The organism is Sphaerisporangium flaviroseum, from assembly GCF_039537005.1.
Classification (GTDB): domain Bacteria; phylum Actinomycetota; class Actinomycetes; order Streptosporangiales; family Streptosporangiaceae; genus Sphaerisporangium; species Sphaerisporangium flaviroseum.
This window is the reverse complement of the sequence record NZ_BAAAZR010000007.1, coordinates 56,785-172,127: the sequence shown is the minus strand read 5'-3', so window position 1 is coordinate 172,127 and position 115,343 is coordinate 56,785. Positions and strand designations below refer to the sequence as shown.

At 70.0% G+C, this 115,343-nt stretch carries 93 protein-coding genes and 1 pseudogene (2 of these 94 only partly in view); 40 read left to right on the top strand and 54 right to left on the bottom strand.

Annotation, left to right across the window (positions count from 1 at the left end; translation table 11 throughout):
- Nucleotides 1–302, top strand: partial view of a tripartite tricarboxylate transporter permease gene (locus ABD810_RS16095; protein ID WP_344939845.1) — the 3' portion only. 1,204 nt of this gene lie to the left of the window's left edge; the window shows 302 of its 1,506 coding nt (coding positions 1,205–1,506); its start codon lies off the left edge, out of view; its stop codon occupies nucleotides 300–302.
- A gap of 57 nt (nucleotides 303–359) precedes the next feature.
- Here the strand turns inward: ABD810_RS16095 and ABD810_RS16090 are convergent, their stop codons facing one another.
- The 5 genes from ABD810_RS16090 to ABD810_RS16070 all read right to left on the bottom strand — a co-directional run bounded on the left by ABD810_RS16090 (nucleotide 360) and on the right by ABD810_RS16070 (nucleotide 7,307).
- Complete coding sequence (locus ABD810_RS16090; protein ID WP_344939842.1) at nucleotides 360–1,361, bottom strand: sugar kinase; 1,002 nt, start codon at nucleotides 1,359–1,361, stop codon at nucleotides 360–362.
- 107 nt (nucleotides 1,362–1,468) lie between these two features.
- Nucleotides 1,469–3,625: an alpha-galactosidase gene (locus ABD810_RS16085; RefSeq protein WP_344939839.1), complete on the bottom strand. Its 2,157-nt coding sequence runs from the start codon at nucleotides 3,623–3,625 to the stop codon at nucleotides 1,469–1,471.
- A 519-nt stretch (nucleotides 3,626–4,144) separates the two neighbouring features.
- Nucleotides 4,145–5,566, bottom strand: coding sequence for a glycoside hydrolase family 10 protein (locus tag ABD810_RS16080; RefSeq protein ID WP_344939837.1), 1,422 nt, complete (start codon nucleotides 5,564–5,566; stop codon nucleotides 4,145–4,147).
- Between the two features lie 772 nt (nucleotides 5,567–6,338).
- Complete coding sequence (locus tag ABD810_RS16075) at nucleotides 6,339–6,887, bottom strand: GNAT family N-acetyltransferase (RefSeq protein WP_344939834.1); 549 nt, start codon at nucleotides 6,885–6,887, stop codon at nucleotides 6,339–6,341.
- Nucleotides 6,888–6,974: 87 nt separating this feature from the next.
- The gene (locus ABD810_RS16070) at nucleotides 6,975–7,307 is read right to left on the bottom strand and encodes a hypothetical protein (RefSeq protein ID WP_344939831.1); all 333 of its coding nucleotides are present in this window, start codon (nucleotides 7,305–7,307) and stop codon (nucleotides 6,975–6,977) included.
- A 185-nt stretch (nucleotides 7,308–7,492) separates the two neighbouring features.
- Here ABD810_RS16070 and ABD810_RS16065 point away from each other — a divergent pair, with 185 nt between their 5' ends.
- Nucleotides 7,493–8,479, top strand: coding sequence for a GlxA family transcriptional regulator (locus ABD810_RS16065; RefSeq protein ID WP_344939829.1), 987 nt, complete (start codon nucleotides 7,493–7,495; stop codon nucleotides 8,477–8,479).
- 182 nt (nucleotides 8,480–8,661) lie between these two features.
- Here the strand turns inward: ABD810_RS16065 and ABD810_RS16060 are convergent, their stop codons facing one another.
- Complete coding sequence (locus ABD810_RS16060; protein WP_344939827.1) at nucleotides 8,662–9,291, bottom strand: DUF899 domain-containing protein; 630 nt, start codon at nucleotides 9,289–9,291, stop codon at nucleotides 8,662–8,664.
- A gap of 312 nt (nucleotides 9,292–9,603) precedes the next feature.
- On the opposite strand from ABD810_RS16060, the gene ABD810_RS16055 reads away from it, so the two are divergent.
- Complete coding sequence (locus ABD810_RS16055; protein ID WP_344939820.1) at nucleotides 9,604–11,097, top strand: bifunctional aminoglycoside phosphotransferase/ATP-binding protein; 1,494 nt, start codon at nucleotides 9,604–9,606, stop codon at nucleotides 11,095–11,097.
- 71 nt (nucleotides 11,098–11,168) lie between these two features.
- A complete protein-coding gene (locus ABD810_RS16050; RefSeq protein WP_344939816.1) occupies nucleotides 11,169–11,348 on the top strand; it encodes a hypothetical protein in 180 nt (59 codons plus the stop codon).
- A gap of 608 nt (nucleotides 11,349–11,956) precedes the next feature.
- Here ABD810_RS16050 and ABD810_RS16045 read toward each other — a convergent pair.
- From ABD810_RS16045 to ABD810_RS16030, 4 genes are all read right to left on the bottom strand, one after another.
- Nucleotides 11,957–12,610 (bottom strand): FMN-dependent NADH-azoreductase, encoded by a 654-nt coding sequence (locus ABD810_RS16045; RefSeq protein ID WP_344939810.1) that lies wholly within the window; start codon nucleotides 12,608–12,610, stop codon nucleotides 11,957–11,959.
- 611 nt (nucleotides 12,611–13,221) lie between these two features.
- Nucleotides 13,222–13,800, bottom strand: coding sequence for a MarR family winged helix-turn-helix transcriptional regulator (locus tag ABD810_RS16040; RefSeq protein ID WP_344939808.1), 579 nt, complete (start codon nucleotides 13,798–13,800; stop codon nucleotides 13,222–13,224).
- Nucleotides 13,801–14,010: 210 nt separating this feature from the next.
- Nucleotides 14,011–15,360, bottom strand: a complete 1,350-nt coding sequence (locus ABD810_RS16035) for an SGNH/GDSL hydrolase family protein (RefSeq protein WP_344939805.1) — start codon at nucleotides 15,358–15,360, stop codon at nucleotides 14,011–14,013.
- A 123-nt stretch (nucleotides 15,361–15,483) separates the two neighbouring features.
- Complete coding sequence (locus ABD810_RS16030; RefSeq protein ID WP_344939802.1) at nucleotides 15,484–16,353, bottom strand: SRPBCC family protein; 870 nt, start codon at nucleotides 16,351–16,353, stop codon at nucleotides 15,484–15,486.
- Nucleotides 16,354–16,703: 350 nt separating this feature from the next.
- Here ABD810_RS16030 and ABD810_RS16025 point away from each other — a divergent pair, with 350 nt between their 5' ends.
- Entirely contained in the window at nucleotides 16,704–16,892 is a 189-nt protein-coding gene (locus ABD810_RS16025; RefSeq protein ID WP_344939800.1) for a hypothetical protein, read from the top strand.
- Nucleotides 16,893–17,755: 863 nt separating this feature from the next.
- Here the strand turns inward: ABD810_RS16025 and ABD810_RS16020 are convergent.
- The 4 genes from ABD810_RS16020 to ABD810_RS16005 form a co-directional block, all read right to left on the bottom strand.
- Nucleotides 17,756–18,238, bottom strand: coding sequence for a metallophosphoesterase family protein (locus tag ABD810_RS16020; protein ID WP_344939797.1), 483 nt, complete (start codon nucleotides 18,236–18,238; stop codon nucleotides 17,756–17,758).
- Nucleotides 18,239–18,300: 62 nt separating this feature from the next.
- Nucleotides 18,301–19,431, bottom strand: coding sequence for a hypothetical protein (locus tag ABD810_RS16015; RefSeq protein ID WP_344939795.1), 1,131 nt, complete (start codon nucleotides 19,429–19,431; stop codon nucleotides 18,301–18,303).
- A gap of 80 nt (nucleotides 19,432–19,511) precedes the next feature.
- On the bottom strand, nucleotides 19,512–20,573 hold the full coding sequence (locus ABD810_RS16010) for a sulfite oxidase (protein ID WP_344939793.1): 1,062 nt from the start codon (nucleotides 20,571–20,573) through the stop codon (nucleotides 19,512–19,514).
- 63 nt (nucleotides 20,574–20,636) lie between these two features.
- Nucleotides 20,637–21,341: a GntR family transcriptional regulator gene (locus ABD810_RS16005; RefSeq protein WP_344939791.1), complete on the bottom strand. Its 705-nt coding sequence runs from the start codon at nucleotides 21,339–21,341 to the stop codon at nucleotides 20,637–20,639.
- Between the two features lie 178 nt (nucleotides 21,342–21,519).
- On the opposite strand from ABD810_RS16005, the gene ABD810_RS16000 reads away from it, so the two are divergent.
- From ABD810_RS16000 to ABD810_RS15980, 5 genes are all read left to right on the top strand, one after another.
- Complete coding sequence (locus ABD810_RS16000) at nucleotides 21,520–22,803, top strand: MFS transporter (protein WP_344939789.1); 1,284 nt, start codon at nucleotides 21,520–21,522, stop codon at nucleotides 22,801–22,803.
- Nucleotides 22,804–22,919: 116 nt separating this feature from the next.
- Complete coding sequence (locus ABD810_RS15995) at nucleotides 22,920–23,819, top strand: LamB/YcsF family protein (RefSeq protein ID WP_344939787.1); 900 nt, start codon at nucleotides 22,920–22,922, stop codon at nucleotides 23,817–23,819.
- Nucleotides 23,816–24,436: a 5-oxoprolinase subunit B family protein gene (locus ABD810_RS15990; RefSeq protein WP_344939785.1), complete on the top strand. Its 621-nt coding sequence runs from the start codon at nucleotides 23,816–23,818 to the stop codon at nucleotides 24,434–24,436. Before ABD810_RS15995 ends, ABD810_RS15990 begins: the two co-directional genes overlap by 4 nt.
- Nucleotides 24,437–24,527: 91 nt before the next feature.
- A complete protein-coding gene (locus ABD810_RS15985; RefSeq protein WP_425566906.1) occupies nucleotides 24,528–25,475 on the top strand; it encodes a 5-oxoprolinase subunit C family protein in 948 nt (315 codons plus the stop codon).
- A 134-nt stretch (nucleotides 25,476–25,609) separates the two neighbouring features.
- Nucleotides 25,610–26,404, top strand: coding sequence for a putative hydro-lyase (locus tag ABD810_RS15980; RefSeq protein ID WP_344939781.1), 795 nt, complete (start codon nucleotides 25,610–25,612; stop codon nucleotides 26,402–26,404).
- 113 nt (nucleotides 26,405–26,517) lie between these two features.
- Here the strand turns inward: ABD810_RS15980 and ABD810_RS15975 are convergent, their stop codons facing one another.
- Nucleotides 26,518–27,348, bottom strand: coding sequence for an SGNH/GDSL hydrolase family protein (locus ABD810_RS15975; RefSeq protein WP_344939779.1), 831 nt, complete (start codon nucleotides 27,346–27,348; stop codon nucleotides 26,518–26,520).
- 216 nt (nucleotides 27,349–27,564) lie between these two features.
- Here ABD810_RS15975 and ABD810_RS15970 point away from each other — a divergent pair, with 216 nt between their 5' ends.
- From ABD810_RS15970 to ABD810_RS15945, 6 genes are all read left to right on the top strand, one after another.
- Nucleotides 27,565–28,356: a (2Fe-2S)-binding protein gene (locus ABD810_RS15970; protein WP_344939777.1), complete on the top strand. Its 792-nt coding sequence runs from the start codon at nucleotides 27,565–27,567 to the stop codon at nucleotides 28,354–28,356.
- 46 nt (nucleotides 28,357–28,402) lie between these two features.
- Entirely contained in the window at nucleotides 28,403–29,182 is a 780-nt protein-coding gene (locus ABD810_RS15965; RefSeq protein ID WP_344939775.1) for a helical backbone metal receptor, read from the top strand.
- Between the two features lie 19 nt (nucleotides 29,183–29,201).
- Entirely contained in the window at nucleotides 29,202–29,933 is a 732-nt protein-coding gene (locus ABD810_RS15960) for an MgtC/SapB family protein (RefSeq protein ID WP_344939772.1), read from the top strand.
- Nucleotides 29,934–30,068: 135 nt separating this feature from the next.
- Nucleotides 30,069–30,515: a DUF6789 family protein gene (locus ABD810_RS15955; protein WP_344939770.1), complete on the top strand. Its 447-nt coding sequence runs from the start codon at nucleotides 30,069–30,071 to the stop codon at nucleotides 30,513–30,515.
- A gap of 114 nt (nucleotides 30,516–30,629) precedes the next feature.
- Nucleotides 30,630–32,702, top strand: coding sequence for a catalase (locus tag ABD810_RS15950; protein ID WP_344939768.1), 2,073 nt, complete (start codon nucleotides 30,630–30,632; stop codon nucleotides 32,700–32,702).
- A gap of 285 nt (nucleotides 32,703–32,987) precedes the next feature.
- Nucleotides 32,988–33,836 carry an aldo/keto reductase gene (locus tag ABD810_RS15945; RefSeq protein WP_344939766.1) on the top strand — a complete coding sequence of 283 codons (849 nt, stop codon included), beginning with the start codon at nucleotides 32,988–32,990 and terminating at the stop codon, nucleotides 33,834–33,836.
- Nucleotides 33,837–33,839: 3 nt separating this feature from the next.
- Here ABD810_RS15945 and ABD810_RS15940 read toward each other — a convergent pair whose 3' ends face one another.
- Nucleotides 33,840–34,079 carry a hypothetical protein gene (locus ABD810_RS15940; protein WP_344939763.1) on the bottom strand — a complete coding sequence of 80 codons (240 nt, stop codon included), beginning with the start codon at nucleotides 34,077–34,079 and terminating at the stop codon, nucleotides 33,840–33,842.
- Between the two features lie 184 nt (nucleotides 34,080–34,263).
- Between ABD810_RS15940 and ABD810_RS15935 the strand changes: the two genes are divergently transcribed.
- Nucleotides 34,264–34,389, top strand: a complete 126-nt coding sequence (locus ABD810_RS15935; protein WP_344939761.1) for a response regulator — start codon at nucleotides 34,264–34,266, stop codon at nucleotides 34,387–34,389.
- A complete protein-coding gene (locus tag ABD810_RS15930) occupies nucleotides 34,371–34,601 on the top strand; it encodes a histidine kinase dimerization/phospho-acceptor domain-containing protein (protein WP_344939759.1) in 231 nt (76 codons plus the stop codon). The genes ABD810_RS15935 and ABD810_RS15930 overlap by 19 nt, the downstream gene beginning before the upstream one ends.
- 584 nt (nucleotides 34,602–35,185) lie before the next feature.
- On the opposite strand, the gene ABD810_RS15925 is transcribed toward ABD810_RS15930, so the two are convergent.
- Nucleotides 35,186–35,383 (bottom strand): DUF397 domain-containing protein, encoded by a 198-nt coding sequence (locus ABD810_RS15925; protein WP_344939757.1) that lies wholly within the window; start codon nucleotides 35,381–35,383, stop codon nucleotides 35,186–35,188.
- Nucleotides 35,374–36,162, bottom strand: coding sequence for a helix-turn-helix domain-containing protein (locus tag ABD810_RS15920; RefSeq protein WP_344939755.1), 789 nt, complete (start codon nucleotides 36,160–36,162; stop codon nucleotides 35,374–35,376). Before ABD810_RS15920 ends, ABD810_RS15925 begins: the two co-directional genes overlap by 10 nt.
- Nucleotides 36,163–36,566: 404 nt before the next feature.
- On the opposite strand from ABD810_RS15920, the gene ABD810_RS15915 reads away from it, so the two are divergent.
- Nucleotides 36,567–37,013 (top strand): ATP-binding protein, encoded by a 447-nt coding sequence (locus ABD810_RS15915; protein ID WP_344939752.1) that lies wholly within the window; start codon nucleotides 36,567–36,569, stop codon nucleotides 37,011–37,013.
- Between the two features lie 127 nt (nucleotides 37,014–37,140).
- On the opposite strand, the gene ABD810_RS15910 is transcribed toward ABD810_RS15915, so the two are convergent.
- Nucleotides 37,141–37,293, bottom strand: a complete 153-nt coding sequence (locus ABD810_RS15910) for a hypothetical protein (RefSeq protein ID WP_344939750.1) — start codon at nucleotides 37,291–37,293, stop codon at nucleotides 37,141–37,143.
- Nucleotides 37,294–37,525: 232 nt separating this feature from the next.
- On the opposite strand from ABD810_RS15910, the gene ABD810_RS15905 reads away from it, so the two are divergent.
- From ABD810_RS15905 to ABD810_RS15895, 3 genes are all read left to right on the top strand, one after another.
- A complete protein-coding gene (locus ABD810_RS15905; RefSeq protein WP_344939748.1) occupies nucleotides 37,526–37,915 on the top strand; it encodes a peptidase inhibitor family I36 protein in 390 nt (129 codons plus the stop codon).
- An 891-nt stretch (nucleotides 37,916–38,806) separates the two neighbouring features.
- Entirely contained in the window at nucleotides 38,807–39,013 is a 207-nt protein-coding gene (locus ABD810_RS15900; RefSeq protein WP_344939746.1) for an EF-hand domain-containing protein, read from the top strand.
- A 97-nt stretch (nucleotides 39,014–39,110) separates the two neighbouring features.
- The gene (locus ABD810_RS15895; RefSeq protein WP_344939744.1) at nucleotides 39,111–40,292 is read left to right on the top strand and encodes a PucR family transcriptional regulator; all 1,182 of its coding nucleotides are present in this window, start codon (nucleotides 39,111–39,113) and stop codon (nucleotides 40,290–40,292) included.
- 44 nt (nucleotides 40,293–40,336) lie between these two features.
- On the opposite strand, the gene ccrA is transcribed toward ABD810_RS15895, so the two are convergent.
- Together ccrA and ABD810_RS15885 are read right to left on the bottom strand one after the other, a co-directional pair.
- Nucleotides 40,337–41,656: a crotonyl-CoA carboxylase/reductase gene (gene ccrA, locus ABD810_RS15890; RefSeq protein WP_344939742.1), complete on the bottom strand. Its 1,320-nt coding sequence runs from the start codon at nucleotides 41,654–41,656 to the stop codon at nucleotides 40,337–40,339.
- A complete protein-coding gene (locus ABD810_RS15885) occupies nucleotides 41,653–48,234 on the bottom strand; it encodes an SDR family NAD(P)-dependent oxidoreductase (protein WP_344939740.1) in 6,582 nt (2,193 codons plus the stop codon). Before ABD810_RS15885 ends, ccrA begins: the two co-directional genes overlap by 4 nt.
- Nucleotides 48,235–48,444: 210 nt before the next feature.
- Between ABD810_RS15885 and ABD810_RS15880 the strand changes: the two genes are divergently transcribed.
- The 3 genes from ABD810_RS15880 to ABD810_RS15870 all read left to right on the top strand — a co-directional run bounded on the left by ABD810_RS15880 (nucleotide 48,445) and on the right by ABD810_RS15870 (nucleotide 51,519).
- Nucleotides 48,445–49,041, top strand: coding sequence for an RNA polymerase sigma factor (locus tag ABD810_RS15880; protein ID WP_344939738.1), 597 nt, complete (start codon nucleotides 48,445–48,447; stop codon nucleotides 49,039–49,041).
- A complete protein-coding gene (locus tag ABD810_RS15875; protein ID WP_344939736.1) occupies nucleotides 49,034–50,164 on the top strand; it encodes a CU044_5270 family protein in 1,131 nt (376 codons plus the stop codon). The genes ABD810_RS15880 and ABD810_RS15875 overlap by 8 nt, the downstream gene beginning before the upstream one ends.
- 164 nt (nucleotides 50,165–50,328) lie before the next feature.
- Nucleotides 50,329–51,519 carry an alpha/beta hydrolase gene (locus tag ABD810_RS15870; RefSeq protein ID WP_344939734.1) on the top strand — a complete coding sequence of 397 codons (1,191 nt, stop codon included), beginning with the start codon at nucleotides 50,329–50,331 and terminating at the stop codon, nucleotides 51,517–51,519.
- Here ABD810_RS15870 and ABD810_RS15865 read toward each other — a convergent pair.
- From ABD810_RS15865 to ABD810_RS15845, 5 genes are all read right to left on the bottom strand, one after another.
- A complete protein-coding gene (locus ABD810_RS15865; protein WP_344939732.1) occupies nucleotides 51,509–52,789 on the bottom strand; it encodes a hypothetical protein in 1,281 nt (426 codons plus the stop codon). The two genes, ABD810_RS15870 and ABD810_RS15865, sit on opposite strands and share 11 nt — an antisense overlap.
- A gap of 92 nt (nucleotides 52,790–52,881) precedes the next feature.
- Nucleotides 52,882–54,120: a glycosyltransferase gene (locus tag ABD810_RS15860; protein ID WP_344939730.1), complete on the bottom strand. Its 1,239-nt coding sequence runs from the start codon at nucleotides 54,118–54,120 to the stop codon at nucleotides 52,882–52,884.
- Nucleotides 54,117–55,541, bottom strand: coding sequence for a DHA2 family efflux MFS transporter permease subunit (locus ABD810_RS15855; RefSeq protein WP_344940042.1), 1,425 nt, complete (start codon nucleotides 55,539–55,541; stop codon nucleotides 54,117–54,119). The genes ABD810_RS15860 and ABD810_RS15855 overlap by 4 nt, the downstream gene beginning before the upstream one ends.
- 2 nt (nucleotides 55,542–55,543) lie before the next feature.
- A complete protein-coding gene (locus ABD810_RS15850; protein ID WP_344939727.1) occupies nucleotides 55,544–58,231 on the bottom strand; it encodes an MMPL family transporter in 2,688 nt (895 codons plus the stop codon).
- Complete coding sequence (locus tag ABD810_RS15845; protein WP_344939725.1) at nucleotides 58,231–60,036, bottom strand: fatty acyl-AMP ligase; 1,806 nt, start codon at nucleotides 60,034–60,036, stop codon at nucleotides 58,231–58,233. Before ABD810_RS15845 ends, ABD810_RS15850 begins: the two co-directional genes overlap by 1 nt.
- Before the next feature lie 177 nt (nucleotides 60,037–60,213).
- Here ABD810_RS15845 and ABD810_RS15840 point away from each other — a divergent pair, with 177 nt between their 5' ends.
- The 6 genes from ABD810_RS15840 (at nucleotide 60,214) to ABD810_RS15815 (ending at nucleotide 66,928) form a co-directional block, all read left to right on the top strand.
- Nucleotides 60,214–60,861: a helix-turn-helix domain-containing protein gene (locus ABD810_RS15840; RefSeq protein ID WP_344939723.1), complete on the top strand. Its 648-nt coding sequence runs from the start codon at nucleotides 60,214–60,216 to the stop codon at nucleotides 60,859–60,861.
- Between the two features lie 142 nt (nucleotides 60,862–61,003).
- Nucleotides 61,004–62,179 carry a homogentisate 1,2-dioxygenase gene (locus ABD810_RS15835; protein ID WP_344939721.1) on the top strand — a complete coding sequence of 392 codons (1,176 nt, stop codon included), beginning with the start codon at nucleotides 61,004–61,006 and terminating at the stop codon, nucleotides 62,177–62,179.
- Between the two features lie 848 nt (nucleotides 62,180–63,027).
- Nucleotides 63,028–64,236, top strand: a complete 1,209-nt coding sequence (gene fahA, locus ABD810_RS15830) for a fumarylacetoacetase (RefSeq protein ID WP_425566905.1) — start codon at nucleotides 63,028–63,030, stop codon at nucleotides 64,234–64,236.
- A 114-nt stretch (nucleotides 64,237–64,350) separates the two neighbouring features.
- A complete protein-coding gene (locus tag ABD810_RS15825) occupies nucleotides 64,351–65,346 on the top strand; it encodes a L,D-transpeptidase (protein WP_344939719.1) in 996 nt (331 codons plus the stop codon).
- A gap of 50 nt (nucleotides 65,347–65,396) precedes the next feature.
- Complete coding sequence (locus ABD810_RS15820; protein ID WP_344939717.1) at nucleotides 65,397–65,828, top strand: NfeD family protein; 432 nt, start codon at nucleotides 65,397–65,399, stop codon at nucleotides 65,826–65,828.
- Between the two features lie 2 nt (nucleotides 65,829–65,830).
- Nucleotides 65,831–66,928, top strand: a complete 1,098-nt coding sequence (locus ABD810_RS15815; RefSeq protein ID WP_344939715.1) for an SPFH domain-containing protein — start codon at nucleotides 65,831–65,833, stop codon at nucleotides 66,926–66,928.
- Nucleotides 66,929–66,937: 9 nt separating this feature from the next.
- On the opposite strand, the gene ABD810_RS15810 is transcribed toward ABD810_RS15815, so the two are convergent.
- The 4 genes from ABD810_RS15810 to ABD810_RS15795 all read right to left on the bottom strand — a co-directional run bounded on the left by ABD810_RS15810 (nucleotide 66,938) and on the right by ABD810_RS15795 (nucleotide 72,622).
- Nucleotides 66,938–68,644 carry a GTPase gene (locus ABD810_RS15810; RefSeq protein WP_344939713.1) on the bottom strand — a complete coding sequence of 569 codons (1,707 nt, stop codon included), beginning with the start codon at nucleotides 68,642–68,644 and terminating at the stop codon, nucleotides 66,938–66,940.
- Nucleotides 68,641–70,431, bottom strand: coding sequence for a GTPase family protein (locus ABD810_RS15805; RefSeq protein WP_344939711.1), 1,791 nt, complete (start codon nucleotides 70,429–70,431; stop codon nucleotides 68,641–68,643). Before ABD810_RS15805 ends, ABD810_RS15810 begins: the two co-directional genes overlap by 4 nt.
- Before the next feature lie 983 nt (nucleotides 70,432–71,414).
- The gene (locus tag ABD810_RS15800; protein ID WP_344939709.1) at nucleotides 71,415–71,708 is read right to left on the bottom strand and encodes a hypothetical protein; all 294 of its coding nucleotides are present in this window, start codon (nucleotides 71,706–71,708) and stop codon (nucleotides 71,415–71,417) included.
- Between the two features lie 356 nt (nucleotides 71,709–72,064).
- Nucleotides 72,065–72,622 carry a GNAT family N-acetyltransferase gene (locus ABD810_RS15795; RefSeq protein ID WP_344939707.1) on the bottom strand — a complete coding sequence of 186 codons (558 nt, stop codon included), beginning with the start codon at nucleotides 72,620–72,622 and terminating at the stop codon, nucleotides 72,065–72,067.
- A gap of 312 nt (nucleotides 72,623–72,934) precedes the next feature.
- On the opposite strand from ABD810_RS15795, the gene ABD810_RS15790 reads away from it, so the two are divergent.
- Nucleotides 72,935–73,423 carry a pyridoxamine 5'-phosphate oxidase family protein gene (locus tag ABD810_RS15790; RefSeq protein ID WP_344939705.1) on the top strand — a complete coding sequence of 163 codons (489 nt, stop codon included), beginning with the start codon at nucleotides 72,935–72,937 and terminating at the stop codon, nucleotides 73,421–73,423.
- A 390-nt stretch (nucleotides 73,424–73,813) separates the two neighbouring features.
- Here ABD810_RS15790 and ABD810_RS15785 read toward each other — a convergent pair whose 3' ends face one another.
- The 6 genes from ABD810_RS15785 to ABD810_RS15760 all read right to left on the bottom strand — a co-directional run bounded on the left by ABD810_RS15785 (nucleotide 73,814) and on the right by ABD810_RS15760 (nucleotide 80,399).
- A complete protein-coding gene (locus ABD810_RS15785; protein ID WP_344939703.1) occupies nucleotides 73,814–75,364 on the bottom strand; it encodes a sensor histidine kinase in 1,551 nt (516 codons plus the stop codon).
- Between the two features lie 105 nt (nucleotides 75,365–75,469).
- Nucleotides 75,470–76,159, bottom strand: a complete 690-nt coding sequence (locus tag ABD810_RS15780; protein ID WP_344939701.1) for a response regulator transcription factor — start codon at nucleotides 76,157–76,159, stop codon at nucleotides 75,470–75,472.
- A gap of 234 nt (nucleotides 76,160–76,393) precedes the next feature.
- The gene (locus tag ABD810_RS15775; RefSeq protein ID WP_344939699.1) at nucleotides 76,394–77,014 is read right to left on the bottom strand and encodes a hypothetical protein; all 621 of its coding nucleotides are present in this window, start codon (nucleotides 77,012–77,014) and stop codon (nucleotides 76,394–76,396) included.
- A gap of 28 nt (nucleotides 77,015–77,042) precedes the next feature.
- On the bottom strand, nucleotides 77,043–78,332 hold the full coding sequence (locus ABD810_RS15770) for an ABC transporter permease (protein ID WP_344939697.1): 1,290 nt from the start codon (nucleotides 78,330–78,332) through the stop codon (nucleotides 77,043–77,045).
- A 61-nt stretch (nucleotides 78,333–78,393) separates the two neighbouring features.
- Nucleotides 78,394–79,065 carry an ABC transporter ATP-binding protein gene (locus ABD810_RS15765; protein ID WP_344940034.1) on the bottom strand — a complete coding sequence of 224 codons (672 nt, stop codon included), beginning with the start codon at nucleotides 79,063–79,065 and terminating at the stop codon, nucleotides 78,394–78,396.
- A 140-nt stretch (nucleotides 79,066–79,205) separates the two neighbouring features.
- Nucleotides 79,206–80,399 carry an efflux RND transporter periplasmic adaptor subunit gene (locus ABD810_RS15760; protein WP_344939694.1) on the bottom strand — a complete coding sequence of 398 codons (1,194 nt, stop codon included), beginning with the start codon at nucleotides 80,397–80,399 and terminating at the stop codon, nucleotides 79,206–79,208.
- Between the two features lie 222 nt (nucleotides 80,400–80,621).
- Between ABD810_RS15760 and ABD810_RS15755 the strand changes: the two genes are divergently transcribed.
- A complete protein-coding gene (locus ABD810_RS15755) occupies nucleotides 80,622–82,505 on the top strand; it encodes an efflux RND transporter periplasmic adaptor subunit (RefSeq protein WP_344939691.1) in 1,884 nt (627 codons plus the stop codon).
- 94 nt (nucleotides 82,506–82,599) lie between these two features.
- Here ABD810_RS15755 and ABD810_RS15750 read toward each other — a convergent pair whose 3' ends face one another.
- The 4 genes from ABD810_RS15750 to ABD810_RS15735 all read right to left on the bottom strand — a co-directional run bounded on the left by ABD810_RS15750 (nucleotide 82,600) and on the right by ABD810_RS15735 (nucleotide 87,346).
- On the bottom strand, nucleotides 82,600–84,168 hold the full coding sequence (locus ABD810_RS15750; protein ID WP_344939688.1) for a sensor histidine kinase: 1,569 nt from the start codon (nucleotides 84,166–84,168) through the stop codon (nucleotides 82,600–82,602).
- 227 nt (nucleotides 84,169–84,395) lie between these two features.
- Nucleotides 84,396–85,097 carry a response regulator transcription factor gene (locus ABD810_RS15745; protein ID WP_344939685.1) on the bottom strand — a complete coding sequence of 234 codons (702 nt, stop codon included), beginning with the start codon at nucleotides 85,095–85,097 and terminating at the stop codon, nucleotides 84,396–84,398.
- A gap of 24 nt (nucleotides 85,098–85,121) precedes the next feature.
- The gene (lhgO, locus tag ABD810_RS15740; RefSeq protein WP_344939683.1) at nucleotides 85,122–86,306 is read right to left on the bottom strand and encodes an L-2-hydroxyglutarate oxidase; all 1,185 of its coding nucleotides are present in this window, start codon (nucleotides 86,304–86,306) and stop codon (nucleotides 85,122–85,124) included.
- Entirely contained in the window at nucleotides 86,303–87,346 is a 1,044-nt protein-coding gene (locus tag ABD810_RS15735; RefSeq protein WP_344939680.1) for an NAD-dependent epimerase/dehydratase family protein, read from the bottom strand. Before ABD810_RS15735 ends, lhgO begins: the two co-directional genes overlap by 4 nt.
- Nucleotides 87,347–87,434: 88 nt before the next feature.
- On the opposite strand from ABD810_RS15735, the gene ABD810_RS15730 reads away from it, so the two are divergent.
- The gene (locus ABD810_RS15730; RefSeq protein WP_344939677.1) at nucleotides 87,435–87,827 is read left to right on the top strand and encodes a hypothetical protein; all 393 of its coding nucleotides are present in this window, start codon (nucleotides 87,435–87,437) and stop codon (nucleotides 87,825–87,827) included.
- A gap of 164 nt (nucleotides 87,828–87,991) precedes the next feature.
- Here ABD810_RS15730 and ABD810_RS15725 read toward each other — a convergent pair whose 3' ends face one another.
- Entirely contained in the window at nucleotides 87,992–89,104 is a 1,113-nt protein-coding gene (locus ABD810_RS15725) for a hypothetical protein (RefSeq protein ID WP_344939675.1), read from the bottom strand.
- Between the two features lie 179 nt (nucleotides 89,105–89,283).
- On the opposite strand from ABD810_RS15725, the gene ABD810_RS15720 reads away from it, so the two are divergent.
- Nucleotides 89,284–90,255, top strand: coding sequence for an aldo/keto reductase (locus ABD810_RS15720; protein WP_344939673.1), 972 nt, complete (start codon nucleotides 89,284–89,286; stop codon nucleotides 90,253–90,255).
- 235 nt (nucleotides 90,256–90,490) lie between these two features.
- Here the strand turns inward: ABD810_RS15720 and thpR are convergent, their stop codons facing one another.
- The 4 genes from thpR to ABD810_RS15700 all read right to left on the bottom strand — a co-directional run bounded on the left by thpR (nucleotide 90,491) and on the right by ABD810_RS15700 (nucleotide 94,421).
- Nucleotides 90,491–91,054, bottom strand: a complete 564-nt coding sequence (gene thpR / locus ABD810_RS15715) for an RNA 2',3'-cyclic phosphodiesterase (protein ID WP_344939671.1) — start codon at nucleotides 91,052–91,054, stop codon at nucleotides 90,491–90,493.
- On the bottom strand, nucleotides 91,008–92,504 hold the full coding sequence (locus tag ABD810_RS15710; protein WP_344939669.1) for an MFS transporter: 1,497 nt from the start codon (nucleotides 92,502–92,504) through the stop codon (nucleotides 91,008–91,010). Before ABD810_RS15710 ends, thpR begins: the two co-directional genes overlap by 47 nt.
- 47 nt (nucleotides 92,505–92,551) lie before the next feature.
- Nucleotides 92,552–93,013, bottom strand: a complete 462-nt coding sequence (locus ABD810_RS15705; RefSeq protein WP_344939667.1) for a MarR family winged helix-turn-helix transcriptional regulator — start codon at nucleotides 93,011–93,013, stop codon at nucleotides 92,552–92,554.
- Nucleotides 93,014–93,092: 79 nt separating this feature from the next.
- Nucleotides 93,093–94,421 carry an MFS transporter gene (locus ABD810_RS15700; protein ID WP_344939665.1) on the bottom strand — a complete coding sequence of 443 codons (1,329 nt, stop codon included), beginning with the start codon at nucleotides 94,419–94,421 and terminating at the stop codon, nucleotides 93,093–93,095.
- 330 nt (nucleotides 94,422–94,751) lie between these two features.
- Between ABD810_RS15700 and ABD810_RS15695 the strand changes: the two genes are divergently transcribed.
- A complete protein-coding gene (locus ABD810_RS15695; RefSeq protein WP_344939663.1) occupies nucleotides 94,752–95,819 on the top strand; it encodes an NAD(P)-dependent oxidoreductase in 1,068 nt (355 codons plus the stop codon).
- Nucleotides 95,820–95,829: 10 nt separating this feature from the next.
- The gene (locus tag ABD810_RS15690) at nucleotides 95,830–96,504 is read left to right on the top strand and encodes an HAD family hydrolase (protein WP_344939660.1); all 675 of its coding nucleotides are present in this window, start codon (nucleotides 95,830–95,832) and stop codon (nucleotides 96,502–96,504) included.
- Nucleotides 96,505–96,578: 74 nt separating this feature from the next.
- On the opposite strand, the gene ABD810_RS15685 is transcribed toward ABD810_RS15690, so the two are convergent.
- The 5 genes and pseudogenes from ABD810_RS15685 to ABD810_RS15665 all read right to left on the bottom strand — a co-directional run bounded on the left by ABD810_RS15685 (nucleotide 96,579) and on the right by ABD810_RS15665 (nucleotide 106,212).
- Nucleotides 96,579–98,372, bottom strand: a complete 1,794-nt coding sequence (locus tag ABD810_RS15685) for a pectate lyase (protein WP_344939658.1) — start codon at nucleotides 98,370–98,372, stop codon at nucleotides 96,579–96,581.
- Between the two features lie 176 nt (nucleotides 98,373–98,548).
- Nucleotides 98,549–100,066 (bottom strand): FAD-dependent monooxygenase family protein, encoded by a 1,518-nt coding sequence (locus tag ABD810_RS15680; RefSeq protein WP_344939656.1) that lies wholly within the window; start codon nucleotides 100,064–100,066, stop codon nucleotides 98,549–98,551.
- A 213-nt stretch (nucleotides 100,067–100,279) separates the two neighbouring features.
- Nucleotides 100,280–100,507, bottom strand: a pseudogene (locus tag ABD810_RS41030) (FHA domain-containing protein); the annotation flags it as partial.
- Nucleotides 100,508–101,200: 693 nt separating this feature from the next.
- Nucleotides 101,201–103,675, bottom strand: a complete 2,475-nt coding sequence (locus ABD810_RS15670) for an SCO7613 C-terminal domain-containing membrane protein (protein ID WP_344939652.1) — start codon at nucleotides 103,673–103,675, stop codon at nucleotides 101,201–101,203.
- An 836-nt stretch (nucleotides 103,676–104,511) separates the two neighbouring features.
- On the bottom strand, nucleotides 104,512–106,212 hold the full coding sequence (locus tag ABD810_RS15665) for an LVIVD repeat-containing protein (RefSeq protein WP_344939650.1): 1,701 nt from the start codon (nucleotides 106,210–106,212) through the stop codon (nucleotides 104,512–104,514).
- A 306-nt stretch (nucleotides 106,213–106,518) separates the two neighbouring features.
- Here ABD810_RS15665 and ABD810_RS15660 point away from each other — a divergent pair, with 306 nt between their 5' ends.
- Entirely contained in the window at nucleotides 106,519–107,187 is a 669-nt protein-coding gene (locus ABD810_RS15660) for a DUF305 domain-containing protein (protein ID WP_344939648.1), read from the top strand.
- Between the two features lie 131 nt (nucleotides 107,188–107,318).
- Here ABD810_RS15660 and ABD810_RS15655 read toward each other — a convergent pair whose 3' ends face one another.
- The gene (locus ABD810_RS15655) at nucleotides 107,319–108,785 is read right to left on the bottom strand and encodes an NCS2 family permease (protein WP_425566904.1); all 1,467 of its coding nucleotides are present in this window, start codon (nucleotides 108,783–108,785) and stop codon (nucleotides 107,319–107,321) included.
- Nucleotides 108,786–108,945: 160 nt separating this feature from the next.
- On the opposite strand from ABD810_RS15655, the gene ABD810_RS15650 reads away from it, so the two are divergent.
- Nucleotides 108,946–109,230, top strand: a complete 285-nt coding sequence (locus tag ABD810_RS15650; protein ID WP_344939642.1) for a DUF2530 domain-containing protein — start codon at nucleotides 108,946–108,948, stop codon at nucleotides 109,228–109,230.
- 130 nt (nucleotides 109,231–109,360) lie between these two features.
- On the opposite strand, the gene ABD810_RS15645 is transcribed toward ABD810_RS15650, so the two are convergent.
- Nucleotides 109,361–112,387, bottom strand: a complete 3,027-nt coding sequence (locus ABD810_RS15645; RefSeq protein WP_425566903.1) for a sacsin N-terminal ATP-binding-like domain-containing protein — start codon at nucleotides 112,385–112,387, stop codon at nucleotides 109,361–109,363.
- 210 nt (nucleotides 112,388–112,597) lie between these two features.
- A complete protein-coding gene (locus ABD810_RS15640; RefSeq protein WP_344939637.1) occupies nucleotides 112,598–113,410 on the bottom strand; it encodes a DUF3027 domain-containing protein in 813 nt (270 codons plus the stop codon).
- Between the two features lie 181 nt (nucleotides 113,411–113,591).
- On the opposite strand from ABD810_RS15640, the gene ABD810_RS15635 reads away from it, so the two are divergent.
- On the top strand, nucleotides 113,592–115,220 hold the full coding sequence (locus ABD810_RS15635; RefSeq protein WP_344939633.1) for an MFS transporter: 1,629 nt from the start codon (nucleotides 113,592–113,594) through the stop codon (nucleotides 115,218–115,220).
- A 15-nt stretch (nucleotides 115,221–115,235) separates the two neighbouring features.
- On the opposite strand, the gene ABD810_RS15630 is transcribed toward ABD810_RS15635, so the two are convergent.
- On the bottom strand, nucleotides 115,236–115,343 hold the 3' portion of the coding sequence (locus ABD810_RS15630; protein ID WP_344939630.1) for a cold-shock protein. The gene runs 291 nt beyond the window's last position; 108 of the gene's 399 nt are visible here — the last part of the coding sequence; the start codon falls outside the window, past its right edge; its stop codon occupies nucleotides 115,236–115,238.

The window sequence follows — 115,343 nt, the reverse complement described above, 5'->3', positions numbered from 1 at the left end:
GCACGTTCTCGCTGGACTTCAACGCCTACGACGTCTACGCGATCGTGCTCTTCGGGATCCTGGGCTACATCCTGATCAAGTGCGGCTGTGAGCCGGCGCCACTGCTGCTCGGCTTCGTCCTCGGCCCCTTGCTCGAGGAGAACCTGCGGCGGGCGTTCATCATCCACCGCGGCGACACGTCGGTCTTCCTGACCCGGCCGATCTCCGCGGTACTCCTGGCCCTGGCCGTGGCGGCGCTCGTCCTCGCCGTCCTTCCGACGATCCGCAGGCGCCGCGAGACCGTGTTCGCCGAGGAGGAGTAGCAACGCTCGATCCGCGACCGTCGCGGACCTCCGTCACCGGCCCGCTCCCGCCGTTGGTCAGCGCAGAATGGATCCGGGCAGGGTGTCGAGCAGGCCGAGTTCGGGCCGGGTGGGCAGCCCTTCCCAGTCGCCGGAGCAGGCGACGGCGAAGGCGCCCGTGGTGACCGCCCTGCCGAGACGGCCGGTCAGGTCCAGGCCGTCGAGCAGTCCGGAGAGGTAGCCGGCGACGAAGGCGTCGCCGGCGCCCACCACGTCCGCGACCTGGACCCGCCGGGCCGGAGTGTGGACGGCCTGATCCGCGGTGTGGCCGTCGGCGCCCTCCCCGCCGCGTTTGACGATCACTTCGGTCACACCGGCGTCGAGCAGCGCGGCCACGCGGTCGCGCTCCGTCGTCGCGGAGGCGGGGGCGACCAGTTCCAGCTCATCGTCGGAGGCGACGATGATCGACAACGATGGCGCCAGCGGGCGGAGCGCTTCGGCCGCCTGGTCGCGGCTCCAGAGCCGGGCGCGGTGGTTGACGTCGAGACAGGCCGGTACGCCCGAGGCGGCGGCCGCCCGTACCGCCGCGCGGACCGCCTCGGCCGGGCCGCGTCCGAGGGCCGGCGTGATGCCGGTGAGGTGCACCAGCCTCGGCGGCGGGTCGAGCGCGGGCAGGACGTCGTCGGGCGAGAGGAAGGAAGCCGCGGAGCCCGCCCGGTGGTAGATCACCCGGATCAGCTCGCCGACCCGGCGCTCCGTCAAGATCATGCCAGTGGGCCCGCGCTCATCAGAGCGGGCATGGGTCACGTCGACGCCCTCGGCGCGCAACGTCCGCAGCACCAGTTCCCCGGTCTCGTCGGCTCCCACCAGACCGATCCAGCGGACTCGGTGGCCCAGCCGGGCGAGGCCGATCGCGACGTTGGACTCCGCGCCCGCGACCGAGAGCCGCATCGTCCCGCCCAGCCTGATCAGGCCATCCGCCCGCAGGGCCGCCATCGTCTCACCGAACGTGACGACGTCGCCGCCACCGTCTCCCACACCGCCCCCACCGTCTCCCACACTGCCCTCACCGTCTCCCACACTGCCCTCACTGTCTCCCACACTGCCCTCACCGTCTCATCAGGCGGATGCACGGGGCGAGTCCCACCGAGTACCGCGACCGCGCGAAGGGCTGAGCAGGCGCCGCTCTATGACCCCGCCGGAGTGCTCACCACCCGCAGCACCACCGATCGGTCGACGTCCAGGGACGGCGCTTCGACGCCGACGAGCCGTAGCGACCGCCCAGGCAGGGTGACGCCGGCGTGCTGCCACCGCGGGAGCACGGTGCCGGCCGCGGGCGGGGAACCGGGGTAGACGGCTTCGACCGTGTAGTGGCGCGTGTCGTCCAGCCCGGGGAACCGGATCCGTCCCGGCGGCCAGGTCGCCGGGCGTTCGACGACGCTGAACGCGAAGAGCGCCTCGGCCCGGTCCTCCGACACGACCCCCTCCAGCCGGTACGCCGCGTCGGCGAGGTCGGCGTGGACGACCCGACCCGAGTGCAACAGGGCGCGGTGCTCCTTGTGGAAGGCGACCCAACGCGCCAGCGCCGCCCTGGTCTCCTCGTCCATGGTGAGCAGATTCGTCTCGACTCCCAGATGCCCCCACAGCGCCTTCTCCGCCCGATAGTCGAGCGGATGGGTCCGGTGGGTGGTGTGCGACTCCTCGGCCCCGATGTGCGTGCCCTGCATCTCCGGCGGCACCAGCAGCCCGGTCCAGCGCTGGATCTCCAGCCGCTCGTGCGGGTCGTTGCAGTCACTGGGCCACACCCGGTCGGTGAACTCCAGGACGCCGAGGTCGACGCGGCCCCCTCCGCTGGCGCACGATTCGATCTCCAGCCCCGGATGGGCGGCTTTGAGCTGCTCCATCAACCGGTACGCCTGTAGAACCTGGGTGCGCACCCCCGGCCGGCCCTCGGGAGCGTGGCCGGCGTCGAGCAGGTACCGGTTGTGGTCCCACTTGATGTAGGCGATGCCGAGCGAGCCCACGAGCTCGTTCATCCGGTCGAACAGGTAGGCGTACGCGCCGGGATGGCCGAGGTCGAGCACATGCTGGTGCCGGGAGGGCAGGCCGGTGCCGTGCCCCGCGTCGAAGATCCACTCTGAGTGCCGGCGGGCCAGCTCGGAGTCCAGGTTGATCATCTCGGGTTCGAACCAGAGCCCGAAGTCCATGCCGAGCGCGCGCACCCGATCGGCGAGCGGGGTGAGACCCTCCGGCCAGAGGGTGGGGTCGACCGTCCAGTCGCCGAGCGAGCCGGTGTCGTCGCGACGGCCAAGGAACCATCCATCGTCGAGCACGAACCGCTCGGCGCCGATCTCCGCGCCCCGTTCGGCGAGTTCGTTCAGGGTGCCGAGGTCGTGCCGGAAGTAGACCGCCTCCCATGTGTTCAGCACCACGGGCCGGGGCGAGCGAGGGTGCCGCGGCCGGGACCTCAGGTGCCGATGGAAGCGACCGGCGAGTTCGTCCAGACCCACCCCCCACGAGCCGTACTGCCAGCGGCTCTGGAATACCTCTCCCTGTCCGAGCACCACCTCGCCCGGCAGCAGCAGTTCTCCCGCGGCGAGGTGCCGCGTGCCCGCCGGAGTCAGCTCGGCGGCGAGCACCTGGTTGCCGCTCCACGCGAGGTGGGTGGCCCACACCGTCCCCTGCCGGAAGCCGAACCCTCGCTCACCGGCGACCAGCAGCAGGGTGTGCTCCAGTCCCGGCTTGCCGCCACGTGAGGCCCGCACCCACTCGCCCACCTGGAACGGGCGGCGCTGGGGCACGCGTTCCAGCGCCCAGCGACCGGTCAGGTCGAGGATCTCCGCGGCTTCCGACGGCACGGGAAGGGCCAGTTCGAGGGAGGTGACCCGGTACGGCGTCCCGGTATCGTTCCTGACCTGGGCCCGCTGGCGGACGAGCCCGCTGCCCGAGAGCACCTGGATCTCGATGTCGATGGCGAGGCCGTACTCGGGGTCGTGCGCCCTGCTGCGGAGTACGGGCCCGTCGGCCGTGTCGACGGCCTCGTGCGTCGCGCCCCGGAAGTACGGCGCCCAGCGGCGGCCGTCGCTGTCCCCGGCGAGCCCGGGGCGGCCGAGCCACCCCTCGGTGAGCTGGGGAAGCACCGGGACGGGCTGGGGGTAGGTGACCGCGCTGTCGCCGATGGCGGGCAGCGCGGCCCGCTGGAGGTCGGCCAGGGCGTTGTCACCGAGCTCGCCGAGATCCGGCCCCCAGTGCAGGATGCGCGGAAGCCGTCCGCCGTCGACTGCGGCGATAAGGCTGGTGCCTCCGGCACGCAGGTGGATCGGGGTGGGCAGGCCGTCGTTCACTGTTCGTCGTTCTCCGCGGTTCCGTTGTTCCATGGGTTCGTCATCCCTTGAGCCCGCTGTTCGCGATGCCCCGGAAGAACTGGGGTTGCAGGGCCAGGAAGACGAGCACGAGAGGTATTGAGCACACGAGCGCGCCCGCCATCAGTGTGGGGTAATCCGTACCGAACTGTCCCCGCAGTCCGTCGAGAAGAACGTCTCGAAGGAGTGCAGGCTGAACTCGGCCGACGCGCCTCGTCACGGTGTCGGCGGGAATCATCGGTCACCTGCATCAAACATGCGTGTCTCGCCGTGCTTGTGCCCCGCACGGCCGGACGTCCCTAGGGGCCCGCCGGATCGCGAGATGCACGCGTTCGGGCCGGGAGGTGGTCTCCACCTCCCGGCCCGAATCTCCATGGCGGGCCTGACGTGGCAGGCCCGCCGACTCGTACTAGCTCCTTGTCATGGTTGCGATCATGGTGACGCTGACGTGGTCGACGATCCGACCGGCGCGGACGCCGGACCGGCTCAGCTGGCGATGGGTCAGGGGCTGGTGCACGTGGCGGTGGGGGTGGCCGCGGTGCCGTTGGCGGTGAAGCCGAAGGTGGTGGACGCGTTCGCCGCGACCGAGCCGTTGTAGGAGGCGTTGCGCACCGTCACGCTGGAACCGGACACGGTGTGCGTGCCGCTCCACAGGCTGCTGATGCTCTGCCCGCCGGGCCAGGTCCACCTCACTGTCCACCCGTTGACGGCAGAGTTGCCCGCGCGGACCGTCACCGTCGACTGGAATCCACCCTGCCAGCTGCCGACCGTCGCGATCGTCGCCGAACACGCCCCTCCCGGGCCCGGAGTCGGAGTCGGAGTCGGCGTGGGCGTGGGCGTGGGCGTCGGGGTGGGCGTCGGGGTCGGGGTGGGGTTGGGGTTGGGACTCGCGTTGTTGAGGGCGTTGAGGACCGCGTCGTAGGCGGGCTTCTTGTTGCTGCCGTTGAACAGCAGCGGGGTGTCGCCCGAGCGCCAGGAGTCCTGGTCGCGGACGCCCCAGACGGTGATGCCGGTGCAGCGGGCCACGGCCAGGCAGTCGTTGGTCACCGCGGCGTAGGTCTGGGCAGAGGCACCCTGGATGTCCAGCTCGGTGATCTGCACGTCGACGCCCAGGGCGGCGAAGCTGGAGATCGTGGTGCGGTAGTTGCTGTTGTAGGGGCTGCCGCTGTTGAAGTGCGACTGCAGGCCCACACAGTCGATCGGCACGCCGCGGGACTTGAAGTCCCTGACCATGTTGTAGACGCCCTGGGTCTTGGCCCAGGTCCAGTTGTCGATGTTGTAGTCGTTGTAGCAGAGCTTGGCGGCCGGGTCGGCGGCCCGCGCGGTGCGGAAGGCGACCTCGATCCAATCGTTGCCCGTGGCCTGGAGGTTCGACTGGCGCCGGCCGCCGTTGCCGTCGTCGAACGCCTCGTTCACCACGTCCCAGGCGTAGATCTTGCCCTTGTAGTGGTTCATCACGCCGTTGATGTGGTTGATCATCGCCTGGCGCAGCGCGCTGCCGCTCATGGACTGCATCCAACCGGGCTGCTGGGAGTGCCAGGCCAGGGTGTGCCCGCGGACCTGCTTGCCGTTCTGGACGGCCCAGTTGTACACCCGGTCGGCGTTGGTGAAGTTGAACTGGTTCTGCTGGGGCTCGGTGGCGTCGATCTTCATCTCGTTCTCGGCCGTCACCATGTTGAACTCGCGGCTCGCGATGGTGGTGTACGCCGAATCACCGAGCTTGCCGGCGCTGATGGCGGTGCCGAAGTACCGGCCGCTCTGCGCGGCCGCCGCGCCGAGCGTGCTCGCCGCAGCACCGGCGGGAACCGACCCCGCCAGCGCCGTGATCGTGCCGAGTACGCCGAGGGCACAGGCGAGCAGTATCCGGCGGGAGCCGCTGAGTGGTCGCCGGGATCGATCCGGGGGGGTGGCGTTTGTGCTCATACCTGAGCCTCCACAACTGAGTCACGGAATAGCGGGAAACGCAGCGACGCCCAGCGGGATCGACGCCCCACCCATAAGCGAGAACGCACATCATGAGGACGTCGCAGAAGGAGCCCTCCTGCTGCCATACCACCGACCTGGCAGCAGAAGAGCGCCTCGGGGACTCAGTGTGGAAATTTCCCCGAAATATGTCAAGACCATCATGAAAGTTTCGGAATCCATGCCTTACCAACGAATCTTTACACGTGTCTTGATAACAGCTCTACCTGCTGAAATATCAGCACATCCCTACCCTGCCGAGGCGAAACATCGTCGATGAAACTTTCACCGCAACGCCCTTACCGAACCGGTCTGGCGGCCCCGATGGGAGCTGATCGGGCGAAGATCACCTTGTTGCCGCGGCGACGGACTTCAGGGGACAGTGCGTATTGTTGAATCTTTCATCGATGCCGGTGCACACCGGTCGATAACAGCCGCGCACCGGCCGTTGGTCCCGCGGGGATCGATCAGCCGGGCGCACGCGAAGGCCCCGCCGTGAATCCGGCGGGGCCTTCGACCGGTTCGGTTAGAGGCCGGTCAGTTTGAGCTTGACCTTGTACGAGTGTGAGAGTGCATATGTCCTTCTTGGCGTCAACGCTCCGCGGCCTTCACGGAACGTGGCCTCAGAATTCGCGGAACGTGGCCTCAGAATGGGACGGGCATCGTGAGCGCATCGTGGTCAGTGGGGTAGAACAGGTGCTCCCGGTGCCTTCGAGGGCAACGGCCCGCACTGTCACAGGACCGGCTGTGGCCGGTCCACTCGGTACACGTAGTGCAGCGGGTCGTCAATGGGGTTGTCGGGCTCGATGTTCCCCTCGCCGACCCGTCGCAGGCCCGCCTTCTCCAGCGCCCGCCATGACGCCCGGTTGGCCGCGACCACCGGCACCAGAACGCACGTGGCATCGGCGTAGTCGGACCAGGTGCGCTCGACCATCGAGGCGATCATGAGAGGGCCGAGGCCACACCCGGTCCGCGCCTGGTCACCGATGAGGTAGTCGATGCTCATCGCACCGGCGGGCAGATCGACGACCGGTGACAGCTCGTCCTGGTATTCGGGGTAGTCGGCGAGCCGGCAGCGCTGCACCAGCCCGAGGGGCAGACCGTCGAGCAGGGCGAGGAAGTCCTCCGACGGCTCCTCGCCTCGGGCCGCGGGGCCGAAGTCACGCAGCACCGCCTCGGCCGAGGTCTCATGGTTCCACCATCGAGCCACGTGCGGCTGCTCCAACCAGCGACGCAGCAGAGGAAAGTCGGGCTCGTCGAGCCGGCGCCAGGTGATGGTCATGGGGTCGCTCCTGGGAGGTGCGGCCGGGTCACCAGCTCTATGCGGCAGGTCACGATACGACCGCGGATGATCACTCGGCTACGCGGATCAGTCCGCGCACGTGGCGTACTCGTCGCGCCGCCAGAGCATGACGATCAGCATGAGCGGGAGCATCGCCACGTGGGCGATCATCATCAGGTCCATACCGTCGATGACGTCGAGCCACAGCAGCGGGAACAGCGGCAGCACGGGTGCGAACATGGCGCCGCACATCTCCAGGGTGCGCGCCCAGCCATGGCCGCGGTAGCGCATCCAGACGGCCATGCCGACGGACATGTCGAACGCCATCAACAGATACGCGAGCTCAGGGTCCCGCTCGTACGACAGGCCGAGCCCGACGGCGCCGCGGAGCAGTCCGAGCACCGCCATACCGACGAGCATCGCGAGGACCATCTCAACGTAGTGGCGGGCGAATCGGGGCCAAGAGTGCCGCATCTTCGAAGCTGCTGTCTCCGTCATGGTTGGACTGTGCCGCCCTTCCACCGGTAAGCCAATGATCTTCGGCTTTTGTGTCCGAATAGTTGGGGTCCGTGTCTTCCGCCAGGGAGTAGCCGTACATTCGCGACATGACCGTGCGCCGTGTCATCGTCGTGGGGTACCCCGCCGCGCAGTTGCTCGACATCGCCTGCGTGACGTCCACCTTGGAGAGTGCGAACTGGTTCGGGGCCGTGCCCCCCTACCATGTGCGCCTTGCCACCCCCGGAGGCCACGCCATCACCTGCGCGAGCGGCCTGACGCTGCACTCCCAGGAGGCGCTCGAACAGGTCAAGGGGCCGCTCGACACGATCGTCGTCTCCGGGGGCATCGGGCATGCGGCGGCGGCCGGTAACGCGCTGATCGTCGCCCATGTCCGCCGCCTGGCGCGGGAGAGCCGCCGGATCGCCTCGGTATGCACGGGGGCCGAGGTCCTGGCGGCGACGGGCCTGCTCGACGGGCGGCGCGCCACCACCCACTGGCAGTGGGCGCGGGACCTTGCCGCCAAGTACCCCCGGGTTCTGGTGGATCCTGATCCGATCTTCATACGTGACGGCGACATCGCCACGTCGGCCGGTGTCACCAGCGCCCTGGATCTCACCCTCGCCTTCATCGAGGAGGACAACGGGGCCCAGGTGGCCCGGCAGGTCGCCCGGAACCTCGTCACCTACCTGCAACGACCCGGCAACCAGGCCCAGATGAGCATGTTCACCGCCCCGCCTCCACCCGACAACAGCCTGGTCAAGCGGGTCATCGGTCACATCACCGCCAACCTGGACGGTGATCTGACCACGGCCACGCTGGCGGCCGGCGCGGGGGTGAGCGAACGGCACCTGACCCGGCTGTTCCTGAAGCACGTGGGTTTGACTCCGGGCAGGTTCGTCCGGCAGGCCCGTACAGAGGCCGCCGCCCATCTGCTTACCTCCACTTCCCTGCCGATGGCCGTCGTGGCGGCCCAGTGCGGGTTCGGCGCTGCGGAGACCCTGCGTCAGGCGTTCGTCGGCCGATACGGGGTCTCTCCCTCGCGCTACCGGATGACGCAGTCGTCGACCATGACGTACACCCCGGCGCCTGGCTGACCACCGCCGCAGCCCATGCCGGTGATCGCAGCGAAACGCCCTGGTCGTCCCGGTCAGGGCGTTCTGCGCATGCCGGTGCCAAGCAGCGGCCTAGTGCTTCCCGAAGGAGGCACTTAATTGCGGTTCGCCTATCCGTGTGACAGCCCTGTGCTCCCCGAAGGACGCACTCAGGTGCGGGTGGCCTATCCGTACGTGGGGTGCTGCGGCCAGCCGGGTGGGGAGTCCTCCCAGTCTTCCTGCCGGCCGTACGGGGTCAGGTCGAGGATGCTGTGGACGAAGACGAGCCGGTCGACACCGCGGGAGGTGGTGTTGTACGTCCGGTAGACGTCCTCGCCGTCGCGCAGGAACACGCTGAGCATGAAGCCGCCACCAGCGCCGCAGTCTTCCGCGAACGGTGTGCCGTGCGACGACACGAAGGGCAGTGTCCAGCCCATCTTCGTCTTGTACGCCTCGATCTGGGCGAGCGGCATGTTCGACACGGTCACCCACGTGATCCCACGGTCGGCCAGCATGGCAAGCGCGGCCGGGGGAACGTTGTTCGTGAAGCCGGTGCAGCCTGGGCAGTAGGCGTCTCGCCCGATGTCCATGAACTGATAGATGACCAACTGGTCTCGACCCTCGAACAGATCGAGAAGGGTCTTCGAACCGGCCGGTGTGTCAAAGGTGTACCCGTTGTCGAACTTGACCATCGGGAGGCGGCGGCGCTGCGCGGCCAGCGCGTCCAAGGTGCGGGTGGCTTCCTTCTCGGCCTTGAGCAGCTCATCACGGGCCTGCTGCCACTCCTCGGCCGCGACCATCTTCGGTTTCTCCATCCGCTGATTGTGTCCCATGCCACCGACAGAACATGGGGCCGATGGCCCGCACATGACGACCGGATCTTCGCCGGTCCGGCGCTTTCTCCGGTCGGGTGATCCGTCCGGAACCTCTGCCCCGGCCATCGGCCATCCCGCGTCAGCGTCCGTAGCCGGGGAAGGTCCTGGATGGGGAAACAGGTCACGCACCCGGGATCGATCCAGAGGGGAAACAGGTCCACACACCTGGAATCGACCTGGAACGGGCTCCGGCCGTTCAGCCGTGCCTCGGTCAGCCGGGCGGGCACATCGGAAGGCGGGAGGGAATCGGCGATGACGTCGTGGGCGGAGATCAAGGAGACGCATGCCGGTGTCGTGCTGCTCCTGGGAGATCACGCGTACAAGCTCAAGAAGCCGGTGGACTTCGGCTTCCTGGACTTCACCGACCGGGAGCGCCGGCGGGCCGCCTGCCAGGAGGAGGTGGAGCTGAACCGGCGACTGGCCCCGGATGTGTACGAGGGGGTCGCCGACGTGCTGGGCCCGGACGGGCGGCCCTGTGAACATCTCGTGGTGATGCGGCGCATGCCTCCCGAACGGCGCCTGTCCGCGTTGATCCGTACGGGCACCCCCGTGGAGCCTCACCTGCGCCAGATCGCCCGAATGATCGCGAGCATGCACAGCCGGGCCCGTCACGGACCCGAGATCGACCGTCAGGGAAGCAGGGAGGGGATACGAGCCCGCTGGACCGCGAGCTTCGACCAGGTCCGAGCGCTCCCAGAGAAGATCATTGATGACCAGATGGCGGGTGAGATCGAACGGCTCACGTTCCGGTTCCTCGACGGCCGGGAGCCCCTGTTCGCCACCCGTCTCGACGAGGGCCGGATCGTGGACGGACACGGTGATCTGCTCACCGAGGACATCTTCTGCCTGGACGACGGGCCCCGGATCCTGGACTGCCTGGAGTTCGACGAACGGCTCCGCTTCCTCGACGGCCTGGATGACGCGGCATTCCTGGCCATGGACCTGGAGCGGCTGGGCGTCCCCCGGCTGGCCGAGCTGTTCCTGCACTGGTACGCCGAGTTCTCCGGCGACCCCGCACCACCATCGCTACTGCATCACTATGTCGCCTATCGCGCCTTCGTCCGGGCCAAGGTGGCCTGCCTGCGGCACCAGCAGGGAGATTCGGGTGCGGCATCGGAGGCCCGGGAGCTCGCGCACCTCACGCTCCGCCATCTTCACGCGGGCGCGGTCACCCTGGTCCTCGTGGGAGGACCACCGGGGGCAGGCAAGTCGACGCTGGCCGCCGCCATCGCCGACCATCTGGGGTACACGATGCTGAGCAGTGACCGCGTCCGCAAGGAACTCGCGGGAATCTCGCCCGAACAGGCTGCGCCGGCCCCCTTCGGCGAGGGCATCTACAGCGAGCAGTGGACCCGGCGCACGTATGACGAGCTGTTGTCCCGAGCCGAGAGGCTGCTCCGCCAAGGCGAGCCGGTCATCCTCGACGCGTCCTGGGCTGACGTCACCCACCGGGCAGACGCCGAGCAGGTCGCCCAGCGCACCTGCGCTGACCTGGTGCCCCTGCGCTGCACCGCTCTTCCACAGGTCATGGCCGAGCGGCTGGCTCGTCGTACGGGCGGGATCTCCGACGCCGACCAAGTGATCGCCGAAGCGATGCGGCAGAGAACAGCTCCCTGGCCCGAGGCAATCCAACTCGACACGAGCGCACCCCCGGAGCAGACGCTCGAACGGGCACTCGGAGCCATCCACCCTTCCGCACCCACCGCCCTCTGGCGCTTCCACCGCCCACAAATGGAACCGGACTGATCGCCTAGCTGCCTTGCTGTTGAGGCTGGTCACCTAGCTAGCCGTTGAGGTTGGTGAACTGCTGCTCGCCGTTGAGGCTGATCACCTGCTGCTCGCCGTTGAGGCTGGTGACCCGCTACTCGCCGTTGAGGCTGATCACCTGCTGCTCGCCGTTGAGGCTGGTGACCCGCTGCTCGCCGTTGAGGCTGGTGACCCGCTGCTCGCCGTTGAGGCTGGTGACCCGCTGCTCGCCGTTGAGGCTGGTCAGCTAGCTGCCTGCCGTTGAGGCTGGCTGTTACTGCGGGTGGGCAGCAAATGGGTGCCCCGATCAAACGGGTGCCGGGTGGGCGAACCCCCGATGACCCACAGCCGAGCCATTGCTTGGGTCCGTTCCCTCTTGCGATTGGGCGAGCCCACCGCTGTCGCCATGAGGGGGTACCTCGTCCCTGCCATCGAGGCAGGTCACCTCGCTGCTTGCCGGTAAACCCGGTCACCTCGCTGGTTGCCGTTGAGGCTGAACTAGCTGCTCGCCGTTGAGACTGGCTGTCACTGCGGGTGGGCAGCAAATGGGTGCCCCGATCAAACGGGTGCCGGGTGGGCGAACCCCCGATGACCCACAGCCGAGCCATTGGTCCGATCCGTCCCCACTTGCGATTAGACGTGGGCCACCACTCTGACGTGCTCGGCGTCGTCACTCCGGTGTGGCCCGCGACTCATCCGGCCGGCCCGGTGAACCGCAGCAGGTCGGCGTGGTGCCCTGTCCGCTGGTGGCCGTCCATCGCGGTGGCCTTGCGCCGTGTCCCCGGGGAGGCGTCCGTGCCAGGTCAGGGGAAGGCGATCGAGTGCGATCCGGGTGATGGCGGCGATGTGCATGACGTCGTCACGCGGACAGCTTGGCGACGACGTCACGAGCCTGCGCATCCGCACCCTTGTGAGCGGCGGCACGGTACTCGCGCGCCGCGGGGATGAGATCGGCCATGGCGGGAACCTGCTCGGCCAAGGTGAGCTGCGCCTTGATGAACGTCACGTCGAGGCCGATCGCCTTGCCGAGGACGGTCTCGAGGTACGGCTGCACGAAGTCCCAGCCGTAGCGGGGCGTCCCGGGATCGTAGCCGCCACCGTAGCTCAGGATCACGGTAGCCGGCCGGCCCGCGAGCGGTAGAGGCCCGCCAAGGGTGAACGTGCGTCCGGCCAGCATGATCTGGTCGATCCACGCCTTGAAGGCCGCGGGGATGCCCCAGTTGTACATCGGGACCGCGAACAGGTAGGCGTCGGCGTCGACGACCTGGTTCACGAGCCGTTCCCGTATGGCGAGGGCCTCCGCCTGCGCACGAGTGTGAGCGTCGGTGGGAACGGCCGGGGCCGTGATACCGGCCTCGGCCAGCGGGGGTACGGGTTCCAGACCCAGGTCGAGATGCACGACGGAGCCGTCAGGATGCGCTTCCTGCCAGGCCTTGCGGAAGGTGACCGCGATCTCCTTGGAGACCGAGCCGGCGGACAGCGCGGACGAGTCGACGTGAAGCAGATGTGCCATGACATTGCCCTTCGATGTTCGGAACACAAGACGTTCTAGACGCAATATAGTCTTGTGAGCAGAACATCTGTCAAATCACGCAAAGTAGATCTATTGTGACCATGACCTGCCCAGAAACGCTTCAGGTCCGCTCCAGGGCCGCCGACAAGCGACAGACTCGAAGGGCGACGCGCGGAGCACAACCCGCAGCGCGGGGCCCAGATGGCGACGCAGAAAAGAGAGGACGACACAGAGACGCAAAGCGCCTGAAGACCCAACGCCAGCACAGAGACGACGGCCCGAGGACACGCACTCAGGTGACGCGGTCAAGAGAACGCGGTCAAGAGAACGCGGTCAAGAGAACGCGGTCAAGAGAACGCGGTCAAGAGAACGCGATCAGGGAACAGGATCAAGGCACGCGGTCAGAGGCGCCATCAGGGGACGCGCGTCCACTGATCCAGTTCCCACGCAGTGACGATCTGCCCGTAGGCCGGGATCAGGGGAACGATCTTGGACTCGACCGTTGGGGACGCCGCAGAATCCTCTACCTGCCACCGCTAAGGCGTACAAAGTGGCAGCAAGGAGGCAAACTGGCCGACAGACCGAGAGGGGTCGGTTGAGGTCGGCCTGAGTTAGCGGCGGGTGGTGGAGCGGGTGCGGCGGGGTCTGGGGGTGGGCGCGGGGGTTTCCCCGAGACCAACGTCCTCGACGATCTGGCAGGGGTCGCCCACGGGATCGACCCTGTCGACCTGGGTGGCCAGACGCCTTACCAGGTCACGGAAAGCGTCGCGCTCCGGCTCCCCGAGAGCGGACAGCACGTGATCTTCGACGCGTCGCAGTTGCCGCTGCAGGTCGGCCACGAGGGCATGGCCCTTGTCCGTGGCGATGATGCGCCGTGCTCGCCGGTCGGCCGGGTCGGGCTGACGTTCGATGAGGCCGGCGTGCTCGAGGTCGTCGAGCAGGTACGTCATGACCGTGCGGTCGACGCCGAGCTGCTGGGCGATCGCCAACTGCGTCGCCGGCAGGGCACGAGCGGCCGTGGTGAGCACCTGATAGCCACGGGGCCCGCCAGGCAGGTCGTCCATCACGTAGTTCGCGGCCTTGACATAGGACCGGAATACCACGCCCAGCGCCCAGCCGAGATCGGCGTTCAACGCTTGCGCGCAGGCGTCGTCCCCGGTCGCGGGGATGGGAACATCTGTGGCGCTCATCACCCAATGATAGCCCGTTATGCAGTCTCCAAGAAAAAATAAGTACAAGATATTCTGCATTGCAGACGGTCTCAAGCCAGTGCCATGATCGCAGCCGGTCCGCAGAGTCGTGCCCGGAGATGCCACACCACCCGACCTAGCTCAAGGCAGGTCAGATGGCGCGGCACCGGCCGGCTCGTCGCGCGCGTACGGCGGCGGGGGCCAGGGTCGTCAGAGGATGCGGAGGTTGATGGCGGAGGCCATGGCTCTCATCCCGGCGTCGTTGGGGTGCAGCTTGTCCTCGGCGGCGTAGGCGGGGCGCATCGCGTCGGAGTCCTCGGGGTCGGCGAGGACGCGGTCGAGGTCGACCACCGCGTCGTATTCGCCACCGCTACGGATCCACTGGTTGACCTCGTCGCGCACCGCTTCGTTCTGCACGCTGTAGTACAGGTCGTTGCCCTTGATCGGGGTCAGCGTGGCTCCGATGATCTTGATCTTACGGGCGTGCGCGGCGCGTATGAGTTCCCGGTGCCCCTCGATGATCTGCTCCGCGGTCAACAGGGGCGGCGCGCCACATCCGATGTCGCCGGAGGGGACGATGTCGTTGATACCCTCCAGCACGATCGCGGCGCGCACGCCGGGCTGGTCGAGCGCGTCACGGGTGAACCTCCCCACGCCCTTGTCACCGGCGAAGCAGGGTGAGTCGGTGAGCACCATGTTGCCGTTGATCCCGGCGTTGAGCACGCCGATGGGCTTACCCGCGGCGACAAGCCGCTCGGCCAGCTCGTCCGGATAGCGGTTGTCCGCGTCGGGCGTGGAGATGGCCCCATCGGTGATGGAGTCGCCGAACGCCACCACGGCGCCCCTTGCCGCTTGTGGCCCCCCGGCGACGTCCACGCCGGTCAGGTAGTACCAGGAGTGGCTGGTCCCGCCGGCGTAGGCCTCGGCGCCGTTGTCGAATCGGTGGTCACCGACGGCGCGGTAGGTGGTGGTCAGCCCGCCCTGGTGGAAGGTGGCCGGGCCGGTGGGTTCGGCGAAGTACAGCGTGACCGTCAGCCTCTCCAGAGGCGCGGCCGACAGCGGCACGGCGTCGGAGTTGAGGGTCTGGCCGGGCGGGATCGTCGCGTGCGGCGCGTGGCCGAACGTCAGCGGGAGCATGGTGCCCGGCCGGATCGCCGCGCCGACGCCGGTCTTGGCGATGGTCGCCCCGGTGACCCGCAGCGGCATGGTGCCGTACAGGTTGGACAGGCGGATACGCAGGTGGGAGCCGCCGGTGCTGAGGCGTACGACCTGGCGCACCGACTGGCCGCCGAAACCGTCCATCGACCAGTTGGGGCCGAGCCATTCGTTGCTCGGCATCGGCCACTGCGGAGCGGTCGCCCAACTGCCGCTCCAGGCCTGACCATGGCCACCGCCACGACTCTCGGCAACCGATGGTGAGCGATCCGGTGCGGAGCCGTCGACGGTGGCGGCGGGGATGGCGGTGGCCGACGCCGACCCGACGGGTGTGCCCAGTGCCACGACCATGGCGGTTATCGCCGCGGCGCGGGGCAGACGTGTGCGAAACCGTGATGGGACCACCAGGATGTCCTTTCAACGCTGCGGGAGGAGCACATCCGCTCTGCGGGTGTACCAGAATCGCTGATTCGGCCACGTCTGCGCGAGGGTCTCGAAGATTCCACCAAGGGCCGGCGGATAGGAGGATCAGGCGGTCGTCGTGACGCCGTCGGAGGCGTCCATGTCGAGCCAGATCGGGCGCCAGCCGGCCAGCTCGTGGAAACGGCGCAGTTCGGCGAGGCCGCTGAGCCAGCCGCTCCAAGGGGCGTAGGGCGGGTGCCCGGAATCGAAGCCGCTCTGCACGAAGGTGAGCCGGGTCTTGCCTTCGGACTCCTCCAGTTCCCAGGTGGTGACGCCGAGAGGGCCCCAGTCGACCGACAGCGAGCGCCCGGGAGCCAGGTCGACGATCTTCGCGGGCTCCGAACCGGCGTCGAGACCGCCCATGGCGTAGCGCCCGCCGACGTACGGCTCGATGCCGACGGGGAAACCGAACCACTGGGTGACCTTCTCGGAGTCGGTCAGCGAGTCGAACACCGCCTCGGCCGACGCCGCGATGACGATCTCCTCTCGCAGGTCCGTGGCGGTGTAGTCGCATTTGGGCGTGAGCTCGCGGCCCTCGAGGTGGTCGACCAGGTTGGCCAGGGCCAGCGACCAGAAGGTCTGCAGTAGTCCCAGGACGCTGCCACCGGTCATACCGTCCCGGAAGCTGAAATGAGTCTGCGACAACGTCACAAAGGTCGACTCGGCGCTCTCCTCGGTCAGCCGGAACTCGGTGATGGTCTCCTCGCCGCCCAGCGGCCAGGCGAACCGCAGCGTGTGGTCATCGACGTGCAGCAGGCGCTGGCGCGGCACGTCCCCCTCGGGGGTGTGACGGCCCCAGAACCTGTAAATATGGGGCAGCTCGACCTCTGCGTGCTCGGCCAGCCAGACACGCAAGGCCTCGGCATCGGTGAGAGCGTGGCGCACTTCCTTGACCGGCGCCTGGACGCGGGCACGCAGCATCATCGGTTCACTCACGAGGATCTCCCTTGGGTAGCGGGTCACGGCCGGCCTGAAGGCATCATCACACTTGGGGTCGCCTTAGCGGGTGCTACGCCGCCCTCATGTCGTCCAGAACCTCATCACAAAATCAATTTTGTACGTAAAGCATAGTTTTTTCAATGGCTATGCGAAAGGACGGTGCGGAGGCCACGGCATGGAGTCGCAGGCGTATGGTCAAGGGAGTGGACGGCGCAGGTCACGCGCCCTGAATGCCGGGACAGACGCCGGCGACTCCGAATGCCTCACCACTTGGACGGCGATTCATGGCGGAAACCGAGCCCACGTGCGAGCTTCATCTCCGTTTGACCGGGCAAGCCCATGATCAGATGTTGCGCCTGCACGGTGTCCAGCCCTCCGAGGACGATGTCGCGGCATGGATGCAGGAGGGCGCGGTGATCAGGCTGATGGTCTCCGAGACGGCCGGCAAGCTCCCGCACACCATGCTCGTGAACTTCAGCGCCGTCGTCTTCGCATGGCTGTGCCCGCACAAGTCGTCCAAGGACCTGTCCATCTGAGGCCACGACCGACCTCACTCAAGACCACGACCCACCTCACCGAGACGACGACCGACCCTCTCTCGGATCACGACCGACCTCTCTCAGACGATGACCGATCTCTCTGAGACCATGATCGACAAACCAGATCGCGTTCGCGGACGGAAGGGCACGACCCCGTCAGGGTGAGACGAACCCCTGGTGCAGCCCCCCTATCCGCCCCCTGGGCCGGACGGGAGAACCGTCCCAGAGTTCCCCCTATGACGCGCTATCGCGGCCCCCCGGCATCCCGCCCCGAAAGAGCTTTCCGCCGAGGTCGGCGGGGATTAGCGGACGAGAAGCGTACCGATAACGAGCGGATAGCGACCCCGAATAGCTTCGTCATTGCGAGCAGGAAAACAGCGCAAAACGTGACCACAGGCGAGGGGTCAGCTGAAATGAAGGCGAACATCAAGAACATCACAGCCGCCATGGCAGGCACAGCATCCGCCGATACCACGCACGCCCTCGTCGCCGGGCAGGTCACTTGCCTCACTCATACCCCGGCCGTCCAGCGCGGCAACACTCCTTGGGGCTGATCCCATCGCGCGGCTCGGCGCGCATACGGCCGGAGGGTCCACCTCCGGCCGTGGCGGCGTTTCCGGACCGTTGTTTTCCGCACAGAGAGCGCGCACAGGAAATGCGCCCATCTCTTTCTCGCAAGTACGCCCGGCCCTTCCCCGGCCCGATTTCATGACGATCCGAATTCACATACACAATTCGGCGCGATGACAACTCGCCGGATGGTTCAGGTTCACGTGACAGCCGGATCGACGATCTCACCAGAATGCTTGATGACAAGACGCGAACACGTGCTCCACGGCGGCGGGCCGTGGAGCACGGGCTCAGGTGACGGGCACGATCTCCGCGGTGACGAGCCGGCCTCGTTCGATCTGGAGCAGCCCGATGGTGCCGTGGGGCTGGCGGCGGCGGTCGGTCGGCGAGCCCGGGTTGAAGATGCGCAGGCCGTCCTGGACGTGGTCGAGCGGGATGTGCGAGTGGCCGAAGACCACCAGATCGGCCGCAGGGAAGCGCCGGCGCATGCGGGCCCAGCGTCCCGCGGCAGCGCCGCTGTCGTGGATCATCGCCACCGCCAGCCCCTCCAGGTCCAGCTCCAGCGTCTCGGGCGCCGTCACGTCCGGGCCGTCGTTGTTGCCCTTGACCGCGTGGACGGGAGCGTACGCGGCCAACTCGTCGAGCACCCAGGCCGTGCAGATGTCACCGGCGTGCAAGATGGCGTCGGCTCCGCGCAGCCGCTCGGCCACCCTCGGCGGGCACGCCTTCCAGCGCCGCGGAGCGTGGGTGTCCGCCAGCACCACTACCTTCATGACCTGCCCATGCCCCCCTCCCGGCCTCGCACCCATGTTCTGTGGAAGGCGGCGGACGGCGCTCACCTGAGGGTGGAGGAGACCACCACCGGCTTGCCCGCGCCGAGGAAGAAGATGCCGGGGAAGCCCTTGGTCTCGAAGCCGGCGCTGGGGTTGCGGCGCAGCGTCGAGCGCTCGATGCGCAGGGTGCCCGTACGGTCGTTGCTGACGAAGAAGACGGCGCCGCCGCCCTCCCTGGCGGTGTTGTCCTGGATGATCGAGCCGGCGATGCGCACGGTGAACCGGTTGCCGTCGGTGTAGATCGCCCCGCCGCTGCCACCGCCGGGTGAGCCGCCGCGCGCGGGGTTGGCGCCTCGCCCGATCGCCTTGTTGTAGGTCATGACGCTGTTGAGCACCACCCAGGACACCCCGATGCTGCTCAGCGCGCCGCCGTTGGAGCACACCCCGCCCTGGCCGGAGGCTCCTCCGAAGGTGCTGCGGACGATGTACACCGGCAGGTCGCGTGACTGGTCGAGCACGCGGATGGCGGCCCCGCCGATGTCCGGGCCGGTGGGGTCGCACCGGTTGCGGATGAACCGCGAGTTGACCACCTTGAGCCGGCCCCCGCGTACGAACACCGCGCCACCACCCCCGCCGTCGACCCGCTGCCCGGTGGCGTTTCCGTCGGCGAAGGTCAGATTCTGGATGGTGAGCTTGGGCTGCTCCTGGTCGTTACAGTGCGACGTGGTCCACCCCTGGGCCTTGTCGCAGGTGTTCATGTAGAGAATGCGCCGCTTGCCGGCACCGCTGAGCGTCACCTTGCCGCCGCCGTCCAGGACGACCCGCGCGCTGGCGTTGCGGATCTTCGCGGTGGCCTGCATCGTGATCGTCACGGGCTTCGGCCCGCAGGAGAAGGTGATGACCCCGCCTCTGGCGACCGCCGCGACCACGGCCTGTGAGGTGCAACTCGACGGCGTGCCCCTGCCGATGACGCGCGTCGGGCGCGAGGTGTCGACCGCGCGTGCCTCCACCGGTACGAACGCGCGGCCGTTGGGGTTGCCGGGTGCGGGCACTGCCTGGGTCGCCTCCGATCCCACGTTCGCGCTCCCCCGGGCCGCGCTCCCGGCCGGCGGGTGGGCCGCCGCTCCCCAGGCGGGAACGGCGATTCCTGACAGCAGTGAGGTGACGAGCACAAGACCACGGGTGAGTCGCACGGGCCGATGCTACTGCGACACCACGGGCCACATGGGTGGCTTTCGCCCATTCAATGGGGCTATGCCGTGATCCAGACTTCTCACCGGCAGGTGACGGCGATCCGGTCCCAGGAGTTGTTGGCGTACCCCTTGGGGTTCCACAGGTGGCCGGCGTACTCGGGCTGGGCGGCCCCCGTGGTGTCCCACGCGCGGGCGATGATCGCCGTCTCACCCTCGGGAAGGTCGACGGTGATCCGCCAGTGCTGCCACGCCCATGGGGAGGCGGGCGGATCCAGGGCCGCCTGCAGCCAGCTACGGCCCTCGTCGAGCGAGATGTCCATGCGGGCCACGGTGCGGTCGTCTCCGGCGTAGGCGTAGCCGGTGACCTCGACCGGGCCGGGGGAAACGCGTGCGCCGTCGGCCGGGCGCAGGATGGCGGAGTTGAGCGCGACCGGGCCGAGCGAGATGCCATCGCCGGGCCCCGCCTGCTCGGGATCCGCCTCGGCGGGCAGGATGCGGTAGGCGACGGACTGGAAGTAGCCGCCGGAGGGCTCGGTCTGGGCGGTGACGCGCTGGAGCCACTTGACGCTGCGGGCCCCGATCCAGCCGGGGACCACGACGCGGAGCGGGGCGCCGTGGGCGCGGGGCAGCGCCCGGCCGTTCATCTCCCAGGCGAGCAGCACCTCTCCCGCGGTGGCCTTGGCCACGGGGATGGACGCGCTGTACGGCTCGGGCGGGCCGCCCTGCTCGGAGATGTCCGGAGCGGTGAAGGCGATATGCGCCGCTTCGGGACGCAGACCTGCGAAGGCCAGGACGTCGGCGAGGCTCACCCCGGCCCAGCTCGCGGTGGAGGTGGCGCCCGGCCCCCATGGGTCCTCGCCGGGGATGTCCCGCACCCGGAGGAATCCGGCACGGCGGTTGCCGGCGCACTGCAGCGTGGCGACCACGGTCCGCTCGGGGAAGTTCCCGCGCAGGTCGTCGAGGGAGAGCGTCAGCGGCCGGTCGACCAGGCCGTCGACCACGAGACGCCAGGCCGTGACGTCCAGGTCCGGGATGGCGCCGTGGTTGCGGCCGTAGAAGGTGTCGAGCGGAGTGAGGGCATGGCAGGCCAGCGCGCCCGGCGGCGGCTCGGCGTTGTAGGGCTGGACACGATGCACGACCATGTCATCCCGTTTATCCCAAATCGGCACGTTATTCCGATTACCCACCGCCTGGTGTGACGACACCTAGGAGTGCGCCTGGACGAGCTGCCGCTCCGCGTCGGCGAGGTAACTTTCGAGCAGCCGCTCGGCGCCCGGGGTGTCACCCGACTCGATGAGCTGGAGGATGTCGCGGTTGCGCGCCAGGTAGGGCTCGTGGAAGGCGCGGGGGTTCTTCATCGCGAGAAAGCTCAGGCGGAGCTCGGCCAGCACCTGGCGCATCATCTCGTCGAGCCGGGAGCTGCCCGCCAGCTCGACGATGGCCTGGTGGAAGCGCATGTTGGCGGTGCCGACGGCCTCCCAGCGCTGCTCGTCGGCCGCGATCCCGGCGGTCCGGACCGCGTCGCGCAGGCCGGCGAGCCCCTTCTCGGAGGGAGGGACGGCGTGGCGGATCGCGGCGCACTCGACGAGGCGCCGGAGACGGTAGAGGTCGACGACGTCGTCCGCGGTGAGCCGACGGACGAACACGCCGCGGTTGAGCTCGTGGGCCAGCAGCCCTTCGTGGGACAGGAGGCGGAACGCCTCACGCAGCGTGTTCCGCGAGACGCGGAGGGCCGTGCCGATGGACTCCTCCGACAGCCGGGTGCCCGGCTCGAACATGCCCTCGGTGATGTGCTCGCGCAGGATGGCGGCCACACGCTCGGCGGTGCTGGTGCGGCCGAGCAGGACACGATCCTCCGCGAGACGCTCGGTCGCGCCACCGTCCATCACGACCGCCAACCCCTTCGTCATGCCGGCAGAGGAACCAGCAGAGGAAAATGTTAACACAAGGCTATTGTGAGATCGTTCAACGATCCTTATGTTGAATGAGTTGGCTCGACCGGGAGCCAAGAGACGCTCGGGGGGCACCACCCGGCCTGCCGGTCCGGTGTCGTCTCACTGTCCGGCAGATATGGCAACGAGGTGCGCCATGACGACATCGTCCACGCCTGAACCAGCCGTCGACCTCTCCCAGGAACAGCACGACCGGACCCGCTTCGCCTGGTACTCCACGCTCGGCCCGAAGGGACGCAAGGCCTTCACCGGGGCCTTCCTCGGCTACAGCCTCGACTCCTACGACTTCTGGGTGCTTCCCCTCGGCCTGGTGGCCATAGCGGCGACCTTCGGCCTCGGCACGGGCCAGACCGGCCTGCTCGCCACCGCGACGCTGGTTTGCTCCGCGCTCGGCGGCATCGTCGCCGGTGTCCTGGCGGACCGCATCGGCCGGGCGCGGACGCTCATGGTCACCGTCACCACGTACGCCCTCTTCACCGCCCTGTGCGGCATCGCGCCGAACTACGAGACCCTTCTCGTCTTCCGGGCACTGCAGGGTCTCGGCTTCGGCGGCGAGTGGGCCGCCGGGGCCATCCTGGTCGCCGAGTACGCCTCCGCCCGTCACCGGGGCCGGGCGGTGGCGATGATCCAGAGTTCCTGGGCGATCGGATGGGGCCTGGCGGTCCTTGCGTACACGTTGGTGTTCGAACTGGTCGACCAGGATCTCGCATGGCGGGTGCTGTTCTTCACCGGTGCCCTGCCCGCGCTGCTCGTGATCTACGTACGGCGCAACGTGACCGACGCGCCCATCTTCACCGAAGGGCGCAAGGAGGCCGAACGCGTCTCGGTCCTCGCCGTCTTCAGGGGCGGCCTGCTCCGTACGACCCTGTTCGCGACGCTGCTCGCCACCGGGGTCCAGGGGGGCTACTACACGCTGGCGACGTGGGTGCCCACCTATCTCAAGACCGAGCGCGGCCTGTCGGTGATCGGGACGGGGGGCTACCTGACCTTCCTCATCACCGGGGCGTTCTGCGGCTACCTGACCGGGGGCCACTTCACCGACAAGATCGGGCGCAAGAAGACGTTCGCCACCTTCTCCCTGCTCAGCGGCGCGCTCATCCTGCTGTACACGCAGCTTCCCGCCGATGCCAACCAGTACGTCATGTTCCTCGGGTTCCCCCTCGGGTTCTGCTCCTCGGCCATCTTCTCGGGGTTCGGCGCGTTCCTCTCCGAGCTGTATCCGAGCCACATCCGCGGCACCGGCCAGGGCTTCACCTACAACGTGGGACGTGGCGTCGGCGCCTTCTTTCCCACGATCATCGGATACCTTGCCACGACCTACAGCGTGGGCGGCGCGATGGCGTTCGGCGCCCTGGCGTACGGGATCGCCGTCGTGGCCCTGCTGGGCCTGCCGGAGACCCGCGCCCGGCAGCTCTCCTGAACCACACCGCTTTCCGGACCACACCGCAGTCGGGAACCACACCGCTTTCTGAACACACCGCAGTCGGCAACCACACCGCTTTCTGAACACACCGCACAAGGACATGGGAGCCCATCGTGTCTCGCCTGACCAGAACGATCGACCTCAACTCCGACCTCGGAGAGGGGTTCGGCCGATGGGAGCTCGGCGACGACGAGGCGTTGCTGTCGATAGTCACCAGCGCCAACGTCGCCTGCGGATTCCACGCGGGGGATCCGACGATCATGCGGCGGACGTGTGAGGCGGCGGTCGCGCGCGGCGTGGCGATCGGCGCGCAGGTGGGCTACCGGGACCTGGCGGGCTTCGGGCGGCGTTTCATCGAGGTGCCGCCCGACGCGCTCGCCGACGACATCGTCTACCAGATCGGCGCCCTGGACGCCTTCGCGCGCCTCGCGGGCGGCAGGGTGGGTTACGTCAAGCCGCACGGCGCCCTGTACAACGCGATCGTGCACCACGCGAGGCAGGCGGAGGCCGTCGTGGCCGCCGTCCGCGCGTACGACCCCGGCCTGCCGGTGCTTGGGCTGCCCGGCTCGGAGTGGCTGCGCCGGGCCGAGCTGGCCGGGCTGACCACCGTCACCGAGTGCTTCGCCGACCGCGCCTACACCCCGCAGGGCACGCTCGTGCCGCGTGGTGACCCCGGCGCGGTGCTGCACGACCCTGACGAGGTGGCCGAGCGCTGCCTGCGCATGGCGCGGGGCGAGCCGATCGAGGCCGTCGACGGCACCCCCCTGCTGGTGCAGGCGGCGTCGATCTGCGTACACGGCGACAGCCCGGGCGCGGTCGCCATGGCCCAACGGATCCGGACGACGCTCGCCGCGGCCGGCGTCGAGCTCGCACCGTTCACCGGCGGCCCGGAAACCGCGCGGGGCGACGCCTCGTCATCCGGGACCAGCGGACACGCGGTGACGCAGGGCGACGACGCCTCGTCATCCGGGACCAGCGGACACGCGGTGACGTGGGCCGAGGAGGACCGGTGAACCCGCGGTTCCTGCGGTGCGGTGACAGCGCGCTGCTGGTGGAGGTGGACGACGTCGGAGAGGTGGTCGCGCTCTACGAGGCGCTCACCGCCCACCCGCCGCAGGGGGTCACCGACATCCTTCCGGCCGCCCGCACCGTGATGCTGCGTTTCGAGCGGCCCGCCCAGCACGACACGGTGCGGTCCGCCGTGCTGAGCACCCGCCCGGCTACGGGGTCGCGGTCCGAAGCGGGCGAGGTGACGATCCCGGTCGTGTACGACGGCGCCGACCTGGCCGACGTGGCGGCGCTGACCGGGCTGTCCGAGCATGAGGTGGTGGACGCGCACACCGGGACACCCTGGACCGTGGCGTTCTCCGGGTTCGCCCCCGGCTTCGGGTACCTCGTCGGTGGCGACCCCCGGCTGGACGTGCCCCGCAGGACCGAGTCGCGCGTCCGCGTGCCGGCCGGATCGGTGGCGCTGGCGGCGGGGTTCAGCGCGGTCTATCCCCGCGAGTCGCCGGGCGGGTGGCAGCTCATCGGCCATGCCGACGTCGAGGTGTGGGACGTCACCGCCGATCCACCCGCCCTGTTGCGCCCCGGCATGCGGGTACGGTTCGCGGAGGCGCGGCGCGCGTGAACCGGGAAGATGCATGGAGATGGGCGTGACCGAACCGGCGAGTCGGCCGGAACCAGGTGACACCGGACCGGAAAGTCGGCCCGAGCCGGACGTGGCCGGGCCGGGAAGTCGGCCCGAGCCGGGCGTGACCGGGCCGGGGAGTCCGGGCGTGGCCGGGTGGGGGAGGTGGCTGGAGGTGCTGGCCACGGGTCCGCTGGCGACCGTGCAGGACCTTGGGCGTCCCGGCCGCGGCGACCTCGGCGTGGGCCGCTCCGGCGCGGCGGACCGGGGCGCGTTGCGGCTGGCCAACCGGCTGCTGGCCAACCCCGAAGGCGCGGCCGCCCTGGAGGTCACCCTGGGCGGGTTGAAGGTGCGTGCGCACGGCGATCTGATCATCGCGCTCGCCGGGGCGCCGTGCCCGGCAACGGTGACCGATGCCGCAGGGCGTACGCGCGGCATCGGCCACCAGTCCGTGGAGAGCCTGCCCGATGGGGCGACGCTACGGCTGCGCGTGCCGAAGCGCGGGCTGCGCACGTACGTGGCGGTCCGGGGCGGGCTGGACGTGCCGGAGGTGCTGGGCTCACGGGCCACCGACATCATGGCCGGGCTGGGCCCGGAGCGGCCGGCACCCGGTGCCGTCCTGCCGGTCGGGCCGCCGCCCGCGAGCTTTCCGGTCGTCGACCTCGCGCCGGTGCCCCAGTCGCACCCCGGCGAGCCCGTCCTGGAGATCCTGCCGGGACCGCGCGACGACTGGTTCACCGCCGAGGCGCTGAAGGTGCTGTGCTCGGAGCCGTACGAGGTGACCGCCGACAGCAACCGGGTCGGTATGCGGCTGGACGGGCCGTGTCTGGAGCGGGTGAGGCAGGAGGAGCTGCCCCCGGAGGGGATGGTGCCCGGAGCGCTCCAGGTGCCGCCTTCCGGACGGCCCACGCTCTTCCTCGCCGACCATCCGGTCACGGGTGGCTATCCGGTGATCGCGGTGGTGTGCACACGCGACGTGGACCGCGCGGCGCAGCTACGCCCCGGGCAGCGCATCCGCTTCCGGCGGGCACCGGGGTGAGGGAACGCCGGGAGACAGCGGGTGAGATCTCACAGGCAGGGCTAGCGCATCGGCTTCCGGCGGGCACTGAGGTGAGGTAACGCCGGGGGACGGCGAATGAGTATTCGCAGGCAGGCTACGGAGAAGGGAACGAGATGCCGCAGACCATAGTGAATCCGGCTCGCCTGACGCCGCCAGAGGCGCGCGCTCTCTTCCGCGAGGGTCTCGTGACGCCCACCTCCGGCTGGTCGGCCGGGTGGACGCAGGCCAACCTGATCGCGCTGCCGAAGGAGCAGGCGTACGACTTCCTGGTGTTCGCGCAGCGCAACCCGCGACCGTGCCCGGTGCTGGACGTGACCGAGCCCGGCGAGTTCGCCGCGTCCCTGTTCGGCGGCGACCTGCGTACCGACCTTCCCGGCTACCGCGTCTACCGGGACGGGGAGCAGGTGGCCGAGGTGCCCGACGTGCTCTCGTACTGGCGCGACGACCTCGTCTGCTTCCTCGTCGGCTGCAGCTTCACCTTCGAGGCCGCCCTGCTGGACGCCGGAGTGCCGGTGCGGCACATCGAGGCCGGGACCAACGTACCCATGTACCGCACGAACCGGGACTGCCGCCCGGCAGGCGAGCTGTCCGGACCCATGGTCGTCTCCATGCGTCCCGTACCCGCCGAGCTGGTGGCGACGGCGGTGCGCATCACCTCCCGCTACCCCGCGGTGCACGGCGCCCCGGTCCATGTGGGCGATCCGGGGGCGCTCGGTATCGACGACCTCGACCGGCCCGACTTCGGCGACCCGGTGGAGGTGCGCGCGGGAGAGCTGCCCGTCTTCTGGGCCTGCGGGGTGACACCGCAGGCCGCGGTGATGCGGTCGCGTCCGCCGTTCGCGATCGGTCACGCCCCCGGGCACATGGCCATCACCGACGCCCGCGACAGCGCGTACCAGGTGCCCTGAACCGCCGTCGCGCCCGGCGGGGTTCCACCGGGCGCAACGCCGTCAGGCGGGGTTCCACCGGGCACGACGCAGTCAGGCGGTGTTCGCCGGGCGCGACGGCGTCCGGCGGGGTTCTACGTGTCGAGCCAGGGGAAGCCGGCCGCGTAGGTCATCTGGGCGAGCAGCCGCTGGCCGTTGGTGTTGGGGTGGAAGTAGTCCCAGGTGCTGATGTCGGACAACGCGAAGGGATAGCCGAACACGGCGCCCCCGTCGTACCGGCAGGTCGCCTGCTCACCGCACACACGAGCAAGCACCGCGTTGAAGTCGGCGACGCGCTGGCGCACCCGGTCACGCCTCTGGACGTCCGCGGTGTCGGTGGACCGTGGACGGACGAGCAACGACTGGCAGATGCCGAAGGCCGCCCATGCCGTGCGTGCCGACGAGCTGTCCTTACCGACCTCCCACAACCGCTTGACGTCGGGGATGCTCGCCACGAAGATCGCCGCGCTGGGCAGTCCCGTGGTGAGCGTCTGCATCGCCGCACGGAACCTGGACTCGAAGTCGGCCACCGAGGTCATGGACGACTCCGACGACGTGCAGGCGTCGTTGGCCCCGATGAGGATCGTCACGTAGCCGACGCCCTGGGAGACGGCCTGCTGCGCCTGTCCCTGCATGTCCGCGACCTTGGCCCCCGACCTGCCGTCGTTGTAGGCCACAAGCGAGGGGTTGGCCGCGCGCAGGCGCAGGTAGTGGCTGTTCACTGTGGTGCTCGAACCGGTGGACCAGGACCGTGAGGTGCAGTCGACGTAGAAACCGCAGGCGTTGAAACCCCGGGTGATGGAGTCACCCATCGATGCCATGGAGCTGGGGACCTGTGCGGCGTCCGCCGCGGCCGGCGGGGACAGGAAGGGGAACGCGGCTGCTAGGAGAAGGACGAGGGAGAGGGTGCGGCGACGGATTTCCAAGCTGGCCTCCTGGGGTGCTCCCCCGATCAGCTTTTGTTGCTCAGAATGTCGGCCGGATCAGCTCGATTTACAAGCTCACATTACAAGTTACTGACCTGTTGGTAATATGCGGCGGCTCCGCGGTGAGGCATGACCCTCCCCCGCTGACCGGGCGCGGACGTGAGCCTTACGCTGGCACTCGACAGGTGGCTCCCGTTTCCGGCGCAGGAGGGCTGAGTGGGCGACGCGTTCCCCGCCGACGGCCCGGTGGGGCTGGTGGAGGCCCTGGCCGACGTGTCGGCGATCGGGCCGTACTTCGCGGTCTCCACCGATCCGGGCGGCGAGAACGACCCCCTCTGGCGGCCGCTCAGCGAGCTGTCCTCCGACACCGATGCCCTGCGTGCGAAGGTCACGGACTTCGAACGGCGTCTCGGCACCGGCGAGAGCCGGGTGGCGGCGTCGATCCTGTTCCAGGGGCTGGCGGCGCGGCTGTGGTCTCCGGTCGTCGGCGCCGTCACCGCTCATGGCCTGCTGCCCGTCGCGGCTCCGGCGCACCTGCGCTGGCGGCCGGTCCCGACCGGCCCGCTTCCCCTGTGGACGCCCCGGACGGCGGGCTGGGCGTCGGTGTCCGGGGCCGAGCCGGGCGAGGTGGCCGTGCTGGTGCACCACGCCGTCGTGACGGAGTTGCTGGAGCCGATGGAGAGGGCCATCCAGAACATCACCAAGATCGCCCCGAGTCTGCTGTGGGGTAACGCCGCCTCCGCGCTCGCCGGAACGCTCAGGACCCTCCCGGTCGCGCGACCCGACCTCGCCCCCCGAGCGGCGCGGCTGATCCGCGAGGTGCTGCGGCTCGGCGAACTAGCGGGGACCGGCGAGCTCGCCGAGCCCGCGCCTGGCCAGTACTTCTTCGTCCGCACCAGTTGCTGCCTCTACTACCGCGTCCCCGGCGGGGGCATGTGCGACGACTGCGCCCTGCTGGCCCCCGAGAGCCGCGACGCCCAGTGGGCACAGGCCGTAAGACGGACGTGAAGGACTTCCCAGCGCCCCGCGACACCAATGAGGAGACTCGCGACACATGACCCCGCCGCAGGATGATCTCGGCCTTCCCGTCCGGCCGCCCGGTGAGGTGCGCCGGGTCGTGTCGCTGGTGCCCTCGCTCACGGAATCGGTCGCCGCCACGGCGCCGGACATGCTGGTCGGGGCCACCGACTGGTGCTCCCACCCGCCCGGCCTGGAGGTGACGCGGGTGCGCGGCACCAAGAACCCGGACGTGGCCGCCATCGTGGCCCTACGGCCCGACCTGGTGCTGGCCAACGAGGAGGAGAACCAGGTCGCCGACCTCGACGCGCTGCGGGCGGCCGGCGTGCCCGTCTGGGTCACGGTCATCCGTACGCTGGACGACGCGTTCGGGTCGCTGCGGCGGATGTTCGGCACCGCCTTGGGGCTGCCCGAGCCCGAGTGGCTCGCCGCCGCCGAGCGGGCGTGGGACGCCGACCTGGCCCGGGACGTCCGCCGGGCCGTGATCCCGGTCTGGCGCAAGCCGTGGATGGTCGTGGGCCGTGACACCTTCACCGGCGACGTGCTCCTGCGCCTTGGCGTCCAGAACGTCTACGCCGGTCACGCGGAGCGCTATCCCCGGATCCCGCTGCCCGAACTGCTCGGCACCCGCCCCGATCTCGTCGTGCTGCCGGACGAGCCCTACCGGTTCACGCCCGTCGACGGCCCCGGCTTCTTCCCCGGCATCCCGGCCGCGCTCGTGAGCGGCCGGCACCTGACGTGGTACGGCCCCTCGCTCACCGAAGCTCCCCAAGTACTGGCAGAAGCGCTACGAGTCGCAAGGGCATCACCGGCCTGACCTGCCATAACCTGGGGCGATGGCGCTGGCGTACCACGTCCACCTCGCCGGGCAGGGCTGGCAGCAGATCGGGCAACTGGTCCTGGCGTTCGTGCTCTCCTCCACGATCGGCCTCGAGCGGGAGATCCGGCAGAAGAGCGCGGGGCTGCGCACCCACACCCTGGTGGGCTTCGCCTCCGCCCTCATCATGCTGGTGTCGAAGTACGGCTTCAACGACGTCCTCGGGGAGAACGTCACTGTCGATCCGTCCCGGGTGGCGGCCCAGATCGTTTCTGGCATCGGCTTCATCGGCGCCGGTCTCATCTTCATCAGGCAGGACGCCGTCCGCGGGCTCACCACCGCCGCGACCATCTGGCTCACCGCCGCGGTGGGGATGGCGGCGGGCGCGGGGTTGTGGCTGCTGGCCGTGATCGTCACCGTGGGGCACTTCGTGGCGGTCTTCGTCCTCCCCCCGCTGTCCTCGCGGCTGCCGCGCTCCAAGTACGCCCCCTCACGGCTCCATCTCACGTACGTCGAGGGCCGTGGCGTGCTGCGCCGGGTGCTCGCGGAGTGCACGCGGCGGGGGTTCCGCGTGACCGAGTTGTCCATCGACCAGCGGGCCCGTGGGCAGGAGGACCGCGGACGGGCGACCGTCTCCCTCTCGCTCACCGTGCACGGTCCCGAGCCGATCTCCGAGTTGACGCCCGTGCTCGCGGAGATCGACGGTGTGCTCGCCGTGACCGGCCAGGACTCCGACTCGGCCATGCCCTGACGGCCGCCCGGACCCGGCTTGACCAGCGGTGGGCTCTGAATCGGGCCGGGCTCCGATCTGGGGGCAAACCCTGAATCGATCATCGGTTTTCCCGTGTCCGCGTCAGGGCACGTAGCGGCAATGATGCGCAACCTCGTGAAAGGCGCCGTCAGCGGCGTGCTCGCCACCGCGGCCATGAGTGCGGTGATGATCGCCGGAGACCGAGCCGGGCTGATGGGCGAGCAACCGCCGAAGCGCATAGCACGGGCGGCGCTCCCCGGCGCCAGGCACCGGCCGAAGCCGGGAGAGGGCGTGCTCGGCGCGGTCGCGCACTTCGCTTTCGGCGCCGCCTGCGGCGCGCTGTTCGCCGTGGTCGTCGACGGGCGCGAGCCCCGGCTGCCGCTGGGCCTGGTGTACGGCCTGGGGATCTGGGCCGTCAGCTACCAGGGATGGGTACCGGGCCTGAAGATCCTTCCCCCGATCCACCGCGACCGGCCGGACCGCCAGACGGTCATGGCCGTGGGGCACACGGTGTACGGCACCGTCCTCGTGCTCACCCTGAACCAGCTGTGCCGTGACGAACGGGTCCCGTCCGCGATCTGAGCCCCGTGCTTCCCCCTCCGCCGCTCGCCCATGCGCCATCCGAGGGCGCACGGACAGACCACACCACATGGGCCGTGAAGGTCCCGCTCAACGCTTGACCGGGGGGTTACGACGATGACCAGCGACGACCGTACGGAAAAGGACCGGCAGCTCGACGGCTACCGCGTGGACCAGCGGGACTCCGTCCTCACCACCGACCAGGGCATCCCGGTGGACGACACGGACAACTCCCTGAAGGTGGGCGAACGCGGCCCGACGGTGATGGAGGACTTCCACTTCCGGGAGAAGATCACCCACTTCGACCACGAGCGGATCCCCGAGCGGGTCGTCCACGCCCGCGGATCCGGCGCGTACGGCTTCTTCGAGCCCTACGACGACTCGCTGAGCTTGCTGACCCGGGCGGAGTTCCTGAGCACGCCCGGGCTGCGGACACCGGTCTTCGTCCGGTTCTCCACCGTCGCCGGATCCCGGGGGTCGGCCGACACGGTGCGGGACGTGCGCGGTTTCGCCACGAAGTTCTACACGCGGCAGGGCAACTTCGACCTGGTGGGCAACAACATCCCGGTGTTCTTCATCCAGGACGCGATCAAGTTCCCGGACTTCGTGCACGCGGTGAAGCCCGAGCCGCACAACGAGATCCCGCAGGCCTCGTCGGCCCACGCGACGCTCTGGGACTTCGTGCAACTGCAGCCGGAGACCACCCACATGATGATGTGGCTGATGTCCGACCGGGCGCTGCCCCGGAGCTTCCGCATGATGCAGGGCTTCGGCGTGCACACCTTCCGGCTGGTCAACGAGGAGGGCCTGGCCACCTTCGTGAAGTTCCACTGGACGCCCAAGCTCGGCAAGCACTCCCTCGTGTGGGACGAGACGCAGAAGATCGCCGGCAAGGATCCGGACTTCAACCGGCGGGACCTGTGGGAGTCCATCGAGCGCGGCGCCTACCCGGAGTGGGAGCTGGGCCTCCAACTCGTGGCGGAGGAGGACGAGCACGCGTTCGACTTCGACATCCTCGACGCGACCAAGATCATCCCAGAGGAGCAGGTGCCGCTGCGGCCCGTGGGGCGTCTCGTGCTCGATCGCAACCCCGACAACTTCTTCGCCGAGACCGAGCAGGCCGCGTTCCACCTCGGCAACGTCGTCCCCGGCATCGACTTCACCAACGATCCCCTGTTGCAGGGCCGCGCCTTCTCCTATCTCGACACACAGCTGATCAGGCTCGGCGGGCCCAACTTCCCGCAGATCCCGGTCAACCGGCCGATCGCGGAGGTGCACGACCACCACCGCGAGGGCTACCACCAGATGCTCATCCACAAGGGCCGGGCGGCGTACCACCCCAACTCCCTGGACGGCGGCTGGCCGGCGCCGGCGGCCGACAAGGGCTACACCCACTACCAGGAACGGGTCGAAGGGCACAAGATCCGCAAGCGGAGCGAAAGCTTCCGCGACCACTACAGCCAGGCGACCCTGTTCTGGAACAGCATGGCCGACTGGGAACGCGAGCACATCATCGCGGCGTTCCGCTTCGAGCTCGGCAAGGTGGACGCCCTTCACGTCCAGGAGGGCGTCGTCCGCAACCTGAACGAGGTGGACCACGACCTCGCCGTACAGGTCGCCGAGGGCATCGGCGTGGACGCGCCCGGCCCGCCCATCACCCCCAACCACGGCCGGAGCTCCCCCGCGCTGAGCATGGCGCATGAGCCGGCGGACACCATCGCCACCCGCAAGATCGCGTTTCTGGTGGCGGACGGCGTCGACGCCTCCCACGTTCACTCCGTCATGGCCGATCTGGTGGCCAGGGAGGCCTTCTGCGAGATCGTCGCCCCGCGCGGTGGCGCCGTGCGGGGGGTGAACGGCGAGCGGGTCCCGGTGACCACCGCGCTGCCCACCACGGCGTCCGTGCTGTTCGACGCCGTAATGGTGCCGGGCGGCGAGGAAAGCGTCCGAGCTCTCTCGCAGGACGGCGACGCGGTTCACTTCGTGACGGAGGCCTACAAGCACGGCAAGGCCATCGGTGCCCTGGGGGCGGGCACCAGGCTGCTGGAGGCCGCGCACGTCCCGCCCGGCTCCGAGCAGGGGGTCCTCGCCTCCTCGGACGTGGATCTGGAAGGGTTCCTCGCCTCGTTCGCGGCGGCCGTCGCCGCTCACCGATTCCACCGGCGTCCCATAGCGGCCGTACCCGCCTGATCAACCCGTACACGCCCGAGCAGGTCCGCGGCAGCGGCTACCGCGTGATTGACGGGCACGTGCGTCAGATGGGGCGGCAAGGCCGGCACCTCGGCCTACGACAGCCCCTTCGAGCACTGCGGCTGATCATGGACTGCTGGGCTGTGGTCCACGACAGCCCGCTGACCTGCTAGGCGTACGCTGAAATGGAAGTGCGACACGTCCCGGCCGGCCGCCGGTGGACGCTCAACCTCGTGGCCGGCAAGGAACATGACGGGGGTCATGTTCAGCCGAGGGAGATCCGTCATGTTGCTGACCACCATGCGCACCATCCCACTTCCGTCCGGCGAGGTGATCCCGGTCCTCGGACAGGGCACCTGGCACATGGCCGAGATCCCCGAATTCCGCGAGCAGGAGATCGCGGCCCTGCGCCTCGGCTTGGACCTGGACATGACGCTGGTCGACACCGCCGAGATGTACGCCGACGGCGCCACCGAAGTCCTCGTGGGCGAGGCGATCGCCGGGCGCAGGAACGAGGTCTTCCTGGTCAGCAAGGTTCTGCCGCACCACGCCACACGCGACGGCACGATCGCCGCCTGCCAGGGCAGCCTCCGCCGCCTGGGCACCGACCATCTCGATCTCTACCTGCTGCACTGGCGAGGGCCGGTCCCGCTGGAGGAGACGCTGGCGGGGTTCACCGAGCTCATGCACATGGGCCTGATCCGGCACTGGGGCGTGAGCAACTTCGACGAACCCGACATGCGTGAGCTGTCACAGCTCGCCGGCAGCGCGGGCGTCCAGACCGACCAGGTGCTCTACAACCTCATGAGGCGCGGCATCGAGTGGGACCTGCTGCCGTGGTGCCTGGAGTACCAGATCCCGATCATGTCCTATTCACCCATCGAGCAGGGCGAGCTGCTCAGCCATCCCGCGCTGCGCGGCGTCGCCGAGCGGCACGACGCGACACCGGCGCAGGTGGCGCTGGCCTGGGTGATCAGGCACAGGAACGTCAACGCCATCCCCAAGATGGCGACTCCCGGCCACGTCTACCAGAACCGGGCCGCGGTGGGCATCGACCTCTCCCCGAACGACCTGCACGTCCTGAACGTCGCCTTCCCCCCGCCTCTCCACAAGGTGCCCCTCGAGATGCACTGACCTTCAGCTCTCCCCGAGCCGGCGCAGCAACTCCTCGCGTCTGGCCTCCAGCGTCGCGGCCAGGCCTTCCTGCTCCTCGGCCATGGTGATCAGCGTGGACATCTCCGCCGAGTCGGTCGGGGCGATGGAGCGTTCTCCGACGGTCTCACGCAGTTCCCTGGCGTTCTCTCGCAGCCTGGCCAGATCCTCCTCCACCATGCGGAGTTCCTCGCGCAGCGCGGCCTCGTCCTGGGTCGCCATCATCGCCCGCCTCCTTCTGTTCCGGCCGTCACGCGGTTGAACCCGCCACGACTCGACATCATGCGTACCCTGGTCTCCCCTAAAACGCACAGGAGCCGCTCGATGACCGGGCATCGGATTCTCGTCGTCGACGACGACTCCGCGATCCTGTTCCCTGCGGCGCGACCTGCGACTGGCCGGCTTCACCGTGGAGACCACCGAATCCGGACGGCAGGCGCTGGAGCTGGCCGACAGCTCCGCACCCGACGCGATCGTCCTCGATGTGTCGATGCCCGGGTTGTCGGGGATCGAGGTGTGCGAGCGACAGGCGTGACGGCGGCGGTCGCCCGTACCGGGGAGGCGCTGGAGAGCGCACGCGCCTTCGCCGCCACCGCAGCGCACGAACTGCGGACCCCGCTCACCAGCATGGGCACCAACCTCACTGTGCTCGGCCATCCTGAGCTGGACTCCACGGGGGGAATCTACGAAATTCACCCACCCGGCACCCATTTGATCAGGGCACCCATGTGCCGCCCACCCTGGTAATGACCTCCTGCCGACGGGAGAAAGGGGCGAGCGCAACGAACACACGAAGCGAACCAGAGCAACGGCCTGGTGGGGAATCCACGAAATTCACCCACCCGGCACCCATTTGATCGGGGCACCCATCTGCCGCCCACCCTGAGTTGAATCCAGGCTCGACGGCAAGCTGGTGAACCCAGGCTCGGCGGCGAGGTCGTAAGACCAGCCTCGATGGTTAAGACGCGGACGAGACTCGACGGCTAGGCCGTGAGACCAGCCTTGACGGCAAAGCCATGAGACCACTCTCGACGGCAAAGCCGTGAGATTAACCTTGACGGCAAAGCCGTGAGACCACTGCCGACGGCAAAGCGTGAGACCACTGCCGACGGCAAAGCGTGAGACCACTCTCAACGGCAAAGCCGTGAGACCACTGCCGACGGCAAAGCGTGAGACCACTACCGACGGCAAAGCGTGAGACCACTGTCGACGGCTAGGCAGTGGGGCAGCCAGTCCGGCGGCGACTGTGGTCATCACGCTCACCCGTACGAATGGACCCAACGGCAGGGCGCGAAGAAATGATCCCGTCGATGGGTGAACGGCTCCGTGGGTCAGCCGGCGAACCTTCCTTCCTTCACCGCAGTGAGGAAATCGGTCCACTCGGTCGGGGAGAATCGGAGGAAGGCACCGGCGGGATTCTTGCTGTCTCGTACGGCTGTGCCGCTAGGAATTGATGCGACTTCCACGCAATCGCCGCCATTACCGCTGCTGTAGGAGGATTTGCGCCAGCGCATGTCTGTCAGGTCCATGTCTCTGCCACCTTTGCCATCAGCTCGATCGATTGCTTCGTCGGCAGCGCCTCCGCCCGCAGGGATTCCCAGAGGCGTTTCATGGTCGCCACGTCGGGAGAGTGCTCGACGACGTCGCCGCTGAGCGCGTTGTCCACATAGACGACCTCCCTTCCGCCGAAATCGGCGATGACGAAGGGCCCGGCCAGGCCAGAATAGGCACCGGCTTCCAGCGGCACAATCTGGATGACGACCTCGGGACGCCGGGCGGCGTCGAGCAGATGGACTACCTGGTCATGCATGACCTGAGGCCCGCCGACCGGCCGGCGCAGCACGCCCTCGTCGAGGACGACGACCAGCATCGGCCGGCTGTCGACGGCCAGGATGCGCTGCCGGGCCAGCCGCGCCTCCACCTGATCGTCGACGTCGAAAGGCCTGCCCGACGTGGCGATGACCTCTCGCGCGTACGGCTCGATCTGCAGCAGGCCGGGCACCAGGAGTGGCTGATAGGACAGCAATGACGTCGCGGCGCCTTCGATCTGCAGCCACTTTCCCAGCCACTCCGGTGGCATGCCACGGCACACCAGGTCGTCGGCCAGACGCGAGAGGATCCCTCGGGTCTCCAGAACGCGGTCGCAGCGCTCGGCGAAGTCGGGCTTCGGCACCCTGCGGCTGGTTTCGACCATCGCGACGAAGGACGGGGAGTAACCGACGATCTCGGTCGCGAGCTGGGCCTGGCTCATCCCGGCGGCCTCCCGCGCCTGCCGAAGCTCCCTGGCGAAGAACTCGAGCGGTGTCATGCGATTACCGTTCACGATCCCTCACAGACGTTCACGAGATGGATGCCGCATTCACATTTCGGCGGTGCGTGCGGCGCGTTAAGGCGGAGCCTACGACGCTGGTTATAAACGTGTGAAGGGTAGAGAAAAACTGTGGACAGACGGTCGTACGGCAGCACGGAAGATCCAGGTGTTTGGTATTTGCCATGCCACACCAATGTCCGAAATGCGGCCTCCAATGCGTTTGATGGGAGCTTCACCAAATACTGATGAAATCGACTATGCGACCTTCGGCCAGCGCTCGATGCGGAGGACGGGCGGCACTTCCGGTGCCGGCGACCGGCCCTCGGCGCCGCACCACTACGACCCGGTTCGATCAGCCAGAACCTCCCCTCCGGGATCGCCTGACAAGTTACGGAGCCTCGATGGACGAAAGGCCGGACGGCCTGCGTACCGTTTGCTGGGATCTGCCCAACGAACTGGCGGTAGTCGGCAAGACCCGGCGCCTGGTCAGGGACGTACTCATCGCGTGGACGCTGAGTGATCTCGCGGATGACGTGGCCCTGGTCGTGGGCGAGCTACTGGCGAACGCGATCAACTACGGTGCGCCCCCGATAAGGCTCTCTCTGTGGGCGGGGGCCGACGATCTTTGCCTTCGAATCACCGACCACGGGCCCGAGCTACCCCACCAGCTTCACCTCGGGCTCGAAGCCTGCCACGGGCGAGGACTGCCCATCGTGGAGGCCCTGACCGACGACTACGGCATCACCCCGTTCCGCGACACCCATGGCAAAACCGTCTGGGCCAGATGGTGCAGGAGCCCCATACGCACCCCGCCTGGCCATGCCATCGAAAAGGAGCACCGTTCGTAGGCGGGTTCGGCACCGGCATGATCGACCGCGTCCGTCACCCCCCGCGATCCGCGGGCCCGAGAAGTGTCGAGAGTTCGGGTCAACAGCCCCGGCGGCAAGGCCGAGGTGACCACCCTGATCTGCGGCTTCAGCCCAGTTTGGAGAACTTCGGCGGGCGCGGGATCGTGATGTCGGTGTCGATGTGGCACATCTTGGCGAGCCGGGTCGCGGTCGTCGCGATGCCGTTGGCGTAGTTCTGCGCCTCCGGGGAGTCGACGTTGGCACTCAGGTGACCTTCCACCGCCGTGAAACCGTAAGCCGCTCTCGGCGGCGGGGCGACCCCCTCATAACAGGCCTGCGAATGTCCTACCGATCGTCATCGAACATCACCGAGCGTACCGTCGCCTGGTGGGAAGGCGCATCAACACTCCATTGTCGTCGCCTCGCTAAATGGGTCATGCTTCGATGTGGATTTCGGTCGGTAACGTCGCTAAGATCCACATCAGGTTCTCGTCTGGTGGAGGAGAGTTTCAGTGTCTCGTCGATTCCTTGCCTTCTCGCGGCGCACTTGTGCGATTCTTTCTGCGGCCACTCTCATCCCGCTCACCCTCGCCCTCGGCCAGGGCACCGCGAACGCCGCGAAGTCGGATTGCCTTTCGAGCCCCGCCCGGCTGTGTATCTGGGATGGCGCCAATTACTCGGGAGCACGCTATGAGTACGGCGGGGACTGGTCGGGCTGTGTCAATATTCCGACGACATGGAACGACCGGGTCAGCTCGGTGTACAACCGGATGATACCGCCCGTGACGGTCTACGAGCACGCTAACTGCACCGGGGCCAATGCGTACTTCCGTTCGGGAATCTCCGCCAACCTCGGCAGCAACCTCAACAACAAGGTCACCTCCTTCTGGTTCGGGGATTAAGAAACATTCAAAAGCGACCAGTTGGCATATGCGCCGGGGGGATTCCTCCCGGCGCAACGCCTTCATTACCCGCTGGACCAGGATTTCGATGACGATGGCAGCGCCAAAGAGACGATCATCACCGAATACGAGCCCGTGATCGCGCGTCCCTAGCTAGTGGTGCCTCGCCTACGAGTTTCTACGCGCTACTGGAGGCGTCAGGCCTGGACGCGGGCTTCTACCTGGAGGCGTCAGGCCCGGACTCGCGCTTCTTCGCGCTACTGGAGGCGTCAGGCCTGGACGCGGGCTTCTCCGACCTCGCCCGTCGAGCTGTCACCACTGCGGGCGGGCAGCAAATGGGTACCCCGATCAAACGGGTGCCGGGTGGGCGAACCACCGACAATCCACAACCGAGCCGCTCATCGCTCGTGTCAGTTCCGCTGGAGCCGGCTATCACCCCGCCTCGCCCTTGAGACTGCTCACCTAACACCATGCCAACCAACGCGACACCTCACACCCTCACCAGTGAAGCCGACAGCTCCACCCTCGCCCCTGAGCTCGAGCCTTGCCCCTGAGTTCCATCCTCGGCCCTGAGCTCCACCCTCGCCCTTCGAGCTACTACCACTGCGGGTGGGCAGCAAATGGGTACCCCGATCAAACGGGTACCGAGTGGGCGAACCACCGAAAACCCACAACCGAGCCGTCCATTGCGTCCATTACCGCGGTGCGGTTGGGCGTGGTTCACGTCCGCGCGAAATCCCCGTGATTGCCCCACAGCGACGTGGGCAGATGAGGGCTGCCCTGGACGTGCCGGTCAGGGGGTTCGACCGTTGGACGAACTACCTCAAAACCGGTGAAGAGCGATGGGCAGCGGACTAAGGTGCTGGACGAACGATCAAACGAGGAGTGGCAATGAGCGAGTACGCGGTGACCTTCGATTTGGTCGACGCCGACAAGGACGGGCTCATCTCCGCCGAGGAGCTGCTGCGCCTCATGGAGGTGCTCGGCCAGCCGGTGTCGGAAGAAGCCGCCCAGATCGCGGTCCAGAAGCTGGACATGGACGGCGATGGGCGAATCTCCCTGGAGGAGTTCTCGTCCTACTTGGCCTCGACCCGCTAGCCGCGTGCCAGGAGGAGGCGCTGCCGAATAAAGGAGCGCCTCCTACTAACCCTCTGTCCAATACGTCACAATGGACGGACTCCGACGGGAGGGTGAATTGGCGATCACGTCAGACAACGAGCTCTGGGCCGCCGTTCCGGCCGGTGTGGCCACACTTCTCCGCCCCGCGATCGGTGACCTCGCCGATCAGATGATCAGCGAGATCCAGCAACGGGTGCCTGAGTACGCCCGCCCGTCCGACGAGATCTACATCAAGGTGCTGCGCCTGGCCGTCGACGAGGCGCTCCAGCGGTTCCTCAGCCGCATCGAGCGGCCCCACGAGCCCTGGGACCCCGAGGTGTTCCGCGCGATCGGCCGTGGCGAGGCCGCCGAAGGCCGCAACCTCGAACCCTTCCAGACCGCCATGCGCCTCGGCGCCCGCGTCGCGTGGCACCGCCTGACCGAACAGGCCGAACGGCTCACGCTCGATCCGAGGACACTGTACGACCTGGGCGAAGCCATCTTCGTCTTCCTCGACCAGCTCGCCGACGCGGCGACCGACGGCTTCAACGAGGCCCGCGCCAACGCGGCGGGCGAGATGGAACGCCGCCGTCACCGCCTGCTCGACCTGCTGCTCTCCCAGCCACCCGCCTCCCCCGAGGCCATCGGCGACCTGGCCAAGGCCGCCGGCTGGCGACCGCCCAGGACCGTCGCCGGCGTGGCGCTGGAGGAACGCGGCGGCTACCGCGCGCCGTCCCTGGCCCCCGATGTGCTGGTCGGGCTGGAGCGAAGGCATCCGTGCCTGATCGTCCCCGACCCGATGGGGCCAGGCCAGGCACAGATGCTCGACACCGGCCTGCGCGGCTGGCGTGCCGCCATCGGACCAGCCGTACCGCTGTTCGACGCCGCCACGTCGCTGCGGTGGGCCAGGGAGGCGCTCGAGCTCGTCAAGCGGGGCGTACTCAGCGAGGGCAAGGGCGTGCTGCGCTGCTCGGACCACATGGCCACGCTGGTCGTCTTCAAGGACGAGGAGCTGGTGAGGGCGCTGTCGGAGGTACGGCTGGCGCCCCTCGCGCACCTGCGGGCCAGCCAGCAGGACCGGCTGGCGGAAACGCTGCTGGCATGGCTCCGGCACGGGCGCGGCGCCGGGGAGGTCGCCGCCCGGCTTCACGTCCACCCGCAGACCGTGCGGTACCGGCTGCGGCAGCTCGAGGAGCTCTACGGGGACCAGCTCGCCGACCCCGACATCCGCTTCGAACTGGAGATCGTGCTCCGCGCCCGCCAGGCGTTGAGCCGCTGACCTGCTGAAACCCACTGAGCTGCTGAGAGTCCCACGTCGGCCCGTCAGCTCCTGAAGAGACGGATGGCGTCCTCACCGACCCGCTCGCGTAGTGCGTAGTCCTCGATGCCGAGGTCCTCCGCCGGGGCGAGACCCAGCACGCCCACCTTGCCGATGTGCTGGTTGAGCTGCACGGCTCGCGCGGCGTCGCCCGTACGGTCCAGCGGGTACACCGAGGACAGGGCGGGCTGCAGCATGCCGAGCGAGAACAGCCGGTTGACCTCGTGGCACTCCTGGTAGTTCGCCCCGTGTGAGCCGATGATCCGCTTGAGCTTCATCCACAGGTGACGGTTGTCGTACTCGTGCGCGTACCCGCTGGAAGACCCGCAGGTGACGACCGAACCGCCCTTGCGGGCCACGTACACCGAGGCGCCGAACGTCTCGCGGCCGGTGTGCTCGAAGACGATGTGCGGGTCCTCGCCGACCAGGCGCCTGACCTCGGCGCCCAGCCTGCGCCACGCCTTCTCGTCGTTCAGGTGCTCGAAGGCCGACCGGTCCACGACATACGGGCACCCCAGCCGGTGCAGCAGTTCGGCCTTCCGCTCGGAGCTCACCACGCCCACCGGAATGCCTCCGCCGTTCTTGACCAGCTGCACGCCGTACGCCCCGAGACCGCCCGTGGCGCCCCAGATGAGCACCACGTCGCCCTGCTTCATGCACGATCCCCGCGAGCCCACGAGCATCCGGTAGGCGGTGGAGGCGCACAGCATGTTGCAGGCGGCCTCCTCCCAGCTCAGATGCCTAGGTTTCGGCAGAAGCTGGGTGGCCTTGACGACGGCGAACTCGGCCAGGCCTCCGAAGTTGGTCTCGAAACCCCAGGCGCGCAGGTCGGTGGCGAGCATGCCGTCGTGCTGCACGATGGGATCCTGGTCGTCGATGTAGGCGGTCGAGACGACGACGCGGTCCCCCGCCCTCCAGTGCCGCACGGTCGCCCCCGTCCGCACGATCACCCCGGAGCAGTCCGAGCCCAGCACGTGCCGCGGCAGGTTGTGACGCGCGCCCCAGTACCCCTGCCTGCCGAGGCGTTCAAGGAAGGCGAACGTCGGGATCGGCTCGAACATGGCCGACCAGACGGTGTTGTAGTTGACGGCGCTCGCCATCACGGCCACGAGCACCTCGTCGGGCGCGAGCTCCGGCATCGGGACCTCGCCCACGTGGATGGAACGCCGGACGTCCTTGTCGACACCGTCGGTGCCGTGGGGTAGCGGGCCGAACATGCCCACTTCGTCCTTGAGCGTGTGCGCGGCCCGGTAGGTGGTGGGCACCTCCAGCCGCAGGAGCTCATCTGGTTCGGCGCCGTCGACGGCGGCCTGGGCCAGGCTCAAAGCAGTCCTCCCAAGTGAGCAGCGACCAGATCGATGTACGGCGGGTCGAGCAGGTTGAGGTGGTGGGAGCCGGGGATCGTGACGATCTCCAACCCGGGGCTGTATGGCGCGAAGCCGCGCGAGGGGTCGGTTGGATGGTCGTAGCGGGCGTCCTCCACCGCCCAGGGGGTCGGCTCGGTGGTGCGGTAGAGCACCACCCGGCCTTCGTAGGTCCCCGGCCGGTAGCTCTCGATGGCTCGCGTGTCCTCGTGCGAAGTGATCTGGTGTCTGAGGATGGCCGGGCTGAGCTCGGCGAGCACGCCGGACCCGGCCACCCGTTCCTCCACCAGCGCGAGCTGGGCGGCGTCGTCCAGGCCCGCCAGCTCTTCGTACGTAAGGGCCACCTGAACGCCGTAGGTCTCGGTCAGGTACCGGGCGAAGTCCGCGTAGCGCAGGGCCTGGATCTCCCTGCGTTCGGCGTCGGGCGGCCGTACGGGAAGCCCGGAGTCCAGCATCGCGACCATCTCCACCTGGTCGGCGCCGAGTTGCCGGGCGATCTCGAAGGCGAGGATCCCGCCGAACGACCATCCGCCCAGTCGATAGGGCCCTTCGGGCTGGACGGCACGGACCGCCTCCACGTAGCGCGCGGCACGGCCGGGCACGCCGAGCTCGGCCCCGAGGCGACCCACGTCGTCGAGCCGTTCCAGCCCGTACACCGGCAGATCCTGGCCGAGCAGGTCAACGAGCAGGGAGTACACCTCCGTCGTCCCACCGGCCGGATGCGCGAGGAACAACGCCCCAGCCGTCTGACCGCCACGAGCAGCGGCACTCAGCGGCCGTACGGTCCGACGGTCCACCTCGTGCAGAGATGGCCGAACGATCCCCTGGTCCGCCTCGTTGGCCTCGATGGTCCTCACCGGGTCCGTAGGGCCTTCCGCGACGGTGGCCTTCGTCTCCTCGATGCCGAGCCGGACGGCAACGGTGACCGCGAGGTCGCCTAAGGTTCCACCACGCAGGACCGCCGCCGCCGGTAGGACGACCGCGAAATCCTGGTCGATGACGCCCCGCAGCCGGGTCGCCGCGAGCGAGTCCATCCCGGCTTCGGCCAGCACCGTCTCCGCGGCCGGCCAGGAAGGCCCCAGGCCGAGCACGGCGGCCGCCCTCTCCCTGAGACGGTCGGTGATCAGCCTCAGTGCCTCCTCGGGCCTGGACGCCAGGACCGCGTCGAGGCTCCAGCCAGGGTCCGGCCCGGGCGCACCGGCGAGCGCCGTGAAGAACGGGATACGGGTGATCTCAGGGAAGAACGCGACCGCTTGGCCGATGTCCAGCCGTATGACACCGGTCGCCGTACGGTTCCAGCGCAGCAACGCCTCAAGTGCCTCGACGCCCTCGGCGGGAGTGATGGGGTGGACGGCCGGCATCGCCGCCCGGCCCGCGCCGCCTACGTCGGCCCAGATACCCCAGTTGACGGTGGTGGCCGGGAGGCCGAGGGCGCGCCGTTCGCCGGCCAGCGCGTCGAGCCAGGCGTTGGCGGCCGCGTACGCGCCCTGTCCGGGCGAGCCGAGCAGGCTCGCCGCCGAGGAGAAGGCCACCCACCAGTCGAGATCGGCGTCCCGCGTGGCTTCGTGCAGCCGCAGGCCGCCATGGACCTTGGCGGACCATACCTGGTGCAGGTCGTCGGCGCCCATGTCCACGACCACCCGGTCGTTAAGCGTCCCGGCCGCGTGGACCACCCCGCGCAGCCGTACCCCGCCGGTCGTCACGGCATCGACCAGCCGTTCCGCGACGCCCGGCATCGCCAGGTCACCGGTGACGACCTCGACTTCGGTGCCCTGGTCGCGGATGGCGGAGATGATCGCGGCGCTCTCCGCGGTGGGACCGGAACGGCCGCTCACCACGACCCGCCCGGCACCCCGGTCGGCCAGCCACCGCGCGACCACGAGACCCAGCCCCCCGTACCCGCCACTGATCAGATACCCCCCGCCCTTCCGGACGACGGGACGCGCACGACCTGCCGCAGGAGACCTACCTGACACCGCGGGTGTACCCCCCGCGCCGGGTGAGTCGGCCACTGCGGATGCGCGCCCCACGCTGGAAGAGTCCGCCACCGGGAAAGTACGCCCCGCGCCGGGTGGGGCCACGGTCACCAGCCGGGCCGCGTACCGTTCTCCGTCGCGCCAGGCCACCTCGTCGTCTGGGGCGCCGGCCACGAGCTCGCGGACGAGGCGGGCGGGGTCGTCGACGTCGACGAGCGTCGCGCGCAGGGCCGGGTGCTCGAAGGCCAGTACCCGTACCAGCCCGCGCAGTGACGCCGGTCCGGGGTCTCCCCGCTCCCCTTCCCGTACGGCCTGCGCGCGCTCGGTGAGCAGCCACAGCCGGGAGGAGGTCCCCGCCAGCTCCCTTACGATCCCGGAGACGGTGAGGAGGAACCGTTCCGTCGCCGCCGGGTCGAGCTCTCGCGGGACCACGAGCACCACACCCTCGAACACGCCTCCGCGCCGTCCCTGGGATCCATCCGGCTTCTCGGGGGCGGGGCGCTGGGCGGGGATCACGAGGGAGGACGGGGCGAACCAGACTCCGACGTCGGTGAACGAGGCGCGCGCGACCCAGTGACCGGAAGCCACCAGGCCTTCGGACAGGAGCCTCTCCCGGGAATCCCCCTCACCCGCCACGATCAGCCACCCGCACGCCCCCGCACCTCGCTCCCCTGACGGAGCGTGGTCCGCCCCGATTCGCTCCCGCGACGGGGCGCTGTTCACCCCGCCTCGCTCCCGCGACGGGGTGCCGTCCGCGAGCGCGGTGCCGAGCCCGCGTTCCGGGGGCAGAGGTGCTCGGTGCCATGCTCTCTCGACCAGCTTCCCGGCGAGGGGCACGGGCACGGCCGAAGGCGGAGCCGCCCGGGTGGTGATGGCGCCGACCGTTCCGTCCGCACTCAGCCGATCGAGGCGTACCGCATCCCGGAGCAGCCCGGCCAGCCTGCCCAGACCGCACCCAGTACCGGCCCCCGCGCCCACGCCCGTGACGTCTGTGCCGGTCACCAGGGCGCCGCCGTATTTGATCCAGCTTCCCGCGGCGTTCCTCGCGTGGATCTCGACGCGGGCATGGTCGACGTCCAGCGGGGTCAAGGTGGTCGTGACGGTGGCAGGCAGTGGGAGCATCGCGTCGAGTGTCACCTCGGAGAGGTCGACCGTGCCGAACACTTCCTGGCCGGCCGCGCGAGCGAGACCGGCGACCACGACGAGCGGCAACACCGGCAGGCCGCCGATCAGCCGGTCATCCGCCTCCAGCCCCCACGGGGCGTCGCCGAGGTCGTCCAGCGTGACGGTCCAGAGGTGCCCGGTAGGGCCTTCCGCATGGACACCGAGCAGCGGACGGCCGGCGACCGAGGGTCGCCGCGCGGCGACCCAGTGGCGCTCGCGCCGCCACGCGGGCAGCGGCACATCCACGACCTCTGGAGACACCCTCTCCCGAGCCAGAGACAGCGGCACATCGACCACCTCCCCTGGCGGAGAGACCCTCTCCGCACCCAGGGGCGGCGGCACATCGACCACCTCCCCGGGCGGAGAGGCCCTCTCCTGGGACAGGGGCAGCGCCACGGCGGTCCGGGTCAGGTTCGAGTAGAACTCCGCGTCGCTGGAGCGGCGGAGTGAATGGGTGATCGTCGTCCCGGGCGGCAGGGTCTCGCTCAGCGCGGAGACGAGCAGTGGATGTGGGCTGATCTCGGTGAAGACGGCGTACCCGTCGGCGGCGGCGGCCTCGACCGCGCCCAGCAGGCGTACCGGGCGGCGGACCCCGGCCGCCCAGTAGGGCGCCTCGAAGGTCGGGACCTCGCGCGGATCGTCGAACACCGTCGAGTAGAACGGGATCCGGGGCTTGCCTCCCGCGACCTCGGCCAAGGCGGCGCGCAGCTTCGGTAGAAGGGGTTTGACCTGCGGCGAGTGCCCGGCTCCTTCGGCGGTGAGCATGCGTGAGAGCAGGCCACGAGCCTCCACCTCGGCGGCGAGCTCGGCCACCTTGCGGGGGTCCCCGGTGACCACGGTCTGGCGAGGCGCCGAGTACACGGCGACGTGCAGGTCCGGTGGCACCTCCGACGCGGGCAGTCCGAGGACCGCCATCGCGCCGCCGCCCTGCAGCGTGCCGAGGAGCGACGCGCGGCGGCAGATCACGCGCACGCCGTCCTGGAGCGAGAGCCCTCCGGCCACGACCGCGGCGGCGACCTCGCCCATGGAATGGCCGACGACCGCCGCAGGGGTCACCCCGTAGGCGGCCCAGAGCCGCGCCAGGGCGATCTGCGTCGCGAAGATCATCGGCTGTACGACGGCGACGCCCGTGGCCCCGTCGCGCAACACCTCCCTGAGGGAGAACCCGGCCTCCGCGCGAATCAGCGGTTCCAGCCGGTCGACGGCCGCGGCGAAGGCGGGCTCGCCCGCCGCAAGGCTCGTGCCCATGCCGGGCCACTGCGAGCCGTACCCGCTGAACACCCACACCGGCCCGGACATACCATCCGCCGCCACGCCCGTAGCGGCCCACGCACCGCGGAGGTCACCGCCGGGCAGACCACCAGCCCGCGAACCACCCGAGTCACCACCGGCCAGGCCGGCAACCCCCGAACCACCCAAGTCACCACCGGCTAGGCCGGCAACCCCCGAACCACCCAATTCACCACCGGCCAGGCCGTTTCCCACGGCTCTGAGGGCGGTCGTGAGGTGCGTGCGGTCCGTCGCTACGACGGCGGCGCGGGACCGGCCGCGGCCCGTGCGCCGCCGTAACGTCTCGGCCATGGCGGCGAGCCGGGCCGGTTCCTCCCGGTGGTGGGCTCCGCCGGAGCCGTCGACGGCGGGCTGATGCTCCAGGTCCAGGTCGGTCTCGCCTTCGGCCGGGGTGAGGCCGGAGGTCTCGACCCAGTCGGCCAGCCTGTGGGCGTACTCCCTGACCCGGTCGGCGGACCGGTCGGAGAGGAGGAACACCTGCCGCGCCGGCGCCTCGGCGTCGCTGGGGGCCTGGCGTGGCCGCCCGGAGGGGACATGCTGTTCCAGGACGACGTGCGCGTTGGTGCCGCCGAACCCGAAGGACGACACCCCGGCCCGGGCGGCCCGCGCCCGCGCGGGCCAGGGCGTCGGCTCGGTCGCCACCTCCAGGTGGTCCCAGGGAATGTGCGGGCTCGGCTCCTCGAAGTGGACGCTGGGCGGGATCACGCCGTGGTGCAGCGCGAGCACCGTCTTGATCAGACCGGTCACCCCGGCCGCGGCCTCCAGATGACCGAGGTTGCTCTTGACCGAGCCGATCAGCAACGGCGTCGAACGGCCGTCGCACAGTGACGCCGCGAGGGCACGTGCCTCGATCGGATCGCCCAGCAAGGTCCCCGTGCCGTGGGCCTCGACGTAGTCGGGTCCGCCGTCGAGCCCGGAGTAGGCCGTGCGGAGCAGCCGCTCCTGGGCCTCGGGGTTCGGGGCGACGAGCCCGTTGGACCGGCCGTCCTGGTTGACGGCGGTCTCGCGGATCACGGCGAGCACACGGTCACCGTCGCGCTCGGCGTCGCCGAGCCGCTTCAGCACGACGACGCCACAGCCCTCGGCCCTGACCATGCCGTCGGCAGAGGCGTCGAACGCCTTGCACCGCCCGTCGGGCGCGGTGCCGCCGGCCTGGTCGAACGCCATGGTGACGAACGGCGACAGCAGCAGGTTCACGCCTGCGGCGAGCGCGAGGTCCGTCTCCCCCGTGCGAAGGCTGCGCACGGCGAGGTGGGCGGCGACCAGGGAGGACGAGCAGGCCGTGTCCACCGACATGCTCGGCCCACGCAGGTCGAGGAGGTAGGAGAGCCGGTTGGCGGCGATGCTGAGCGCGGCTCCGGTCGCCGTCCAGGCCTCGACTCCAGCGGGGTCGGCGGTGGTCAGGTAGGCGTACTCGTTGCCGGAGATCCCGACAAAGGCTCCCGTGCGGCTGCCGCGCAGCGAGATCGGGGCGATGCCGGCGTGCTCCAGCGCCTCCCAGGCCGTCTCCAGCAGGATCCGCTGCTGGGGGTCCATGGTCTCGGCCTCGCGAGGAGCGATGCCGAAGAACTCCGCGTCGAACCCGGCGATGTCGCCGAGGAAGCCGCCGTACCTGGTCGTCCGGGCGAGCACGTCGGCGGTCTTCGGCGATCCGTCGTCGAAGGCGTCCCACCGGCCGTCCGGCACCTCGCCGACGGCGTCCCCTCCGTCCAGGAGGAACCGCCAGAACGCGGCCGGGCCCTCGATGCCGCCGGGCAGGCGGCAGCCGAGCCCCACGATCGCGATCGGCTCAGGAAGGCTCTCCGTACCTGCGGCGAAGGTCGTGGCGTCCTCGGCCGTGATCTGCTCTCCGGGGCCGGATGGCAGGGACTCGGGAGTCAGCCCGCGTGCGAGACGATTGATCGTGGGGTACTCCCAGACGAGCGTCGCGGTCAGCGTGCGGCCGAGCAGGTGTTCCAGCTCGCCCGCTATCGCGACGGCGTCCCGCGAGGCCAGCCCGAACTCCTCCAGCGGACGATCCGGATCGATCTCGGCCCGGCGTACCTGGCAGCGGGCGGCGATCCGCTCGGTCAGGAATCGGCGGATGTCATCTTCACCGAACAGGTCCACGACGTCTCCAACCGGACGAGTGAGCGGCCAACCTAGCCGATCACCTCGTGCGAAAAGGAGCCACGCCGCACCACATTCCGCCGACCCGTTTTGTCACACCAGCACTAATACGCCACACCCCCGCGAAAGCCACCAAAAACCGGGAACCGGGTGCCCGCGTGCCGCCAAGTACGGGATGACGCATCGAAACCCAGGAGAGGACCGCATGTGGTGAGCGCCCAGGCACTGCTCGACGGCGCCACGCTGGACGACTCCATCGTGATCACACGATCACGGGAGCAGCCGGAACTGTTCGCGGTGGTGTTCGACCGGCATGCCGACGAGATGTTCCGGTACACCGCCCGGCGCCTCGGAGCCGAGGTCGCCGAGGACGCGGTGGCGGAGGTGTTCCTGGTCGCGTTCCGCGCCCGGACGCGCTACGACCCTTCGCGTCCCGACGCCAGGCCCTGGTTGTACGGCATCGCGACCAACGTGGTGTCGCAGCACCGCAGGGCCGAGCGGCGCCGTACCCAGGCCATGGCCAAGGTCCCGGCCGACCGGCCTGGTTCGTTCGACGACAGGAGCGTGGAGCGCGTCACCGCCGAGCAGCTTCAGCCGCGGCTCGCGCGGGCGCTGTCAACGCTGTCGGCGCGCGAGCGCGACCTCCTGCTGCTCGTGGCGTGGACCGACCTGACCTACGAGGACGTCGCCGAGGCACTCAGGATCCCCGTCGGCACGGTCCGCTCACGCCTGCACCGCGTCCGCGCGAAACTTCGCCGGGCGCTCGGCGGCATCGACCCCTTCGCTTTGGAGCCCCAGCATGGATGACGAGATCGAGTTGTTCTCCACCGGCCGCCCAGCCGCTCCGCCGTACCCTCCGGGCGCGCGCGAAGCGGCCCGTCGCCGCCTGCTCAACGCGGCGGCGGGCCGCCGCCGGCTTCTGTGGCCGCGGCCCGGTTGGCAGGCCGTGGGGGCATTCGGGCTGACCCTGGCCCTGGTGGGCGGACTCGGGGTGGCCCTGTCCTCCGGATCCGCTCCTGTCGCGGTGCCGGGGGCCACCACTACCGAGTCGGTCTCCGTGGCGGCGCCGCCGCGGGAGTTCGCCGACCTCGACCCGAAGCCGGGCCAGTTCCTGCTGGTGGAGTCGGAGACGATGTCCAGAGCCGAATCCTTGGACCAGGGGAAGCAGACCCGCTACCTGAACCGGACCGAGCGCAAGTTCTGGAAGCCGGTCGACGGTAACGGGAAGGGCCTGCTCTGGATAGCCGGGCTGAAGCCCAAGCCGTTCCCCGGTTCGACGCTGCCGGAGAATGCGGAGAGCTGGCAGGGCGGAGGCTGGAACGAGGTCGACGGCCACTGCCCCGGATCGCCCGACGACACGCGCACCGACTACGTCCACCTGAGCACGCTGCCCTCCGACCAGGCCGGGATGCGCGAGTTCATCTACAAGCAGCCTCGGGGTGGCAAGCAGCCTCGGGGTGACAACGGGTCCGACGTGGGAGCCTTCACCGCCGTCGGCGACCTGCTGTGGGAGAACTACCTGCCGCGCGCCCAGCGGCAGGCGATGTTCGAGGCGGCCAAGACCATCCCCGGGGTGGAGGTGGCCGAGGGGGTCCAGGACTCCGCGGGGCGCGAGGGCGTGGCGCTCGGAAAGGTGAGGAACGGCGTGCTGGAGCAGTTGATCTTCGACCCGGATTCGTATCTGTTCCTCGGGGAGCGTGGCACGGTGGTGGACGAGAGGGCCGGGGGCGCCCCGGTGGGCAGCGTCGTCGCCCTGACGGCGCAGTTGAGGATCTCGGTCACCGACCGGCTGCCCCAGGCGGAGAACGTCGCGGAGGACGCTAGTTGCGACCAGTCACAACCGGCCACGCCGCTCCCCACGGGAACCGGCGACGACCTCACGAAGCCGTCCGCCGACCCGTCGAAGACCCCGCCCCCGCCCGTCGACTAGTGCGAGGGAGGTGACCTGCGGCTCGCGGAGGTTTGTCCGCTGGACGCAAGCCGGTACTTACATTTCGTTGCCTGGACGCGTAGCTCGGTGATGTCGATCACCCTTAGGGTCGCCTGCCATGGTCCGATCCCTGGCGTCCCGCCAGAGGGGATGGAGGGAACCGCATGCGATCTGCTCCGCGGCCACCGCGTCGCGCGGCCGGCGGCCTTCTCGCGCTGGCGATGCTGACGGCCACCGGCCTCACGCCTCCCGCCGCGGCGAACGCGGGCACCAGGACGACGTCCGGCACGCTCACCATGTCGGCCACCGAATCCGCGACGGTGAACCGCGATCCCCGCTGGCGACTCCTCGACGGTGACGAGAACCCACCCGCCCCCGCGCCTTCGGCCGTACCGACGCCCCCGGCCGGGCCGGCGAAGAACCTCCGCCAGAGCCCGTCGGGACCCTGGAGCGCCGCGCTGCCGGGACCGGCGCGGGTGGTGGCCGAACGCCGGCTCGGCCCGCGCACGCTGGACATCCTCATCTCCTCCCCGGCGGTCGACGCGTTGCTCCCCGTACGGCTGCTGGTGCCGAAGGGCTGGTCGAAGACCGCCCGGCGGACCTGGCCCGTGCTGTACCTACTGCATGGTGGGGCGGACAACTACACCTCCTGGACCCGGATGACCGACGTCGCGGACTTCACCGCAGGCATGGACGCGATCGTCGTGATGCCGGAGGCGGGCCGGGCGGGCAACTACTCCGACTGGTACAACAAAGGACGCGGCGGCCCGCCCGCATGGGAGACCTTCCACCTGTCGGAAGTGCGGCAGCTTCTGGAGATCGGCTACCGCGCGGGCACGCGCCGGGCGGTGGCCGGCCTGTCGATGGGCGCCTACGGCGCGATGAAGTACGCGGCCCGCCACCCCGGCATGTTCGAATTCGCCGGCGCCTACAGCGGTGTGATGGCCACCCGGATCCCGGGCATGCCGGCGTTCATCATGAACGCCCAGGCCTCCGAGCACTGGGATCCCCTTCGCATGTGGGGCGACCCGCTCAGGAACCGTGACGTGTGGGCGGCGAACGACCCGAACTTCCTTGCCGGCAACCTCAGGGGAACGGCTCTCTACATCTCCAGCGGGACCAACAGTTTCAGCGGCCCGCTGGACCCGCCCGGGGCGCCGTGGAACCCCGCCTACCTCGGCGAGCCCGTCTCGGCGTACACCGCGAGGGCCCTGGCTGCCAGCCTGAGGCGTTACGGCATCCCCTTCACCCTCAACCTGTACGGCAACGGCACCCACACCTGGCCGTACTGGCGGCGCGAGTTCAAGGCGTCGTTCCCGATGATCCTGAACTCGCTGGGTCTCGTCAGTCGGTGACGTAGATCTGGCTGAAGACCTCGGACAGCTTCTTCACGTCCTGGGCGATGCCGACCTCGGGCGACGCCGGGTTGAACATCGTCGACAGTCGGCGCTGGAGCGGCTCCAGCTTGTCGAGCTGCTCCCAGGTGGGCGTGGAGGCCAGGCGGGAGCCCATGACGCGGTACGTCGCGCCCTTGCCGTCCTGCCAGCGGGTCCAGAGGTTGACGGTGGCGGCGCCGTCCTTCAGCGGGGTGGTGATCCGCTCCGAGGCCGCCGTGGCGGCCTGCTCAGCGGTGAGCGGGGAGGCGTTCTTACCCGCGAGCCCGGCGTCCTCGGCCGCGATCTGCGCGAGCGTGTCCCACGCCAGCGCCTTGACCTTGCTCCACTGGTTGCGCTGCGCCTGCTGCGGAGTGATCTTCCACGTGGTGTAGGCGGTCTGGAGCAGCCCGGCGTCGAGCGCCAGCTGGTCCACCGAACCGGAGGTGAGCAGCGGCTCGATGTTCTCCGGGGTGAGCAGCGGGAACTTCTTGGTCATCTCCTCTTCGCAGAGGTCGCTGTTCCCACAGCCGAACTGGGGGACCACGGTGTGCACGCCGAGCTTCTTGCCGGGGGCCACCCCGTGCAGCGCGGTGGCGGCCGCGGTGACGAACGTGCTCATCTCCTCCGGCGTCTTCACCACGCCGTTGTAGCCGAGCTGGGAGGTGAACCGGATCCCGACGACGCCCGGCTGCGCGGCGAGCGCGCCGACCTTCTTCACCGCGGCCGCGAAGGCGGCCGTCCCGGCCTTGTAGTCGTCGAGAAGCTCGGTGTCGACCCACACCCGCATCTTGGCCGCCGCGGCGGCGGCGATCGCCTGCCCTGCGGGGGTCTGCGCGGCGGCGGCGATCTCCTCCGGGGTCACCGAGCAGCTCTCACCCGCGGTCGGGCAGGTGGGCGGCGTGGTGTCCTCCTCGTAGCCCTCGGGCGCGGGATCCCCGTCGCCGTGGGCCTCCCCGTCGCCCTCGCCGTCGTTGCCGCAGGCCTCCACCGTGCAGTCGATCCAGCCGATGGGGTACTCCGAGGCCTCCTTGAGCTTCGCGCCGTCGTCCTTGGCCCAGAACCGGACGATGTCGAGGGCGTCCTGCGGAGTGGGCGCCATCCAGAAGCACTGAGGGTCGGACTGTGAGCCACCGTTGGTGACGTTCTTGCAGTCGTCGGCGCCGTCCTCGGAGAACGCCGAGGCGGCCGGCAGGCCCACCGCCAGAGCGGTGAGTGCGGCGCTGAGGGCGAGTGCTCTCCTGATTCGCATCAAGCGTCTCCTTGGCGGCGTCAAATGCATAGTGATCGTTCGTAAACGATCGAAACGACTGTATCGGGCACATCTTTACTCGACCAGAGGCTCTACAGGATTCCTTGACCGGCGAGCGCCTCACAGGCCCGGCCGACACCGTCCTCACCTCGCATGACCTTCCCCAGCTCCCGGGAGCGACCGCGGAATTCATCATCCTGTACGGCCCGGATCACCGAACGTTCCAGAGCGGGAACGGTCAGCTTCCTGATCGGCACGGGCGGGGGCCCGGCGCCGAGGGAGGCGACCCGGGCTCCCCAGAACGGCTGGTCGGAGAAGAAGGGGCAGATCACGCTCGGCACGCCCGCCCGCAGCCCGGCCGCCGTGGTCCCCGCCCCGCCGTGGTGGACGACGGCCGCCATCCGGCGGAACAGCCACCCGTGCGGCACCTCGCCGGTGAAGCACAGGTCGCCGGCCGCGCCGTACGGCCCCGGGGGCAGGCCCTGCAGCACCCCGCGCAGGCCCGCGCGGCGCAGGGCGGTGACGACGGTGTGGGTGAGCGCGTCCGGGTCGGCTGGCGCCATGCTGCCGAAACCCACGTAGACGGGAGGGGAACCGGCGTCGAGGAACGCCGCGAGCGCCGGTGGGGGCGGCTGGTCCAGGGCCTGGAGGTCGAGGTGCCAGGACCCGGTCAGGTGCACGTAGGCAGGCCAGTCGGCCGGCCGGGCAACGATGGCCGGGCTCACTCCGCACAGCACCGGGGTGCGGGAGCGACGGGCCGCGGTGAAGCAGGAGCGTGTCGGCCCGAGCCCGAGGAGCCGGCCGCGCAGGCGGTTGACCATCCGGCCGATCAGCAACCAGCTCAGCCGTTCCACCAGCGCGTAGCTCGCCCGGTTGCCCAAGGCTCCGAGCGTGGCGAGGGGGACGAGCGGGTTCGGGAACCGCTTGGTCGGCTCGCTCGGCTGGAAGTGCAGCAGGGCGTGCGGCACGGCGTGCCGCTCGGACATGTGCTGGCCGAACCCGCCGAGAGCGGGCGCGAGGACCAGGCCCGTGCCCGCGCACGCCGCGTCCACCTCCGAGACGAGGCGTTCGGCCAGGGGCTCGACGATCCGCCGGAACCCGGTGAGGAAACCGGTCACGCCGCCTCGTGACCACGCCCGGCCCTCCTCGGACTCCATGATCCGCACCGGGTCGACGCTGATCGGCACGTACCGCAGGCCGTCCACCAGCCCGGCGTACCGGCCGGGCGCCACGATCGTGACCTGGTGGCCCCGAGCGCGCAGTCCCAGGCCGAGCGCCGCGCACGGCTGGGTGTCGCCCCGCGAGCCGAACGCCAGGATGCTCACCCTCATGTCCGCACGCCCGGCGCTGCGGCGGTGTCCCTCAGGCCCGGATGCCCGCCGGGCAGCGTCGCGGCGCTGACGCCGGCGCCCAGGAGGACGAGCGCGGCGGCGGCGAGCAGGCCCGCCGTGTACCCGGAGGCGAATCCAGCGGCGCCGTTCACGATCACCCCCACCGCGGCGATGCCGAAAAGCCCCGACATCTCCCGGGCGACGCTGAACACGCCGCCCGCCACGCCGGCCCGTGAATCGGGGACCGCGCCGAGCACCGCCGAGCCGAGCGGCATCGTCAGCGCCGACCCCACGCCGATGGCGGCGACCGAGGGCAGCAGGCTCGCCCAGCCGTCCCCCGGCCGCAGGAAGGCCACCGCCACCATGCCGGCGGCGACCAGCACCAGCCCCGCCGCCACCGTACGGCCCGCGCCGAACCGTGAGGAGAGCCAGGGGGCGAGTGGCGTCACCAGCACGACCAGAACGGCGAGCGGGACGAACGCGAACCCGGACTCCGTCGGGGTGAAGCCGAGCACGCCCTGCAGGAAGAGCGCGGTGAAGAAGAACACGCCGTTGACCCCGAGCCCCCACAGCACCTGGGCGATCACACCTCCCGTGAAGGCACGGGCGCGGAAGAGATCGAGGTCGACCATGGGCTCGGCCCGCCGGTCCGTCTCGGCCGCCCGTTCGACCAGGACGAACGTCACCGCGCCCGCGACGCAGGTCACCGCGCACACCGCGATCCAGGGCGAGGTCCAGCCCAGGTCCGCCCCTCGCGTCAGGGCGAACGTGCCCGCCGTCAGCGCGACCACCGAGGAGCACAGCCCCGGCAGGTCGACCCGCGACGCCGACGGATCCCGCGACTCCGGCACGGCCGCGACGGTCAGCGCGACGACCACGAGGCCCAGCGGCACGTTCAGCAGGAAGATCCAGTTCCAGCTCCAGTGCTGGCTGATGTACCCCCCGGCCACCGGGCCGAGGGCCAGGGCCGCCGCCCCGGCCGCCATCCAGACGGCCACGCCGGTCGAGCGTTCGCGCTCGTCACGGCCGACCGAGACGATGGCCAGCAACGCGGGCAGGATCAGCGCCGCGCCCGCCCCCTGCGCCAGCCTGGCCCCGATCAGCGCCTCGACGGATCCGGCGAGCCCGGCGAGCAGCGACGCCAGGGTGAAGATCGAGAGCCCGGCGACCAGGACGAGGCGCCGCCCGTAGACGTCGGCGAGCCGCCCTCCGGCGAGCATCAGCCCGGAGAAGGTGAGGATGTACCCGGTGACCACCCACTCCAGGGACACCAGCGAGGCCCCCAGATCCGTTCGGATCGTCGGGACGGCGACCGTGACGACCGTGTTGTCGAGCGTGGTCACGAACCCGGCTAGCCCCACGACCAGGTACGTCAGCCTGACCCGGACCGTTCGGCCCGCCGTGGGCGCCGCCACGGTCATGGTCACCGCTCGACCTCCGCCCAGTGCCATCCGGGGCCATCAGGATTGGGCCGCACGATCTTGGTCCGTGCGGTGCCGACCGGCACCCATTCCCGAGGCGGTTCCTTGCCGGGTCCCGAGCCTTCCCCCGGTCCGTCGTCGCTCTGGTCCCCGGGCCGCGCGATCCGTACGGCCTCCTCCACGGTGAGCAGCGGCTCCGGCGGCGCGGTGTCCTCGCCCTCCTCGGCCCAGTGCCACCCCGGACCGTCGAGGTTCGGCCGGATCACCCGGCCCCCGCCCGGCCCCGTACGGACCGGCGGCGCGGGGGCCGGGGTCGCCGGAGCGGAGGGGGAAGGTGCGATCGGGACAGGAGGCGGGGCGATCGGAAGGGAAGGGGAGGCGGCCGCCGTGAGCTGAGGGGGTGGGGGGGTGCCGGGCACGCGCGCGGCGGCCTCGCGGGGCCGTTCCCGCTCGACCGTGACCCGGTCCCGATCGGGGGGCTCGCCGCCGGGTTCCTCCTGTGGCTCGTCCCGGAGCCCGACCCGAGCGTGCAGGCGGCGCAGCGAACCGGGAAGCCACCAGTTGGCGCCTCCCAGCAGCCGCATCGTCGCCGGCACCAGCAGCGCCCTGACCAGGGTGGCGTCCACCACGATGGCCACGAACATCCCGACGCCCAGCAACTTGACGATGGTGATCCCCGCCGTGGAGAAGGCCGCGATGACGACGAGCAGCAGCAGCGCCGCGCTGGTGATCACTCCACCGGTCTTCTGCAGCCCGACCGCGACCGCCTGGGTGTTGTCGTGCGTGCGCAGCCACTCGGCGCGCACCCTGCTCAGCAGGAACAGCTCGTAATCCATGGAAAGGCCGAAGACGACGGCCAGGATCAGCACGGTGACGGTCGCCTCGATGGTCCCCGTGGAGGTGAATCCGAGCACCCCGGCGAGGTGCCCCTCCTGGAACGCCCAGACGATGACGCCGAACGACGCGCCCAGCGACAGAACGTTCATCAGGATCGCCTTGATGGGCAGCACGACCGAGCCGAACGCCGCGAACAGCAGGATGCCGGTGACCAGGCACACGACCAGGCCGGTCCAGGGCAACGTGGCGAGCAGGCTGGCCATCAGGTCGAGCTGCGCGGCGGTGGGCCCGCCCACCACGACCTGGCGGAAGCCCGATTCGAGGGTCAGGCTCCTGATCAGCCCGACCAGGTCCCTGGTCTGGTCCGACATCGGGTCGGAGCCGTATCTGACGGCGAGCCGTACCGCTCCCTTGTCCTGGGCGACGCCCGTCACGTCGACCCCGGTGACCCCCTTCAACGTGCGCAGCCGCTCGACGTACGGCCGCACGTCACGGGCCGTGACCTGGGTGACCGGCATGATCCCGTGCTGTTCCATCCCCACCGGGCCTGGCCGCGACGGCGTCGTGACGGTACGGACCTCGCGTCCCACCAGCACGATCACGTCGATCGCGGACATGGCGTTGCGGGAGAAGTCCCTTTCCACCGTCTGCGCGACCTGACGGCTCTCGAAGCCCTCCGGCAGCACCCGGGCGTCCACGTTGCCGAACCTGACGTGCAGGAACGGGCCGGCCAGCGCCATCAGCACCACCGTGACCCCGACGAGGTACATGAGCGGGCGGCGCATGACGCTGGAGGCGATGCGGTGCCAGGCCATGCCGGTAGCGCCTCCGAAGGAGGGCGTCAGCCGAAGGGCGTCCACCCTGCGGCCGAGCACGCCGAGCAGCGCGGGAAGCACGATGAGCGCGGCCAGCATGGCGACGACCACCACGGCCGCGCCCCCGAGCCCGATCGACCGCAGGAACATCTGCGGGAACAGCAGCAACCCGCACAACGCGGTCGCCACGGTGAGGCCGGAGAAGGCCACGGTACGGCCGGCCGTCGCCATCGTGCGGACCACGGCCTCCTCGGTGGAGCGGCCCCGCCTGATCTCCTCGCGGAAGGCGGTCAGCACGAACAGCGAGTAGTCGATCGCCAGCCCGAGCCCCAGCATGGTCACGACGTTGATCGAGAAGACCGACACGTCGGTGATCTCGGTCAGCAGGCGGAGCAGGGCCAGCGCGCCCAGCACCGCGACGGCGCCCACGACCAGCGGCAGACCGGCGGCCACCAGGCTGCCGAACACGATGACCAGCAGCACGAGCAGGACGGGCATGGCGATGGCCTCGGCCCGCTGGAGGTCCCGCGCCGTCTGTTCGTTCAGGTCATCGAGCAGGGGAACGGCGCCGCCGACGCGCACCTCGTACCCTTCGATGGGCAGTCCGGCCCTGATCCGCTCGAACCCGCGCCGCTTGTCCTGGTCGCCGCCGGTCAGCTTGATGACGGCGTACGTGGCGTGCCGGTCGCGGGACGCCAGGTGCCCGGCACCGCTGGACCAGAGCGTCGTGACCGTGTCGATCGGAGCCCGGGGCAGGGCACGCAGCGAGCCGTGGACCGAATCGCGGAACTCCTGGTCGGTCACCGTGAGGCTCGGGTGCCGGTACAGGACGACGACGTCGGGCGTGGTGCCGCCGAACCACTCCTCGTTCCAGCGGGCCTCGGTCGTCGACTCGGCCTTCGGGTCCTCGAAGCCGCCGTCGGCCAACCGGCCGAACACCTCGGCACCCCAGACGCCCGCGAACACGGCGAAGGCCAGGCCGAGGAGCAGCAGGCTCCATCGGCCCCGGTAGACGCCACGCCCGAGCGACTCGAACATCACCGTTCCCGGGCCGAACCGGCGAGCACGCCGTCCAGATAGGCCTGCCTGCACGCCTGGCGGGCCACCTTGCCGCTGGAGGTGCGAGGCACGGTCCCCGGCTCGACGAGGAGGAAGTCGTGCAGGCGGAGCTCGTGCCCGCGGGTCACCGCCGCCCTGACGCCGGCCGCCACCTCGTCCGGGTCGCGTCCCCCGGCCCGCCGGGACCGCTCGGCGACCACGACCAGCCGCTCGGTGTCCTCCCCGCCGATCGCGAAGGCGGCAACATGGTCGCGCCTGATCGCCGCGTCGGCCTCCTGGACCGTCACCTCGATGTCCTGCGGGTAGTGGTTGCGCCCGTCGACGATGATCAGATCCTTGATGCGGCCCGTCACGTACAGGTCGCCCTCGTGGATCACTCCGAGGTCCCCGGTGCGTAGCCATCCATCGGCGAACACCTCGGCGCTTCGCTCCGGGTCCCGCCAGTAGGCGCGGGCCACGTTGGGGCCCTGGACCCGGATCTCGCCCACCTCGCCGTGCCGTCTCTCCAGCCCCGTTTCGGGGTCGGTCACGATGACCCACTGCCGGGTCGGCCGGCCCACCGCCACCAGCGCGCTGCCGCCACCCGGGTCCCGGTGATCGCCGCCCTCCACCGGTACGGCGCGGCCCTCGGTCAGCGCCTTCCGGTCGAAGACCACGACCTTGGGCGGCGCGTCCCTGTCCATCGCCGTGACGAACACGGTCGCCTCGGCCAGCCCGTACGCGGGGGTCTGGGCGGACGGCCGCAGGCCACACCCGACGAAGGCCGCGCCGAACCGCTCCATCGTGCATGGACGGATCGGCTCGGCCCCGTTCAGCAGGACGCTGACCCCGGACAGATCCAGCGCCTTCTTGTCGTCCTCGGTGACACGGCCCGCGGTGTACTCGTACGCGAAGTTGGGGGCACCGCTGAACACGTCGTCGTACCGGCTGAGCATCGTCAGCCACCGGACCGGGTGCATGACGAAGGCGACCGGGTCCATGAACACCGACCGGTTGCCCCCGAGTATCGGCGCCGCGACGGAGGCGACAAGGCCCATGTCGTGGAAGAGCGGCAGCCAGAGCGCCGCCACGGAGGTGCGCGGGCGGGCGCGGAAAGCCGTCCAGAGCTGCTCGGCGTTGGCGGTCAGGTTTCCGTGGGTGATCTGCACTGCGGCCGGGGCCCTGGTGGAGCCCGAGGTGTACTGCAGGTAGGCCACGTCGTCCGCGGCGCTCGGCTCGGGCTCCCACTCCTCCGCGAGCAGGGACGACACGGTGTCCACCGTGACGATCGACTTGGGCCGCTGCGTACCGGACAGGAAGGCCTCCACGCCGGGCAGGGATGCGGTGGTGGTGAGGACGGCCATCGGATCGGCGTCCCCATACGCCCGGATCAGCCGCTCGGCGTGCCCGGGCAGGTCAGGGGGGAACAGCGGGACCGCGATCACCCGGGCGTACATCGCTCCCAGCAGGGCGACGACGTACTCGAGGCCGCTCGGCGCCAGGATGGCGGCGCGCTCTCCCGCAGGCGTGGCGTCGCGGAGCCGTACGGCCAGAGCACGCGCCCTGAGGTCGACCTCCGCCCAGGTCAGCGTGTGTTCCACTCCGGCGGGGGCGCATCCGGCCGGATGGGCGACGAACGTGTACGCGGGAGCGTCCGGGATCTCGGCGGCCCAGCGGGCCATCCGCGCGATCAGCGGCTCGCGCGCGTCCGCCTCCGGCTCGCGCGCGAAGGACCGGGGCTTCCCTCCGCCGGGTGCGTGCGCGGTGGATCCCGGCTCGGCGTTCTCGCCGCTCGGCTCGCCCATCGCGTTCTGGTCCCCTCGACGGGTGACAGGGACCTAGAAGCTACGCCAGGCGCGGCGCGGGATTCTTGGCAAACAGCGCGCATTCCCCGGGGTGCGTTGTCACTGTGGTGACAAGCCCCGGCCTCCTGGGCTCCCCCTCCTTTCCTCCGGCGCCTCGCCACCTCGCATAATCGGGAGATGCGCGATCACAAGGGGAGCCCGGAGTCGGCCCAGACCCTGGAGCGGGGACTGCGGCTGCTCAGGCTGCTCGCCGACGGCCATCGCGGGCGCACCCCCACGGAGCTGGCACAGGAGCTCGGGCTGAGCCGCCCGATCGTTTACCGGCTGCTCACCACGCTGCAGAACGAGGGGTTCGCCCGGCGGGACGCCGAGGGCCGCGCCCACCTGGGTTTCGGCGTCCTCGCGCTGGCCCGGGCCGTGCAACCCCTGCTGCGGGCCGCCGCGCTGCCGGCGCTGCGCCGCCTGGCCGAGGACACCGGCGCCACGGCCCACTTGACGGCCGCCGAGGGTGACGAAGGGCTGGCCATCGCCGTGGTCGAGCCGACGTGGACGGACATGCACGTCGCCTACCGCGAGGGCTCGCGTCACCCGCTCTCGCGGGGAGCCGCGGGGCTGGCGATCCTCGCCCTGCGTGAGGGCCGCACGGACTACCAGGTCACCGAGGGCCAGCTCCAGCAGGGCGCGCGCGGCATCGCGGCCCCGCTGGCGGGTCTGCCGTGGCTGGAGGCCTCCGTGGGCATCGTGACGTTCAGCGCCCTCGACTCCGAGACCATCGGCCCCCGCGTCGTCACGGCGGCCATCGAGCTCGGCCGGGCGCTGGAGTAACGCGCCCGTCCACCAGGCCCGATGCCTGGATGCGCGTGTTTCCCGGCTCGTCGAGAGGGCCGATTGACATCGTCGCCGTGATGGCGGATCGTCGTACGTATAGAGGACAACGTTGTCCGATATACGTACACAGGAGAGGCCGATGCCGTACTACCGCACCGTCGGCGAGGTGCCACGCAAGCGGCATGTCCAGTTCCGCAACCCCGATGGCGGGCTGTACGCCGAGGAACTGATGGGGGAGGAGGGGTTCTCCTCCGACTCCTCACTGCTCTACCACCGTCACCTGCCGACCGCCATCGTCAAGGCCGAAGCGGTCTCAGAGGACAGGCGGGCCACGCTCTCGCCCAACCTCCCGCTGTCCCCGCGCCACTTCCGCACCCAGGACCTGCCCACAGGTGGCGACCTGGTCACCGGCCGCCGCCCGCTGGCGGGCAACGCGGACGTCCGCATGTCGTACGCCGCCGCCGACCGGCCCAGCGAGCTGTACCGCGACTCCAAGGGCGACGAGTGCGTCTACATCGCCAGCGGCAGGGTCCGCTTCGAGTCCACCTACGGGGTGATCGAGGCCGGGGAGGGCGACTACATCGTGGTCCCCACCGGCACCATCCACCGCTGGGTGCCCCTCGACGGCACCACGGTGAAGGCGCTGGCCATCGAGGCCTCCGGGCACATCCGGCCGCCGAAACGCTACCTGTCGCAGTACGGCCAGTTCCTGGAGCACGCGCCCTACTCCGAGCGTGACCTCAGAGCGCCCGGTGAGCCGTTGATCGTCGACGATGGGGAGACGCCGGTCCTGGTCAGGACGCGAGGCGGCCTCACCAGGCTGACCTACGCCCACCATCCGTTCGACGTGGTCGGCTGGGACGGCTACCTCTACCCTTACGCCTTCAACATCGACGACTTCGAGCCGATCGTGAAGCGCACCCACGCGCCGCCGCCGGTCCACCAGACCTTCGAGGGGCCGGGCTTCGTCATCTGCTCGTTCTGCCCCCGGCCGCTCGACTTCCATCCGGACGCCGTGCCGATCCCGTACAACCACCACAACGTCGACTCCGACGAGTTCATGTTCTACGCCGGCGGCGACTACAGCGCGCGTAAGGGTTCCGGCATCGACGTCGGCTCCATCTCGCTGCATCCGGCGGGCTTCACCCACGGCCCGCAGCCGGGCGCCGTCGAGGCGGTCGTGGAAGCCGTGCGGCAGGGCATGAAGGTGACCAGCGAACTGGCCGTCATGGTCGACACCTTCCGGCCGCTCGATCTCGGCGAGGCCGCGCTGTCCTGCGAGGACACCGGCTACGCCTGGACGTGGGCGCGATGACCGACCCCGTGAGACCGCTCGCCCCGGACACGCTGAAGGTGCTTCTCCACGACCTGGTCGACGACGCGGGGCTGTTCCCGCCCGCCCTCCTGCCGATGTCGGAGGCCCTCGCCCGGCACCACGCCGACGAGGAGGCCGGAAGCCCGGTGCTCACCCACCGCTTCCTCTGCCCCGGGAACCGCCTGGAAGAGCTGCGCGCCATGCTCACCCGCCCCGTCAGGGTGGGGCTCATCCTCGACGTGTCGGACCTGCCCGGCCTCGACCGGCTCACCGGCCTCGCGGACGTCGACGTGGAGCTGGTCGAGGTGGCCCTTCCCCCGGACGTCCCGCTGGACGTCCACGTCGGCCGTGTCCGTCCGCACATCTCCGGTGCACGGCTGTTCGTCGAGGTCATGCCCGCCGACCTCCACCAGGTGCCGGAGGGCGTGGGGCTGAAGGTGCGCTGCGGAGGGGCCACTCCGGAGCTGTTCCCCTCCGTCCACGAGCTCGGGATCTTCATCCGCAACTGCGTCGATCAGAACATCCCGTTCAAGGCCACCGCCGGGCTGCATCACGCGGTGCGCCACCCCGACCCCAGCCTCGGCGTCTACCGGCACGGATTCCTCAACATCGTGCTCGCCGTGTGCGCCGCCATCGAGGGCCGTGACCCGGTGCGCGTGCTGGAGCTCATGGACAAGCGGGAGCTCGTGGCACAGGCGCGGGCGGCGCCGTACGCGACCGCTCGGCGGGCCAGGGAGCTGCTGGTCTCCTACGGATCGTGCAACACGCACACACCGATCGAGGACCTGCGGGCGCTCGGCCTGATGGAACGCCCTCGCAGGGAGACACTGATCGTGAACGAGGAGATCGTGACGTCGAGCTGGGCTCCCGGAGCCGACCTTTCTCCCTACACCGTGGCGAACCTGCCGTACGGCGTGTTCTCCCGGCAGGGCGAGCCCCCTCGCGTCGGGGTGCGGATCGGCGACCACATCCTCGACCTCGCGCCCGTCCTGCACGACGAGGTCTTCGCCGCCGGAAGCCTCAACGGCTTCCTGGCACGAGGTCGTACGGCCTGGCAGGACACCCGGCGCCGGATCCAGCGCCTGCTCTCGGCCCAGGCGGAGGAGGCGTCGGCCAACCGCGCGGCCACCGAACCGCATCTCATCCCCCTGCACCAGGTGCGGCTGCACATGCCGATCGAGATCGGCGACTATGTCGACTTCTACTGCTCGCTGGAGCACGCGACGAATCTCGGCCGCATGTTCCGGCCCGACGAGAACCCGCTCAAACCCAACTGGCGCCATCTGCCGGTCGGTTACCACGGCCGGTCCGGCACCATCGTGGTCTCCGGCACCCCGGTCTCCCGCCCGCGCGGCCAGCGCGCCCCCAGCGCCCCGGGCGGCCTGCCCGTCCTCGGGAAGTCCATGAAGCTCGACATCGAGGCCGAGCTCGGCTTCGTCGTCGGGGCGCCGACCCGCGTCGGCGACAGCGCCGACGACTTCGCCGACCACGTCTTCGGCGTGACGCTGGTCAACGACTGGAGCGCGCGCGACATCCAGGCGTGGGAGTACGTCCCGCTCGGGCCGTTCCTCGGCAAGTCGTTCGCCACGTCGATCTCCGCGTGGATCACCCCGCTGGAGGCCCTGGAGCATGCCCGGACCCCGGGGCGAGCACAGGATCCCGAGCCGCTCGACTATCTGGCCAGGCGCGAGCCATGGGGGCTCGATCTCACGCTCCAGGTGGAGCTCAACGGCGAGCCGATCTCCCACCCCCCGTACGGCGAGATGTACTGGACGCCCGACCAGATGCTGGCCCACATGACCGTCAACGGCGCGTCCATCCGCACCGGCGACCTGTACGCCAGCGGCACGGTCTCGGGAGCCGAGCGAGGGCAGCGGGGATCGCTGATCGAGATCAGCTGGAACGGCGCCGAACCGCTCAAGCTGTCCGACGGCCAGACCCGCAGCTTCCTGGAAGACGGGGACACGGTGCGGATCACCGCGACGGCGCCGGGGCCCGGCGGCACCGAGATCGCGCTGGGCGAAGTGACGGGCACGATCCTCCCCTCACGAGACTGACCGCCTTCCGGGGCCGCTCCTGCCCAGCCTGCCGATGGTCACCATCGGTGTCGATGTCGGTACGTGGCGCTAATCTAGGGCTGCTTTCGATCATCGAACCAAGAAGGCAGGAAGATGCGTCGCCCTCTGGCCGTGCCCGTGATCCTTCTCCTGCTCGTCACGGGCGGCTCGCAGGTGGCCACCCGGCCCCGGGCGGGGACCGTGCCCGCCATCACCGCCTCCCCCGGGCCCTCCGCCGGCGCCGCCCCCCACCGGATCAAGACGCGCCGCGCGCCGCGCGGGCTCGGCATCCAGGCCATCGTCCCCAGCCCCGGGGAGACCGTCGGCATCGGCATGCCCATCATCCTCACCTTCACCGGGCCGGTGCGTGACAGGGCCGCCGTGGAGCGCTCGCTGGAGGTACGGGCCCGCAAACCCGTACCGGGCGCCTGGCACTGGGTGAGCGACACCGAGGTCGTCTATCGCACCAAGACCGATTGGCCCCCGCGGCAGCAGGTCGCCGTCACCGCGCGCCTCGCCGGGGTCCGCGTGGCGCCCCGCACCTACGGCACGGCCGACCGCACCGTGGAGTTCTTCGTGGGCAGGCGCCAGATCAGCCTGGTAGACACCCTCACCCACCAGATGCTGGTCTACCGGGACGGCAGGCTGGCACGGCGGATGGCCATCAGCGCGGGCAACGGCGCCACCAGGGAGTACACCACGACCAGCGGCGTCCACCTCACCATGGACAAGGACGATCCCGTGCGCATGGTCTCTCCGGGCAGGCGCGAAGGCGACCGCGACTACTACGACCTCATGATCCGCCATGCGGTGCGCATCTCCAACAGCGGGGAGTACATCCACGCCAAGGACAACCTGTGGGCCCAGGGCCGGGTCAACGTGAGCCACGGGTGCGTCAACGCACGACCTGATCAGGCCGCGTGGTTCTTCCGCAGCTCCTTGCGCGGCGACCCCGTGATCGTGACCGGCACCGACCGCCCGCTCGAGTGGCGGAACGGATGGGGATACTGGCAGTTGCCCTGGGGGGCATGGCGAAAGGGAAGCGCCCTCCACGATCACGGCTCGCTTACTCTGCCGCACCCCAAGAAATGGGGCTACGGTGGAAATTAAGGAACCACGGACGCCTCAAATGCGTTTCACATTGCAGGAGGGCCGAGGCAATGGACTCGTGGATCTTCTGGTTGATTCTGGCGGCGGTGCTCGGCGTGGCGGAGATCTTCACGCTCACCGCGGCGCTCGGGCTGCTCGGCGCCGCCGCGCTTCTGACAACGGGGGTCGCCGCGATCGGGCTGCCGACCGGCATCCAGCTCGCGGTGTTCATCCTCACGTCCATATCCGGTCTCGTCGTCCTGCGGCCCATCGCCCGGCGCCACATCATCCAGCCGCCCGTGCAGCGGTTCGGGATCTCGGCACTCGTGGGGAAGTCGGCTTACGTCACGCGCGAGGTCACGGGCATGAACGGGCGGGTGCGCATCGGCGGGGAAGAATGGTCGGCCCGCGCCTATGACGAGACGCTGGTGATCCCGGCGGGAGCCACTGTGGACGTGATCGAAATCGAGGGCGCCACCGCCCTCGTCTATCCCCGGGAGTAAGCATGGACGCCGCTTTGATCGCCGGAATATTCGTGGTCCTGCTCGCCGTGTTCACGGTTCTTCGCTCGGTCCGTATCGTTCCGCAGGCGCGCGCGGGCAACGTCGAACGCCTCGGCCGCTACTCCCGCACCCTCGGCCCCGGCCTGAACTTCGTGATCCCCTTCGTCGACCGGGTGCGACCGCTCATCGACCTGCGCGAGCAGGTGGTGTCCTTCAAACCGCAGCCGGTCATCACCGAGGACAACCTCGTCGTCGACATCGACACCGTGCTGTACTTCCAGGTCACTGACCCGCGAGCGGCGGCGTACGAGATCGCCAACTTCATCCAGGGCGTCGAGCAGCTCACGGTCACGACCCTGAGGAACGTCGTCGGCGGCATGGATCTGGAGAAGACCCTGACCTCCCGCGACACCATCAACAGCCAGCTCCGCGGGGTCCTCGACGAGGCCACCGGCAAGTGGGGCATCCGGGTGAACCGGGTCGAGATCAAGGCCATCGACCCGCCGAAGAGCATCAAGGAGGCGATGGAGAAGCAGATGCGCGCCGAGCGCGACAAGCGCGCCGCCATCCTCACCGCCGAGGGCTTCCGGCAGTCGCAGATCCTGACCGCCGAGGGCGAGAAGCAGAGCGCGATCCTTCGCGCCGAGGGTGACCGCACCTCCGCGATCCTCAAGGCCGAGGGCCAGTCGCAGGCGATCGACGAGGTGTTCCAGGCGGTCCACCGCAACGACCCCGATCCGCAGCTGCTCGCCTACCAGTACCTCCAGATGCTTCCCCAGCTCGCTCAGGGCCCGGGCAACACGTTCTGGGTCATCCCGAGCGAGGTGACCTCCGCGTTGCAGGGGGTGTCCAAGGCGTTCACCGAGGCCCTGCCCAGGTCCGCCGCCACCCGCGAGGTCACGGAGACGAAGACGGCCGCGAAGGACGAGGCGGCCATGGCGGCGAAGGCCGCCGAGGACGCGATCGCCGACGCCGAGGACACGGGCCCGCGCCAGCTCGGCCCCGGTGGCGCCACCCCCGGTGCCCTGTCCGGCCTTGAGGACGGCTCCACGGCCCAACCGGCCGAGGCACTCAGGGAGCCCCAGCCCAAGCGGTCCTGAGCCCCGCCGTCAGCCTCGCGCGGTGGTGAGCAGTCCCGCGAAGCGTCGTACGCGTGCCAGCTCCTCCCGGGCCGGTTCGAGCACCAGCTCGCGGCCGACCTCGTCGACGCCGGCCCACAGCGCCCGCCGCGCCTTGCGCGCCCTGCGGCGCGCGCCCAGGGCCGCCACCACCCGGCAGAGCAGGGCGATGAGCAGGCCGGCGAACGCCCCGCCCGCGAACAGGACGGTCGGCCAGGGGACGGTGCCGAGCGTCGGCGTCGGCAGCTCAGGGAACCTCAGGTAGTCGAGGACGAACAGCCCGGACAGCCAGCCGATGCCGGCCACCATCGCGACGAAGAGCATCCACTGGAGCAGCCCGGCCACTCGCCACCACCGTGGCCGCCTGCCGGCTCCCACCGAGGTCACCGACACCGCGCGATCCAGTCTCTCGGCCAGCTCGTCCGCCTTCGACCGGGCCGCCTGGCGTACGGCGGCCGCCCACGGCTCGGGCAGACCGGCCGAGGCGGCGGATCCGACATCCCGGACCGCCAGCTCCATGCGGGATCGCTGGACGGCCGTGGCGGGCGGCAGCGACGTACGTCCCACGCTCGCGGCGACCGCTCCACCCTCACCGCGTGCTCCGCGGTCACCGCCTGCTCCGCCGTCACCGCGTGCTCCGGCGATGACGGGCGTCCCGCCGGGCGGGACGCCGAGGCGCAGGCGGCGCAGCGGGTCAGGTCTGAACCGCCGCATCCAGCGGGTGACCGGCCATCCGGTGGCCGCTATCGACCGGTGCTTGTGAGCCTTGGCGACCGCCTCCACCACCAGGGGCACGCCCGCCGCCTCGGTGAGCGCGGCCGTCAGCGGCCGGGCCAGCTCGTCCGACAGCGCCTTCTCCGCGTCCCCCGCCCGCTTCTCCAGGCCATTCGGGGACGCCTCCGCGAGCGCGTCGGCTGCCGTACCGACGTCCGCCGCCAGCCGCGCCGCCCACGTACGCCGGTCCGCGACCCGCTTGGCCAGCGTGGAGCGCAGGTCGGCGACGCCGATGTTCTTGGGCACGGACGTGCCGACGATCGGCACGCCGGAGAGCCCGTCCTCGTCCAGCAGCCGGCGCAGGTCGCCCAGGCAACGGTCCACCGCCGCCGGGGTGAGGCGGTCGAGCTGGTTCAGCACGACCACCATGACGTCCCGATGCCTGCTCAGGGGACGGAGATACCGCTCGTGGACGGCCGCGTCGGCGTACTTCTGCGGGTCGAGCACCCACACCAGGAGATCGACCACGGCGACCAGGCGATCCACCTCCAGACGGTGGGCCAGCTCGATGGAGTCGTGGTCGGGCAGGTCAAGCAGGATCAGCCCGGACAGCATCCCGTCGACGCCGTCCACCGAGTGGCGGCGCGGGATCTCCAGCCAGTCGAGAAGCGGCCCCGCCCCCTCCGGCTCCCACATCGCCGCCTGCGCCGTCGACGTCGTCGGCCGGGTCACCCCGACTCTGGCCAGCGTGGTGCCGGAGAGCGCGTTGAACAGCGACGACTTCCCGCTGCCCGTCGCTCCGGCGAGCGCCACGACCGTGTGGTCGACCGAGAGGCTCCGGCGCGTCCCGGCGCGGGACACCACGGTGCGGGCCTGCGCGACCGCCTCGGCGTCCAGCCGCCCTTCGGCGAGCTCCGCCGCCTCGGCGAGCGCGGCGAGCCTGTCGTCCAGGGATACGGCGCTGGTCCGCCGCAGCACCTTCATGGCGTGTCCAACGCGGCGTCCACGGGGGCATCGACCACGGCGTCCACCGGAGCGTCCGCCGGGGGAACGTCGATCTGGCCCCTGTGCTTCTGCACGGCCCGCGCCGCCTGACGGAGGTTCTCGGACATGTCCTCAGGAGGCCCCACCCCTTCGAGCAGCGACGTGAACCGGGCGGCCTCCTCGTCGAGCACCGCGCGCACACGGTCTTGAAGGTCCTCCCGTGCGGCCTGGGTGAGGGTTCGCACGGCCTGGTCGCCGAACACCGCCTCCAGCAACTTCTGGCTCAGAACGCTCGTACCTCCCGCGATGCCCACCTCGATCCCGGTGAGACCGCCGGTGGACGCGAAGACCATGAGCATGAGCAGCAGGCCCGCGCCGTTGACGCTGAACGAGGCGAGCCGGGCTGTCGTGCGCCTCTCGGCGCCCTCCTTGGCGACGAGCTCGAGGACGTACCCCTGCCAGGCCCGCACGGCCGCGGCCGCCCGTTCGGGCAACGTGGCGGACGCCCGGCCGAGACGACCCGCCGACACCGCGCCGGCGCGCTCGATCACGTCACGCCCGGCCGGCATGCCCGACCATGCCTCCAGCGCACGCTCGGCGGCGGCGTCCGCCGCGGACCTGATCAGCGCCTCGACCCCGGTCTCCAAAGCCACCCTGAGCTGGGCGTCGGGAGCGGGGCGGCCGGTGAACGCCGACACGAGCCGCTCGCGCAGCCAGCCGATGCGCGACTCCAGCGTGCGCATGAAGTCGCCGGTGCCGATGAAGTCCTGCCAGCGGGCCAGCACCTCGCCGCGCAGCAGCGAGCCGTCGCGGATGCCGTCGTCGAAGGTCGCCATCGCCGTACCGTAGGCGGACTCGACCGAGAGCCGCAGGTCGGCGAGCCCTGCTCGCTGCCGCTCGGCCTCGTCGGCGAGCGCCGGGACCCGGAGCGTGATGCTTTCCAGGGCTCCGGAGAGGGTCCTGCGGACCACTTCGGCCCGCGCGTGGGCGTCGGCCGCTATCGCGGCCAGCCAGTCGTGCACGGCCCGTACGGCCGCTTCGGGCAGGCGGCCGTTCTCCTCGGAAAGCACCACCTCTGGGACGCTGAACAGCGGAGTGCCGGCGAGACCGTTCTCCTCCAGCAGGCGGTTCAGGTGCGCGCGGACCGGTTGGAGCGCCTCCGGCGGCACCCGGTCGAGGACCACCGCCAGAGCCGTGCTCCGCTCGCGGGCACTGCGCAGGAATCCCCACGGGACCTCGTCGGCGTAACGGGCGGCCGTGGTGACGAACAGCCAGAGATCGGCCGCCGCGAGGAGCTGAGCCGCGATCTCGCGGTTGGCGGTGACGACCGAGTCGATATCGGGGGCGTCCAGCAGGGCGAGCCCGGGGGGAACGGTGGCGGCCGTGACGATCCGCAGCGTGCCCGGCTCGCCGCGACCTCCTCCGGTCGTCCTGGCGAGGCCGGGCAGCACCTTCTGCCGGGTGAACCACGCCTCGTCGGCCGGGTTGGCCACCAGCGTGGGCGCGAGGGTCGTGGGGCGCAGCACTCCGGGCTCGGTGACGTCGGCACTGGCGAGGGAGTTGACCAAAGTGGACTTGCCTGCCCCGGTGGAGCCTCCGACGACGGCCAGCAAGGGCGCGTCCATCGCCGCGACACGCGGAAGGAGATAGTCGTCCAGCTGCCCTCTGAGCTCTGTGAGGGCACGACGATGCGAAGCGACGTCACCGATCGCGAGGGGGAACAAATCGTGATCCAGCTGACGCCGCAGGGTCTCGAGGGCCACGAGCAGGCCATTGTTCCCCGCCATACGACCCGTCATGCCCCGAGAGAGCCAAGGTATCCACCACCTGGATAAAACCGCAGCTCAGGGAGGATTTTGCGGAGGGTGCGCTTTGCGGAGGGTGCGCTTTGCGGTGAGGGCCTTCGGGGTGGGTCGGCTCGGGGTGGCCCGGGGGGCGGGCTGAGGTGGCTTGGTCGGCGGGCTGGGGTGGCTTGATCGGCGGGCTGAGTGCGGCGTAGTTGGCGGGCTGAGTACGGCGTAGTTGGCTGGAGGGTCGTACGGGAGCGGGCGCGGGGCTTTCGTTGACGGTCCACAGCCCACTGGCTTGGGAAACCTGCAGCGCTTAGGCGTGGACTCCCGAACGATCAAGGCCCACCCGGCACCCATTTGATCAGGGCACCCACTTGACGCCCACCCACACCGAAACAACCGCCGACCGGCCAGGCGATTACCTACCAGAACCGGCCAGGCCAGGACCTACCGGATAGGCCAGGCCGGGGAATCGCCCAGGACCGGCCAGCCGTGACCTATCGAAACGGGCCAGGCCGGGAACCATGCAGTGCCACAGCGCGGAAGTCCCAAACGATCAAGGCCCACCCGGCACCCATTTGATCAGGGCACCCACTTGACGCCCACCCACACCGAAACAACCGCTGACCGCCAGGCGATTACCTACCGAACCGGCCCTAGAGCAGCAGGTCTTGGCTGGACCGGCCAGGCCAAGACCAACCTGAACCGGCCAGGCCGGGAGCTACTAGAACCGAGTTCGGTCACCGCGAAGCCGTCACGCACCTTCCCCTACGCGCCTTCCGTGACCTAGCACTTCATCCGTACATCGGAATGCTGCTGGTAGACGCCAGGGCAAGGACGCGAACGGCCATGGCGTGCATCACCTGCGCTGCGCTGCCCGAGTCGAAGGCGAGGACCGGACTCAGGTGGTGGGCTGGGCTGGGGTCTGCGTTCCGGGGCGGCCAGGGCCGGGGGTCCTGGTGGGAAGGAGAAGACCAGACTCAGGTGGTGGGCTGGGCCGGGGTCTGCGTACCGGGGCGGCCAGGGCCGGGGGTCCGGGTGGGAAGGAGCGGACGGCACTTCTTCAGGGCCTTGGCGATCACGGGATCCGCGGTCTTCAGGCCGCGCATGCCACCGTTCTCGGGCAGCTCGGCCCCGTTGTCGTTCATGCACGAGCGGAACGCCTGGAGCGCGGAGTCGTCCATCCCACCGCGAGGGCCATGCCCCTGCCCGTACCCGCCCTGCGGCATCAGCGATCGGCAGTCCTCGAACGCCTTCTGCATCTCCGGCGACATGGTGCCAAAGCCCCCCGGTCTTCCGCTCGGCCGGGCTGGCGGGGAACCGTTCGGCCGAGCCGTGGGTGCCGCGTCAGGGCGGCCGGTGGGCATGTCCACACCGTGCTCGCGCATGCACTCGGTGAATGCCGCACGCTGGTTACCGGACCCGCTGGGCGAAGCCGGGGAACCGGCCGTGGCGTTCGAGCCTCCACCGCAGCCGGAGATCAGCAGAACGACGGCTACGGTGACGACGCCGAGAGCACGGGGCAACGCGGTCACGAAGTGGACTCCAGTGGGAAACCGAGGGACTCTGGCGAGATCCATCACAGGCCACCAAACTCAGCGCCAGGTGGGACCAAGCTGAAACTCGCCTGTCAACTTCTCGGAGACGCCGATGTCCTTCCAACGGCAAGGCTCAACTCGTAGCGGCTGACCCAGGTGACCGAGCCGTCGTCCTGGCGCTGGCCCGGAGCACCGCTCACCGGCACGTCGCCACGGTGCACGAAACCCCGCGCTTCGTAGTAGGAACGCAGCCGATCGTTGGACTTCACACAGTCCAACCGCAGGGCATCGACTCCCCGCTGCCGAGCACTGTCGGCCGCCCAGCCGAGGATGACGGCGCCCAGTCCGGCCGCCCAGCGACGCACCGCCATCCTGTGGACGTATCCCGCTGTTCCGGCGACATCGGCCCACAGCGGGTCCGACCAGTCGAGGGTGACGGTGCCCGCCACCTTGCCTCCGACCTCCACCAGCCAGGTCTCACCCCGGGAGAGCGCCTCCTTCACCCACGCGGCCTCGAAGCGGGCGGGCCACTGACTGATTCCTCGCGCCTCAAGCCATCCCGCCGCTTCGTCGAGCACGCTCAGCACGTCGTCCATCCGCTCGTCGGCAGCGCGCAGAAAGACGACGTCACCGTTCCGATCAAGTGGCATGACACGGATGATCGCAGCCGCCCAGCCCTCCCAACAGCCACTTTCGATACACGCCCCGGGGCCTGTTCGGAAGGGTCCTGCCGGCTGTACCCCCTGGAACTGTCCGGTGAGCAGGCCCTTGAAACGGGCCCTTATCGACCGACTCGCCCTAGAACCCGGCCACCCATTACCGCTCGTCCCCGAACCGGCCACCCATTACCGCTCGTTCCAGAACCGGCCACCCGTTACCGCTCGTATCAAGCAGGATCATCCGTATTGGTTCGTATCAGGACCCCGACCATCCGTAAGGGTTGCTGAGAGCAGGAGAAGACCATGGCTGAGCAGGATCTTGGCGCTATCGCCAGGGCCATTATCGACGGCAACCTGTACATGACGCTGGCGACCGCCGATGGGGATGGCCGCCCCTGGGCCTCCCCGGTGTTCTACGCCGCGGCGGAGCACACCCAGTTTTATTGGGTCTCCGCACCGGAGGCGACGCACTCACAGAACCTCGCCCAGCGTCCGGAGGTGAGCATTGTGATCTTCGATTCCCGGGTGCCCGCGGGAACCGGTCAAGCCGTGTACATGTCCGCTACGGCCGAGCACCTGACAGGGGATGATCTCGAGTGGGGTTCCACGCTTTATCCGGGCGCCGCCGAGCGCGGTGGGCGCGTCTTCACACCGGAACAGCTCCGGGCGCCGGCCCTCTACCGTTTGTATCGTGCGACGGTGTCGCAGCACTCGATACTCTGCCCGAGAATTTCGGGGCCGTGCCATGAGCACGGGCACGCCTTCGACCATCGAACCCCCGTGAGTTTGTAGCGTCGCTCTCCGGCGGCCTTCCACTCGGGTGGGCCTCAACCGGGTACCCCGATCAAATGGGTGCCGGGAGGGCAATGATCCGGCTCGGCAATGCCACACCTGGCTCCACTCGACTCCCCGGCCCAGCCCTTCCAACTGCACCCTCACCTCGCCGCTCTCCGGCGGTCTTCCACTCGGGTGGGCCTCAACCGGGTACCCCGATCAAATGGATGCCGGGAGGGCAATGATCCGGTTCGGAAGTGCCGACGCCTTGGACCCGTATAACTCCCTCCTAGTCATCCCAGGCACCCCTCGGCCCCGCCTTCCTCAGACAGGCCCGGGCCCAGCCTTTCCAGACAGGTCCTCGGCCCGTCTAAGCAGTGCCTCACCTGACTGGCGCCCGGCTGTTGGTCAGACGTCGGTCGGGAGGGCGACTCGGAAGGTGGTTCCGTGGCCTGGTTCGCTGTCGACGGTGATGGCGCCTCCGTGGGCCTGGACGAGCGCGGCGGCGATCGACAGGCCGAGGCCGGTGCCACCGGTGCCACCGGTGCCGCCGGTGGCGCTGCGGGTGCGCGAGCGGTCGGCGCGGTAGAACCGCTCGAAGACCCGCTCCGCGTCGTTGATCGGCAGCCCGGGGCCCTCGTCCGCCACCTCCACCACGACATTCCCGTCGACGTCGCCCACCCCGACCCGGAACGCCGTCCCCTCCGGCGTGTGCTGGAGCACGTTGCCCACCAGATTGGCGAGGATCTGATGAAGCCTGGCCTCGTCCCCGGTCACGGTGACCGGGCCGTCCGAGTCGTCCAGCCGTACCAGGTCGATCTCGCGGTCGGGGGCGAGCGTCTGCGCGTCCAGCACCGCCCCGGCGGCCAGGCTCAGCATGTCGACGGGCCGGAGTTCGAGGGGCCGTTGCTGGTCGAGCCGGGCGAGCGTGAGCAGGTCGTCGACGAGAAGGCCCATGCGGGTGGCCTCGTCCTCGACCCTCCGCAGTAGCCGCGCCGCCTCGTCCAGGTCGGGGGTCTCGTGGCGGTAGAGCTCGGCGAACCCCCTGATCGAGGTCAGCGGCGTGCGCAGTTCGTGGGAGGCGTCGGCGACGAACCTGCGCATGCGGTCCTCCGACCGGCGGGCCTGGAAGGCGGACTTGCGCGCCGCGATCTCCGAGGCCTCACGGTCCTCGAAGGCGGCCTCGATCTGCGCGAGCATGCCGTTGATCGCCCTCCCGAGCCGCCCAATCTCGGTACGGCGGTGCCGTAGCGGGACCCGGCGGGACAGATCACCCCCGGCGATGGCCCCGGCGGTACGTTCGATCTCGCCGAGCGGACGCAGGCTCCGCCGTACGAGCCAGTGGCAGGCGAAGCCCAGGATGACCAGCACACCTCCTCCCACGGTCGCCACGATGACCGCGAGCCGGGTGACGGTGGCATCGACGTCTTCCATTCGGACCGCGATCACGCGGATGCGCGTACCGTCGGCGACGGCGATCACCCGCCAGCGCAGACCGGAGGCCGATCCCACGGTGAACGGGCGGGGCTTCGCATGCCTCACCCTGTCCAGCGTGAGGAGGGGGAGCTTGGGCGGATCGGTGTCCGGGTTCTCCTGCAGCGTGCGTTCGACGGCGCCTTGTGGCCCGAGGACGGCCATGTAGAACAGGCCGATCTGCCTCGGAGGCCGGTACAGGTCCAGCGCCTGCTGGAGTGCGGGCGGGACGTAGATGTCCCGCCGCGGACGGCTCGCCAGCTCCAGTTGCTTGTCCACCCGGTCGACGAGGTAGCCGCGGAGCAGTTGGACGGCGAACCCGCCGGTCAGGGTGATGGCGAGCGTGACGAGCAGCAGCGTGCCCACCACCAGGCGTAGCCACAGGGGCGAACGCGCGAGACGTCGCTTCAGCTTGAACGGATCCGGCACCCCGATCCGTCGCCGTGCCTTCTCCCGGTCTGCGCCGGGTCCCGAGACCGGTGTCATCGTCGGCTCATGACCGGCTCGCCGTCCAGATCATCGCCGTGCCTTCTCCCGGTCTGCGCCGGGTCCCGAGACCGATGTCCGATCATGGCCGGTTCGCCGTCCAGATCATCGCCGTGGTGCACGTAGTACGTAGCCGACCCCCCGAAGCGTGTGGATCAGCCGGGGCTCCACAGTGTCGATCTTCCGTCGCAGGTACGAGACGTAGGACTCGACCACATTCCTGTCACCACCGAAGTCGTAGTTCCAGACGTGGTCCAGGATCTGTGCCTTCGACAGCACACGGCCGGTGTTGACCATGAAGTAGTGCAGCAGCTTGTACTCGGTGGGCGACAGCTTCACCCGGTTGCCCCCACGCCAGACCTGATGGCCTTCCTCGTCCAACTCCAGGTCGGCCACCTGGAGCCGCGAGGGCAGGTTCAGGTCCGCCCGAGTGCGGCGCAGCACGGCCCTGATCCTGGCCAGCACCTCTTCCAGGCTGAACGGCTTGGTCACGTAGTCGTCACCGAGGCCGAGCCCGGTGAGCTTGTGCTCGGCCTCGTCACGGGCCGTCAGGAACAGCACGGGAGTCCGCCTGCCGGCCGCGCGGAGCCGGTTCGCCACCGCGAAGCCGTCCATGTCGGGCAGCATCACGTCGAGCACCACCAGATCGGGCCGTATGCGCTCGGCCACCTGCACCGCCTCGCGCCCGTCCGCCGCCGTGACGACGTCGAACCCGGCGTACCGCAAGGTAGCCGACAGCAACTCGCGGATGTTCGGCTCGTCGTCGACGACCAGCAGCTTCGCCTCACTTCGCACGGCACGTCCCCGCTCGTAGTACCGCCTTGCCGCAGCCCACCCGTGATCCACCCGACCACCGCGGCTCCGGCCCCCGCATCGACCACCGCGGCTCCCGCCCGCGCATCGGCCACCGCGCCTCCGGCCCGCGCATCGGCCACCGCGCCTCCGGCCCGCGCATCGGCCACTGCGCCTCCCGCTCAGGTATCGGCCACCGCCTCGATCGGTCCGGGGCCGGCCACGCTCGCAGCCTCATCAGCCACCGCCCCGACCGGCGCCGAATCCGCCCGTGGCACCGCCCTGGTTGACCGAGGTGGCGTTGACGGACCCGTCGCTCCCGCGTGCCCCCTGGACGATCACTGTGCTGCCGGACTTCAGGTCTTTGACCCTTCCGTCTTTGCTGACCTGGACCTTGGTGTCATCCGACGTCTTGACGGTGACGACGCCGCCCGCCGTCTCCAGGTAGATCTTGCCGCCGTCCACGAGCTTGATCGTGCCGACCGTCACGTTGCCGAACGCGCCGTTCGTGGAGCCCTGCCGCTGGCCCTGCACCTGACCCTGTCCGGCACCAGGGAAGCCGGCTCTGGCCCCACCGATCCGCTGCTGCCCGCCGTTACCCGCGAGAAGCGCCTGCACGGCGGCCTGCCGGTCGCCCGTGGAACCGCCCCATGCCTTCTGCGCCTGGATTCCCGCGAGCATGCCGACCACGAGCAGCACCCCCGCGCCGAGGACAAGGGTGAGCGTGGACGTCCGGCGTCCGTCTGGCCGGACGGCGAGCTCGGCGTCCAAGTCGCCCTCGAACGGCGAGGACTCCAGCAGTTCCTGGGCCGTCATGGGCTCGTCCGCCGGGTACGGCTTGCGCCTGCTCGTACTCATGATCTCTCCTTGGTGCGGTGGCCGTACGTCACTCGTGCCGCAGTGCTTCGATGGGACGCAGCTTCGCGGCCCGGTTGGCCGGGTAGCTGCCGAAGAAAAGCCCGATCGCGACCGAGACGCCGAGGGCGAGCACGATCGAGGTGGGCACGATGACCGGCTGCACACCGGCGATCGTGAACCTGCTGCCGATCACCCCGATGGCCACGCCGAGCAACCCGCCGACCAGGCTGAGCATCGTCGCCTCGGCGAGGAACTGGCCGAGGATCGCGCCCCTGGGTGCGCCGATGGCCTTGCGGATGCCGATCTCCCGCGTCCGTTCCGTCACGGTAACGAGCATGATGTTGGTGATGCCGATCCCGCCGACGAGCAGGCTGATCGCGGCGACGGCGCCGAGCAGCACCGTGAAGGTGCCGACCGCGGCGCTGACCGTCTCCTGGAGGGCGGCCTGGTTGAGGATCCGGTAGTCGGCCGTGGCGGCGCCGGTGATGCCGTGCCGCTGGTTGAGGATCTCCGTGATCTCCGACTGGGCCGCGTCCACGGCGCCGGCGCTCTTGGCCTGCACGACGATCTGTCCGATGGACCCGAACCCGGTCAGGCTCTGCTGCACGGCGGGCAGCGGCGCGACCGCCACGTCGTCGGCGTCCTGGAAGCCGGACGATCCCGTCTCCTTGAGCACTCCGACCACGGTGAACGGCACGCCCGTGATGGTGATCTGCTTGCCGAGAGGGTCGACGGACCCGAACAGGCTCTCCGCCACGGTCTGGCCGATCACGATGATCTTCCTGGCGGCCAGCACGTCGTCGTTGAGGAAGTACGAGCCCTTTGCCACCGGCTTGTTGGACGCCTCGAAGTAGCTCGGGTAGGTCCCCACCAGCTGCGAGATGGAGTGACTCGCCCCCTGGTAGGTCACCGTCTGGGACGCGGCGGTGACGACCGGTGAGACGCTCTTCACCGAGGGCGCGGCGACCGCGTCCGCCATGGCACGGGCGTCGTCGAGGGTCAGTTGCTTGGCCTGGGTACGCGGACCGGTGCCGCCCTGCTGTTGCTGCTGGGCGCCGCCGCCACCCCCGCCGAACCCTCCACCGCCGCCGCGCGCGGCACCCCCGCCGCCGCCCGTGAAGGACTGCATCACGGTCAGCGTGTTGGATCCGAGGCGCTGGATGTTCTGCTGGATCGACTGCGAGGTGCCCTCACCGACCGCGACCAGCAGGATCACCGCCGCGACGCCGATGAGGATGCCCAGCGTGGTGAGGGCGCTGCGCATCTTGTTGGCCGTCAGACCGCGTACGGCGAAGCGCAGCACCTCCAAGGCGTTCATCGATCGTTCACCGCTCCTCGCCGGAGTCGCTCCGTGCCCGGCTGTTGATGGGGCCACCTGTTCATGGGGTCACGCCCGACAGCCTCGGCGGGGGACCGTCCACGGGCGCCCGGCGCTGGTCTTCGACGATGAGGCCGTCGACCAGGCGGATGATCCGCTTCGCGTGCGCGGCCACGTCGTCCTCGTGGGTGATCAGGATGATCGTCCGCCCGGCGGCGCTGAGCCGGTCGAGGATCTGGAGCACATCGGCGGTGGATCTGGTGTCGAGGTTTCCCGTGGGCTCGTCGGCGAGGAGCAGCGCCGGCGCGGTGACCAGGGCGCGGGCGATGGCGACGCGCTGCTGCTGGCCACCGGACAGCTCGTTCGGATCGTGATGGGTCCGGTCGGCGAGCCCCACCTGCTCCAGGGCCGCCAGGGCCCGCATGCGGCGGGCGGACGCGCCCACTCCCCCGTACGCCAGCGGTAGCTCCACGTTGGCCAGCGCGGTCATGCGCGGGATCAGGTTGAACGACTGGAACACAAAGCCGATCTTCCTGTTGCGCAGGACGGCCAGTTGCCGGTCGTCGAGCGCTCCCACGTCGGTGCCGTCCACGAGGTAGCTCCCCGTGCTCGGTACGTCCAGGCAGCCCAGGATGTTCATCAGTGTCGACTTGCCCGAGCCCGAGGCGCCCATGATCGCCAGGTAGTCGCCTCGCTCGACCGTGAGCGACACCCCGCGCAACGCGTGCACCATGGCGTCGCCGGAGCCGTAGATCTTGCCGACCTCGCGCACGTCCAGGACGGGAGCCGGACGACCGGCATCTCGTAACGTGGCCGCCCCGCCCGCGTTGGGCCGCGGAGCGCCGCCGGCCTGGCCTTCACCGTCCCAGTCGGTCATCGTCCGCCCCCGCCACCGATACGGATCCCGCCACCGCCGCCGGGGAAGCCGCCACCGGGGAAGCCGCCCTGCGGGTTCACGCTCGTGCCCGTCGTGGCGCGCACCACCTGGTCGCCCTCGTTGAGCCCCGACTTGATCTCGGTGGTCGAGTCGCCCTTGATACCGATCTCGACGCGCCTGGTGACCTGCTTCTGGTTCTCGAGGACGGTGACCGTGTTCTGGCCCCCGGCGGTCGTGATCGCCGAGCTGGCGACCGTCAGCACGTTGTCGGCCTTGGAGACGATGACCTGGACGCTGGTCGTCTGGCCCAGCCGCACCGTCTTGGGCACGTCGCTCAGCGAGATGGTCGCGGAGTACTGCACCACGTTGTTGCTGGTCTGGGACACCGGGTCGATGAGCGTGACCTTTCCCGACGCCGTGACTCCGGGCAGCGCGTCGAAGGTCACGGTTGCGGGCTGGCCGAGCTTCAGCTTGGTCACGTCGGACTCGGTGAAGTCGCCCACGACCTGGAGGCGCTTGGTGTCGGCGATGTCGATGAAGCCGCCGGAGGAGCCGGAGCTCGCCGAACCGGAGGAGGCGGTGGACGCCCCGGCTCCGGTGCCGCCGGAGGAACCGCCGCCGGAACTCCCGGAGCCACTGGAACTCGACGCTCCGGAGCCACTGGAACTCGACGCTCCGGACCCCGTGGACGAGCCGCCGACCGTGCCGTTCACGGCGGTGACCGTGCCGGCGAACGGCGCCTTGATCACCGTCCCGTCGACCGTCCGTTTCGCGTCCCGGTACGCGTTCCTCGCCTGCACGTACTGCGAGTAACCCGAAGCCGTGGAGGTGTCGCCGTCGTCGGCCGCGTCGAGGCTCGCCGCTGCGGCGTCGAGGTCCTCCTGCGCGGCCGTATCGTCGATGCGGGCCAGGATCTGGCCCTTGGTCACCTTGTCACCGGCCTCGACATAGATCTTCTCGACCGTACCGCTGGTGCTGAAGCTCAGCGACCTGGCCCTGCCGCTCTCCACCGAGCCGGACGCGGACACCGAAGACAGGACGGTGCCACGGGTGACACGCGTGGTCAGCGGAGCCGCCCCGGCGGAGGAACCCCCAGTCAGGGAGGCGTAGGCGACACCCGCACCGCCCAGCAACAGCACCCCGAGGGCGCCGTTCACGATCAGTGCTCTGCGCTTCGTCGACAGCTTCACGACCCCTGAGCCTGGCCCACTCCGCTTGGGTGAACCTCCGCCGTCCCTGAAGGTTTCCTGACAACACCCGGTCCCTGCGGGCCGTCAGGTACCCGACCGGCTCAGCCGACGGGCCACCGAGCCGTGGAACTGCTCTCGACGCGATGGGCACACGGCCGATCCACAGGAAACTTTCAGGCCGGGCTGAGCTGGGAATGACGTCGGCTGGCCAGGATGGCCCGCATGAGATCGAGCACTCCACCGGCCGCCGTACGAGTGGGAGGACTCGCCCTTACGGGGATCGTCCTGGTCAGTGCCGGGCTGATCTACCTCGGCGGTGGAGACGTCTCCTCGGGAGCGCGGATCGAACTGGCGTCGGCCAAGCGCGGCACGGTCGTGAGCGGTGTGTCGGCAGCGGGCAACACCGTGGACGCCAACATCCGCGACCTGGCCTTCGGCGCCTCGGGCACCGTCGAGAAGGTGTACGTGGTGGTGGGCCAGAAGGTCAACAAGGGTCAGGTCCTGGCCCGGATCGACGACACGATCGCACGAGAGGACTACACGGCCGCCACGGCGTCACTGGCCGCCGCGGAGGAGACGCTTGACGAACTCGAAGAGGCCCAGAGCACCGGCTCCAACGGCCCCGGCCAAGGCACCCCGAGCACCAAACCACTCCCCTCGGCCCGCCCCTCCGCCAACCCCTCAGCTCAGCCCTCCACCCGCCCATCCCGGCAGCCGTCCGCCAACCCTTCACCTCAGCCCTCCATCCGCCCATCCCGACAGCCGTCCGCCAACCCCTCAGCTCAACCCTCCACCCGCCCATCCCGGCAGCCGTCCGCCAAGCCTTCCGCCCGTCCCTCTACTCAGCCGTCCTGCGCGCCCACGGCTTCAGGGAGCCCTCGGCCATCGGCCACACCTACGGGACGCGAGCCGGGTGACAGCGTCTCCCCCACGGTGGGCTTCAGCGTCACTCCACACGCGGCCGTGCTGGCGGCGGCGGAAGTCTCGACCTCCGGCACCGACGAACTGCGACCTGCCACCGCCGGCCCCTCTCCCATGCCGATCCCCACCCTCGTCCCCACTCCACCCCCCACCCCGCCTCCGACCCTCACTCCAACCGCGACCCCGACCCGCACCCCGACTCCAACCGCGACCCCGACCCGCACCCCGACTCCAACCGCGACCCCGACCCGCACCCCGACTCCAACCGCGACCCCGACCCGCACCCTGACTCCAACCCCCGCCCCGACTCCGACCACCACCCCGAAAGCCCTTCCGACCGCGACCCCCACTCCGAAGCCGTCCCCGAGCTGTGGGGCACCGGACGGGCACGGCAACGGGACCCCGAGCGGCAAACCCAGCCAGCGGCAGCCCCAGGGCAGATCAGGCCAGAACGGACATGGTGGGCAAGGAGGCCAGGGCCAAGGTCAATCCCGCCGAGGTGGCCAAGGTCAGGGAGGGCAGGCGGTCACGACGGTGGCGCAGGCCGAGGCGAACATCAGCAAGGCCAGGACCACGCTGCGGGAAGCCGCGGACGCGCTGGCCGGAGTGAGGATCAAGGCGCCCGCCAAGGGCACGATCCTGACCATCGCCGGCGCCGTGGGCACGCAGGCGAACGCCGGGTCGGCGTTCGTCACCCTCGGAAACCTGGACGAGCTCCAGGTCAAGGCCATGTTCTCGCAGACCGACGTGAGCCGTCTGAAGATCGGCCAGCCCGCTGCGGTGACTCTGGCGACCCGGACCGGCGAGACCTACGACGGCGAGGTGACCCACATCGACGTGATGGCGACGACCAGCGACCGGCTCGTGCAGTACGGCGTGATGATCGCCTTCGACCGCCGGCCCAAGGGACTCCTGCTGGGGCAGTCGGCGACCGTCCAGGTCACGATCGACGAGGCCGAGGACGCCGTCTACGTGCCGGCGCAGGCGGTACGGACGAGGGCGGACGGCGTGACGACCGTGCTGGTCGCCAACGGGGGGCGGAGCGCCGAGCGGACGGTGGAGGTCGGGGTTCGCGGCGACCGGTACATCGAGATCCGTTCCGGGCTCTCCGAGGGAGACCAGATCCAGCTCCCCACCAGCGCCACCTCGGGCGGTTTCCCCGACGGAAGCTTCCCTGGGCTGTAGGCGAACCGGGGGTCCAGCGCACCTTGGTTCGAGTCGAACCGGGGGTTCAGCGCACCTTGGTCCGAGGCGAACCGGCGCCTGCGCTGTGCCGGGGTCACAGGATGTCGGACGGGGACGGCAGTACATCCGGGGCGAGCGGCAGAACGACACGGAACGTGGCTCCCGCGCCGGGGGCGGTCTCCACGGTGACGGTTCCGCCGTGCGCGGCGACCAGCCCGGCCACGATCGCGAGCCCAAGCCCACTGCCACCGGAGGAGGTCGGGTGCGCCGGAACCTCCTCGCCGCCCGTGCCGGGCCGCTCGCCCATAGACGGCGCAGGTGGTCGTGAAGAGTCGGCCAGGGACGACGTGGACGAGCGCGAAGAATCGGTCTGGGACGACGTGGACGAGCGTGAAGGATCGGCCAGGGATGACGCGGAGGAGCGTGAAGGGTCGGTCTGGGACGGTGTGCGGGAGCGTGAAGGGTCGGCGCGGTAGAAGCGTTCGAAGACTCGTTTCACCTGGTCGGGATCGAGACCGGGCCCCTTGTCGATCACTTCCAGGAACGCGGTGGCGTCGCCGGTCCCCGCCCGGACCCTGATCGGGGTGCCGGCGGGAGTGTGCGTGAGCGCGTTGCTCATCAGGTTGCCGACGATCTGGCGCAGCCGGACCTCGTCCCCCGAGACGATCGGCGCCACCTCACCGGCGACCTCCAGGGCGATGTCCCGGTCTCCGGCGAGGATGCGCGCGTCCTGGACGGCGTCGGCGGCGAGCGCGAGCAGGTCGACGGGTCCCATCGTGAGCGGCCGCTGCTGGTCGAGGCGGGCGAGCAGCAGCAGATCCTCGACCAGGACGCCCATACGGGCGGCGGCGTCCTCCACCCGGCGCATGAGCCGGGCCGGGTCCCCTGCGGGGTTCTGCCGGTAGAACTCGGCGAAGCCCCGGATGGAGGTCAGCGGGGTGCGCAACTCATGCGAGGCGTCGGCGATGAACCGCCGCATGCGCTCCTCGGACGTACGAGCCGCCGCCTCCGAGATCTCCCGAGCACGGAAGGCGGCCTCGATCTGGGCGAGCATGCCGTTCAGGGATGCCGCGAGGCTGCCCACCTCGGTGCGCGGGTCGCGGTCGGGGACCCGCCTGCCCAGGTCGCCCGCGGCGATCGCGGCCGCGGTGTGCTCCATCTCCACCAGTGGCCGCAGGCTCCTGCGCACGGTGACCACGCCGAAGAGGGCGAGCACCACCATGACCACACCGCCGCCGAGCAACTCGGTCAGCGCGAGGCGTGCGGTGATCTGGTCGACCGACGACAGGTCGATCGCGATGACCAGATCACCGACGTCCACGGGCACCACGCGGACGCGCCACTCGCCCCCGCCGGACTCGGCGGGCACCGTCTGGGGCGTCCACGCCGACACGGCGGCGAGGTCCGGCAGGGCGGGCCACGGCCGGTTCTCCGTCTCCAGCCCGGCGAGCGTGGCGACGAGATTCCCATCGCGGTCGCGGAGCTGTATCAGCCCTTCCGGCGGGACTCGGCTGCCCAGTCCAGGGCCGCGTTGCAGGCGCCGGGCGACGTCCTGCGCGAACACGGTGAGTTGCTGGTCCACCCTGTCGACGAGATAGCCGCGGAGCACGGACACGCTGCTCACGCCGATGCCCGCGAGCGCGATCGCCACGAGCGCGAGCATGGTGGCGATCAGCTTGACGCGCAGAGGGGTCCGCGCGGAAACCGACGACAGGACCGACCGCGGACCACGAGCCCACGGGGAGACCGACCACAGACCAGAAGTGCGTCCGGAGACCGACGACAGAACCGACCGCGGACCACGAGCCCGTGCCGAGACCGACGACGAGACCGGCCCAGGAGTCCGCGCCGAGACCGGCCGCCGGCCCTCGTTCGCCGGTGGGTCCGGGTTCACGTGGGAGGGGTGCGCAGGACGTAGCCGACGCCGCGGAGGGTGTGGATCAAGCGCGGCGTCGAGTTGTCGATCTTCCTGCGCAGGACGGAGACGTACGACTCGACGATCCCCGCGTCGCCGCGGAAGTCGTAATCCCATACGTGATCGAGGATCTGCGCCTTCGACAGCACCCGCCCGGCGTTCGCCATGAAGTAGCGGAGCAGCTTGAACTCCGTGGGCGACAGCGAGATCACCGTGCCGCGCCGCCACACCTCGTGGCTCTCCTCGTCCAGCTCGATGTCGGCGAAGGTCATGCGGGGCGGCGGAACCGTGGGATCGCCGGCCGTCCGGCGGAGCACCGCACGGATGCGCGCGATCACCTCTTCCAGGCTGAACGGCTTGGTCACGTAGTCGTCCCCGCCGAGGGTGAGACCCCTGATCTTGTCCTCGGTGGCGTCCCTCGCCGTGAGGAACACCACTGGAGTGTGGGCACCGCCGCCGCGCAGGCGCCGTACGACATCGAATCCATCCATGTCGGGCAGCATGACGTCGAGCACGATCAGATCCGGCCGGCGGCGCTGGGCGGCCTCCACGGCGTCCGCTCCGCTGGAGGCCGGGGTCACCTCGAACCCGGCGAACCGCAGGCTGGCGGCCAGCAGCTCCAGGATGTTCGGATCGTCCTCGACGACCAGCAGTCGGGCTTCAGGCGAATCGGTCACGTTCCCTATAGTGTCCTGATTCCCTTAAGCCGGGATAAAAGACATGATGTGCCGGGCGATCGCCAGGCTCGATGTGGCGGCAGGTGAAGGGGCGTTGCGCACCAGGATCACCCGGCCGTGGACGTCCACGACGAAGTCGTCGACCAGTCCGCCGTCCCGGGCCACCGCCTGGGCCCGCACCCCTCCGGGGGTCCGTACGAGGTCCTGCGCCGTGAGCGTGGGCACGTAGCGGCGGGCGGCCTTGAGGAACGACTTCTTGACGAGCGAGCCGTAGACCTCGCCGATGCCGGTCCTCCAGTGGCGGGCGGCCATCCGGCGGGTGCCCGGCCAGGCCAGGATGTCGCGCAGGTCGCTGATCGACACCTCGCCCCAGGAGTAGCCCTCGCGGGCCAGGGCGAGCACGGCGTTGGGCCCGACCAGCACCTCGCCGTCGATGCGGCGGGTGAGGTGCACGCCGAGGAAGGGATAACGCGGGTCCGGCACCGGGTAGACGAGCCCGCGGACGAGGTTCTTCGTGGCACCGGCAAGTTTGTAATACTCACCTCGGAACGGAACGATGCGGACATCCCCCGCGTACCCGCTCATCGCGGCCACCGCGTCGGATCCGAGACCGGCGCAGGACACCAGCCGGTCGAAGGCGAGCCGGGTCGTTCCGGCCAGCACCTCCACCCCGCCCGCGGTCTCCCGGAGCGCGCGCACCGGATGCCCGAGCCGTACGGACCCGCCGAGCTCGGCGACGTCGGCGGCGAGGCGGCGGGCGACGGCGGGGAAGTCGACGATCGCCGTGTGCGGGGAGTGGACCGCGCCCACCCCGACGGCGTACGGCTCGATCTCCCTGAGCCCCAGAGCGTCGACCTCGGCGATGCCGGGGACGCCGTTCTCCCTGGCGCGGGCGGCGATGCGCTTGAGACCGGCGCGCTCGTCCGCCGTCGACGCGATCACCAGCTTGCCGACCTCTTCGTACGGGATGTGATGCTCGGCGCAGTACTCCCGGAGCAGCGCGACGCCGTCACGGCAGAGCCGGGCCTTGAGCGAGCCGGGCGTGTAGTAGATGCCCGCGTGGACCACGCCGCTGTTGTGGCCGGTCTGGTGGGCGGCGACGCGGTCCTCCTTGTCGAGCACCGTGACCGTGGCGCCGCGTGCGGCCAGCTCGCGCGCCACCGCAAGCCCCAGGATGCCCGCGCCCACGACGCCGATTCGCTCACTCACAAGGCGGTATCTTCCTCGCTTCTCGCGGGCGGCGCCAGACGGCCGACGTGGCGGGGGGCGAGGTGACCCGTCTCCACCAGCCAGCGCAGCGTGTCGGCCACGCTCTCCTGGACCGGCCGCAGGCGCAGGCCCAGTTCGTCGAGCGTCTCCGCGTCGTGCACGGGGACCATCGACACCATGAGGTCCACCGCGTCCCGGGTCAGCGGGTAGTCGACGGCCCTGACCTTCTTGACCGCGTCGAGCAGGGCGGCCACGGCCCGCAGCAGCGGCGCCGGGGCGGGGAATCGGCGGCACCTGCCGCCCGTGACCTCGTCGCATACATCGGCGAGCTGGGACCAGCGCAGGAAGCGGCCACCGAGCAGATACCGGCGCGGCCCCCTGCCGGGTTCCACACACCGGCCGAGTGCCGTGGCGAGGTCGCGCACGTCGATCAGGCCGACGCCCCCGGAGGTCATCGGCCATCCCTGGACGAGACCGGCGCGCAGGCCCTCGACCATCGAGTCCAGGGTCGGCTGGTGCGGGCCGATGACGCCCGCCGGGTACACGATCGTGACAGGATGACCGTCGCCCTGGAGGGCCCTGGCGTACCGCTCCCCGTCGAGCTTCGTTCTGCCGTAGTCCGTCCTGGGGGACGACAGCGGGCTGTCGAGGGTGATGACCGGGCCGTGCGGCGGGACGAAGACGGCGGTCGAGGAGACGGTGATCACCGGGTCCAGGCCCAGCTCGACGGCCTGACCGAGGACGTTCGCGAGGCCCGCGACGTTGGTGCCGGCCAGGTCCCCGCCGTGTCCGGTCACGCCGACCTCGGCGGCGGCGTGCAGGACCGCCTCTCCGCTGCCCAACGCTTTCCGTACGGCTTCCGCGTCCCGGATGTCGGCCTGGTGGATTTCCAGGGGATCGACGACGCCGACGGCCGGTAAAACTTCGGTCGCTTTTCCGGGGTCGCGTACGAGCAGCACGGGCTCGTGACCGGCCGCCCGCAACGCCGCAACCGCGTGACTACCGACAAATCCGGATGCACCGGTCACCACAACGCGCATGACGCCAAACTAGCGCTTGGTGTTACAGCTGGATAGAGGACATAACACCCCTTATCCCATCGAACAGATATTCGATAGGCTCGTTGACGTGTACGTTCCGCCGGGCTGGCCATCCGAGGTCCTCCCGCCGGGGAACCCCGACTGGGAGGCCTCGGCGGTGGCCTGGCTGCTCGACGCCGTCCCTCCCGACTACCGGGCGTACGGCGTGCTCCGGCGCCATCCCCTCGCGCTGGCCCGCATGGCCCGCCATCACGTGAACGCCACCGTGGAGGCCGCCCGCACCGGCTACCGGGGCGCGGCGGTCGACCTGAAGGAGCACCTGCCGCCCCATGCCATCGAGGCCGTCCTCGAGGCCTACCGGCGCGAAGGCCCGCGGCTCGTGAAGCTGGCCGCCTCGATCGAGCTTGTGGAGCGGGCCCTGCGCGGCGAGCCCTTCGTCGCCCGCATGGACACCTCAGGACATAGAAGAACTCCCAGGTAAACCCCGGGCCGGGACGGCACAAGAGTCCGTCCGCGCCTGCGGTGCCGCGTTTCAGCAGGGCCTACCTCGACAGGCGCATCGGCATGATCCGCACAGGTGTATCGAGGACCGGGCTCGCCCCGGTTCGAGCCTGCCGGGACGACGACCACCGTCCCGGCAGGCTTTCAGCTCACTCGGCGGGCGATGACGGCGATGATCCCGGTGGCGCCGAGGGCGACGCCGAGCCAGAGGGCGATCACCCCCGCCGGCACCCCGCTGTCGTCACCGCCGCCGGCGTCCGAGGAGGCGTCGGGCACCCCGGCCACGCGGGACGGCGCGACGCTCGCCCGTGACGGGGTCGCGGGAGGCTTGGCCGCCGGTCTGGCCACCGCCGCCGCCGGAAGCGGCACCTCGTACACCGGGCTGTTCGCGCCCTCGGTGCCGGTCAGCAGCGACCTTCCGTCCCTGGTGTAGGTGATCGACTCGGCCTGCTGGAGTGACGGCATGGACAACCGGCTGATCAGTTCCCCCGGCGCGCGGTAGAGCGACGCGGACAAGTAGGTGCGGATCACGAAACTCGACCCGTCGGGGGCGTAGGCCGCGTCGGTCGACATGATCGGTGCGGGACCCACACGGCGCAGGACGTTGACCTTGTCGGTACGCAGCTTCGCCGGAGCCGCGTAGATCGACCCGGCGAACTCCTTGCTGATCACGTAGAGGCGCCCGGTGACGGGATTGACCATGATGCCCTCGGCGTTGCGCCCGCCGTCCTTGTACTTGAAGCGGTAGCGGGTCGCCTGGATCGTCGCATCGCGCATCGTCTTCGGCTCGGTCACCTTGTAGATGGAGTAGTCGGGCCAGGCGCCGTTGAGGTTGTCCCCGATGTCCGCGAACCACAGGACCCCCGCTCCGGTCGCCGGGTCGACCGAGGCCGCCATGGCCTCCCAGTCCCTGGCCGCCGCTCCGGCCAGCGTGAACGCCGCCAGCGTGCGGCCATCGGTGCCCACGGCGAAGAACTGCGGGCCGGAGCCGCTGTCGTTGTGGGTGTAGACGACGTCCTTGTGCGTGGGCGAGACGGCCAGACCGCTCGACTCGGAGATGCGCGAGTCCTTGAACCGGAACAGCAACCGCTCCTTGGCCCCGCTCGCCCCCTTCCCCTCACCACCCGCCCCGGCCACGCCGTGCACCGTACCGCCGGTCCCCGGCGCGGCCGCGGCGGACGCCGCCACCGGACTGATCACCACCAGCCCGAACGCGATGAGAACTCGTGCCACCCCGACCACACTTCTGCTCCCCATCCGTTCATCATGCCCCGCGCCCTCGGCCACCGCGCCGGACGCGCCGCACGGAGCAGGGGCTTGACTTGGGACAAGCCTGGTCGGGGCACCGCGTGCCCGGCGGTTCACTTTGGGATCCGAAGGGACTTCCCCCAACCCGGGCTGGGCTGGAGTGCACTCCAGGTGCTTAGGGTGAAGCTATGGAATACGCATACCTTGGACGCGCCGGTCTCTCCGTGAGCCGCCTCTGCCTGGGCACCATGAACTTCGGCCCCGAGACCTCCGAAGAGGACTCGCACGCCATCATGGACAGGGCTCACGAGCTGGGGATCAACTTCTTCGACACGGCAAACGTCTACGGCTGGAAGAAGGGCGAGGGAGTAACCGAGCAGATCGTCGGGCGGTGGTTCGCCAAGGGCGGCGGGCGCCGGGAGAAGACGGTCATCGCCACGAAGCTCAACGGCGCCATGGGCGACTGGCCGAACGAGCAGCACCTCTCCGCCCTGAACATCCGCAGGGCCTGTGACGCCTCGCTCAAGCGACTGCAGACCGACTACATCGACCTGTACCAGATGCACCACGTCGACCGGAACACCCCGGTCGACGAGATCTGGGAGGCGATGGAGATCCTCCGCCAGCAGGGCAAGATCATCTACGTCGGGTCGTCCAACTTCGCGGCCTGGCACATCGCCAAGGCGCAGGAGGAGGCGAGGCGGCGTCACTTCACCGGCCTGGTCTCCGAGCAGTCGCACTACAACCTGCTCACCCGCACCGTGGAGCTGGAAGTCCTGCCCGCCTGTGACGACTACGGGCTCGGTGTGATCCCGTGGAGCCCGCTCGCCGGCGGCCTGCTCGGCGGCGTGCTGCGAAAGATCGACAAGGGTCGTTCCGCGTCGGAGCGGATGCTCGCCGAGCTCGAGAAGCACCGGGACGCGGTGGAGCAGTACGAGGCCTTCTGCGACGAGCTGGGTGAGGACCCGGCCAACGTCGCGCTGGCCTGGCTCCTGGCGCAGACCGCCGTGACCGGTCCCATCATCGGTCCGCGGACGATCCAGCAGCTCGAAGGCAGCATCCGCGCAGTGGAGATCAAGCTCGACGAGAAGGCGCTCACCCGTCTCGACGAGATCTTCCCCGGCCCCGGGGGTCCCGCTCCCGAGGCGTACGCCTGGTAGATCCGCTCGCGGCGACGCCGGGTGGATCGATCGCGCCCGGCCGACAACACGGGGCCGTGGTTCTCCGACCGTGAGAGCCACGGCTCCACCAGGTTCCGCGATCAGACGGACGGGTGCCGGCCGCGCGGTGGGCGACGGCCGTCAGGAGAGCAACGCGCCGATCACCACGATGATCACGAGCAGCGCGAGCACCGTGGGCAGCAGCCAGCGACGGGGACGATCCACGCACTGGAGCCTAGTCGCGTCCGGCCAGTGGCCATGACTCGAGTGTCTCGTAGCGGACCGAAGGCCCGAGATGGCTGCGCATCAGATGGACAGAGTCCGCGCGCCAGGGCGTACCGGCGAAGGAGCTCAGCGAGTCGACCAGCGGCCGGGCGTCCACGCCTGTACGGGGACGGGCGCGCGCCAGGGTCAGATGCGGATGGAACGGCTTCCTGTCGGTGTGGACGGCTCCGGCACGCTGGGCTCCCGCGGCCAGCGAGGCGGCCAGCCGGGACAGGCCGGAACCCCCGCCCCGCAGCCCCAGCCACACGACCCGCGCCCGCGCCGCCGAGGAGAAGGCGCCTCCTCCCTCGAACGACAGCGTCATCGGGGGGTAGCGGCCCGCCGCCCGCCTCAACCGCACATCGAGCGCGGGCAGCACGTCCTCGCTGACCTCGCCGAGGAACGACAGCGTCACGTGCCAGGTCTGCGGCGCCACCCACCGCAGCTCCGGCCATTCGTCCCTGTGGGAGCCGACGACCTCGGCGACCTCAGCGAGCGCTTCCGGGGGTGGCGACAACGCCACGAACAACCGCACCGCGCGTCCTTCCCGCCGCGAACCTGGTGAGCAGGACCGCGAGGCCCACGCCCACCAGGCACATCACTCCGCAGATCATCACTCCGAGACGGGGTCCGGCGAGCTCGCCGACCCACCCGATCAGCGGTGCGCCGATGGGCGCGCCACCGGTGAACACCAGGACATAGATTCCCATGACACGGCCCCGCATCTCGGGCGAGGCCGCGAGCTGGACGGAGGAGTTCGCGGCGGTGTTCGTGGTGATCATCGCGATGCCCGCCGGGACCAGCAGGACCAGGAAGGCCGGGTACGACGGCGCGAAAGCTGCGGCGATCTGGGCGATCCCGAAGCCGACGCCGCCGATGACCAGCAGGCGGCGCGTCGGGCGGGCCCGCCGGGCGGCGAGCAGTGCCCCGCCCAGGGCGCCGACCGCGAACACGCTGGACGCCACACCGAACGAGGACGCGTCCTGGCCGAACACCTGCTTGGCCATCAGCGCGATGCTCATCGAGAAGCTGGTGGCGAACATCGCGACGAAGGCGACGATCAGGATCGGCATCAGCAGCTCGGGGCGCTGCCAGACGTAACGCAGGCCCTCGCGCAACTGGCCCTTGGCCCGAGCGAGGGGCTCGGGGGTACGCAGTTCCGTTGAGCGCATCAGGAACAGGCCGGTGATCACCGCCGCGAACGACACCGCGTTCAGCAGGAAGATCGGCCCGGTGCCGCCCATGGCGTAGATCAGCACGCCGGCGAGCGCGGGGCCGACGACCCGCGCGAGGTTGAAGGTCGAGCTGTTCAGGGCGATCGCGTTGGCCAGGTCCTCGCGGCCGACCATCTCCACGACGAACGACTGCCGTGTGGGCACCTCGACACAGGAGACCAGGCCGAGCATGAACGCCATCACGTAGACGTGCCAGGTCTGGGCGTGCCCAGTGAGCGTCAGCACCCCCATTGTGAGCGCCAACAGGCCGAGGAGGGATTGGGCGGTCATCAGCAGGGGCCGCTTCGGATAGCGGTCGGCGAGCATGCCGCCCCAGAGGCCGAACAGGACCACCGGCAGGAACTGCAGGGCGGTCGTGACGCCGAGGGCGGCCGAGCTGCCATGGGTCAGCTCCAGGACCAGCCAGTCCTGGGCGGTGCGCTGCATCCAGGTGCCGACGTTGGAGACGACGCTGCCCGAGACGAACAGGCGGTAGTTGTGGTTGCGCAGCGACCGGAACATCCCACCCGACCGGGCCACGCTCTTCGCCCGGCCCTCACCGCTCTTCACGGCCCGGCTTCCGCCGATCTCGTCGGCCCGGACCTCGCTGCCGTCCTCGGCCCGGCTTCCGCCGATCTCGTCGGCCCGGACCTCGCTGCCGTCCTCGGCCCGGACCCCGGCGGTCTCGTCGGCCTGGACTTCCCCGGCGACCTCACGCAGGCCGGAGTCCCGTACAGCCTGCGCCTCCGGGTCCTGTACGGCTGGCGCCACAGGTTCGGGGGGGTCCCCGGCATCGTCGTCCACAGCCTGTGGAGAAGTTACATCTGTGAAAGCTTTTCCAGGATCGGCGCCGCGGCCCTCAGCGTCGCCCGCTCCTCGGGGGTCAGTTCCTTCAGCCGCTGGGCGAGCCACGCCTCCTTGCCCCGGCGTTCCTCCTTCAGCAACTCCCGCCCCGGCTCCATCACGCTGACGGTCACCTGCCGGCGGTCGGTCGAGTGCGGGGTACGGGCGAGCAGCCCCCGCTCCTCCAGCCCGGCGATCACCCGCGTCATCGATGGCGGCTGCATCTTTTCCAGCTCGGCCAATTCGCCAGGGGTTATTCCTGAATGCCGTTCGACGGCGGCGAGCGTGGCGAGCTGCGTGGGGGTCAGCGTGTGGGCTCCGGCCTGCCGCCGTAGCCGCCTGGTCAGGCGCGCCAGTGACACGCGGAGCGCGGACGCCAGCCCGGCGTCGCTGCGCAGGTCCGCCTGGCGTCCCGTCTTTGGAGGGTTCGTTAGCATAAGTCATTACCTTTGCTAACTATATACGACATGTCATCATTCCTGGCGGCCAGTCCTTTCTCACCCGGTGACGGGGTGATCACTGTGGGCTCGACGTGGCAGGCGTCGAGGGACGGCCGGCCATGCCGGAGACCGTGGGCGAGCGCATGGTGCGGACGTCACGGGAGAGCAGGGTCAGCGCCGACACCGCCACGATCAGCACCGCGGCGCCGTACTGCGTGGCGGACAGCCCTATCTGAGCGGCGATCGGCCCGGCCAGCAGGGCTCCGAGCGGCATCGCCATGACCGAGCCGAACGCGTCGTAGGCGGAGACGCGGGCCAGTTTGTCGGCCGGCACGTTACGCACCAGCGCGACGCTCCACTGCACGATCATCATCTCCATGGTCACGCCGAGGAACACGGCGGCCAGGCACAGCACGGAAAGCGGCCACTGCATGGCCAGCGACAACGGCGACACCGCCATGGTGCCGCCGATGCACACCACGAACAGCATGGGCCTGCGGGGGGTGAATCGCAAGGAGAGCAGGCCACCGAGGACCAGACCGAGTGCCTCGGCGGAGGCGATCGCCCCCCAGGCGGCCGGGCCGCCGAGATGGGCCTTCGCCACCGCGGGGCCGAGCACCTGGAAAGACCCGTACCAGGCCATGAGGATCACGCAGAACTGCGCCACGATGGCCCACAGCCATGTATGGGAGATGAACGCCGACCAGCCGTCCCGCAGCTCACCGAGCATGCCGGCTCCCTGGACCCCGACCCGCTCGTGCCCGACCACCCGGATCGCCAGCAGCAGCGGGACCGTGCCAACAAGGCCGACGCCACAGATCGACAAGGCCCACCCAGGGCCGACGGCGGCGACCACCACACCGGCGACGGCGGCTCCGCCCATCTGGGCGAGGTTCATCGCGAGCCTGCTGACGGCGTTGGCCTGCTGGAGCAACTCGTCCGGCACGATCCGCGGCAGCAGCGCCTGCGACGCCGGCCAGAAGACGGCCATCCCCACGCCGGTCAGCGTCTCGAGAAGGATCATGTTCCACAACCCGGCCTGACCGGTGAGCACCAGGATGCCGAGGGTCCCCTCCCCGACCGCCATCATGACGTTGGCCGCCACGATCACCTTCTGCGGGGGAATGCGGTCGGCCACCACCCCGCTGATCAGGGTGAACACCAGCGAGGGGGCGATCTGCGCCGCGAGGACGTACGACAGGTCGGCGGTCGACCCGGTGAGGTCGAGAACCGCGAAGGAGACGCCGACGAGCGAGAAGGCGAAGGCGGCCGGCGCGAGCAGGCGGTCGGCCAGCAACAGCCGGAAGTCGCGGATCCCGAGCACCGGGAAGCGGCGGGCAATGGCGCGCCACAGCATGACAATGGTCCGATCGAGCGCAGGGAACTGGCGTCCGACCGTAGTCACGTCCACCCGGACCTGGCAATTCGTTTTCCCACCGGCCGAACGGGACGGCCTGGGGTCAGGCCGGTCGTCGGCTTCATCGCCGCCCTGCCACCGCGGGTGAACCTGCAGCAGGTGACCGTCATGCCCACCCGCCAGACAGCCTGATCGTTTCCGGCACTGCAGCGGGGGAAGCGGCCGTGACCGTGGCGCGCCCGTGCGTTGACGCGCGAGCGTGCCCTGGCCACCGGCGCCGGAAGCACGGAACCATGGGCACCACAGCGACAGCCGGCCGGTGCCCGAGTACCTCCGCGCCCGTCCGGCACCGACCGCCGAGAGATCGGGAACTCATCCATGCGCGAGGCCGACATCGACCCGACCGGGGCCGCGTCCACGGAAGGTGACCGGCGCAAGCCCGTCGTCATCCTCAGGTGCGCGCCCCACCCCGCCGGCCGGATCTTCACCGACGCGGCGCTCACCGCCCTGCACGAGCGCTTCACCGTGGTGGACCTGGAAGGCGACGACTCCCCGCACGCACTCGACCAGGCGCTCCCCGAGGCCTTCGCGATCGTCGGCCAGCCCGACCTCCCTCGTGAGCGGCTGGCCCGCGCCCCCAGGCTGCGGGCACTGCTCAACGTGGAGGGCAACTTCTACCCCAATGTCGACTACGAGGCCTGTTACGAGCGTGGCGTCTACGTCCTGGGCTGTGGCCCGGCCTACGCCCAGGCGGTCGCCGAGCACTCCCTGGGCCTGGCGCTCGATCTGGCCCGCGGGATCAGCAGGGAAGACCGGGCCTTCCGGAACGGGCGGGAGCGCTACGTCGCCGACGGCAACTCCGACGCCATCCTGCTCCGGCACGCCGATGTCGGTCTCGTCGGCTTCGGCAACCTCGGCCGCGCGCTGCGCACCGTGCTGACGGGGTTCGCGCCCACCATCCGGGTCTACGATCCATGGCTACCGCCCAGCGTGCTGCGTCAGCACGACGTCATCCCGGCGACGCTGGAGGAGGTCCTCGCCAGGAGCACGTTCCTGTTCGTCCTCGCCACGGTGACCGACGAGAGCCGCAACCTGCTGAACGCCGAGCGTCTGGCGTCCGTGCCGCCGGGGGCCCGGCTCGTCGTGGTCAGCCGGGCGCCGGTCGTCGACTACGACGCGCTGCTGGCCGGGATCGCCGAGGGCCGGTTCCTCGCCGGTGTCGACGTGTGGCCGGACGAGCCCGTCCCGGCCGGCCATCCAGCCAGGAAGCTGGAGGGCATAGTCTTGTCCGCGCACCGGGCCGGTGGCATTCCAGCGGCGTTCTTCGAGGTCGGCGAGATGGTCCTGGACGACCTCACCCTGCTCGCCCGCGGCCTGCCGCCGGTCAGGATGCAGGTGGCGGCACGCGAACTCGTCGGCCGCTATCGCAATCGTCCGGTGAGCTGACGGGAACCCTATGCCTAGCGAGCGACTGACCGGCTGGAACGAGGCGCAGCCCCTGGTGAGGGACCTGCTGGAATCGGTACGCCAGATCATCTGGGACTTCGACGGAGTGATCGCCGACACGGAGCCGGTTCACCGCGACTCCTACGAGCGCACCCTGAGGGACCTCGGGAAGCTGCCGGCCACCGAGTTCTTCATGCCCTACATCGGCAGGCCCGAGCCGGAGATCTGGTCCGGGCTACGCCGGCAGTACGGGCTGAAGCACCCGGTGGCCGACCTTATGAACGCACGCCACGCCATCTACGGGAAGGAATCCCTCGTCCTCGAACCATCGTGGTTCGTGCGACCGCTCGGCGAGGCGGCCAAGCGGCGGGGCATCCCCAACACGATCGTCAGCTCGGGCAACGAGCGCGACATCGGCGCGCTGCTCGCGCACTGGGGGATCGGCGACCTGTTCGACAGGGTGCTCGGCTGGGACTCCCCGCAGTCCGCGGGCCGGCCGAAGGACGAACGCCTGCGCGCCCTGCTGACCGACGACCCGCACTCCACCCTCGTGATCGAGGACCATCCCGTCTATCTCGCCCTGGCCGCGCGACTCGGCGCCCGCACCGTGGCGGTGCACCACACGATGAACGATCTCACCGCCGTCGAGGCGGGCCTCTCCTTCCACCTCGTCCCGCCCGGCTAGACCACGACGCCCGGCGAAACACCCACGCCCGCGGAACCACCTGCTCCGCCGGGGTGTGACGGGCCGGTGTCCGGTCACCGGGCCACGTAGGCGATGAGCTTGGCCATGTTGGCGATGAAGGTGGCCGAGCCGATGACCAGGGGACGTTCGCGTGGCTCGTACGGCGGTTCCCCGGGAGGGGTGCGCGGGTCGTAGGGAGAGGTGTCGAAGATGTCACCGACGTGCTTGCTCATGTACGCCTTGCCGTCGTAGGGCGTCGCCGGGCCGGGTCCTCGGTAGGGGTTGGTGATCGAGTCGACCGGTGTGAGCCAGTGGTCCTTGGTGCCGAGGCCGGCCACCAGGGCTGTCGCCTCGGCGTCGGTCACCGCTGGCAGCTGCAGCGGCGCCTCGCGGAACAGGTCGGTCGGCTCCAGGTCCCGGATGGAGAAGAAGCGCGGCAGAGGGATGGGTGCGCCCTTGCTCAGGGGCGACCTGGCCCGCATGTCCGCTATGTCGGTGGGCGTCATCGCGCTCAACTCCGCGTAGGTGGCCTTCAGCCCCGCGAGGTCGATGGCGCGTCCCGCCGAGTAGTGGCTCAGCGTGGCCGTGTGATCATGGTCGAAGTAGTAGGCGCCGTTGCGGACGTTGGACCCGAAGCGGTGCACGAAACGTGCGCGGTTCGTGCCCAGCTCGACGAAGGTCGGATGGGTGCGCCCGGCCAGCAGCGGGTTCTCCTCGATCTGTTCGCCGGTGAGCGGGCAGCTCTCCAGCCAGGCGATCGCCTCCGGCACCCGTTGCAGGTAGGCGCGGTCACCCGTCAGCCGGAAGTAGTGGAACAGCTGGCGCACGTTGGTCTGCGTGGTGTGCGTGGCCAGCGCACGCGGTTCGTACGACCGGGCGCCGGCCGGTGCTCCCGCCGGCCGGCCGTTGACGCTCCTCGCCAGGTGCTGCAGACCCCAGCCGGCCTGGGGTCCCGGCTGCTGCAGGCGGCGCAGGCACTCGAAGGCGCGGACGACCGGGCGGACCAGGTCGCGCCGCCCCAGCGTCGTGACGCACATGAGCAGAAACTTGATGTTCTCCCCGAGCACGTCGTCGTTGAACGTGAGGTGCTGGGTGTACTCGCCGTCCTCCATGCCGTGCTGGACGTCGGCCGGCAGCCACGACGGCAGCACGTCCGGCCAGGGCATCCGCCTGACCGAGCCGTGGAAGGCGGGGAAACGCTGCGGCCAGCCGCCGTCGGCCACCCCGCCGGAGAACTGTGCCCTCAACACGAACCGGATCGCCCGGTCCAGCGCCGCCTTCAGCCGCAGGTTCCGGCGTTCCAGGTAGACGCGGAGGATCAGTTGCGCCGCGGACGCGGTGCCCCCGTCGTCGAACGTGGCGTTGCCGTAGTAGTGCTGGAACTCCTCCAGGCGCCATCCGTTGGCCCCGATGGTGTCGTACCACTGCCGCAGAGAGGCCTCGCCGGCGAAGTCGTGGATGTAGTTCCACCCGCCGCCGGGCAGTTGGGCGTGGACGAGCGCGAGGGCGGTCCGCTCCGCGGCCCGGTAGAACGCCTCGTCACCCGTGGCGTGATAGGCGTCGAGCATGCTGTGACCGACCGAGGGGGTGCCCGGCGGCTGCACCCAGCACATGGTCCGCTTGGCCGCCATCTCTCCCCACGTGACCGACAAGTCCGGGAGGTAGTTCCAGACATAGCCACCTCGGTAGGAGAGGTGGCGGTCCATGAACACGGCGGCCCGTCTCATGGCGTCGACCGCCGCGACATCGGAGTGGAGTAGGGGCGCGGCAGCCGCCTCGGCCGATGCTGGCCGCACCCCCGCCAGCGACGCGAGGACGGAGGTGGCTGAGAGCTGGGCGAACCTGCGGCGACTCAAGGGCATCTTCATCGGGGGGAGTGCCTCCATCGAGTTGGGCGTTTACCCGCGTCGTCCTAACGGCACATTATCGACGAATTCCACTCATCTAGTCAGAGTCCGTTTAAGGGAACGGTCCGCCGCTGCCGGACCATGGCCATGGCGCCCGGCCAAAGGTGCGCTTGTTGCCCTATGAAGCCTTGCCGGTGTCATCCAGGCAGTATCGAGTCGCTCGATTTCCTGGCGACCAACTTGGTGTGTTCGTGTCGTTCTTCGACCTGCTTAGCGACTCGGGGCGTTTCCAGCGCGGGTGCCTCTGGTGGGTCCTGCCGGTCGAAGATATCGAGATCGACCTCCTCGCCACCGACGACCAACGTATCCCATGGCCCGCTCACCAGCAGGGTGCGCAACGTCTCGCTCTTCAGTTCGCGCAGATGGTCGAGCAGGGTCGTGTCATCGGGCATGCCCGGAATACGCGGCGCCAGGCGGCTCCGGATCTGCAGCAGTATCTCCATCAGCGCGTTGATGTCCGCATCTCTGTCCGAACCCTCACGCCCTTCCTCGATGCCCTGGACGATCTTGTCTTTGATCGCACAGGTGACCCCCTGCTCGTCGGTGGTGACCATCGCTTTCCAGGCGCGGCTCTTGTGCCGGTACTGCAGCATCGACATCGCCGCTTCGTGGCGGATGAAGTCGGCGTCACGGAATGGTCTCCCGCGCCAGCCGCGGTTGAGAGACCGCGCCAGCGAGATGACCGACGCCAATCCACTGTTGAGCCCACGCCCCGGCCAGAAATGGATCGCATTGGCGGCGTCCCCGAGCAGGAACCCGTAGGTTCCCGGGGTGGCCGAGGTCGCGGAGAACAATTGGGCGGTGAATCGCGGCCGCTGCACCATGTCGAGCCGAAAGGCGGTGACGGCGCTCAGGTTCTCCTCCTTGACACCGAAGAGCACCAGTCCTTCCATCACCCGTCTCCATAACGCCGAACTCCTGATCAAGGCGGGCAGGAACAGCGTGCCATGGGTCGAGCAGTGGAACTCGCCGTGGTCGGTCCTGGCCATCAGGCATGGGCGGGAGGCGATGCATTCCTCGAACACGTGCCTGATGGGGTCGATCCCGATGACCTCCTCGGCCTCGGCGTCGGTGAGGCGCATGTTGAGAAAGCCTTCACCGCGCAGGGCGTTCAGGAGGAAACGATTCTGGGCCACGGTCAGCAAGATGGTCATGGGATCCGACAGATCGGATTTCACCCGCAGGCCCAGCACGACATCTTGTATGTGCCGGCCATCCAGTGAGTAGATCGACTTGTCGGCGTTGCCGAACTTGTCGGTGAAGTGCTCCCGCGTTCGGGAGCGTCCCCCCTCGCAGATGGCGAGCACGTGGTCCTTGACCACGGTCTCATGGTGCTTGACCGGGTCGAAGCCGGTCGGAATGAGCCGGATGCGGTCGGGTTTCTCGTTCGCTATTTCGAGCAGCCTGTCCTCGACATAAGCGATCCTGACATTCCTCGGGCTGAAGCCGCGGATCGAGTCGGGGCCGGTCGGCCACATCTCGGAGTAGGAACCGGCGCTGAACAGCCGCTCCTGGACCTCTTCTGGCAGGTTCAAATACTGGCGGCTCTGGATCGTCACCACCTGCTGCCGCCGGACGTTTCCTTGCGCCTCGTTCTTCCATACGACCCGTGACCCGTCCTGGGTCCAGCGGCCGTCGTACAACGTGATGGTCACTCGCTGACCCATGAGGTGTTCGAGGAGCAAGGCGAGGCTCAGCCCGACAGGACCCCCGCCGGAGATCGTGACCCGCAGGACCGGTCCCGGTTCCGCGGCGGATTTGATGAACGACTGGAGCACGAGGGCATCCATGATCGTTTCCATCTCACCGGCCGCCTCGAAACAGAAGGTCTCATCGCCGATCGTGATCAGATCTCCTGGCTGGAGCACGTACGAGGTCACGCGGTCGCCATTGACCAGCGTCCCGTTGCGGCTTTCCCGGTCGTGCAGAACGTAGCCGCCGGCCTCGCGAAGCACCTCCGCGTGAAGGCGCGAGGCTCTGCGACTGGCGATCACCACAGTGCAGTCGCTTCTGCGGCCGAAGGTGATCGGGGCGTCACCGATGGGGAACCGTTGTTCGGTAAGCGGACCTTCACGCCCGACAATCGCAGGTGGCATGGGTCGCAGCCCTTTCCGCAGGTCACAGAACTGATGCGATCGATCGTCGTCCGGAGGCGCTGTGCGCTATAGCCTGTGCCGCTCGATGAGGTTCACCACGAGATCGTCATTGCGTCGGAACCCCTCCTCGCGATCGCCTATCGTGCCACGCCCGACGCCCCCAGAAAATGGTCCACACCTGTCCAAACCGCTTACCGCACCCCCAGGGGCCGGAAACAAGAATCGGCGCCTCCGCCAACAGCCCAGTCCCGGGGGCGCGCGACCCAGGAGCCCCGCCAGACCTAACGGCCGGAAACCAGGCCAGGTGTCCCTCCTCAACCGGCCCCCGGAGCTACGCGACCCAGGGACCCGCCAAACCCAACGGCTTGCCGTTTCCCGTCAAGGTGTGCGCAACCTGAGCCTCGCCACTTCCAGGGGCAGGCATGAAAGCTTGGTGTTCCCCGTGAACCAGCCCAGGCCCGAGGGTGCGCAACCCCCGGCCTCGCCGGGTCCCGGGGCAGGCATCGAGGCTTGGTGTTCTCCGTGAACCAACCCAGGCCCGAGGGTGCGCAACCCCCCGGCCTCGCCGGGTCCCAGGGCAGGCATCGAGGCTTGGTGTTTCTCGTGAACCCAGGCGCTTCAGAGGCCCCGTGTTCGACACGTGTCGGCGCCCGGAGCGGCAACCCGTCGGGATCCCCGTCCACAGGTGGGAGATCACACCATCTTTGCCAGGGTGTCCCGCAACCGCCGCAGGTCCCGCGTGCGCGCCTCGTACGTCGCCCCGACCACCACGAGGAGGAGCCCGCCCACCGCGATCGGCACCCAACGCGGCACCGCGACCAGCATCTCCGACACGTACGGGGCGAGTTCCCGCACTACGACCCCGGCGAGCACGATACCTCCGATCACCGTGGGCGCCTGGAGCCGGGACCGCGCTCCGGCGAGCAGCACCGCCAGTGCCACCACGCCGAGCAGCAGCGACCGTCGCCATTCGGTGTCCGCGTAGACCACCAACAGGCTGGGCGCCATCGTCGAGGAGAGCCCCGCACCGTAGGCCGCCCACGAGGAAACGTGGGAGCTCCGCCGCCGCCACCAGCCGAATCCCAGCAGGACCAGCGAGCAGGGCACCGTGTAGGCCTCCACGAGGGTGACCTCGCCCGCCCACAGCCGCAACCACGAGGCCACCAGCAGCAGAGCGGTGCCTACGTATCTCAGCAATTCCGGGCTCACGCCTTCCCCGAGGCCAAAGCCCTCCTGCCGGACCAAGCCCTTCTCCAGGCCCAGTCCCTCCTTTCCGCCCCCACCTTCCTCCGGGCCCAGGCCTACCCCCGCCACGCCCTCCGCCCGACCCAGGCCTTCCCCCGCCATGTCTTCCTTACGGCTTAGGTCTTCCTGTGGGCCTGCGCCTTCGGCCCGGCCCACCTCGCCCGGCCACAGCGACCTGGCCAGCAGGAGCACCCCTGCCACCGCGAACCCCACGCTCGCCGCCACCTTGACCTGCAGGCCCACCGCGAGCCCTATCGCTACCGCGTCCAGTGCGAGGAGCAACACGGCCGCGCCCAGCCCCCACACCCGCAGGGCCATCACCCTGCCCGCCAATGCCACGGCGGTGGCCGGCACCGCCAGGATCGGCAGCGCGATCAGGGTCGCCGGCTTGCTGCCGAACGCGTACGCCGCCGCCTCCACCAAGGCCGCACCGGCGACGAGCGCGCAGGCCCCTGCCCACCAGGGCGTCCGGCTCAGCGCGGCGGCCACCGTCAGCGCGGCCGCCAGCACCACCTGAACCGCCACCGCCGCCGGATAGGACATCGCGCACGCCACAGGGGCGACCGCGACCATAAGCGCGCCAAACACCAAGGCCCCGAACACCGGCACCCTGGATACCAACGTCCCAGACCCGAACACCGGAACCCGGGAGGACACCGACGCCCCAGACACCGGTACCCCAGACACCGGCGTCCCGGACCCGGACACCGGAACCCCGGAGGACACCGGCGCCCCAGACGCCGGTACCTCGGTCACGGACACCGGCGCTCCGGACACCGGCGCGCCGGTCAGCATCGTCCATACCCGCCACTCGCCAGTAGCGCGCGCGGCCCCCACCAGGAAGCCCGCCGCCAGTGCGCCGAGCACCACCACGTCCACCGGTGACGCCACCTCGCCGGGCCAAGGCGCGCCGCCCCACGTGCCCGGCCCGCCGTCCCACGTTCCCGGCCTGCCGTCCCACGTGCCCATCCAGAGCGTGTCCAGCCATGCCAGCGGTGCCATCAGGGTGACCGCGAGCCGGGGCAAGGACGTGAGCGCGGTCAGCAGCGCCAGCACCCCGCCGGTGGCCATGCCCGCAAGCCGTACCCTGCGCCAGGGCAGCCAGGTGGCGGCGAGCGCGACCACGAGTGCCGGGACCAGGACGGCCAGGGGGCGCCACTCCGGGCTCAGCGCCGGCTTCGTCACCGAGGCGAGGGCTGCGATCAGCGCCAGCACGGTTCCCACGGTGACCAGTGAGGCCCAGATCTCTCCCTCCTCCCTGCCGGACCTGGTCAGACTCCATGCCACGAACGCGCCGAGCAGGACGAGCGCGACCAGCGGCGCCGACCTGCCCAGCGCCTCCCCGGCGGAGTCGGTGCCGAGGGCGTTCGACCCGCCGCCCAGCAGTGCGAGGATCGCGACCGCGCTACCGCAGAGAGCGGCCGTCGTCCGCACCCCCGCCCGGCCGTACCGCACCAGGGCGACGTCCAGCGCCGCCGTGGCCACCAGCATGGCCACCAGCCAGGTCGCCGACGCGTTGCCGGCCAGCAGCGGAAGAACCGGCTGCGCCAGGACCACGGCGACGGGCCCGGGGCCTCGAAGCGGTACGACCTGGGCATAGGCCGCCAGGATCAGCGCGACGAGCCCGCACACGCCCGCCGTGTAGTCCAGCGCCTCGATGGCGTCGACCCCGAGGAACCCCACCCGTCTGGCCGCGTAACCGTCGAGCAGCAGCAGCGCGATGGCGAACCCGGCCATGGTCTCGGCCGTCGCGGTGAGCCTGCGCCGGACCAGCACCACCGGCGCGAGCATGGCAAGCGCGGTGAATCCCGCCAGCACGGCCGCCCGCCCGCCGATGCCCATGCGCCCCCAGCTCACGACCGTGAACACCACCGCTGCCACCGTGAGCAGCAGCCCGCCGAGGATGAGCAGCAGATTCTGCACAGCCCCCGCCGAGACCTCCCCCGGCCGGGCCCCAGCACTAGCGCTCCACGCCGATGCATCCCCCGGCCGACCGCCCGCACCCTCGCGCCCGCCCGCCGACACCTCCCGCGGCCGACCGCCGGCCCCCTTGAACCCGCCCGCCGAGACCTCCCCCGGCCGGGCCCCATCCCCAGCGCTCCACGCCGTTGCGTCCCCCGGCCGGGCCCCGGCACCAGCGCCAACGCCCGCGCCCTCGCGTCCGCCCGCCGCATCCGGGGACGGTCCCACCGCGCCCGCGCCGTCGTGCCCCTGAGCCGTCGTGCCGGCCGGTTCCCGGGGGGCCGGCTCCCGAATCGGCCCCCCGGCGGTCGGATCTCCGGCCGCTCGCGCGCGCTCGTCACGCAGGATGCCCAGCAACTCCTCCCGGCGGCTCAACAGCCGTGTCTCCTCGACCCGCAACCCGGCGAGCGCATCGTTCACCCACCACAGCTCTTGCGCGACGGCTCCCCGTAGCGGCAGGGCACACACCGGGCACTTGCCTGCCGGCTCAGGCGCCGGGGACCCGTCTCCGGTCAACGCCGCACCGCAGTCCGGGCACCTCACATCTGCACGCATAGGAGAACAATGCCGCCTTCAGCACATCCTCCGCATGAGTCGTCCTACTCAGCTCCCCCTGAGCACCCATCAGAGAGTGCCCGCCTGATCACCTCGCAAGGTACGACGAGATCCGCAGCGGTGGAGAAGTCGGGCGCCGCACAGGCCGGGCCACCCCCGGCGGCCGGAGGTGGCCCGTTGCCATCACTGATCTCGGCGACGAGGTCGAGGGACGCCCCTGGACAGGGCGCCCCTCTCACCCGCTACTCCGTACGGTCGAGCGCGTCGGCGAGGTCGTTGAGCGACTTCGCCAACGTGGCCTGCGCGCTGATGGACGTGTCCAGTTGGTGGGAGACGGCCCGAAGCTGCGCCACGGCGGCCTTCGCCTGAGGCCCGTCCTTGAACCGCTCCGCCCGGTCGACGAACTTCCGCACGTTGGCGGCGGTGTGTGCCTCCAGGGTGCCGGTGCGCAGTGCCTGCGCGTAGTAGGCCCGCACGAGCTCGAAGCTCGCCGGCCACGTCAGCTTGGGCTGGGCCTGCGCGTTGAACCTGTCGAAGACGACCGTCGCCGCGGCGCCGATCTCCGCCTGATCCAGGTGCTCGCTCGGAGTGAGCGCGAACGTGTCGAACCCGCGGGCGATCTCACTGCCGTAGATGTGACCGTTGTAGTAGTAGGCGGACCAGAAGCCGCCGGTGACGATGGAGGTCGCGTTGACCGGGCCGCGGTCGAAGAACGCCAGCTCGCGCGGGTGGGCGGAGTCGGTGAAGTCGAACGCCGAGATGCCGCCCTGGTACCAGGCCTGGACCATGATGTCCCGTCCGGGTACGGGAATGAGCGAGCCGTTGTGCGCCACACAGTTCTCCTGCGTCGTCTGCGCGACCGGGAGCTTGTAGTAGCTGGCGAACTCGAGCTTGCCGTCCACGATGTCGTAGATCGCGTTCGCGCCCCACGAAGGCTCGTCGGTGGTCCGGCAACGCGCCCCGGTGCCGCCGCCCCACTCGTCGGTGAAGATGACCTTCGTACCGTCGTTGTTCAACGTGGCCGAGTGCCAGTACGCGAAGTTGGGGTCCGAGACCTCGTCGAGCCGGACGGGGTTGGCCGGGTCGGAGATGTCCAGCAGGAGCCCGTTACCCGCACAGGCCGCCGCGGCCACGCCGATCTCGGAGTACGCGGTGATGTCGTGGCAGGCGGTGGTGACCGGCCGGGGCGACCAGTTGGAGCCGGACGGGTGCTGCGGGGTGGGCGGGACGTTCTGCAGGCCGTCGATCGCGCCGGTCTCCTGGTTGGCGAACAGCCTCGGCTGGTTCACGATCGCGGCGTTCTGCGGGGCGGCCAGCGGCACCCGGATGATGTCGATCCGCCACAAGGACGTGTTCGGGTCGGTCGCCGCCGTGTTCGCGCAGCCGGTCAGTTCGCCGCCAGAGCGGACACCGGCCGTGCCCGACACGTAGACGTAGGCGTTGTCCGGGTCGTCCTTGCTGGTGACGAGGGTGTGCGTGTGGGATCCGCGGCAGGTCTGGACCGCGGCCACCTGGACCGGCTTGCTGATGTCGCTCACATCGAAGACCCGGACGCCACGGAAGCGGTCGGGGTTGACCGTGCCACCGGCGCCCTGCGTACCGCAGTCCAGCCGGCCTCGGGTCTCCTCCACCGACATGAACAGCAGGTTGCCGTACACGGACATGTCACCCTGGCCGCCCGGGCATATGACGGACGTGGTCAAGACCGGGGCCGAGGGCGTGGAGACGTCGTAGATGTTGAATCCGTTGAAGTTGCCCACGAACGCGTAGTTGCCGCTGAACGCCATGTCGGAGTTGGCGTACGACAGGTTGCCCGGGTTGGCGGGCTGGTAGAAGCCCTCCGGCCGATCCCGGTGGGCCAGGAGCTCGAGCCCGCTGGCGGCCTGCTGGGCATCGAGCCATCCAGCGCCGAGCCCGATTCGTGGATCGGCGTCATCCGCCATCGCCGTCGTAGGAATGAGGCCCAAGAGGACCGTTCCCACGGCGATCACACCGAGTTTGCGTAACCGAGCACGTCCCCAACGTGCCACACGGGCAATCTGCATGGGTCGCACCCCTCCTTCTTCTCGCTTGCTGGCGGGACGCCAACACACCGCGCGGACGACCCTCGGGCGGCTCTTGTCAAGCCGAACCCCAAAAGATCTACGCGGCGCTGGTGTGACATTAATGGAATGTCGGTAAATGTGCTATAGCTGTCAGATCATCCGGTTCTGCCCGGTCCCCCCAGCACGTCGGAAGCGAACGCAGCCATGAAGCCGTCGAAACCGTTTCAGCAGCTCCTTCCGCCCCTGCTGATCGCCGCCGCGCTCACCGCGTGTACGGCCGAAGGTCCGAAAGCGACAGAAGGTCCGAAAGCAACCGTCGTCCAGCCGGGGCCGCCGGGACAGAGCAGCAAGGTGCTTCCCTCCTACGAGCCGCCACGCTCCGACGGCCGCGAGTACACCGACGCCGACGTGCGGTTCATGCAAGGCATGGTCCGGCACCACTCCCAGGCGCTGCGGATGACCGCCCTGGTCGCCGGCCGCAGCGCGAGCAAGGACCTTCCGCGGCTCGCCAAACGCATCGAGATCTCGCAGCAGGATGAGATCGACCTGATGCTGCGCTGGCTCCGGGCGCGGCTCCAGCAGGTACCCAGCGTCGACTCCGGCCACGATAACCATGACGGCGAGCTCATGCCGGGAATGCTCACCAAGGAACAACTGGCCGAACTGGAGAACGCCAAGGGTTCGGAATTCGACCGGCTCTTCTATCAGGACATGATCAAGCACCACATGGGTGCGCTGAAGATGGTGGAACAGCTCTACGCCGACAAGGGCGGCCAGGAACCAGAAATCGACCAATTCGCCGGCCATGTCGACTCTGACCAGCGCATCGAGATCGACCGGATGCAGAAACTCCTCACCCAACTAGGCAGATGAACCAACGACCGCCAACCCTTCCAGACGGCAAGGCCGGGGCCGAAGGCCCTTTAGAAGAACAGCCCGAGCGCAGCGAGGACCGTTTCAGCCGGCCGTTCCGGCGTGGGGAGACGCGGGAACGGCCGGTCGGGTCAGCTCAGGCCGAGGAGGATCTTGACCGGGCCGATGAGGAAGTAGATCACGAAGAGGGCGGTCACGACCCACAGCAGCGGGTGCACCTCGCGGGTCTTGCCCTTGATCGCCTTGATCAGGACGTAGGTGATGAACCCGGCGCCGATTCCGTTGGAGATCGAGTAGGTGAAGGGCATCAGGACGATGGTGAGGAAGGCGGGGATGGCTATTTCGTAGTCGTTGAAGTCGATGTCCCGGATGGCGGTCATCATCAGGAAGCCGACCACGACGAGAGCGGGCGCCGCCGCCTCGTAGGGGACGATGTCCACCAGGGGTGACAGGAAGACCGCCAGCAGGAAGAGAACGCCGGTGATCACGCTGGCGAAGCCCGTACGGGCGCCCTCGCCGACGCCGGCCGCCGACTCGATGTAGGTGGTGTTCGACGAGGTGGACGCGGCACCGCCGGCCGCGGCGGCGATGGAGTCGACCAGCAGGATCTCCCGCGTGCGGGGCAGCGCGCCGTCGTCGGCCACCAGGTCGGCCTGCCGCCCGACGCCCACGATCGTGCCCATCGTGTCGAAGAAGTCCGTGATGAGCAGGGTGAAGATGAACAGCACGGCCAGCACGACGCTGACCTTGCTGAACGAGCCGAACAGGCTGAACTGGCCGAGGACGCCGGGGAAGTCCGGCACGCCGACGACCTTCTCCGGCAACGTGGGGACGATCAGGCTCCAGCCCAGAGGGTTCTTGCCGCCGTTGGCCGCGCCCACCTTGGCGACCGCCTCGACGATGATGGCCAGGATCGTGGTGCCGACGATGCCGAGCAGGATCGCCCCCTTGACCTTGCGGGCGACCAGCAGCACGGTGACCAGCAGGCCGATCACGAAGACGAAGATGGGCCAGCTCGTCAGGGAGCCGCCGATGCCGAGCTCGAGGGGCGTCCCGGCGGCCTTGCGGACGAATCCGGAGTCGACGAAACCGATCAAGGCGATGAACAGGCCGATGCCCACGCTGATCGCGGTCTTCAACTGGCTGGGAATGGCGTGGAACACGGCCGTCCGGAAGCCCGTCAGCACGAGAATCGTGATGACGATGCCCTCCAGCACGACCAGGCCCATCGCGTCTTCCCACGACATGCTGGAGGCGATGCCGAAGGCGACGAAGGCGTTCAGGCCGAGGCCCGCCGCCAAGGCGAAGGGCACCTTGGCCACGACGCCCATGAGGATCGTCAGGATGCCCGCCGTCAGCGCGGTCGCCGCGGCGATCATGGCGTAGTTGGGGGTGGTTCCATCGCCGAGGACCTGGCCGTCCGCGTCCTTGACCCCGCCGAGGATCAGCGGGTTGAGGACGACGATGTACGCCATCGTGAAGAACGTGGCCAGTCCGCCACGGATCTCACGGCTGAGCGTCGACTGTCGCTCGGAGATGTGGAAATACCGGTCGAGCCGGCCGTGGAAACCGGTCGGCTGGGACGGGGGGGCAGCTATCTCGCTCACGCGGGCAGAGTGACAGGCGGTTTCATAGTCTGGAAGACCCCTGAGGTGCTTGTGGTCCGAATGAGACCAACTTGTGTACGGTTCGGATCCCGCAGGAGGTTACCCGACCCGACGAGCAACGCGACAGATGTTCTCGCCTAGGCTGGAGTGCGTGAACGAGCCGCGCCCCCCGGATCCCTCCGCCCCGTTGGAGACCAACGACACCGCGACCATTCTCGCGGGGACGGGCCTGTGGGTCGTCGCTCTGATCGTGCTTCTCATCATGGGTCCCTCACCCGACCACCGGTGGTGGATCTGGACCTGCGTGGCCGGCATCGGCCTTGGGCTCTTCGGGTGCTTGTACGTCCGGCGCCGTGACCGGTCCATCAACGGTGGCAAACCGTCGAGCGTCGGCGACGAGAAGGACGAGTCCGTTCCCGGCCGCACGCTTTCCTGAAGACGCGTCCGCGCCATGCTGAAGACCGCTCCGCGGCGGCCTCGGCCGGTCCCCGTCACCCGCTCCTCAGGCCTTACGCCTGACGACCCGGGCGGCACAGGGCCGGTGACCCCGTGCCGCGCGAGCTCGTTCAGCTGTCGAGGTCGGCCTCGGCCAGCAGCAAGGGAACCGCCTCCGGGTCACGAAGGAGTGCGGCGACCGCCAGCCGGTCGCCCCACTGGCCGGCCGCCCAGGCCAGCCCGCGGGCCAGCCCTTCCACCCCGCTCGCGTGGACGGCCCCCTCGAAGAAGCGCCAGGGCACCCGTACACCGTCGACCGTGAGCTCGGCGTGCTCGACGTAGCTCAGCGGCGCCGAGGGCAGCAGCGAGCGCACCTGGACGGGCACCGGTCGCTTCTCGCCGGACGAGGTGACCTCCCCCGCGACCTCCTCGCCGATGACGGGCAGGTCGAGGAGCTCGGAGAGGGCCTCTGCGAGGTCGAAGGGCGCGAGCACGAGGGGACGGGAGGCCACCAGCGGAAGCAGGTCGGGCGCCTCGACGACGACCGGTCCGCCCGTGGCGACCAGCCCTTCGACGCCGGTGTGGCCGTTGCCGCCGATCGGATGGCCGTCGTCGGCGTCGGCGACGACGATCTCGCCGTTCAGCACCGCTCGTACGGCCGTGGGCGGCGCCACGCGCGAGGGGTCCACCCCGGCCAGCGCGATCCACAGCGCCCGTAGCTGGGCCCGGTCCACCTCCAGCGAGGGATCCGCCAGCAGCTCCAGGAGCTCGTCGGGCCCGCCGTGGGAGGCGAGGAGATCGGCCAGCGTCGTCCGCACGCCGATCAACGCGAGGGCCGTGCCGTCCACGCCCTCAGGCGCGTCACCGTACAGGCCGTACAGCAGGGGGTCCCCCGCGGGAAGGCGCAGCGAGGTGGGCCGCCTTCCGCCGAGCACGGGGTGGTGCGAGAGCCACCACGAGGTGTACGAGGGAGCCTCGGCGATCGCGCCGTTCACGAGCGCGCGGAGCGGCTGGAGCGCGGCGCGCAGCGGCGGCCGGGAGAGCAGGGCCAGCGCGGACGGCCAGTCCGCGACGTACTCCAGATCGCGGATCGCGGTGAACTCCCGGGCCACCGGAGGCACGTCCGCCTCCGGCAGCACGTCGAGCACGGCTTCGAGCCACTCGTCTTCCGCGTCCAGGTCGTGGTCGCATTCGTCGGGGTCCAGCAGGACGTCCGCGTCGTTGACCACGGCGAAGCCGTCGAGCACGCCCGCCGCCGACAGGACCCGCGAGCCGTACCGCTCCACGAGGTCGGGAGCGGCGACGCCGAACGGCACGTCCTGGTCGATCAGCTTGGCCAGGGAGCCGTCGCCGAGCAGCAGCTCACCGGCGGGGTACAGCTCTCCGTCGGCGCCGCGCAGCGCCAGCGCCGACAGCCACGGAGCCTCTCCGGCGGTCAGCCCCGCGGCGTCGACCAGCGCCAGCACGGCTTGCGCCACCGGCTCGGGGTCGGCGCTGTCGAGCGACTCGGAGACGGTGGCGCGCGTGAGCGGGTCGTCCAGGACGCTCTTCGGGGTCGCCTCGGCGGCGCCCAGCCGGAGCAGGAGGGGATGGGCCGCCTCCGGGTGCACGATGCGCAGCCCGAGCGGGCCGAGGAGCGAGGGATCGAGGCTGGAGCCGCCGTTCAGCACGAGCGTGCCACGCGGGCCGCGTACGAGGCGGCCGTCGGCCAGCGGGACGGGCACGGCGCCAAGGGCCTCGCGGTCGTCGGCGGGCACCACGTCGTACAAGGACTGCCACCAGGCGGGGGTCCGGTCCTCGACCGCCTCGCCGGACAGCAGGTCGATCACGTCGGCCAGCTCGACGCGCCTGATTCCGAGGGTGGCCAGCGCGGGGTGCCTCGACTCCCAGCCTGCCGGCAGCAGCCCGGGAACCACGTGAGCGATCTTGTCGAGGAACCCGGGGGGACCCGCCACCACGGACGCCTGACGACCCGGCACCACGAACAGCCCTTCGGCGTCCTGAGGGGCGGGCGAACCCCCGTCGCCCGTGCGGGCGTCGGCGGGCGGGGAGATCGCGGGCAGCAGCGGGGTGTCGGGAAGGCGGCGCAGGATGGCCCGCCGGACGGCCGCGTCCAGTTCGCCCTTGCCCATCAGGCCCGGGACGAGGTCGAGCAGGCGGGGCGTTCTCGGCAGCGACGCGAGGAGCTGGAGGTAGGTCTCGGCGGCGCGATCGACCAGGTAGTCGGTCAGCGGTCCCGGGGCCACGTGCCGCCGGTCGGTGGCCAGCGGGAAGGTGGCGATGAGCAGCGCGGGCAGGTCCAGGGGCTCGTCGCTCGGTGTCGGCGCGTGCACGACGGGGGCGACGTCCTTGGGCAGGCGTCCGTGGTCGGCGGGCACGGCCCAGCGGACCAGCCAATGCGGCCGGTTGCGCTCCTCGGTGGGCCGGTCGGCGAACAACTCGGCCACCTGCTCGGCGGTGAACCGCCCGGACTCCTCCACGATCTGCCAGCCGTCGGCCGTGACCGTGCGGGTGTCGCCGTCGATCTCGATCTCGATCGTGCCGAGCGCCGGCATGGCGAGCGGGAGCGCGGGACCGGTCTCCTCGAGCATCTGGCGCACGGCCTGCTCGGCGGCCTTGTCACGCAGCGGCAGGCGCACGACGGTGTCGAACCCCTCAGGCACCACGACCGGCCCGGCTTCGAACGGCAGGCGCAGCAGCGGGACGTGCCCGCCGCGGACGGCGAGCTCCGCGGCCAGCGCCGGCTCCGCGCCGACGAGCGCGGCGGACTCGGACCGCGACCAGCGCACGGCTCCTGTCGCGCGGGAGGCGACCAGCGGCTCGTCGCAGACGGAGACGACGGCCGCGAACCCGACGCCGAACCGGCCGATCGAGCCGGCCTCGTCCCGCTTGCCGGACACGCGGAGCGTGGCGAGGCCCTCGACCCCGGTCTCGTCGAGCGCGGCGCCCGTGTTGGCGGCGCACAGGACGCCGTTCTCCAGCGTCAGCCGGAGCCGCCCGGGGACACCGGTGCGCATGGCCGCGTCGGCGGCGTTCTGGGCCAGCTCGACGATCAGGCGATCGCGGTACCCGCCGAGGGCGAAGTCCTCTTCGGCGTTGGCGTCCTCGCGAAACCTCGCGGGCGAGGCCTTCCATGCGGCGAGGACGGTCGTGCGCATGCGTTCGGTGCCAAAGGTGTCAGTCACCAGTTATGTCCCAAAAGTGGTGGATGTGGACCGGCTCGTCCCGTAGCCGGAAATATCGTGACCTTGGCAGCTCGACCGGAGCGTCCCGGCCCTGAAGGTCCACTGGAGCGCCTCCGCCGCAGGCGGCACCCGGGCCGGCCACCGGCGAGCCGTGGCCGGACGCGCCGCCTCCGGACGCCGGGCTCAGGAGTGGCCGAGCGGCTCGGACTCTTCCGCATCGACGGACCCGGCGGCCGGGGCGCCCTCTTCCATCAGGTCGTAGCCGAGGTCGTCGAGGATGGGCATCGGCTGCTCGACGCCGGCCGGGGCGATGACGGCCGCCTCCGAGTGGGCGCCGCAGCCGTGGTCGGCGGCCACGACCTTGCCGTCGTCGGGGGCGTACTCGTTGGCGCAGACGCCGAAGCCCAGGCGCAGGGCCCCGGCGAGCGGCCAGTAGAAGCCGCAGGTGGAGCACTGCGCGGGCGCGGCATGGGCGAGCGGGGTGTGCGGCCCTGAGTCGCCCGCGTGCCAGCGGTGGACCGCGCGGTCGCGACCGATCGCCGAGAGCACCCGCGCCCGGCCGAGCCCGTACTCGAAGATCATCTGACGGTCGGAGTCGTCGTCGGTCTCGGTGAACCCGGGGGCAAGACGGTCGTCGTCGTCGGAGGTCGGCAGCAGGTCGCCGACGCCGAGGTCTCCGGGAAGCAGCCGCTCACTCCACGGCACCCACGCCGGCGGCAGGAGCGCGCCCGCACCCGGCAGGAGCACGGTCTCGCTCACCGTGACGTTGCGGGCCCGGGAGGCACGGCTGACGGTGATGGCCCAGCGCCATCCGCGGTAGGCGCGGTCGAGGCAGGCGAAGTAGTGCGTGACGACCCGCTCGGCCTCACTCTCGAAGCCGAGATGCTCGCCCACCTCGCCGGGGCGGGCGATCTCCTCAGCGGCGGCCCTGGCCGGCTCCACAGCGGCGGCGCAGGCTTGGTCGACTGCAAAGGTGCGGGTACGAGTGCGGCTCACACGTCAATTCTCACCCATGCTACGAGCGGACATCACGTCTATGGGTCGGGTAAGACTGTAAACCAAAGCGGCACGCCAGATTCAGGAGATCCATCACCAAGGCGAACGTGATCGAACGCACAAAGGGAGGAAGCGTGGAGTGCCTGGCCACCGGCTCCGGTGACCGGTCCACGCGCATGTGATGGCGGGTTCCTGGGACCGAGCTAGAGATTCGCTGTCACGTGCCGGGCGGGCCACGGCGGGTGCGGGCCGCGGCACCCTCCGCGCGGGTCGTACGGCGGCGAAGAAGACGGCGGGGGCGAGCCGCACGGCCGCCAGGGGGACGGTGCGCGCGGGCCGCGGTGTACGGCAGGCCACCCGCAGGCTCACCCACGCCCAGGGCGCCGACCGCACCGGGCTCGGACGGCTCATCGAGCTGACGGCCGCCCACGGCGCCGGGGACGTCCTCATCACGGTCGGCCTGGCCGGCACCCTGTTCTTCGGGCTGCCCGTCGACCAGGCGCGCGGCCAGGTGGCCCTCTACCTGCTGATCACGATGGTGCCCTTCACCGTCGTCGCGCCCTTCGTCGGGCCCGTGCTCGACCGGTTCAGGTCCGGCCGCCGTTACGTCATGGCGGGCACGCTGTTCGCGCGCGGGCTGCTGTGCTGGGCCATGGCGGCCGCGATCGGCCCGGCGGACGGGCTCACCCTCTTCCCGGCCGCGCTGGCCGTCCTGGTCCTTTCCAAGGCCTACAACGTGTGCCGGGCCGCCACCATGCCGAGCGTGCTGCCCGCCGACATCACCCTGGTGACGGCCAACGCACGGGTCGCCCTGTTCTCGCTGGTGTCGGCCGGAGTGGCCGCCCCGGTGGCCGTCGGCCTGACCGCGTGGCTGGGCGCCGACTGGATGCTGCGCGGGACCATGATGATCTTCCTGGCCGCCGGCGTCGTGGCCGTAGGGCTGCCGCGCCACGTGGACGCGCCGGACCTGGACTTCGACGAGGAAGAAGAGGAATACGAGGCCGGCGAGGGGAAGGGCGGCAGGAGGCAGCGCTGGCGCACGTTGCTGAACGTCGGCCCGGTGGTCGCCGAGGCCATGCGCGGCAACGCCGCGATCCGCCTGCTTTCCGGATTCTTGCTGTTCTTCCTGCTCTTCCTCATACAAGAGGGGCATCTGCGGGGCAGCGGGTACCCCAAGGAAGTCATGATCGCGATCCTCGCGGGCGGAGCCGGAGCGGGTGGCCTGCTCGGAGCGGTGGTCGCCTCGTGGGTGCGCGGCCATTCCCCCCAGATCATCGTGCTGTTCGCACTGGCGCTGGCCACCACGACGGCGACGGTCAGCGCGTTCTTCTTCTCGCTGTGGACGGCCCTGGTGGTGGCCGTGGTCGCGGGATTCGCCCAGGAGGTCGGCAAGCTCGCGCTGGACGCGATCGTCCAGCGCGAGATCGGCGAGGAGGTGCGCTCGTCGACGTTCGGCGTGGTGGAGGCGCTGCTGCAGATCGCCTGGGTGGGCGGTGGCCTCGCCGGGCTGCTGCTGTCGCTGCTTTCGGGCCGTTCCGCGGGGCCGATCGGGCTGGCCGTGATCGCGGTGGCCCTGGTCGCCGCGCTGGCCTGGCTGATCATCACGCGCCGCCGCCGGTTGCGTGCCGTATCGGAGCGCATCCGGGCCGCGAAGGCCGCGGAACGGAACGCACCGTCACCGGCCTCGGCCGCCGCGAATCCCCAGGACCCGAGGCCGCACGCCCCGAAGCCGTACGGGGACGGCGCCAGGACCGACACCGCCAAGCCGCTGACCGACACGACCAAGCCCCTGACCAACCCGCACGGCTGACCGTGGGTCAGGGGATCAGGCGTCGATGTCGTCAGCGACGGCTCGCAGCACGGTCGCGATCTTCTTGGCGTGGGCGGCATCGGGGTGCTTGCCGCGCTGATAGGAGTTCGAGACGTCGTCAAG

What these genes read in the sequence shown, in the direction of transcription:
- ABD810_RS16080 (WP_344939837.1), bottom strand. Translation starts at nt 5,566, where the DNA reads ATGAGCACAAACGCCACCCCCCCGGATCGATCCCGGCGACCACTCAGC.
- ABD810_RS16075 (WP_344939834.1), bottom strand. Translation starts at nt 6,887, where the DNA reads ATGACCATCACCTGGCGCCGGCTCGACGAGCCCGACTTTCCTCTGCTG.
- ABD810_RS16070 (WP_344939831.1), bottom strand. Translation starts at nt 7,307, where the DNA reads ATGCTCGTCGGTATGGCGGTGCTCGGACTGCTCCGCGGCGCCGTCGGG.
- ABD810_RS16065 (WP_344939829.1), top strand. Translation starts at nt 7,493, where the DNA reads ATGACCGTGCGCCGTGTCATCGTCGTGGGGTACCCCGCCGCGCAGTTG.
- ABD810_RS16060 (WP_344939827.1), bottom strand. Translation starts at nt 9,291, where the DNA reads ATGGAGAAACCGAAGATGGTCGCGGCCGAGGAGTGGCAGCAGGCCCGT.
- ABD810_RS16055 (WP_344939820.1), top strand. Translation starts at nt 9,604, where the DNA reads ATGACGTCGTGGGCGGAGATCAAGGAGACGCATGCCGGTGTCGTGCTG.
- ABD810_RS16045 (WP_344939810.1), bottom strand. Translation starts at nt 12,610, where the DNA reads ATGGCACATCTGCTTCACGTCGACTCGTCCGCGCTGTCCGCCGGCTCG.
- ABD810_RS16040 (WP_344939808.1), bottom strand. Translation starts at nt 13,800, where the DNA reads ATGAGCGCCACAGATGTTCCCATCCCCGCGACCGGGGACGACGCCTGC.
- ABD810_RS16025 (WP_344939800.1), top strand. Translation starts at nt 16,704, where the DNA reads ATGTTGCGCCTGCACGGTGTCCAGCCCTCCGAGGACGATGTCGCGGCA.
- ABD810_RS16020 (WP_344939797.1), bottom strand. Translation starts at nt 18,238, where the DNA reads ATGAAGGTAGTGGTGCTGGCGGACACCCACGCTCCGCGGCGCTGGAAG.
- ABD810_RS16010 (WP_344939793.1), bottom strand. Translation starts at nt 20,573, where the DNA reads ATGGTCGTGCATCGTGTCCAGCCCTACAACGCCGAGCCGCCGCCGGGC.
- ABD810_RS16005 (WP_344939791.1), bottom strand. Translation starts at nt 21,341, where the DNA reads ATGACGAAGGGGTTGGCGGTCGTGATGGACGGTGGCGCGACCGAGCGT.
- ABD810_RS16000 (WP_344939789.1), top strand. Translation starts at nt 21,520, where the DNA reads ATGACGACATCGTCCACGCCTGAACCAGCCGTCGACCTCTCCCAGGAA.
- ABD810_RS15980 (WP_344939781.1), top strand. Translation starts at nt 25,610, where the DNA reads ATGCCGCAGACCATAGTGAATCCGGCTCGCCTGACGCCGCCAGAGGCG.
- ABD810_RS15965 (WP_344939775.1), top strand. Translation starts at nt 28,403, where the DNA reads ATGACCCCGCCGCAGGATGATCTCGGCCTTCCCGTCCGGCCGCCCGGT.
- ABD810_RS15960 (WP_344939772.1), top strand. Translation starts at nt 29,202, where the DNA reads ATGGCGCTGGCGTACCACGTCCACCTCGCCGGGCAGGGCTGGCAGCAG.
- ABD810_RS15950 (WP_344939768.1), top strand. Translation starts at nt 30,630, where the DNA reads ATGACCAGCGACGACCGTACGGAAAAGGACCGGCAGCTCGACGGCTAC.
- ABD810_RS15945 (WP_344939766.1), top strand. Translation starts at nt 32,988, where the DNA reads ATGTTGCTGACCACCATGCGCACCATCCCACTTCCGTCCGGCGAGGTG.
- ABD810_RS15940 (WP_344939763.1), bottom strand. Translation starts at nt 34,079, where the DNA reads ATGATGGCGACCCAGGACGAGGCCGCGCTGCGCGAGGAACTCCGCATG.
- ABD810_RS15925 (WP_344939757.1), bottom strand. Translation starts at nt 35,383, where the DNA reads ATGGACCTGACAGACATGCGCTGGCGCAAATCCTCCTACAGCAGCGGT.
- ABD810_RS15920 (WP_344939755.1), bottom strand. Translation starts at nt 36,162, where the DNA reads ATGACACCGCTCGAGTTCTTCGCCAGGGAGCTTCGGCAGGCGCGGGAG.
- ABD810_RS15915 (WP_344939752.1), top strand. Translation starts at nt 36,567, where the DNA reads ATGGACGAAAGGCCGGACGGCCTGCGTACCGTTTGCTGGGATCTGCCC.
- ABD810_RS15900 (WP_344939746.1), top strand. Translation starts at nt 38,807, where the DNA reads ATGAGCGAGTACGCGGTGACCTTCGATTTGGTCGACGCCGACAAGGAC.
- ABD810_RS15875 (WP_344939736.1), top strand. Translation starts at nt 49,034, where the DNA reads ATGGATGACGAGATCGAGTTGTTCTCCACCGGCCGCCCAGCCGCTCCG.
- ABD810_RS15870 (WP_344939734.1), top strand. Translation starts at nt 50,329, where the DNA reads ATGCGATCTGCTCCGCGGCCACCGCGTCGCGCGGCCGGCGGCCTTCTC.
- ABD810_RS15865 (WP_344939732.1), bottom strand. Translation starts at nt 52,789, where the DNA reads ATGCGAATCAGGAGAGCACTCGCCCTCAGCGCCGCACTCACCGCTCTG.
- ABD810_RS15860 (WP_344939730.1), bottom strand. Translation starts at nt 54,120, where the DNA reads ATGAGGGTGAGCATCCTGGCGTTCGGCTCGCGGGGCGACACCCAGCCG.
- ABD810_RS15855 (WP_344940042.1), bottom strand. Translation starts at nt 55,541, where the DNA reads ATGACCGTGGCGGCGCCCACGGCGGGCCGAACGGTCCGGGTCAGGCTG.
- ABD810_RS15850 (WP_344939727.1), bottom strand. Translation starts at nt 58,231, where the DNA reads ATGTTCGAGTCGCTCGGGCGTGGCGTCTACCGGGGCCGATGGAGCCTG.
- ABD810_RS15845 (WP_344939725.1), bottom strand. Translation starts at nt 60,036, where the DNA reads ATGGGCGAGCCGAGCGGCGAGAACGCCGAGCCGGGATCCACCGCGCAC.
- ABD810_RS15840 (WP_344939723.1), top strand. Translation starts at nt 60,214, where the DNA reads ATGCGCGATCACAAGGGGAGCCCGGAGTCGGCCCAGACCCTGGAGCGG.
- ABD810_RS15835 (WP_344939721.1), top strand. Translation starts at nt 61,004, where the DNA reads ATGCCGTACTACCGCACCGTCGGCGAGGTGCCACGCAAGCGGCATGTC.
- ABD810_RS15825 (WP_344939719.1), top strand. Translation starts at nt 64,351, where the DNA reads ATGCGTCGCCCTCTGGCCGTGCCCGTGATCCTTCTCCTGCTCGTCACG.
- ABD810_RS15820 (WP_344939717.1), top strand. Translation starts at nt 65,397, where the DNA reads ATGGACTCGTGGATCTTCTGGTTGATTCTGGCGGCGGTGCTCGGCGTG.
- ABD810_RS15815 (WP_344939715.1), top strand. Translation starts at nt 65,831, where the DNA reads ATGGACGCCGCTTTGATCGCCGGAATATTCGTGGTCCTGCTCGCCGTG.
- ABD810_RS15810 (WP_344939713.1), bottom strand. Translation starts at nt 68,644, where the DNA reads ATGAAGGTGCTGCGGCGGACCAGCGCCGTATCCCTGGACGACAGGCTC.
- ABD810_RS15805 (WP_344939711.1), bottom strand. Translation starts at nt 70,431, where the DNA reads ATGGCGGGGAACAATGGCCTGCTCGTGGCCCTCGAGACCCTGCGGCGT.
- ABD810_RS15800 (WP_344939709.1), bottom strand. Translation starts at nt 71,708, where the DNA reads ATGTCGCCGGAGATGCAGAAGGCGTTCGAGGACTGCCGATCGCTGATG.
- ABD810_RS15795 (WP_344939707.1), bottom strand. Translation starts at nt 72,622, where the DNA reads ATGCCACTTGATCGGAACGGTGACGTCGTCTTTCTGCGCGCTGCCGAC.
- ABD810_RS15790 (WP_344939705.1), top strand. Translation starts at nt 72,935, where the DNA reads ATGGCTGAGCAGGATCTTGGCGCTATCGCCAGGGCCATTATCGACGGC.
- ABD810_RS15785 (WP_344939703.1), bottom strand. Translation starts at nt 75,364, where the DNA reads ATGACACCGGTCTCGGGACCCGGCGCAGACCGGGAGAAGGCACGGCGA.
- ABD810_RS15775 (WP_344939699.1), bottom strand. Translation starts at nt 77,014, where the DNA reads ATGAGTACGAGCAGGCGCAAGCCGTACCCGGCGGACGAGCCCATGACG.
- ABD810_RS15770 (WP_344939697.1), bottom strand. Translation starts at nt 78,332, where the DNA reads ATGAACGCCTTGGAGGTGCTGCGCTTCGCCGTACGCGGTCTGACGGCC.
- ABD810_RS15765 (WP_344940034.1), bottom strand. Translation starts at nt 79,065, where the DNA reads ATGGTGCACGCGTTGCGCGGGGTGTCGCTCACGGTCGAGCGAGGCGAC.
- ABD810_RS15755 (WP_344939691.1), top strand. Translation starts at nt 80,622, where the DNA reads ATGAGATCGAGCACTCCACCGGCCGCCGTACGAGTGGGAGGACTCGCC.
- ABD810_RS15750 (WP_344939688.1), bottom strand. Translation starts at nt 84,168, where the DNA reads ATGCTCGCGCTCGTGGCGATCGCGCTCGCGGGCATCGGCGTGAGCAGC.
- ABD810_RS15735 (WP_344939680.1), bottom strand. Translation starts at nt 87,346, where the DNA reads ATGCGCGTTGTGGTGACCGGTGCATCCGGATTTGTCGGTAGTCACGCG.
- ABD810_RS15725 (WP_344939675.1), bottom strand. Translation starts at nt 89,104, where the DNA reads ATGGGGAGCAGAAGTGTGGTCGGGGTGGCACGAGTTCTCATCGCGTTC.
- ABD810_RS15720 (WP_344939673.1), top strand. Translation starts at nt 89,284, where the DNA reads ATGGAATACGCATACCTTGGACGCGCCGGTCTCTCCGTGAGCCGCCTC.
- ABD810_RS15705 (WP_344939667.1), bottom strand. Translation starts at nt 93,013, where the DNA reads ATGCTAACGAACCCTCCAAAGACGGGACGCCAGGCGGACCTGCGCAGC.
- ABD810_RS15695 (WP_344939663.1), top strand. Translation starts at nt 94,752, where the DNA reads ATGCGCGAGGCCGACATCGACCCGACCGGGGCCGCGTCCACGGAAGGT.
- ABD810_RS15690 (WP_344939660.1), top strand. Translation starts at nt 95,830, where the DNA reads ATGCCTAGCGAGCGACTGACCGGCTGGAACGAGGCGCAGCCCCTGGTG.
- ABD810_RS15685 (WP_344939658.1), bottom strand. Translation starts at nt 98,372, where the DNA reads ATGAAGATGCCCTTGAGTCGCCGCAGGTTCGCCCAGCTCTCAGCCACC.
- ABD810_RS15665 (WP_344939650.1), bottom strand. Translation starts at nt 106,212, where the DNA reads ATGGCGGATGACGCCGATCCACGAATCGGGCTCGGCGCTGGATGGCTC.
- ABD810_RS15660 (WP_344939648.1), top strand. Translation starts at nt 106,519, where the DNA reads ATGAAGCCGTCGAAACCGTTTCAGCAGCTCCTTCCGCCCCTGCTGATC.
- ABD810_RS15645 (WP_425566903.1), bottom strand. Translation starts at nt 112,387, where the DNA reads ATGCGCACGACCGTCCTCGCCGCATGGAAGGCCTCGCCCGCGAGGTTT.
- ABD810_RS15635 (WP_344939633.1), top strand. Translation starts at nt 113,592, where the DNA reads ATGGCGGGTTCCTGGGACCGAGCTAGAGATTCGCTGTCACGTGCCGGG.